The following is a 115,343-nucleotide window of genomic DNA, read 5'->3' on the forward strand; positions in this document are numbered from 1 at the left end:
GAGCAGGAAAATCGTTCCTGCCGTGACGTACAACATTTTCGGAAATGCGAACAGCTGGCGCATAATATCGCCGCTCAAGTTGCTGTCCGACGCCGCCCGGGTGACGATGATGCCGGTCGCCGTGGAAATCAACAGCGCCGGAATTTGGCTGACGATGCCGTCGCCGACCGTCAAAAGCGTGTAGCGCTTCGCTGCCTCCGCCATGTCCATCCCTTGCTCAACGACGCCGATCACCATGCCAAACAACATGTTGATGACGACGATAATGATGCCGGCGATGGCGTCGCCTTTTACAAATTTGCTCGCCCCGTCCATTGCTCCGTAAAAGTCGGCTTCTTGCGCCACTTTTTCCCGCCGCTTGCGCGCTTCTTGCTCCGAAATCATGCCGGCGTTTAAATCGGCGTCAATGCTCATCTGTTTGCCGGGCATCGCATCGAGCGTAAAGCGGGCCGCCACTTCAGAGACGCGCTCCGCCCCTTTGGTGATGACAACAAACTGGATGATGACCAAAATCAAAAACACGACAAACCCAACGACGACATCGCCGCCAACGACGAACGTTCCGAACGTTTCAACGACGCCGCCCGCCTCCCCTTTGCTTAAAATCGAGCGGGTGGTTGACACATTCAGCCCGAGCCGAAACAGCGTCAGCACTAAAAGCAATGACGGAAAAATGGAAAACTCAAGCGGCTCTTTCGTGTTCATCGCCGTCAGCAATACAAGCAAGGCAAGGGAAATATTGATGATGATCAAGACGCTCAACAGCCATGTCGGCAGCGGGATAACGAGCATGGCGACGATGAGCACGACAAGAAACAATACGGATAAATCTTTGATTTGCGCTTGCATTGTTTTCTCTCCTTGTTGCTACACGTTTCCTTTGAGCCGATAGACGTACGCCAAAATTTCCGCCACTGCCTTAAAAAACGCCTCTGGAATCATGTCGCCGACTTCCGTCTGGCGGTAGAGCGCCTGCGCAAGCGGGCGATTTTCGACAGTCACGACGCCATGGGTTTTCGCCACTTCCTTGATTTTCAACGCCATATAATCCGCCCCTTTCGCGACGACGACCGGCGCTTCCATCTTGCCGTCTTCATACTTGAGGGCCACGGCGTAATGCGTCGGGTTGGTAATGACGACATCCGCGTTCGGCACTTCCTGCATCATCCGCCTCATCGCCATCTCACGCTGTTTTTGCTTGATGCGCGATTTGATGAGTGGATCGCCTTCCGTCTTTTTGTATTCATCTTTAATGTCCTGTTTGGACATGCGGATGCTTTTTTCAAATTCAAACCGCTGATACAAGTAATCAAACAGCGCTAAAAACAAGAGCGCCCCCGCGGCGTACAGCCCCATTTTCACCGTCAAGCCGCCGACGACAGTCAAAGCCTCACCCGGCGTCTTGGAAACGAGCGCCGCAAGCTCGCTTCGTTCGGCCAACAGCGCCGCAAACACGACCGCACCGATGATTCCAGCTTTTAACACGGATTTCAACAGCTCGACCAAGGCGCGCAACGAAAACAGCCGTTTCATTCCTTGCACGGGATTGAGGCGGTTCCAATCCATTTTTAACGGTTCAACGGTGAACAAGGCGCCGATTTGCAAAAAGTTGGCCAACCCAGCCGCCAGCACTGCGGCGGCGAACAGCGGCGCCAAAAGCAAGGATGCATGGGAAAGCCAGTCAAGAAACAGCCGGTGAAGCGAGTCAACCGTCAACGAAGCGGACGCATAATCGGACAAGGCGCGGGCGAACAACCGCAGCAGACCGTCCCGCTCGTACGCCCCGGCCAAGGACAAAGCAAGAAATGAAGCAAGCAACACGGAAGCGGAGACGACATCACCGCTTTTGGCCACCTGTCCTTTTTCCCGCACTTCTTGCCGTTTGCGAGGCGTCGCCTTTTCCGTTTTTTCCCCAGCGAAAAATTGCAAATCGAGCCGCCACTCGCCCATCTTATCCGCCCCCCAACAGCCGCATCAACTCGCGCAACGAGGCAAACATGAAGTGAAATACACCGCGCGCCGCGAGCAATATCCCCCCGACTGCCGCCAACAGGAGCAAAAACGCCGCCGCCGTTTTGGCGGAAAAGCCGACCGCAAAAATGTTCATTTGCGGCACCGCGCGGGCGATGATGCCAAGCGCCACGTCGACTAAAAAGAGCGATCCGACAAGCGGGGCCGCCATTTGGAAAGCGGCGGCGAACATCGCAGCAAACGCCCGCACCGCGTATTCCACCGCCCGACCGTCAGCAACGTGCGGCAGGCGGTCAAGCGGCAGCCAATGATAGCTGTAAAACATGCCGTCAAGCAGCAAATGGTGCCCGTCAAGCATAAGCCAAAGCAAAAGCGCCAGCAAATGAAGATATTCGCCAAGCAGCGGGCTTTGCGCTCCAGTTTGCGGGTCGATGACGTTGGCGATGGCAAACCCGATTTGAAAATCGATCAAGCCGCCGGCGACTTGCACCGCCGCCATGAGGATCGCTGCCAGCAGCCCAAGCGCCAGTCCGACGAGCGCTTCTTTTACGACAAGCAATACATACACGCCGTCAAGCGCCAACACCGGTTTGGGCATCGCCAAAAACAACAGCCAGCTGAACAAAAACGCCAATCCGGCTTTATACGAAGCCGGCACGGTCCGGTAGGAAAACAACGGCATCGCCGCGAAAAACGAAGCGGCGCGGACAAAGACGAGCAAAAACGCCGGAAAATAAGTCCATGCTTGTTCCATCGCCGATCAGCCTATAAACGAAGCAAGATTGTTGAAAATATCGTGCGCGTACGACACCATTTTCGAGAGCATCCACGGCCCAAAGAACACAAGTCCAAGCAAGACGGCGACGATTTTCGGCACAAACGCGAGCGTCTGCTCTTGAATTTGCGTCGCCGCCTGAAAAATGCTGACGACAAGCCCGACGGCAAGGGACAACAACAAGAGCGGCCCGCAGACGACAAGCACGATATACACGCCTTGTTCAGCAAGGCGGATGATGAAATCGGCACTCATAAACGCCACCTATCTTTATTGAAAACTTTGCAACAATGATTTGACGACCAAATGCCAGCCATCAACAAGGACAAACAATAAAATTTTAAACGGCAGCGAAATCATCACGGGCGGCAGCATCATCATCCCCATCGACATTAAGACGCTGGCGACGATCATGTCGATGACTAAAAACGGAATAAAAATCATAAAGCCCATTTGAAACGCCGTTTTCAACTCACTGATGGCAAACGCCGGCACGAGCGCGGTCATCGGGATGTCGTTGATCGTTTTCGGCTGTTTGGCGCCGCTGTATGATAAAAACAGCGCCAAATCTTCCTGCCTTGTGTATTGGCTCATAAACTGCTTCAGCGGAACAGCCGCCCGTTCATACGCCTCCTCCAAGTCAATTTTGTCGGCAAACAGCGGCTGCAATGCCTGATCGTTGATGTCTTTCCAAGTCGGCGCCATAATGAAAAACGTTAAAAACAAGGCGAGCCCAACGAGCACTTGGTTCGGCGGCATCTGCTGCGTGCCGAGCGCCGTGCGCACAAACGACAAAACGATGACGATGCGGGTAAAACATGTCATCATAATGAGAATGCCGGGTGCGATCGACAACACGGTGAGCAGCAGAAGAAGCTTCACCGCTGTCGACACGTGCTCGGGAGCCATCGAATCAAACATATGGACAAATTCACTCATCGCCCGCCGTTCCTTTCCCTTTCAGCCGCTTTAGCCACTCGTTCCGTTTTTCAGTCATTTGCTTCATCTCCTCAGCCAACAGCGTCGAAAACGACGGCGGCAAACCGTTTTTCCGCTTTGATTTCCCCGTCCACTCGCCTCGAAGGAAGGAGCCAAGCCGGCCGAACTCCGCCATTCGTTCCAACCGCTCGCGATGCTGCGCTAACAGCTCATTCATTTCTTGTTCGTCTTCAATTTCCGTAAGCAGCTGAATCGAATCGCCGACGCCGATGACGAGCAGCCGGCGGCCGACTTTAATCAGCTGCACAGAGCGGTTCGCCCCGACGCTTGTTCCCCCAAGGTGCTCAATGGCGCCTTTTTGGCCGGAAACGAACGGCTGACGGCGGGAAAGCCATTGAAACAGCGCATAAAGAAGGAAGAGAACAAAGGCGGTCGCGCCGATGAGCCGAAGCACATCGAAAGCGGAAACCGCATCAGCGGCTTGATTCGCTGTTTGGTTTGTCTGTTGCCCGGAAGGAGCTGACTTCCCGCATGAATCGGGATGCTGCAGGCAGTCGGCGACCGTGGGGCTTTGGGCGGCCGATGCCGGCGTCGGCCCCAAAGCAATGGCTGCTGCCAGCAAAACGGCCGCCCAGCGCCAAATTGCCATCGTTTCCACCTCTGATCGCTCACCCGATCGTTTTGTTGATCGCTTCGATGACGCGGTCCGCTTGGAACGGCTTGACCACAAAATCTTTCGCTCCGGCTTGAATGGCATCAATCACCATTGCCTGCTGCCCCATCGCGGAGCACATAATGACTTTGGCGTTGCTGTCGATTTTTTTAATTTCCTTGAGCGCCGCAATCCCATCCATCTCCGGCATCGTAATATCCATTGTCACTACATCGGGCCGCGTTTCCTTGTATTTCTCGATCGCCTGCCGCCCATCGGCCGCTTCGGCGACAACTTCATGTCCGTTTTTCGTCAAAATGTCTTTAATCATCATGCGCATAAATGCCGCATCATCAACGACAAGCACTCTTGCCATGTCCCCTTACCTCCCAAACGCCTGTTTATTTTAGCCGTGTTAGCCGATCGCTTTGGCTGATGATGTCCGTGATGCGGACGCCGAAATTTTCATCGATGACGACAACCTCGCCTTTCGCGATCAGCTTGTTGTTGACAAACACATCGACCGGTTCGCCGGCCAGTTTATCGAGTTCAATGATCGATCCAGTCGACAGCTGCAAAATTTCCTGCACCGATCGCTTCGTCCGTCCGAGTTCAACCGTCACCTGCAGCGGCACATCAAACAGCAGCTCCAAATTGCGCGCCTCCGTTGCCGCAAGCGGCGGGGCATCGAACTCGACGAAATCGGCGGTTTGAATATGCCGAGCGGTTGCACCATCCCTCTCCTTGTCCGCGCGCCCAGCCGGCGGTTCATCCGTCGAGCGGCTCGCCGCTTCTGAAACGGCCGCACCGCCGTTCGCCTGAGCGTAAGTCGGAACAGGCTGCGGCTCGCTAAACGGCCGCGCGTCCGCCGACGACTTGAGGTTAACTTCCGCAGCCCCCGGCTCCTCAAGCGGCGAGCCGAGCAATTGGGCAACCAATTCTTTCGCGAAATCGACCGGCAGCAGCTGCATAATGCTTGAGTCGATCAACTCGCCGATTTTCAGCCGAAATGACACTTTAATGAGAAAATCTTCGTCCGGCAAATATTCCATCCCTTTTCCTTCCGCCAAATCAAGCAGGTGGAGCGTCGGCGGGGAAATATCAACCCGCTTGCCAAAGACGGTCGACATCGACGTCGCCGCTGAACCCATCATTTGGTTCATCGCTTCTTGAACAGCGCTCAGCTGAATCTCTCCGAGCGGACCATCGGCCGCCGTTCCGTCGCCGCCAAGCATTAAATCAGCGATAATCGCCGCGTCTTGCTGTTTAATGACCAACAAGTTTGTCCCGAGCAGCCCTTCCGTATAGTTGACTTGGATGGCGACATATGGCTGCGGAAATTCATCCGCGACGCTTGTGCGCTCGATAATGGACACGCTTGGCGTCGTAATTTCCACCTTTTGGTTCAATAACATCGACAGGGCAGTGGCCGAACTGCCGAAAGAAATATTGCCGATTTCCCCAAGGGCGTCCTGCTCAAGTGGAGAGAGAATATCATGAAGCGCCGGAATATGTCCGTCGCTGTCCATTCCGCGCAACAAAGCATCAATTTCATCCTGCGACAACATTCCATCATTCATCATGGTCGTCTTTGTCCCCCTCGATCATCGCTAAAATTTGCACCGCCAGCTTTTTGTTCCGCTTCCCCGGCTGGCCGATAAACTTTGGAATATGGCCGATTTTGACCACGAGCGGCTCATGAATCGACTGCTCGAGCTGAATGACATCGCCGGCCTCGAGTTGAAGAAATTCATTGACCGTGATGACCGCCGTTCCCAGTTCAGCGATAATCGGCAATTTTGCCGCGCGGATGCGCTGTTCGATCCGTTTCGCTTCCTCGGGGGAACGCTCCTTTTTTTGCGCCTGCATCCAGTAATGCACCGACAGCCGCGGCATAATCGGCTCCAAGACGACATGCGGAATACACACATTCATCATGCCGCGCGCTTCGCCGATTTGCGTGTTGAGCGAAATGACGACGACGGTGTCGTTCGGCGCAATCATGCGCAAAAACTGCGGATTGACTTCAAAATCGACAAAGAGCGGGTCGACTTCCGCCACCGATTCCCAAGCGTCGCGCCAATAGACAAACGCCTTGTCAAACAAATTGGACATGATGCGTGTTTCAATCTCCGTCAAATGCTCCACTTTATCCATGCCGACGCCGCGCCCGCCCATCACCCGGTCAAGCATGGCGTAAGCGATGTTCGGGTTGACTTCCAAAAGGACATGCCCGCCAAGCGGCGGCACCTCAAAGACATTGATGATCGTCATTTTGGGGATGGAGCGGACAAATTCTTCGTATGGAATTTGGTCGGCCGATGCGACCGAAATTTGCACATATGTGCGCAACTGGGCGGAAAAAAACGTTGTCAGCAGACGGGCGAAATTCTCATGAATGCGCGTCAGGCTGCGGATTTGATCTTTGGAAAACCGGAGCGCCCGCCGGAAATCATACGTTTTGACGCGTCGGCCTTCCTCCTCTTTTTTCAGCTCCTCCGCGCTCATCTCCCCTGCAGAAAGCGCAGCGAGCAACGCGTCAATTTCGCTTTGCGACAATACTTCCCCGGCCGTCATTTCATCTTCCCCCCTTCCAATGACAGGGCTACTGGAGGATAAAAGAGGTAATGTAGACGTTCTCCACTCTCCCTTCTTGCATCAATCCGTTGATCTCGCGCTTCAGCCGCTCTTTCAGCGCCGTCAGTCCTTCTTTTCCTTTAAAGTCGGCCGCTTTCATCTGCGAAAGTTGCTCGATGATCACGTCTTTCATCTGAAAATCGCGTTTCTCCGCCTCTTCTTTTCCTTGATCGCTGTCTGTTTCAATTTTAAATGAGATTTTAATATAACGCCCGTCCGCTAAATTGGTGGTCATTTCCGGAATGTCGATCGATCGTTCCGCCAGTTCATCGGCGCTTGGCGCCCCTTGTTTTTCCGCATGCCCCATCTTCATCACCGCGACAAGCGCCGCCGTTCCAGCCAAAGCGATGACCGCCAGCACAATGATCATCGTTTTGATTGCTTTATTCCCTTTCACTGTCCAATCCTCCTGCTTTCGGTAAGCGAAACACACCAAGCTGCTGGTAAAATTCGCTCGCTCGTGCAGCCACTTGCTCGACCGTTTCGCGCACGACGAATTTTTTTCCGTTCGTCAGCGTCACGGTCGTATCAGGAAACGCTTCAATTTGTTCGATGTACAATGCATTGAGCACAAACCGTTTGCCGTTGAGCTTCGTTAACGAAATCATCGAGCAGCAGGCGCAAGACGCCGCTCACGCCCTACCTCCTATTCTATTTTTTCAAGTTGACAAGCTCTTGCAAAATTTCATCCGATGTCGTAATGATGCGCGTATTCGCCTGGAAGCCGCGCTGGGCGACGATCATCTCCGTGAATTCCTCGGCAAGGTCGACGTTGGACATCTCAAGCGCGCCGGAAACGATTGAGCCCGCTCCGCTTTCTTGAGGAGGGTAGGCAATCCATTCGTTTTGATTATTTGGATTGATGATTGTGCCTGAGTTGGCTGTTTCTCTAAATAAATTTCCTCCTACTTTTTCTAACCCATCATTGTTGGGGAACTTGGCCAGTCGAATTCTCCCTGCCACTTGCAAGTTTCCAACCGCATCTACATAGTTCACAACCCCATCAGCGCCGATGCTGACGCTTTTCGCATCAGTTGGAATTTGAATTCGAGCCCGTTTTCCCGTAAATGCCCCATTCTGATATCCTTCACCGACTAAATATAAGCCATCGGCATTGACAATATATCCCTCTTTATCTAAATAAAAATTTCCTGCTCTCGTAAACAACGGATTTATAAGATTTCCATTATTCAACTCGCCGAGAATAAAGAATCCATCCCCTGAAATCGCCAAGTCAAGCACACGCCCGGTCGTTTGCAAGCTGCCTTGCGTATGGACGGTGTCGATCGCCGCAAGCTGCGAACCGAGCCCGACCTGCTTTGGATTCGTCCCGCCGCGGCCGGCACCGGCATTGGGCCCGCTTGCTCCAGAAATCGTCTGGCTCATCAAATCTTTGAAAATCGTTCGTCCTTTTTTAAACCCGTACGTATTGACATTGGCAATGTTGTTGCCAATAACATCCAGCTTTGTTTGAAAGTTGCGCATAGCGCCGATTCCGGAATACATGGAGCGAAGCATCGATTCCCTCTCCCCTTTTTATCCTTTTTGTTCGACTTTCACGACCGCATCCGCGGCAATCGTTGTCCCGTTATCAAGCCCTAGAGTCACTTGGCCGTCTTTTTGCATGACCGATTGAACGACGGCGCTCATCATCGTCTCGCCATCTTGCCAGTGCACCGTTTTGCCGATCCATTCGCTGTAGCGCAAAAGCGCATCGCGGCTTGACGCTTGCATCCATTGCTGCATCAAATTGGCGATGTTCATCATTTGCTCAAGCGAGGAGAAGCTCGCCATTTGCGCGATAAAGTCTTTATCTTCCATTGGATTGAGCGGGTCTTGATTTTCGAGCTGAGCGAGCAAAATTTTGAGAAAGTCGTCTTTTCCTAAAATTTGATTGCCCGTTTTCCGTTCCGGCTGAACCGCGTTTGCCAGCCATAAGCTTCCATCAATCGCATTCGTTGTCATCCTCGTTCTTTTCCCCCTTATGCGTCAGCTTCGATCCCGTCTAGCGCAAACGGGAAGGAAGATGATGGCTCCCGCTTTTGTTTTTGCCGCGATTCGCCCTGCTGCTGCCCTCCTTGGCGGTTCCCGGAATACGGCGGCATCGCGGGGCTGTCATAATCCGACCAAACGGTCCATTTTTCGACCGTGATGGAACTCGCATCAAGCTGCTGAGCAAGCTGCGGCAAATGAGCGTAGAGCAACTCTTTCACCGCGTCGTTCGCCACGAGCAGCTTGGCGGCGAGCTTTCCACCTTCCTCTGTCATTTTCACCGTCACCGTCCCGAGATGTTCCGGATGCAGACGGATGACAAGCTGCATGACACCGTTTGGAAGCTTCATCCACCGCGCCGACCTTAGCGCGTGGGCGACTTGATCAGCGACGCTTCCGCCAGCTGACGCCGGCATCTCGCCGACCAACCCGACAGATGAAGAGGAGGGTGATAAAAGCGCAGGAGGAGTGGTGAACGAAGGAGCGGCCTCGCCGCCATGCCCCTTGTCCCCCCTTTTTGGCAGCGAAACGTCTTTTTCGCCAGCCGGACGGACAGGAGAAGCTTCGTTCGGCAGCGCGACAACCGTCCTGTTGCCTCCCTGCTCATGGAATGGACGCTGGTCGCCGTCGCTCAGGAGCGGTGGAAACATCCCTGTTTTTCCGCTGGAAGGCGAACCCGATTCAGCATCGATATGACCACGTTTCCGTCCGTCGGTTATGAACGCACGTTCCAATCCCGCTTCATCGGCCGCCGGCTGAGCGGCAATCGTTTCTTCACCATTCATCGCACCGACAAACGGAAATGTCCAATGATCACTCGTTTTCCCTTCCGCCTGCTGATCCGCCGCCAAAAGCGGCGCGCCTGCAGCTGCCGAAATAGGTGCGACAGCCAAAGCTGTCATGATGGAAGGGGCAAGCCACAATGATTCGATTGGCGCCGGCTTCTTTTCCGCTGAAGATGGTTGTCCGGCTGCGCCCGTTTCCATTCCGCCATTTTGCCAATCTGGCTCTTTGTTTTTGCTCGACTCCTCTTGAAACAAGCTAGTCTCTGCCCCAGCGGGCAATAACTCTTGTTGCTTGTGCGCAAGCAACGCCGCAAACACGTTTGCGTTTTCCGCCTCTTTTTTCACCGCCATAGCGCCTGCCGATAGCGGCGCGTTTGCTGTGATCGTTACTTTCATTCGGCCGCCTCCTTCCCCATCGCCCTTTTGCTTAACGATGCCAACAGTTTCGCCGCCTGCCCAGCCGGCATTTGTTCCAAAATGGCTGCCGCTTTGTCGCCGTCAATCTGGCTCAGTACACGGAGCGCTTCGCTCTCAGGCAGTTCCGCTAAAATCGCCGCCGCCTGTTTTTCCGACATGGCGCCATACATGCCGACGACATCTTCTTCCGTCAAGGCCGGCTCGTCAACAGGCTCAGCCTGAGCGTCCGTTTTCCCGCTTGGCGCAGACAGCTGGGCGATTTCCTTTTCCTTTGCCGCCAATTCATTTTTCAACTGCTTGATTTGCTTTTGTTGGTCGGCGATCGTTCGTTTTTGCCGGTTGATCGTCTGCTGCTGAGCTTCAATCGTTTTTTGCAAAGCTTTCTCCCTTTTGCTCCAGTTGATCCACTCGGAGACAAACGGCGCCTTTATGGTCCACTGCTTTGCCGCCTTGGCCGCATCAACGCCGGCAATGTTTAAAATCAACAACAGAAAGGAGGCGGCAAACGCACTCGGAATGACAATGACAAACAACAGCCATTGCCACCAACTCGCCTGCATTTCCTGTTCAACTTTGCTCTCCGCCATCTATACCTCTCCTTGCCTTGCAAAACGTTGAACCGCCATTTCATCAAACAGGCGGCGCTCCGCTTCCCTCTCAAGCTGCTCGGCCCACTGCTTCATGCGCTCGCGCATTTTTTCGTATTTTTTCACTTCGATATTCAATTCCATCAAACGCTGCTGCCGGCGCTGCATCCGCTCGCGCGCCTGCATGACGACGAGCTGATAATGGTCGATCATCCGCTCTAAATTCGCCATATATTGCAGCCTAAGGCGAATGTCTCCAACGGACAGGCCGGCTTGAAGCTGTTCATCCCGAGCCGCCGCGCATTCTTCTTTTTCCTTGAGCAGGCGGTAAAGCGTTTCGGCTGCCTGCTCAAACCGGCGGACCGCCTCCTCGTATTCGCCAAGCGCCTTTTCTTTTTCTTTTTCTTTCATCGCCAGCACTTTTTGCAGCCGAAACGTCGGCGTCACATTTGTTCACCCTTTCATCGTCTGAAAATGGCGCGCGATTTCTCACCGAACCGACAGCAAGCGCAACAGGGCATCAATGCTTTCGGCGCGCGTCGTTTTTTCATCGATGTTTTGGCGGCAAAACGCCATCATTTGCGGATAAAATTCGATCGCCTCATCAATTTCTTGGGACGACCCCCGTTTGTACGCCCCAATTTGAATCAAATCCTCCGAATCGATATAAGTGGACAGAAGGCGGCGAAACCGGTTTGCCGCTTCGCGGTGCTCTGCGCTGATCACGTGGGGCATGACGCGGCTGACGCTTTTGAGCACGTTAATCGCTGGGTAATGCCCTTTGTTCGCCAGCTGGCGTTCCAACACAAAATGGCCATCCAAAATGCCGCGCACCGCATCCGCGATCGGCTCATTCATGTCATCGCCGTCAACAAGCACCGTATAAAACGCGGTGATCGTGCCGGAAGCGTTCGTTCCAGCCCGTTCAAGCAGCTTTGGCAGGAGGGCGAAGACCGATGGCGTATAGCCTTTCGTCGTCGGCGGCTCACCGACAGCAAGGCCAATCTCCCGCTGCGCCATCGCGACGCGGGTGACCGAGTCCATCATGAGCATGACATCCGCCCCTTGGTCGCGGAAATATTCGGCGATCGCCGTTGCCGTATAGGCGCCTTTGACGCGCATCAGCGCCGGCTGGTCGGACGTGGCGACGACGACGACCGAGCGGGCCAAGCCGTCTGGGCCAAGGTCGCGCTCTAAAAACTCGCGCACTTCGCGGCCACGCTCGCCGATTAAGGCGATGACGTTCACATCAGCCGACGTATGGCGGGCGATCATTCCCATGAGCGTGCTTTTGCCGACGCCCGAGCCGGCAAAAATGCCGACGCGCTGCCCCTTGCCGACGGCAAGCAGGCTGTCGATGACGCGGATGCCGACTTCAAGCGGTTCGACAATCGGCGGCCGAACGAGCGGATTGGGCGGATCGCGTTCGACCGAAACCGGCTTCAGCCCGGGCGGCAACAGGCTCCCGTCAAGCGGTTGGCCGAGCGGATCAAGAACCATGCCAATGAGCGCATCGCCGACGTGCACTTCAAGCGGCCGGCCGGTCGCTTCGACAAAACAGCCGGGAGCGATATGGGTCGTGGCGGAAAACGGCATAAGCAAGACGTGCTGTTCATGAAAGCCGACGACTTCGGCGGGAATTTTCCGGCATCCGCTCTGTTCATGGATGTAACAAAGATCGCCAATCGAGCTTTTCGGTCCTTTCGATTCCATCATCAAGCCGATGACGCGCGACACTTTGCCAAACCGTTTATACAAGTCGACAGCGTCTATTTCATCAAGAAGCGCCTGCCAGTTCAGAAAACGCCCCCTCCTTCAATCGCCGGTAGAGCGCCTCGCGCAGCCGCTCAAGCTGTACATCGACGCCCGCCTCGATGCGTCCAAACGGCGTCTCCACGACACATCCATATTCAGGAAGCGCATCATCCGGGTAGATGAATAGATCAACGCGATGCGGAAACAGAGATTTCAGCAGCTCTTTTTGTTCTGCCACGATTTCGTAGCTGTGCGGATGCACATAAACGGCCACTTCCGTTTGCTGGCGCACTTCCTGCAACGCTTGGTGCACGAGCGGCAAAAAAGCGTTTCGATCGCCCTCAAGCGCGGCGCCGAGAATGCGTTCGGCCGCTTTTAACGCCACCTCCAGCATCGCCTCAGCCGTCGATTCGATGCGAGCGTAAAATTCGGTGTTCGCTCGCTCCGCCAAGCGGCGGGCTTGCTCGATCAACGCGCGGTGCTCGCTCAAAGCCTCCTCGCGCCCAGCCGCATAGCCGTCTTCATACCCGCGGGCGCGCGCTTCCTGCATGAGACGCTCTTTCTCACGCTGCCATTCCTCTTTTTCGCGGGCCAACTGCTCGCGCACCGATTCGTAATATTGCTCTGCCTGGCGGCGAAGCTTGGCTGCTTCTTCCTTGGCGGCGGCGACCGCTTCCATCTCCCGCTGCCGATCGTCGACGGACGATGGAAGATCGGAAACATGGCGCTGCACGATGATCGTCTTTTTCCCAGCGCGCGCCGCCAATTTCGGCGCTTTAATGACGTTAGACAATAATATCATCTCCTCCCCCGCGCGCGATGACGATTTCTCCGGCCTCTTCGAGACGACGGATCACTGCGACGATGCGCGATTGCGCCTCCTCGACATCACGCAGCCGGACTGGCCCCATATATTCCATTTCTTCTTTGAATGTCTCGGCCATTCTTGTCGACATGTTGCGGAAAATAATGTTTTTCACTTCGTCGCTCGCTACTTTCAGCGCCAACATGAGATCGTTGTTGTCCACCTCGCGGATGACGCGCTGAATGGCGCGGTGATCGAGCGTCACGATATCTTCAAAGACAAACATCCGTTTTTTAATTTCCTCGGCCAGTTCCGGGTCTTGAATTTCCAAGGCATCCAAAATCGTCCGCTCCGTGCTCCGGTCGACTTGGTTCAGCACTTCCACGACCGCCTCAATTCCGCCGGCTTGCGTGTAATCTTGCACGACGGTCGCGGACAGCCGCCGCTCCAAAATTTGCTCGACTTCGTTGATAATCTCCGGCGATGTGCTGTCCATCAGCGCGATGCGCCGGGCGACATCCGCCTGCATTTCCTGCGGCAGCGCCGATAAAATTTGCCCTGCCTGTGCCGGCTCCAAATACGAAAGAATCAGAGCGATCGTTTGTGGATGTTCATTTTGAATGAAGTTTAGCAGCTGCATCGGGTCGGCTTTGCGGGCGAAATCAAACGGCCGCACCATCAGCGCTGATGTCAGGCGGTTGATGATCTGCATCGCCTTATCCGGGCCGAGCGCTTTTTCAAGCACTTCTTTCGCATAGGCGATGCCGCCTTGGGCAATGTAATCTTGCGCCAAGGCGAGCTGTCGAAACTCTTCAAGCACTTCCTCTTTTTGTTCGGCCGTCACTTGACGGACGTTGGAAATTTCTAGCGTCAGCTTCTCAATCTCTTCCTCGGATAAATGTTTATAGACAGAGGCCGACACATCCGGGCCGAGGGAAATAAGCAGGATGGCTGCTTTTTGCCTGCCCGACAGCCCGCCTTTTCGTTCGCGCTTTGCCATACGCCGTTCCCCCTACTCTTCCGATAGCCACGTTTTTAATAGTTTTGCAAACTCATCCGGCTTTTCTTTCGCCAGCCGCTCAAGCTGTCGACGGCGCAACGCTGCCTCCGTCTCCGGCGGCTCCGGCAAATCCGGCTCCGTCGAAAGCGGCGGAGTGAACAAGTGTTCTTCTTCCTCTTCCTCGTCTTCACGGCGGCGGCGCAGCCAGAGGAACAACAGCAAGGCAACGAGCAACAGCGCTCCTGCACCGGCCGCATACCACCACCACGCCGGCCGGTCCGGCGCCAGTTCGGTGAATGTCGGCTTGCCGTTGAATTTTTGCACCGAAACGACAATACGGTTGTTGATGTCTTGATCCGTGAGCGTTTGCGCCTCGCTTTTGTCAATTGACGTCCGAACGATTGTTCCTAGCAGTTTTTGAATATCATTGACCGTCTCGGGCGGCAGCGAGTTCGGATCATTAGGGTCAGGCGGCTCGACCATCACTTGGATGCCTAGGTCGCGGATTTTATATGGACTTTCGACGATTTGCTTTTTGATTTTGTTTACCTCGTTGTTGATCGTCTCTTCGGTTCGTTCATAGTTGCCGTTTGTTGCGCCGTTTGCGTTTTGGTAGCCCGGCACTTCGTTCGCGCCCGTTCCAGCGGCGCCTCCGGGCGGCGCACCGCTCCCGGAGTACGTCTCTTTAATGCGCTGAACGCTGACGGCAATACCTTGCTTCGTTTTCTCGTCCACTGGAGAAACCAAATTTTCTTCTCGTTTCTCCTGCGTAAAGTCGACATCCGCCGTCACGGAGACGACGACTTTATCCTGCCCCATCATCGTGCCGAGCAGTTGCTGCACTTGGCGTTGAATGTCGCGCTCGATCTGCTTTTTGATTTGTTGCTGCGAGGCGAATGTCGTTCCTGTCGAATTTTCGCCGTCGTTTTTTAAATCGTAATACTCAAAAAACTGATTCATAATGACGATATTATCTGTAGAGAGATTCGGAACACTTTTGGCGACGAGATGATAGAGCGCTTTGATTTGCTCGTCGCTGAATTGATAGCCCGGCTTCGTCTTCAGCACGATCGAAGCCGAGGCTTCCCCTTTCTCATCGGAAACGAATACGCTCGGCTGCGGAAGGTTGATCATGACTTTGGCGTCCTCGACGCCGTCGATCGTCTTGATCAAGTTGGCGAGCTCCGTTTGCATCGCCTTCAGCTTCACCATATTGAACTCGTTATCCGTCATGCCGAAGCTCGCGTTTTGGCCGAAAAATGAATAGTCAATGACTCCACTGTTCGGGATGCCTTCAGCAGCGAGCTCGACTTTCAGCGCGTCCACTTGCTCTTTCGGCACTTTAATCGTCGTCCCGCCGTCCGCCACTTCGGCCGGAACGCCGCGCTGGTCAAGCGTTGCTTTAATTTGCCCCGCTTCTTGCGGCGACAAATTGCTGTAGAGGGGCACCATTTCCGTCCTTGTGGCGAAAAAGACGCCGACGCCAACGGCCAAAAGCACGGCCGCTGCCGCAGTGAGCACGAGCCATTTCTGTTTTTTTGTCCGTTCCTGCCAAAACGCGCGAGCGCGGCTCCACCACTCTTTCCATTTCCTTCTCATACAATTCCCCCGATGATCCAATACCTGCCGCCATAGCGCAACAATGGCGGCGGCTTCCGTATGTATTGCGATTCATTGCTGCTACAATGGCATGCGCATCATTTCTTGATACGCCTCGATCGCTTTGTTGCGGATCTCCAGCGTCAGCTGCAACGTGATGCTCGCTTTTTGCGCGGCGATTATCACATCATGCAACTGAACGTTCTCCCCGCGAACGAGCTTTTCCGTCAGCGCATCGGCTTGAATTTGCGCTTCGTTCACGCGGTTGAGCGCCTCTTTGAAAAATGCGGCGAATTGCTTTTGCGCCTCAGCCGGCTTCGCTGGGGGCGAAACGGCGGAAGACATCGTCAGCCCAATGCGGCTTGCTCCATCAATCATCGTTTATCCCCCTCGCATGCTATTTCCCGATCTCGAGCGCCTTCATGAGCATTCCTTTCGAAGCATTCAACACCGTAACGTTCGCCTCATACGAACGCGTCGCCCCGATCAAGTCCACCATTTCTTTCAGCGGGTCGACGTTTGGCAGACGCACATAGCCGTCGGCGCCCGCATCCGGGTGATTCGGGTCGTAGACGAGTTTAAACGGCGCCGGATCATCGACAATTTCGCGCACCCGCACTCCGCCGTCCACCGCGTCGGCACGGCCGAGCGCAGCCTGCAAATAGCCCGAAAACGATCCGCTCTGCGGTTCGATGATGACCATTTTGCGGCGGTACGGCTCCCATTCGCCGTTGACAAGGCGGGCGCGCGTCGTATCGACGTTAGCGATGTTGGAGGCAATCACGTCCATGCGCAACCGTTGAGCGGTCAACGCCGAAGCCGAAATGTTTAGACTTTGAAACAAAGACACCCGTTATTTCCCTCCTTTAATCACTGTTTTCAACGTGGTAAATTTGCCGTTGAGCCGCTCGATTAAGGCATTGTAATAAATTTGGTTTTCTGCTAGTTTTGACATTTCTTGATCGATATCGACACTGTTTCCATTATGATTGTAACTCACCGTTGTGTCCGTCGTCACGATGATTTTTCCATTTTGTTCGTTTGGAAACGAAAAATGCTTCGGATTCGTCCGTTTGGCCTCAAGCCGAAACGCCCGTTCCAATTCAGCCTGAAAGCGCACATCTTTCGCCTTATAGCCCGGCGTATCGGCGTTGGCGATGTTGTCGGCGATCGCCTGTTGGCGAAGCGCAGCGTAGCGAAGCCCTTGTTCAAGCCAACCGATCGTCGCTGAAAAGAGCGCCAATGGAATCCCCTCTTTTCTCCTATTTTTCGACAATTTCTGCTAGTTTTCATTTTACGGGAAAGAAAACCCAATGTATAGACGGAACTTGGTACTATTTTTCGACGATGCCATTACAGAAAAACGATGCCAAGGATGTTTGTCAAAACAAAAAACCCGCCGGGCCAAAATACCCAGCGGGCTTAGGCGGCTACGCCGTTCAGCTCGATTTCAATTTTTCAAGTTCGCTTAAAAACTTGTCGTTCAATACTTTAATGTACGTTCCTTTCATGCCGAGCGAGCGCGATTCGATCACGCCGGCGCTTTCTAGTTTGCGCAGAGCATTGACAATGACCGAGCGGGTGATGCCGACGCGGTCGGCGATTTTGCTCGCGACAAGCAGCCCTTCCGTTCCGTCAAGCTCCTCAAAAATGTGTTCGATCGCCTCAAGCTCGCTGTAAGAAAGGGAGCTGATCGCCATTTGCACGACCGCCTTGCTGCGCGCTTCCTCTTCAATTTCTTCCGCCTTTTCACGCAGAATTTCCATGCCGACGACCGTCGCACCGTATTCAGCCAAAATGAGATCGTCATTGTCAAACTCGCGGTCAAGGCGCGATAAAATGAGCGTGCCGAGCCGCTCGCCTCCGCCGTTGATCGGAACAATCGTCGTCAAGCCGGTTTTGAACAAGTCACGATTTTCCACTGGAAACGCCGTATATTCGCTATTAATATCAATATTAGGAGACGTTTCCGTAATGTTGAACAAGTTTTTCGTGTATTCTTCCGGAAACTGGCGCTCCTCCAGCATTCGCTTCATCCGTTCGTTTTCAATCGATTGTTTAATGGCGAATCCAAGCAGTTTACCGCGGCGGCTGACGACAAACACATTGGCTTCAATCACTTCGCAAAGAGTTTCTGCCATTTCTTTAAAATTGACCGGCCGTCCGGCCGCCTTTTGCAACATGGCGTTGATTTTCCGCGTTTTCTCTAGCAAGTTCATTGATTTCATCTCCTCCTCATAAAATAAACTCGCTTAAATCTTTGTTTTTGACGATGCTGCCGAGTTTTTGCTCGACATATTGCGGTGTGATGACGACCTTGTCGATTCCGATGTCCGGCGCCTCAAACAGCAAGTCTTCCAGCAGTTTTTCCAAAATCGTGTGCAACCGGCGCGCACCGATGTTGTCGGTCGTCTGGTTTACTTCAAACGCCACCTCGGCAATCTTACGAATAGCATCGTCAGAAAATTCAAGACTTATACCTTCTGTTGCCAAAAGAGCTTGATATTGTTTAATGAGCGCGTTATTCGGCTCGACTAATATTCTTACGAAATCGTCGACCGAAAGTTTCGCAAGCTCGACGCGGATCGGGAAACGGCCTTGCAGCTCAGGGATCAAATCCGACGGCTTCGCCATATGGAACGCGCCGGCGGCGATGAATAAAATATGGTCTGTTTTCACCGGTCCGTACTTCGTCATGACGGTCGACCCTTCGACAATTGGCAAAATGTCGCGCTGCACCCCTTCGCGCGAGACGTCGGCCGAGCCGGACACCGCTCCGCTGCGGGCGATTTTGTCGATTTCATCGATAAAAATGATGCCGGACTGCTCAGCCAGGCGGATGGCCTCTTGCGTCACTTCATCCATGTCGATCAGCTTTTGCGCTTCCTCGTTGATGAGCACTTTGCGCGCTTCACTCACTTTGAGACGCCGCTTTTTGCGCCGCTTCGGCATGAGGCTGCTCAAGGCGTCCTGCATGTTCATCCCCATCTGCTCAATGCCTGCCCCTTGCAAAAAGTCAAACCATAACGGCGTCTGTTCCTCGATTTCAATCGTCACCATCTCGTTTTCCAACTGCCCGTTTGCCAACTGCCAAGCAACTTGGCGCCGCTTTTGTTCCACCTGTTCATCCTCATGGCTGTAGCTGTTGTCCGCTTGGGCTCCTTGGCCGCCAAACAGCAGTTCAAGCGGATTTTTGATTGTCTGCTTTGGCTTGCCCGGAACGAGCAGTTCAACAAGCCGCTTGTTCGCCTGCTGTTCAGCCCTGTCTTTCACTTCGTTCATTTTTCGTTCTTTCACGAGCCTAACTGACGTTTCCACCAAATCGCGCACCATCGATTCGACGTCGCGCCCGACATAACCGACTTCGGTGAATTTCGTCGCTTCGACTTTGATGAACGGGGCGCCGACGAGTTTGGCGAGCCGGCGGGCGATCTCCGTCTTCCCGACCCCGGTCGGGCCGATCATTAAAATGTTTTTCGGCATCACTTCATCGCGCAATTTTTCATCGAGCAAACTGCGGCGGTACCGGTTGCGAAGCGCGATCGCCACCGCCTTTTTTGCCTCTTTTTGCCCGACGATGAACTGATCGAGCTTTTCGACAATCTGCCGTGGAGTCAACGTTTCCGCCATCATCGGCCTCCTCCTTTTTACAGCTCTTCAACAATAATATGGCCGTTCGTATAAACGCAAATGTCAGCGGCGATCTCGAGCGCCGCCTTGGCAATCTCTTTCGCGGTCATCGAGCCGCCGGCGTACTTCTTCAACGCACGCCCAGCAGCCAACGCATACTGACCGCCCGAGCCGATGGCAAGCATGCCATCATCCGGCTCAATCACTTCGCCCGTGCCGGAGACAAGCAACAAATGCTGTTTGTCCATAACAATGAGCATCGCCTCGAGGCGGCGCAACACTTTATCGCTCCGCCACTCTTTCGCCAGCTCAACCGCCGCGCGCGGCAAGTTGCCATTCCATTGTTCGAGCTTGCCTTCAAACATTTCAAACAGCGTAAACGCGTCAGCGACGGAGCCGGCAAAACCGGCGAGCACGTTTCCTTGGAACAGCCGCCGCACTTTTTTCGCTGTATGCTTCATGACGACCGCATTGCCGAACGTCACTTGGCCGTCTCCAGCCATGGCGGATGCGCCGTTATGGCGGATGGCAAAAATTGTCGTCGCATGAAAGGCTCCCATCATTTCCCCTCCTTGCCTGCGGGTTACGCCCGCGGATGCGCCTGCAAATAAATATGCCGCAGCCGGTCTTTCGTTACATGTGTATATACTTGCGTCGATGACAAATGCGCATGACCGAGCAGTTCCTGCACCGAACGGAGATCGGCCCCTTCGTTGAGCAAATGAGTCGCAAACGTATGCCGAAGCACGTGCGGGCTGATGTTTTGCGTCAGCGCAGCGGCTTCGACAATCCGATCCAAAATATGGCGCACTCCCCGAGGCGTGAGCGGATTGCCTCGGGCGTTGACAAATAAATAGCGGTGGTCCGCCGGCAGCTTTCTTGTCAGTTCGCGTCGGCCCCTATGGATATACCGTTCAAGCGCTTCGCGGGCCGGACGGCCAAACGGAACGTAGCGCTGCTTGTTTCCTTTACCGTGAATGAGCACGGTTTCCGCAACAAAATCGACATCAGACAGCTGTATGTGACAACATTCACTAACCCGAGCGCCAGTCGCGTACAACAACTCAAGCAGCGCCGCATTGCGCTGGCCTAGGGCCGTATTTTCATCATTGACAAGAAACAATGCTTCTAATTCTTTTGGGTATAAAAAATTAGGAATTTTTTGCTCTTTTTTTGGCAGTGTCGCGAGCGCAAACGGATTTTCGGCCACCCGCCCTTCGCGCAACAAAAACTTGTAAAAGCTGCGCAGACTCGAAATTTTGCGGGCGACCGAACGGCTGGCCAACTGTTGCTCGTATAGTTTCGTCAAATATAAACGAACGTCGCTGTAGGACACTTCATTGAGCGCGCCGATTCCTTCCTCATCCATAAACCGGAAAAACTGCTCAATGTCACGCCGGTAACACACAATAGTATATTGTGAATAATTTTTCTCGATTTGTAAATATTCCATGAATAATTGTAACGCAAGTTTCGAATTCTCCATCGCCTCACCCCGCAACGGCTACTACATCGTACCATATTCATCCGCATGAACGCAACTGTTTTTTTATAAAATTCTGAATTGTATCCGATGCCTATTCAGGCTTCTAGCCGCTCTTCATAGTCGCACGCCGTGCATTGCACTTGCACACCTTTTTTCAGCTCTTTCTCCACAAGCAGCCCCGCGCATTTCGGACACGGGCGGGCGAGCGGTTTATCCCACGAGACGAAGTCGCAATCCGGGAAACGGTCGCAGCCGTAAAACACCCGCTTTCTTTTCGTGCTGCGCTCGACGATGTTGCCCTCGCGGCATTTCGGGCACTTGACGCCGATTTCTTTGACAATCGGCTTCGTATGGCGGCATTCCGGAAAATTCGAGCAGGCGATAAACTTGCCGAAACGGCCCATTTTGTACACCATCGGACTGCCGCACACCTCGCAGTCAATGCCGGCCGGCTCATCCTTAATCTCAACTGCGCGCATTTCTTTTTCCGCCACTTTCAACCGTTTTTCAAATTCGCGGTAAAACTCGTCGACGACTTTGATCCATTCCACTTTCCCTTCTTCAATTTCGTCCAATTCTTTTTCCATTTTCGCCGTAAACTCGACATCGATAATTTCCGGGAAAAATTCGAGCATCAGCTCTACAACGATTTCGCCGAGCTCGGTCGGGACAAACCGCTTGTTCTCAAGGACGACATAGTTGCGTTTTTGGATCGTATCAAGCGTCGGGGCATACGTCGACGGGCGGCCGATGCCGAGTTCCTCCAACGTTTTGACGAGGCGGGCTTCCGTGTAGCGCGGCGGCGGCTGAGTAAAGTGCTGCTTCGATTCGATCGTTTCGCTCTCAACCGTTTCCTCTTCTTCCAAATCCGGGAGGATACGGTCCTGCTCTTCCGTTTGATCGTCCGTTCCTTCAATATACACTTTCATAAACCCTGGAAATTTCACCTTCGAGCCGCTGGCGCGGAACACGACACCGTTGTTTTCCAACTCGACGCTCATGGTGTCAAGCACGGCGGCCGCCATTTGACTGGCGATGAACCGTTCCCAAATGAGTTTATACAACCGAAACTGGTCGCGCGTCAAATACGGTTTCACTTTGTCCGGATCGCGAAATGCCGATGTCGGGCGGATCGCTTCATGGGCGTCTTGGGCGTTCGTGCTTTTCTTCTCTTTCCGCTTTTCCTGGTTGACATACATAGCGCCGAACGTCGCCTCGATATATGCCGCCGCCTCTTGCTGCGCCGTCTCGGCGACGCGCGTTGAATCGGTGCGCATATACGTGATCAAACCGACCGTCCCTTCGCTGCCAAGATCGATTCCTTCGTACAGCTGCTGGGCGATCATCATCGTCTTTTTCGTCCGGAAATTCAGTTTGCGCGCCGCTTCCTGCTGAAGCGACGACGTCGTAAACGGCGGCACGGGGCTGCGCTTGCGCTCTCGTTTTGTCACCGTTTTCACCACAAATGCCGTTCCGTTTAAGCGGTCCAGCACGGCTTTCACATCCGCCTCCGTCTTTAAATCGCGCTTTTGTCCGTCAATACTGTAAAACGAGGCGGCAAACGTCTCTCCTTCTTTTTGAAACGTCGCTTGAATCGTCCAATATTCTTCCGGCTGAAATTCGCGAATTTCTCGTTCCCGATCGATGATGAGGCGCAGCGCCACCGATTGGACGCGGCCGGCGCTTAATCCTTTTTTCACCTTTTTCCATAAGAGCGGGCTGATGTTATAGCCGACGAGGCGGTCGAGCACGCGCCGCGCCTGCTGGGCGTCAACAAGATTCATATTGATCGCGCGCGGCTTTTGAAACGATTGCTGAATAGCATCCTTCGTGATCTCATGAAAGACAACGCGGCATTCAGAGTGAATGTCCAGATCGAGCATGTGGGCCAAATGCCAGGCAATCGCCTCTCCTTCGCGATCGGGGTCGGCGGCAAGAAACACTTTTTTCGCTTTTTTCGCCGCCGTTTTCAACTCTTTGATCACCTGGCCTTTGCCGCGGATCGTAATGTATTTCGGCTCGTAGCCATGGTCTATATCAACGCCCATTTGGCTTTTTGGCAAATCGCGGACGTGGCCCATCGACGCTTTGACTGTATATTTTTTTCCCAAGTATCGTTCGATCGTCTTCGCTTTCGTTGGCGATTCGACGATAACTAAGTAGTCTGACATCCATCTTCCACCCCTAGGAGGTAAATTGAAATCTTCATTATTATTAATGATTATTGCCGCATTTGTCAAACATGTGCATTACACGTACGGGAATTCATCCAAAATGTCCGCCGCTTCTTGCACTAGTTTTGCCCCGTGCTGAATGAGCGTATTCGGCCCAGCGGATTCCGCCAAACCGATCGGGCCGGGGACGGCGAACACTTCCCGCCCTTGCTCAAGCGCATACGCGGCGGTAATGAGCGAACCGCTTTTTCGCTTCGCCTGCACGACAAGCGTGCCGAGCGACAGCCCGCTGATGATGCGATTGCGCGCGGGAAACTGCCATGCCTGTGGGCGCGTTGCCGGCGGATGCTCAGCGATGACCAACTGTTCGTTCATCAGCAGGGTGGCGAACGGTCGATGTTCTTTCGGATAAATGTGGTCCAGCCCGCCAGCGATGACGGCGATCGTCGACCCGCCATGCTGGACGGCGAGTTGGTGGGCGCACACGTCAATCCCAAACGCGAGCCCGCTGACGATCGTAAAGCCGGCGGCAACAAGCGGCGGCACCAATTTGTTCAACGCTTCGATTCCTTCTTTCGTCGGCCGCCTCGTGCCGACGATGCTGATCAGTTTCCACTCCTGAAGCAAAGCGGAGTCCCCCTTTGCATACAGCACCCACGGCGGGGCGTATATATATTTAAGCAGCGGCGGATAGTCGGAATCAAATACAGTGATCACACGAATGCACCGGCCCTTATATGTTTTTATCACACGTTGCACATCGATGGAATGCAAATCATGGAAAAAAGCGGTCCATTGAGCGTCGGAAAGCGGAACGAGCGGGCGGAGATCATTAGGAGGCAGAGAAAATGGAGCGGTGAGCGTCGGATCAACCTTAAGCAAGGAATGAATCGTCTTCCATCCCGCCCCGCGGCAATGATGGAGATGGATAAGTCGGTCGCGGACCGTATCGTACATACTGCTCCCCTTTCTTTTTTCACCTTCAGCATGGATCTATAGGTGCAACGAAAACGTTTAACATATCCTTGACGGAAAGGTCGCCTGTCTATTTTTTCGACTGTCGGAGGCAAGCCGCAGGCTTCCTCGTCACGCCTTGGCGTGACGGAAGACCGAACAGCCACCCGCTTCACAGACCCATACATGGGTCTGGAAGCGGCGTTGTTCGGTCGCCCGACAGTCGATCCAATTGCTCTGTAAAAGCGGCAAAAATGGTAAAGCTTCAAATTGCATCTATAGACATGATATGCAACACCCCGCACGAGGACGTGCGGGGCCAAACCATTAGTGCGTTTTGCATTTTTCGTACAAGCCGCGTTCTTTCAACACAGAAATGAGCGTTTCGCCGATCACGGCCGGCGTTTCCGCCACTTTAATGCCGCATTCGGTCATTTTTTTGATTTTCTCTGCGGCCGTGCCTTTGCCGCCGGAAATGATCGCGCCGGCATGGCCCATCCGTTTGCCCGGAGGCGCCGTTTGCCCGCCGATAAAGCCGACGACCGGTTTCGTCATGTTCGCTTTCACCCATTCGGCCGCTTCTTCTTCCGCCGTGCCGCCGATTTCGCCGATCATAATGACCGCGTACGTTTCTTCGTCTTCATTAAACGCCTTCAACACATCGATGAAGTTTGTGCCGTTGACCGGGTCGCCGCCGATGCCGACCGCCGTCGACTGGCCGATGCCGGCTTGCGTCAGTTGGTGAACGGCTTCGTACGTCAGCGTGCCGGAACGGGAAACAATGCCGACATGTCCTTTTTTATGGATGTAGCCCGGCATAATGCCGATTTTGCACTCTTCCGGCGTAATGACGCCCGGGCAGTTCGGGCCGATGAGGCGCGTCTTTTTGCCCTCCATGTACCGTTTCACTTTCACCATATCAAGCACCGGAATGCCTTCGGTGATGCAAACGACAAGGTCGAGTCCCGCGTCGACCGCTTCCATGATGGCATCCGCAGCAAAGGCCGGCGGAACGTAAATGACCGAGGCGTTCGCTCCCGTTCTTTCGACCGCTTCCGAAACAGTGTCAAACACCGGCACGCCTTCGACTTCCGTGCCGCCTTTGCCCGGCGTGACGCCGCCGACGATGTTCGTCCCGTACTCGATCATCTGCTTTGTATGGAACAGCCCTTGCGAACCGGTAATCCCTTGCACGATCACTTTCGTGTCTTTATTGACAAAAACGCTCACGTGTCTCCCTCGCTTTCTTAACGTACTAGCTCGACGATTTTTTGTGCTCCGTCCGCCATCGATTCGGCCGCAATAATGTTTAAGCCCGACTCTTGCAAAATCTTTTTCCCAAGCTCAACGTTCGTTCCTTCAAGCCGGACGACAAGCGGAAGCGTCAAACCGACTTGCTTCGTCGCCGCGACGATGCCGCTCGCGATGACATCGCATTTCATAATGCCGCCGAAAATGTTGACGAAAATGCCTTTGACGTTCGGGTCGGACAAAATGATTTTGAACGCTTCCCTTACTTTTTCCTCGCTGGCGCCGCCGCCGACATCGAGGAAGTTAGCCGGCTCGCCTCCGTAATATTTGATGATGTCCATTGTCGCCATCGCCAAGCCGGCGCCGTTGACCATGCAACCGATGTTGCCGTCAAGAGCGATGTAGTTCAAGTCGTATTTCGACGCTTCGACTTCTTTCGGGTCTTCTTCATCCAAGTCGCGGTATTCAAGGATGTCCGGATGGCGGTATAAGGCGTTTGAATCGAAATTCAGCTTCGCATCAAGCGCCATCACTTTGCCGTCGCCGGTGACGACAAGCGGGTTGATTTCGGCGATCGAGCAGTCTTTATCGACAAACACTTGGTACAAGCCCATCATAAATTTTACCGCTTGGTTGACGAGATGCTTCGGAATGTTGATGTTGAAAGCCAATCGGCGCGCTTGGAACGCTTGAAGCCCGACGGCTGGATCGATGTATTCTTTAAAAATTTTCTCCGGCGTTTTCGCCGCCACTTCTTCGATTTCCGTTCCGCCTTCTTCCGACCCCATTAACACGACGCGCGAGGTGGCGCGGTCGACGACAAGGCCGATGTAGTATTCTTTTTGGATGTCGCACCCTTCTTCAATCAACAGCCGTTTCACTTCTTTTCCTTCCGGGCCGGTTTGATGGGTGACGAGCACTTTGCCGAGCAATTCGCTGGCGTATGTACGGACTTCCTCGAGGCTTTTTGCCACTTTCACCCCGCCCGCTTTGCCGCGCCCGCCGGCATGGATTTGCGCTTTGACGACACACACCGGCGCGCCGAGCTCTTTCGCCGCTTCGACCGCTTCATCCACCGTGAACGCGACGCGGCCGTTCGGCACGCTCACACCATAGCTTCGCAAAATTTCTTTTGCTTGGTATTCATGAATGTTCATGCGCCAACCTCCTATGTATAAAATCAAAAAAGTCTTAGCGCTTTCATTTTATACCTAACATTTCGCGCTTGTCCACCGTTTCGCCGCAAAATTAAGAAAGCAGGGAATAGGAAAATTACCCCTTCCCCGCTCTTTCTCCTTTCGCTTCCTGATCAAGCTGATACAAAAACGCGAACAATTCAGCCACTAAGGCGTACAGCTCCTCCGGGATCGTTTCGTTGATCTCCACTTTCCCCAGCAGCTCAACAAGCGTCGGATCTTGGCGAATCGGCACGCCGTGCTGCCGGGCGGCGGCGATGATCGCTTCGGCGACCTTGCCAACCCCTTTCGCCTTGACGATCGGAGCTGCGTCAAGTGCCGCATCGTAAGACAAGGCGACTGCTTTTTTCCGCTCCTCGTTCATGCTTGGCAATCCACCTCGCTGCAACTGTCGGCAAACAGAAAAACGGAAGGCGGAGGAGGGGCGGAACGCGTTGCCTTTACATCAATGCCTGAAAGCGCATAGCCGTGCGCCTGAAACCGCTCTTTGACAAGCGGAGCCATCCGAGCGGCAGCAACCGCCAACCGCGGATCATCGTGAAAAATGGAGATGTGGACGATCCGTCGTTGCACGCGCATATCAACGATCACCTCTCCCAGCTCTTCAAGCGTCAGGCAACAAACAATGCGGTTGTAATCGGCATCAAGCGTCCCGCCTTGTTTCCTCCTTCCTTGCCAGCACACAGCAAAATCGCTGCTACGGCCGCCAAGCGGCAATGGAAACGAAATCCATACGTGCTCAATGAGCCCATCGCCGCCAGCAGCGATGGCCATGCCATCGAGCTGGTCGAGAATCGCTTCGGCCGCCCTCTTGGCCCCTTCGCTCCCCGATTCATGAAGAAAGCGAAGAAGCAGCCGTTTCAACGACGGGGCGGAAGGCAAATCCTCGATTTTCCCGACACGGACGAGCGCCGCCTCATCCTCAAGCCCAAGCCGCACGGCCGCTCGCCTCAGCCAGCAAAACAGCGACAGCGCCGGATCTCTCGTCGCTCGAGCGGCCGCCCACAACTTCGCTTCCGCGGCGGGCAGCGCTCCGCTTTGATAGGCAGCATCGAGAGCGGCCCACCGTTCCAAAAACGCCTCCTCGTCCGTCAAGCCGAGCTGCCGAATGATATCGGCAAACCGGCGGCATTGCACCGCCTCCCGAAGCGCCAAGCGGCGGTCCTCCGGCAACGGGGCGAGCCCAAGGCGGGCAAGAAGCGCGCGGGCCGTTTCGGCCTCTTCCTCCCCTGACAGCAACAAACGCACGGCCGCCTCGTAAGCGGACAGCGGCGGTGAAAGAAACTTCTCCATCGCCCGGATGAGCTTAAGCGCCGCCGGATGGGTGGAAAGGGCGGCAATGGCCGCTTTCAGTTTCCCCAAACCCTCAGCGAGCGGCACCCCGGTTTTGGCTGCCCATAGCGCGCGAAACACGGCTGAAGAGAACGGCAGCCGGCGGCGAAACAAATGGGCGAGCACGTCTTCGGCCGCGTCCGGCTGGCCGGTCTCTTTCACCGCTTCAGTCAGTGCGGCAATTTCCTCTTTCGTTGCAGCCGCGCCAGCTTTCAGCGCTTGGCGGAGCACCGGCAGCGCCGCATCCGGCAGTTTCCACGCTTTTTGCCACCGGCGCACCGCCTCTTCACCTGACGGAGCAGACGCCGGTTCGGAAAGGGGAATGGCTTTCCAATAAATTGTTCCTTGTCGTTCGTGAATTTCAAACAAATACAAACGTCCGACGGCAAGCGGCGCCTCCAAACGGGCGCGCACAAGCTGTCCGCCAGCGCGGACGAGCGCCGCCCGCTCCTCGGTTTCCATCTCCTCGACCCGCTCCACTCGGCCGACGACGGCCTGCCCCGGCTGAAACCGCCGGCTGGATGTCGCGTCGCGGACAGCGGTCGTTGGCATCGTCCGCTCCATGCGCTCGACCATTTCGTCCCATCCCTTCTTCTAGAGCTGCTCGCTCGCCTCGAGCACCTCCCTCACCGGTGCGAACGAACGACGGTGCTCAGGCGTAACGCCGTAGCGGCGGATCGCCTCGAAATGTTCCGGCGTTCCGTAGCCCATATGGCGCGCGAACCCGTATTGTGGATAGCGGCGATCCAGTTCTTTCATCCACCGGTCGCGCGTCACTTTGGCGATGACCGACGCAGCAGCGATCGAAGCGCTGTTGGCGTCTCCTTTTATGAGGCGCTGTTGCGGCAGTGGGCACGGCACCGCCATCGCATCAACAAGCAAATGTTCAGGCGGCGGGGAAAGGGCGTTCACCGCTTTCGCCATCGCTTGCCTTGTCGCTTCGTAAATATTCCTTTCATCGATCTCCGCCGCGCTGACGATGCCGATGCCGATGGCGACGGCGCACGCTTCAATTTGCGCAAACAATGCCTCGCGCTTTTCCGGCGTCAGCCGCTTCGAGTCGTCAAGCCCCGGCAAATAGGCGTCTTTCGGCAAGATGACCGCGGCGGCGACGACCGGGCCGGCCAGCGGGCCGCGCCCGGCCTCATCAATGCCGGCGATCCGTCTAACGCCAGCGGCGTATAGTTCCCGCTCATAACGCATCAGTTCTTCCCACCGCTGCTCGATGGCGTGCCGGCGCGCCTTCTGCCTTTCAAAACGGGCAAGAAGCGCCTGCACGCTTTTTCGCTCATCCTGCCGCAGCATCTCCCAGCGCGGGTCGTCCGCGCCAAGCTTCGGAAGCAGCGCTTCAATGTCTTTCACCGTATACCGCTTCATGCTCCTCTCCCTCTTCTACTTATACTATCGGCTCTGTTTGGCCGACCGTAAAGCACCGCCGGCAAAAAACGCCCGCCGGACGCGCTACGTCCGTGAAGCGGGCGTTTCAAAGCTTAAGCGGCCTAATTTTTCCGTGCGGATGTCATACAAAACGATGTCAGCCACTTTATCGTAGTCAACAGCGCCGCCTGACGTCAAGCAGCCGCGCCGCCTTCCGATGGCGTCAAACAAGGCGACGATGTCATCCGGAATGTCATCAAGGCCGTAGCGCTCCGCAAGCCGGTTGGGATAGTGGGTCGACAAAAAGCGGAGCGCATAGACGGCGACATCCTGCAAGTTTAAAATTTCGTCCTTAATGGCCCCGGTCACCGCCAACTTGTAGCCCACGTCCTCATCCTCAAATTTCGGCCATAGGATGCCTGGGGTATCAAGCAGCTCCATTTCTTTGCCGACTTTAATCCATTGCTGCGCTTTTGTCACCCCCGGCTTGTCGCCAGTTTTCGCGATATGGCGGCCGGCGAGCCGGTTGATCAGCGTCGACTTGCCGACGTTCGGGATGCCGACGATGAGCGCCCGAACCGGGCGCGGGTTTTTAATCCCTTTCGCCCTCATTTTCTCGAATTTGTCTTTCACCATCTCTTTCGCTGCCGCCGCGATTTGCCGGACTCCTGTTCCGCTTTGAGCATCGATGGGCAAAGCCAGCCGCCCTTGATCGTGGAAATAGCGGATCCACTGTTCGGTCACCGCCTCATCGGCCATATCAGCCTTATTGAGCAAAATGAGGCGCGGCTTTTGTCCGAGAATCTCGTCGATCATCGGGTTGCGCGAGGACATCGGCACACGGGCGTCAAGCAGCTCAAACGCTACGTCGATCAACTTTAATTTTTCTTGCACTTCCCGCTTGGCCTTCGCCATATGGCCGGGGAACCATTGAATCACTGTCATTGGCATCACCTGCCTCGTTTATTTCACAATCCGGGCGTCAGAAAGCGGCCAATACACAAGATTCGCCTTGCCAACGACTTTTGACATCGGAATGAAGCCGATATGGCGGCTGTCTTTGCTGAAACGGCGATTGTCGCCCATGACAAACAAATGCCCCGGCGGCACCGTGCTTCGCCCGGTCAGTTCCTCCAAAGTGAACGATTCCGTCAGTGGACCGCCGTCGGACAACTGCTTTTTATACTCGTCCAAATACGGCTCTTCATACGGCTTGCCATTGATATAGAGCGTATCATTTTTGTATTCAATTCGGTCGCCCGGCAGGCCGATGACTCGCTTAATATAGTCTCTCCCTTCTTCAGCGTGAAAAACAATGATATCGAAACGGTGCGGCATGCCGATTTTATACGCCAGTTTATTGACGATCATCCGCTCATGGTTATGTAATGTCGGCATCATCGAATAACCGTCGACGATGATCGGAGCGAAAATAAAGTAGCGGATGCCCCCGGCGAGCAAGACGGCAACGACGATCGCTTTCATCCACTCGCGCCATTCGCTTTTTTTCTGTTCCATTGTCCACCCACCTAAATCAAAGTTTGCAGTCGTGGATCACTACCGTAATCATCATTGGCGGTAGTGAAAAAAGGAGCTTGAAAGCAAGCTCCTTTTCCGCTGTGATCCACCGTTGTCCATTATTGCGCTGCGTTCGTATTTTCCTTGATGCGCGCCGCTTTGCCGCGAAGTTCACGCAAGTAGTACAATTTCGCGCGGCGGACTTTCCCGCGGCGGATGACTTCCAGCTTGGCGATTTTCGGCGTATGCACCGGGAATGTGCGCTCAACGCCGACGCCATAGGACACTTTGCGGACCGTGAACGTTTCGCTGATGCCCGCTCCGCGCCGTTTAATGACGACCCCTTCAAACACTTGGATGCGTTCGCGGTTGCCTTCGACGACTTTCACATGAACGCGCACCGTGTCGCCCGGGCGGAAATCCGGCAAATCCGTCCGCAGTTGTTCTTTCGTAATCTCTTGGATTAAATGATGCATCATGATCCACCCCTTCCACAGATGTTCATGCCAATGATCTCTTCATTGCAGCGGAACATCGTTTTCCGTCCTCAAGCCAATCGCTTAAGGTCACACAAAAGACATGATAGCATAAACGGTTGACTCAGGCAATAGCTATTCGCGCTCCTTTTCCCACTCTTTCAGCCATTGCTTTTGCTTGTCTGTAAGCGGATATTCATCGAGCAAGTCCGGACGGCGCAAAAACGTGCGCCGGAGCGATTCCTTCTCGCGCCACTCGGCGATGAGCTGATGGTTGCCAGAAAGCAGAATATCCGGCACTTTCATGCCGCGGAAATCGGCCGGTCTTGTGTATTGCGGATACTCAAGCAGCCCGGAGCTGAACGAGTCATCGACCGGCGACGCCTCATTGCCGAGCACCCCGGGGAGAAGACGGACGACGCTGTCGACAATGACCATGGCGCCGAGTTCCCCACCTGTTAAAATATAGTCGCCGATCGAAATTTCATCGGTTGCTAAATATTGGCGGATGCGTTCGTCATACCCTTCGTAATGGCCGCAAATGAGCACCAAATGCGTTTCTTTCGCCAGCTCTTCCGCCTTTTTTTGCGTGTAGCGCTCGCCTTGCGGGCAAAGCAAAATGATGCGGGCGCCAGGCGATCCAGCCGTCACGTGTTCCACCGCGTCAAAAATCGGCTGCGGCTTGAGCACCATGCCAGCGCCGCCGCCATACGGATAATCGTCGACCGTTTTATGCTTGTTGTCGGCAAACTCGCGAAAATCAATAAGGCGGATGTCGACGGCCCCTTTTTCTTGCGCCTTCTTTAAAATCGACTCGCTCAACACCCCGGAAAACATGCCGGGAAACAACGTTAAAATATCGATCCGCATCACTCGAGCAGCCCTTCCATCGGCCGGATGATGATCGTTTTCCGCTCCGGATCGACGTGCAAAACGACCTCGTCAATGTACGGAATGAGCGCTTCCGATCCGTCTTCGCGCCGGACGACCCAGACGTCGTTCGCCCCTGGAGTCAAAATTTCCTTTACCGCGCCGATGGTCTCCCCGCCTTCTGTCACGACAGTGCAGCCGATGATCTCATGGAAATAATATTCCCCTTCCGCGAGTTCGCCGAGCTGGCTTTCCGGCACCTTCAGCATCGCTCCCTTAAACCGTTCCACATCGTTGATGCTGTCATAGCCTTCAAACGACAACAAGTCAAACGATTTATGGACGCGGTGGCTTTTCACCGTGACTTCAATCGGTTCCGTGTCCCGTTCGCGGAAAATGTACAGCTTGTTTCCTTTTTTATACCGTTCTTCAGGAAAGTCGGTGCGCGAAATGACGCGCACTTCGCCGCGAATGCCGTGCGTATTGACAATTTTTCCGACATTAAACCATCGTTCCATCGCTTTCATCCCTTCTTAGCGAATCTCTTTGACGACGCCGTCTTCAATGATGATGGCGCGCGTTTTTGTCACCTCTTCCCAACGGTCGCCGACGTTCACCTCAACGAGCGCCTCGACTTCCCGCTCTTTCAATTCGCTCCCTAACGGTAGCACATTTGACACTCCACACGGCTAAAGCCGTGGGATTCTTGGGTCGTTCGCGTCCTCATCCATTTCTGGTTCGGACAACGCCCAAGTTTAGGGGTGTGTCATCACCCCGTCCCATCGGGTTACGATGTACCCCAATGGGCGGCGCACCTGTGACCAGTGCGCTAGGTTCGGCGACAAAGCCCGAAATCGCTTTGGCGATGTTGATCGCGCCATTCAAGTCGGCGTGGAGGGTGTATCCGCATTGTTTACACTGAAAGTGGATGCCATTGCGATTTCCCTTTTCCCGATGTCCGCATTTACACGTTTGGCTCGTGTAGGTCGGCTTCACCCACTCGACCCGAATGCCCGCCATTTCCGCTTTATAGGCAATCATCGTTTGCAGTTGGTGGAACGCCCAAGCATGAAGGCTTCGTCCTGCTTCTTTGGCCGATTTTGCTCGCTTGCGAATCCCTGTCAACGCTTCCATCCGAATCACGCCAACACCGTTGGCGAGCGCAACATTCACGATTTGACGGCTGATTTTGTGATTTTGCTCCTTCATCCAGCGGGACTCTTTGCGGCCGATTTTGCGAATCATCTGGAGCTTCTTCGCTTTGCCCAACCTTCGCCGCAAAGCCGCATATCGTCGGCGAATGAAGGCGCATTGGTTCCCTTTGAAAAACCACGATTTCGTTCCCACGCTGGCCACAGCGATATAGCGAAGCCCAACGTCAACGCCCATCACCTTTGTTTTGTGCCGCGGCTTCACGTCAAAGGTGATCGCGATCGCCAAGTACCATTTCGTTCTCTTTTTGTAGAGCTTGGCGGCCCCTTGTTTAGCGGTTCCATCGAGCAGCCGATTCAGCCATGCTTCTTGATAGGGGCGCGTGACGACCGGCACGCCGATTCGCTTCTCGAGTGTGGGGAAGGAAACCGTGTAGAACGCTCCTTTCTTTTCCACCTTCACGTTTTGATTGTTAAAGCAACACCAGAATGTTCGAAACTTCTTTGTTTTCTGGTTTTTCTTTTGGGACTTCACTTCTCGAATCGTTTGATTCACGACAGCGGAAGGAAACCGCTGCGACGAAAACTCCTTAAAAATTTTGCTCGTTGCTTGATTCAGTTCGGGATGATTCAACAGCCAATTCGCAAACGCGGTATTCACTTCTGTCATCCGTTCATACATGTCTTGTTTGACTTTCGTTGGGTTGTGCAATTCCAGCCTTAGCGTGATCGTCGGCATGGACTTACCTCCTTGCGACAATGACAGGATACCATTTCCATATGAAGAAAACGGCTCACTTTCATCCCACGCCTAAATAGCGTGGGCTTTCTCGTTCGCGAATCTGTAATTGTTCAAGCGAAACTCAAGCCGTTTTATTTTCTCTACTCACATTTCGCACCCTGAATAAAAATTCGAAATAAGCCAGGTTTGACCGAATAAAAATTAATTATTTTACAATTTTTGTATAAAAAATTATTTTTATGCGCATATCCGGGTTGTTTTTTGTATATTATGCAAAGGTTGCGAAATATGAGTCTCTATGCGTTCATCAATTTCTTTCGCAAAATATTGCTTCACTAAAGCGGGCGGATAGTTTCCGCTTTTCTCCATTCGTTTCTGTTCAAAACGAAGCTGGTCGCACTCGCGCTCGAGCTGCTGCTTGCGCGCCAAAAACGCGGCGGCAAGCTCTTGTTTGCTCCGTTCGGTGACGATTTGCCGCACCTCAACCGTTTGAATGAGCTTCATCCTCTTCCCCCTTTTGACACGGAATGAACGGCACCCGGGCCATTTTTGCGCCCTTTGGCATCATATCAAAAAAGGGAGAGGAACATCCTCACCCTTTGTCTTTCACTTGCACAACAACCCGCTTTGGCGATCCGGCCGCGGCGGCGGCAACGACCATGCGAATCGCCTGGATCGTCCGCCCTTGTTTGCCGATCACTTTGCCAGTGTCGTCTTCATGCACGGACAGCTCATAGATGACGGCCGTCTCTTCTTCGCGGCGCTCAACCGCCACCGCCTCCGGATGATCGACAAGCGCCTTGACGATCGTTTCAATGAGCGGCTTCATGTGCATCTCGCTTATTTGCCGTATTTCAAGTTATGGAACTTCTCTAAAATGCCTTGCTTCGACAGCAAGCTGCGCACCGTATCCGACGGTTTGGCGCCGTTTTGCAGCCATTTGAGCGCCAATTCCTCATCGATTTTCACTTGCGCCGGCTCAGCGACCGGATCGTACGTGCCGATCGTTTCGATAAAACGACCGTCGCGCGGCGAGCGCGAATCAGCAACCACGATGCGATAGAATGGTTTTTTCTTTGTCCCCATGCGTTTTAAACGAATTTTTACTGCCATAGTCAGTACGCACCTCCGTATAGAGTTCACACAAGATAGTATATTAACAATTCTTCTTCCGTTTGTAAAGGTTTTTCGCTTAACAGATCTTCATTTACATAAATGGAAAACGGAATCCTTTCTTTTTCCCTTTTGGCATATTCGTCATCATTTTCATCATTTTTTTCATCTCGTCAAATTGCTTCAAAAGCCGGTTCACTTCCTGCACCGTCGTGCCGCTTCCTTTGGCGATCCGCTTTTTGCGGCTAGCGTTGATGATTTCCGGATGCGTTTTCTCTTCTTTCGTCATCGAGCGGATGATCGCCTCAACGCGGGCGATTTGCTTTTCATCGACTTGGATGTTGGCGAGCCCTTTGATTTTGTTGGCGCCCGGCAGCATTTTAATCAGTTCGTCAAGCGGTCCGAGCTTGCGCACTTGGCCGAGCTGCTCCAAAAAGTCGTCAAGCGTGAAGGTGGCCGTGCGCATTTTTTGTTCGAGCTCCTTCGCCTTCTCTTCGTCGACGGCCGCCTGCGCTTTTTCGATGAGCGTCAGGACATCGCCCATGCCTAAAATGCGCGACGCCATTCGCTCCGGATGGAACGGCTCCAAAGCGTCAAGTTTTTCGCCCATCCCAGCAAACTTGATCGGCGCTCCGGTGACGGCGCGAATCGACAGCGCCGCCCCGCCGCGCGTGTCGCCGTCCAGCTTCGTCAAAATCACCCCGGTGATGCCGAGCTGCTCATGGAAGCTTTGTGCGACATTGACGGCATCTTGCCCGGTCATGGCGTCAACGACGAGGAAAATTTCATCCGGCTTGACCGCTTCTTTCATTTGCTTCAGTTCATCCATGAGCGCTTCATCAATGTGGAGGCGGCCGGCTGTGTCGATGAGCACGTAATCATAATGCTCTTCTTTCGCCCGCTCGAGCGCCTGTTTCGCGATTTCAACCGGATTGGCGTGCTCGCCTAACGAAAAGACAGGCATGTCGAGCTGCTTGCCAAGCGTCTCAAGCTGTTTGATCGCCGCCGGGCGGTAAACGTCGGCAGCCACCAGAAGCGGCTTTCGGTTATGCCGTTTGCGCAGCAAGTTGGCCAGCTTCCCGGTGGTCGTCGTTTTCCCGGCCCCTTGCAACCCGACCATCATCACAACGGTCGGCGGTTTCTTCGCGACAGCGATTTGGCTTTGCTCACCGCCCATTAACGCCGTCAGCTCTTCCTTGACGATTTTGATCACTTGCTGGCCCGGCGTTAAGCTTTTCATCACTTCCTGCCCGACAGCCCGCTCGCTCACCTGTCTGATGAAATCTTTGACGACTTTAAAGTTGACGTCAGCTTCCAAAAGCGCAAGGCGCACTTCGCGCATCATCTCTTTGACATCCGCTTCGGTGACTTTCCCTTTGCCGCGAATGCGGTTCATCACCTGCTGCAAACGTTCAGACAGTCCTTCAAACGCCATGGCGGCCACCCCCTTTTTTAATCAAGTTCGTCAAGCTCGCGGACTAGCGCCGCCAATTCGGCGTCAGCGCCGTAGCGCCGGCTGATGTAGTCTTTCAGCCGCTCGATGATCTGCCGCCGCCGTTCATATTTTCGCAGCAGCCCGAGCTTCTCTTCATACTGCTCCAGCATCGCTTCTGTACGCCGGATGTTATCGTACACCGCCTGGCGGCTCACCTCATATTGTTCGGCAATTTCCCCGAGGGAGTAGTCGTCCAAGTAGTAAAGCGCCATATAGTTGCGCTGTTTCGGCGTCAACAGCGCTTGGTAAAAATCGTATAAATAGTTCATGCGCATCGTTTTTTCCAGCACCGGACTCTCCCTCCCTCATTGTTAAGTAAAATACCTTTACAAAAATGTAGTGTACCGTCTTTTCGGCAAGGTGTCAAGGGATGGAACGGACAAAGGGCTTATCGGTTACACCCCCGTGGACGTAACAACAAAGGGCGCTCCATTGTTTTGGGAGCACCCTCTGTTAACTTTTCTATGATTCCAGCAAATCAGCAAACAATCCGTAGACGTACTGTTCTGGATCGAACACTTGCAAATCGTCCATCTTCTCGCCGAGGCCGACGAGTTTCACCGGGATGGCCATCTCGTTGCGAATGGCAAGCACGATGCCGCCTTTCGCCGTGCCGTCAAGCTTCGTCAACACGATGCCGGTCACATCGGTCGCTTCTTTAAACAGCTTGGCTTGGCTCATCGCGTTTTGCCCGGTCGTCGCATCCAACACAAGCAATACTTCATGCGGAGCGCCCGGAACTTCGCGGCTGATGACGCGTTTCACTTTTTCGAGCTCTTTCATTAAATTCACTTTGTTTTGCAGCCGCCCGGCCGTGTCGCATAACAATACGTCAACGCCGCGCGCTTTCGCCGCTTGAATCGCATCATACATGACCGCCGCTGGATCGGAGCCGGCCGCCTGCTTAATGACGTCGACCCCAACGCGCTCGCCCCACGCTTCGAGCTGCTCGATCGCCCCGGCGCGGAACGTGTCGCCAGCTGCCAACAAGACGGATTTCCCTTCCGATTTCAGCTTATGGGCGAGCTTGCCGATCGTTGTCGTTTTGCCGACGCCGTTGACACCGACGAACAAAATGACCGTCAGCCCGCCTTCTTGTATATTCAAAGCGGAAAGTTCTTTGTCATCGGCGCCGGCGCGGTAAATGTCAACGAGCTTTTCGGCGATGACGTCGCGCATTTGCGCCGGGTCTTGAATGTTGCGGCGCTTCACTTCCATTTTCAGCTCATCGACAAGTTCCATGACGGTCGTGACGCCCACATCGGCGACGATCAAAATTTCCTCAAGCTCTTCAAAAAACTCTTCATCCACTTTCCGATAGCGGGCGATGAGGTCGTTCACTTTCCCGGCGAGCGAATTTCGCGTTTTTGACAGCCCTTCTTTAAACTTTTCGGTTACGGCATCCGCTTGCTTTGTCCATTTTTCTTTCCATTTTTGAAAAAAACCCATCCAAAGCGCCTCCTTTCCATTATGACCGCACGAGCTCCTTCGAATCTTCCAAACGGACGGAAACAAGCTTTGAGACGCCCGATTCTTGCATCGTGACGCCGTACAGCACGTCCGCTTCTTCCATCGTCCCTTTTCGATGGGTGATGACGATAAACTGCGTGTCGCGGCTGAACCGTTTTAAATATTGGGCATACCGCTGCACGTTCGCTTCATCAAGCGCCGCTTCGACTTCATCAAGGACGCAAAACGGCACCGGACGCACCTTTAAAATCGAAAACAAGAGGGCGATCGCCGTCAGCGCCCGTTCGCCGCCGGAAAGCAAGCTTAAATGTTGCAGCTTTTTCCCCGGAGGCTGAGCGACGATGTCGATCCCAGTCTCAAGCAAGTCGTTCGGGTCGGTCAGCCGCAAATCGGCGCGCCCGCCGCCGAACAGCTCGCCAAATACCTCGCCAAAATGGGCGCGGATTTGTTCAAACGTTGTGAGAAACCGTTTTTTCATTTCTTCATCCATTTCATCGATCACTTGGTGGAGCGTCGCCTTCGCCTCTTCCAAATCGGTTTTTTGCTCGCTTAAAAAGCGGTGCCGTTCGGAAACACGTTCGTATTCATCGATCGCCCCCAAGTTGACGGTGCCGAGCTCCTCCATGGCGCGCTTGATCAGCTTCACCCGCTTGCGTGCCTCATCGGCGCCGATCTCAAGCGGGTACGCGGAGCGAGCCGCTTCAAACGACAGCCCATACTCTTCGCGCAGACGGACAAGCAGATTCTCCAGCTCCACATCAAGCCGGTTCAACTTTACTTCTTCGTCTTTCACGACATCGGCGAGCTGTTTATGCTGCCGCTTCGTCTCTTTCCATTCCTGTTCCAAATGTTCAAGACGGCGTTGGAAATCGAGCCGCTGTTCGCGACGGCTCGCGATCAGCTCCAATGTCTTTTGCTTGTCCTCAAGCTTTTGCTTTCGCAGCTGCTCAATCTCTTCCTCGTTCCATTCCGGCGCCTCCATTTCCGCATCCAAAGCGGCTCGTTCGCGCTCTGCTTCTTTGAGCCCACGGATCGTTTCGGCAAGCTCCGCTTCCCATTCTTCCACTTTCCGGCGTGCATGTTTCACGCGCTCTTTCGTTTCCGCCAAGGCGATTTTTTGCTCCGTGATCGCTGCCTGGAGCGCCTCTTTCGTCGTTTGCTCCGTCTGTTTTTGCGCCTGCAGCCGGCTGATGTCGTCATCGATCGTCTGCAGTTTCTCGGCAAGCTGCTCAAGCTGCCTGTCAATGGCGCCGAGGCGGCGGTTGAGCTCTGCCATTTCGCGCTCGTCGTTCGCCTTTTCTTCATCATACAGTGCGAGCCGCTCGTCGATCCGTTTTTTCTGCCATTCGAGCTCGCGTTGCTCGTCCTTTTGTCTTTGCAGGGCCTCCCGAAGCGCCGCAACCTCTTCTTGCAGCGCGGCCGCCTGCGCTTCCTGCTCCGCCAGCTCGTGTCGTTTTGCGGCAACAGCCCGCTCAAGCCGAGCGATCGTTTCATCCATTTCCTGCAGTTTGGCCGAAAGCATCTCAAGCTCGCGGTTTCGACTTAGCAACGACGCGGTCTTTTTCGCCGCCCCGCCGCCGGTCATCGCCCCGCCAGGGCTGACGACATCACCGTCCAATGTCACGAGGCGATAGCGATAGTGAAGAAGCTTGGCCAGCTCATTCGCGCCTTTTAAATCGGCTGTCACGATGACATGGCCGAGCAAATGGGCGATCGCCGCCCTATAGGCGCGGTCGTATTCGACGAGCTCGCTTGCGATGCCGACAAACGCCGGATGGCGGTCAATCGCCGCCCGCTCCCGTTCGGAAAGCGCGCGCGCTTTTATGACGTCAAGCGGCAAAAACGTCGCGCGCCCGTAGCCGTTCGTTTTCAAATAGTGAATCGCTTGCCGCGCCGCCTGTTCGCTGTCAACGACGATATGCTGCATCGCCCCGCCGAGCGCCGTTTCAATCGCCGTCTCATAGCGGTCCGGCACGCGGATGAGCTCAACAATGGCGCCATGAATGCCGGGCAGAAGGTCGCGCGCCTTTAATACTTCCTTTACTCCTTGGACAAAACCGGAATAATCATGTTGCATCTCTTCCAACCATTGCTGGCGCGCTTTGGTTTGCTGCCGGTATTGGCGCGCCTGATGCAGCAACGCTTCATGCTGCTCGAGCTCCGTTTTTTGCGCTGCGAGCGCCGCGGCGAGAGCGGCTTGTCTGTTATGCGCTTCCGTCAGCGCCTGTTCGAGGCGGGTCTGCTCGGCCCATAAGGCCGCCCGCTTCTGCTCGAGCTGTTCACGTTCGGCGAGATGGCGGCGGTTCGCTTCATCGAGCGCCGTCCGTTTGGCATGCAGCTTGCTGATGGCCTGCTCCACATGTGCGCGTTCGTTTTTCAACGCCGCCTGTTCATGAACAAGGTCGATGTAATCACCTTTTCGCCGCTCGATTTCTTCTTCAATGTCGGCTTCATGCGCCGAAAACAAAGCCTGTTTTTCTTTCAGCTCCCGCTCGAGCGCTGCGGCGCCCGCCTCAAGCCGGGCGAGTTCCTCCCGCTCGGCATGCAGCTGCTCCGTCAAGCGGCGCCGTTTCGCAGCCAGTGCAGCCGTTATGTCGTCCAGCTGCGCTTTTCGCCTCGCGGCATGCTTTTTTCTCTCTTTCAATACTTCTTTCCGCCCTTCGAGCTTCTCAAGCTCTTCGCTGGCTAAAAGCAGCACTTGCTGCAAACCGTCGATCGATTCGTCAATGGCGGTCATTTGATCGCGCAGCTGTTCGATTTGGGCTTCCATTTTCTGCAACGCCGCCGCCAACGCCACTTCGTCCCGCTGGTGCCCATCAAGCGCTTCCTTCCACTCATTCCATTGCCCGCTCAGCTGCTCGATGTCGTGAACCATCAGCGCCACTTCAAATCGCTCGAGCTCTTCGCGTTTTTCCAAAAACTCTTTGGCGAGCGACGCCTGCATGCGGAGCGGCTCAAGCTGCTGTTCGAGCTCGTGCAAAATATCGTTGACGCGGTGCAAGTTGTCTTGCGTCTCCGCTAGCTTCGCCTCCGCCTTTTTTTTCCGCAGCTTGTACTTCAACACGCCGGCCGCTTCTTCAAAAATCGTGCGCCGCTCTTCCGGTTTGCTGCTTAAAATCTCTTCGACCCGGCCTTGGCCGATGATGGAAAACGCCTCCTTGCCGAGCCCGGAATCGAGAAACAAATCGACGATGTCTTTCAAACGGCACGGCTGGCGGTTGATGAAAAACTCGCTCTCCCCCGAGCGATAGACGCGCCGGGTCACGCTCACTTCCTGGTACTCAAGCGGCAAAAAGCCGTCTTCATTGTCGAGTGTGATCGTCACTTCAGCCACATTGAGCGGCTTGCGCGATTCGCTGCCGGCGAAGATGACGTCTTCCATTTTCGCCCCGCGCAACGATTTTGCTGATTGCTCACCGAGCACCCAACGGATCGCATCGGTAATGTTGCTTTTGCCGCTCCCGTTCGGACCGACGACCGCCGTCACACCAGGGACAAACTCGATCGATACACGGTCGGCGAACGATTTAAAGCCGATCACATCCAATCGTTTCAGGAACATGGTATGACGCCTCACCATCTTTCCACTGTGATCCAACACAAACACCCCGGAGCCCTTTTGGGAAACCGAGACGTTCGATCTTTTCATCCTACCATATGAGCTATCGAAAAAAACGCCTTTCTTCCCCCGCTCAAGGCGCGCATGTTCATCGAAACACCCATGAGCAGCGTTTGCTCTCCATCCCTTCGCACGTTCACAGAAAAAAGACTGACGTAACAGCGCCAGCCTTCACTGCTGATCGGCAACCCGCAACGTTTCGAGCGCCATTTGCGCCGCATGCTGTTCAGCTTCCTTTTTCGAGCGGCCGACGCCGATGCCAAGCTCTTGGCCGTTTAACGCTACGCGGGCGACAAACTCCTTGTTGTGGGCCGGACCTTTTTCCTCCAAAATGGCGTATTCAAGCGTTCCGCTGCCGTCCCGCTGCACCAATTCCTGCAGCTGGCTTTTAAAATCCATCACATGAGAAAAAGCACCTTCATCAATTTTCGGAAACATCGTTTTCTCCAAAAAGCGGATGACCGCGTCCATTCCTTGATCCAAATACAAAGCGCCGATGAACGCCTCAAAGACGTCTGCCAAGAGCGCCGGACGCGTCCGCCCGCCGGTCAGCTCCTCGCCTTTGCCGAGCAAGACGAGCTCACCGAACGACAGGGCGTTGGCAAATTTCACAAGCGACGGCTCGCAGACGATGGCCGCCCTCAGCTTCGTCAATTGCCCCTCGCTCATATGCGGGAACTTTTGAAATAAATATTGAGAAACGGTCAGCTCCAGCACGGCATCGCCTAAAAACTCAAGCCGTTCATTGTCTTCGTGAAGCCGCCGCCGATGCTCATTCACATACGATGAATGGGTGAACGCTTGAATCAACAGCTTTTCGTTTCGAAAGGTGATGCCGATTTTTTTTTGCAGCTCTTGAAACTTCGCCCGCCTCTTTTCATGGATGCGCTCTTTATCTTTTTGTTTTGACATAAAAATGCCCTCCGACTTCGTTCCAGAACAAAATGGCCGTGTCTTCTTCTATTATATCCGTTCTCCGGTCCGCTACGCGAGCGGGAATCGTGCGCTTTTTTCCGCAAGACCCGCCGAGCATCCCTGAAAAAGCAGAGAAAGCCCCGTTCGAAGCAACGGGACTTTGCAAAAAAGCGGCATTACAGACGACTTTTTATGTAGTTCACAGCGTCTCCGACTGTGACGATTTTTTCCGCCTCTTCATCGGAAATTTCCATGTTGAATTCGTCTTCAAGTTCCATGACGAGTTCGACGATGTCGAGCGAGTCAGCGCCCAGGTCGTCCTTAAACGACGCCTCGAGCGTCACTTGCGATTCGTCAACCCCCAGCCGGTCAACGATGATTTTCGTTACACGTTCCAATACATCGGCCATTGCGTTCACCTCCCTTCATGATTATAGTCGATTGGCAGAAAAAATACTAGCGCTGTTTTTCTTACGGCATCACCATGCCGCCGTCAACATGAAGCGTCTGTCCGGTCATGTAGCTCGCGGCGTCGGAAGCGAGGAAAGCGACGACGCGGGCGACATCATCCGGCTCGCCAAAGCGGGCGAGCGGAATTTGCTTTAACATTTCCGCCTTCAGCTCCGGGCTGAGCGCTTCGGTCATATCGGTCGTAATGAATCCTGGTGCGACGGCGTTAACGGTGATGTTGCGGCTGGCGAGTTCGCGCGCCGCCGTCTTCGTCAGCCCGATGACGCCGGCCTTGGCGGCGACATAGTTCGCCTGCCCCGGATTGCCGATCACGCCGACGACCGAAGCAATGTTGACGATCCGCCCATAGCGCTGCTTCATCATCGGGCGCGTTGCCGCCTTCGTACAAAGAAATACCCCTTTTAAATTCGTGTTAATCACGGCATCCCATTCTTCTTCTTTCATCCGCATCAATAAATTGTCGCGTGTAATGCCGGCGTTGTTGACCAAAATATCGAGGCGGCCAAAATGGTCAATCGTCGTTTTCACCATGCGCTCAACATCTTCAGCGCGGGCGACGTCCGCCTGCACGGCGATCGCTTCGCGGCCGAGCGAGCGGATGGCCTCGACAACTTCATTCGCTTTCGCCTCGCTGCCGGCGTAATTGACGGCAACGTTCGCCCCTTGGCGGGCAAGCTCCAGAGCGACCGCCCGGCCAATGCCGCGCGATGCTCCGGTGACGAGCGCCATTTTTCCTTCAAGCATCGCTTTATTCCCCTTTCAGCGCCGCAACGGTCGCTTCGAAGGAAGCAAGATCGTTCACCGCATAAACGCGGGCGTTGCGGTCGATTTTTTTCACAAGGCCGGACAACACTTTTCCTGGACCGATTTCGACAAACATGTCGACGCCAAGCGAAAGAAGCGTGCGCACCGACTGCTCCCAACGCACCGGCGAGTACAGTTGTTCAATGAGAAGGCGGGCGATGTCCTCTTTTTTCGTCACCGGCTCAGCAGTCACATTGGCGACGACCGGAATGACGGCGTCACGAATCACCAAACTGTCAAGAACCGCTTTCAGTTTTTCTGCCGCCGGCTTCATGAGAGCGGAGTGGAACGGACCGCTCACCTCAAGCGGAATGACGCGTTTGGCGCCGCGTTCTTTCAAAAGCTGCGCCGCTTTTTCCACTCCGGCTTTCGAGCCGGAGATGACAATTTGCCCCGGGCAGTTGAAGTTGGCCGGCTCGACCGGATCGCCTTGGGCGGCGATTTCATTTGTCACTGCTTCAAGCGCATCAGCGTCCATCCCAAGCACCGCCGCCATCGTCCCTTCACCGGCCGGCACCGCTTCATCCATCAGCTCACCGCGGCGGCGCACCGCGTAGACGGCATCGGCAAACGACATGGCGCCGGCGGCGACAAGCGCCGTATATTCGCCCAAACTATGGCCAGCGACATAGTCCGCTTTCAGCCCAGCGCCGTCGACAAGCTGGAGCAAGGCGATGCTGGCGGTCAAGAGCGCCGGCTGGGCGTTATATGTCAACGTCAGCTCTTCTTGCGGTCCGTTGAACATGAGCTTGGAAAGCGCGAATCCAAGCCGCTCGTCAGCCTCCGCGATGACGGCGCGGGCGCGGGCGTCATGCTCGGCAGCGTCTTTCGCCATGCCGACCGTCTGCGATCCTTGGCCAGGAAATAAAAAGGCGATTTTCCCCATTTTTGATTCCTCCTTTACCGATTATGCCCGTTCCAGCTCCGCTCTGATCGTGCCGATGACATCATGAACCACCATCTCTCGCGCCTGGCGGATGGCGTGGAAGATGGCGTTCGCATCGGACGACCCGTGCGCTTTAATGACCGGAGCATTTAAGCCAAACAGCGCCGCGCCGCCATACTCCGAGTAGTCCATCATTTTTTTCAGCCCGGCGAGCTTTGGCTTGAGGACGGCGGCGGCCAGCTTCGCCGCGACGCCGCTTGTCAGCGTCTGCTTGAGCAAGGAAAAGAGCGCCAGCGCCGTCCCTTCAATCGTTTTTAACGCAACATTGCCGGCAAAGCCGTCGGCGACGACAACATCAGCCACTCCTTGCAGCAGATCGCGCGCTTCGACATTGCCGATGAAATGAAGGTTCGTTTCCTTGAGCAAGGCAAACGCCCGTTTCGTTGTTTCGTTTCCTTTTTGGTCTTCCGTTCCGACGTTCAGCAAGCCGATGCGCGGTTTTTCGACGCCGCGCACGTTCTTTGCGTACGCATGTCCCATCAAAGCGTATTGCTGCAAATGTTCCGGCTTTGCATCGACGTTGGCGCCGACATCCAGAAAGACAAAGCCGCGCCCATCCAACGTCGGCAGCGTCGGGGCGAGCGCCGGGCGGTCGATGCCGGCTGCCCGCCCGACGACAAACAGTCCGGCTGCCATGAGCGCCCCGGTATTGCCGGCGGAAATGCAGGCAGCGGCGCGCCCTTCTTTCACTTCTTCCGCCATGCGCACCATCGACGAGTTCTTTTTGCGCCGCACCGCCCGCACCGGCTCATCATCTGCTTCGATCACTTCGTCGGTGTGGATGATCGAAATGCGCTCTTCACCCGCCACATGCGGGCGAATTTTCGCTTCATCGCCAATCAGCGTAATCTCGATGTCAGGGAAATGGGCGGCGGCCATAAGCGCCCCGCGCACGATTTCGCCCGGGGCATGGTCTCCGCCCATGGCATCAACCGCGATATTCATTGCTGTCCCCATCCTTTTTCTCTATGTTTGAACGATACATTTCAAACGTACCAGAAAAGACGAGCTCCTGGCCGACGTAGCTGTTCACCTCGACGATTGTGCGCCCGTGCGCCGTTTTTCCGGTCACTTTCGCTTTGGCTACGACCCGCTCCCCTTCTTTCACTTGACGCACAAAACGAATGGTCGCTTTCGCTGTCAGCGCCAGTTCATCATGGATGACAGCGACGGCAAGCGAGTTGGCCTGAGCGAACAAATGATGGCCGCGGGCGATGCGGGTGCGCCGAAAGACGTGCTCCTCTTTCACATCGAAAATCGAAATGGCGCTCGCATCCGGCTCGATGTCAATAATGTCGCCGATTACTTCTTCAAGCGGCAACGCCCGCACTTTATCAGCGAACGACTGGCGGGCGACATTCTTGATGCGCTCACGCAGTTCGGGAATCGACAGCTCAAGCCGATCAAGGCGGATCGTCTGCACGCTGACCGAAAATTTTTCGGCGAGCTCTTCATCGGTGATAAACGGGTTTTCCCGGATCGTCTCCTGCAACAACCGTTGCCGTTCGCGTTTGCTTTTTCTCATCGATTCGTGACACCGTCCGAATTTTATGACTAGGTACTAAAAGTAATATATAATATCAAAAAACGAAATGCAAGCACAAAAAATGAACAGCGCCACAGGCTGTCGGCCGCTGTGGATCCGACGCCCCCCTCGCCAAACGGCTTTCTGCTCCATCCTCGAGGCCCACAAACGAAATAGTGGGACAGGCATCTCCTGCCTCCTCCGTCCGAGCAATGAAAATATAGGCTTCCACTGGCCAAAAAATCAATTACCATAAAAAACAGCGGGGCGCGAATGCGCCGGCCGCCTCCTCCCTGTCTATTAATCTAGCTTTTCCCCGTCGAGTAGGCCGGACGCTTCCAGCTCGGCGCGCAGCCCGGCGTACGCCTCATCGCGCCAAAACGCGGCCGAGGAAACGAGCTTGGCGGCATCGCGGCGGGCGACTTCCAAAATACGGTAATCATGCACTGGATCGCCGTAGCGGAATTCCGGGAGCCCGCTTTGTTTTGTACCGAAAAAATCGCCCGGACCGCGCAGCTCCAAATCTTTTTCGGCCAACACAAACCCATCGGCCGTTTCCGTCATGATGCGCATTCGTTCTTTGCCGACTTCCGATTTCGGGTCGGCGATCAAAATGCAGTACGACTGGGCGTCGCCGCGCCCGACCCGCCCGCGCAGCTGATGGAGCTGGGCGAGGCCAAACCGTTCGGCGTCGTAAATGACCATCACCGTCGCATTCGGTACATTCACGCCGACTTCAACGACCGTCGTCGAGACGAGCACATGGATGCGGTTTTCGCTGAACGCCCGCATGACGCGTTCTTTTTCGTCGGCCGACAGCCGGCCGTGCATCAAGCCGATCTCATATTTCCCGCGATAATAATGGACAAGCTGGCTATGGACATCGATGGCGTTTTGCACATCCAATTTGTCCGACTCCTCAATGAGCGGACAGATGACATACGCCTGATGACCACGGCGCAATTCCTTTTCGATAAAATCGAGCACGCGGGAGAACTGATGATGCTTCACCCAATACGTCTCGACTTTTTTTCGTCCGGCCGGCATTTCATCGAGCACCGATACGTCCATGTCGCCGAACGCTGTAATGGCGAGTGTGCGCGGAATCGGCGTCGCCGTCATCATCAATACATCCGGTGCATGCCCTTTCTCACGCAAAACGCGGCGCTGTTCGACGCCAAACCGGTGCTGCTCGTCCGTAATCACGAGGCCGAGCCTGTGAAACTGCACTCCTTCTTGAATCAAGGCGTGCGTGCCTACGACGATATCAATTGTTCCTTCTTCCAGTTCGGCAAGCACCGCTTTGCGCTGCTTTCCCTTCACTGAGCTTGTCAAGAGCGCAATCGTCACATCCGTATCGGCAAACAGCTCGGCGAGCGAGCGGGCGTGCTGTTCAGCCAGAATTTCCGTCGGCACCATCAGCGCTCCTTGAAATCCGGACAAAGCGGCGGCGTAAAGAGCGACAGCGGCAACGACCGTCTTGCCAGAACCGACGTCGCCTTGCAAAAGCCGGTTCATTTGCCGCGGCGAGCGCATGTCCGCCAAAATTTCGCCGATGACGCGGCGCTGGGCGTTCGTCAAGACAAACGGCAATCCGGAAAGAAAGGACGAAAGCCGCTCTTCAGAAAACGAATGAACGACGCCGCGCCGCTCATCGCGCATCAATCGACGGAGCGCCTGCATTTTCAGCTGGTACAACAAAAACTCCTCATAGATGAGCCGGCGCCGCGCCTGATGCAACTCTTCGCGCGTGCGCGGAAAATGAAGGGCGCGGAGCGCTTCTTGTTTGTCGACAAGGCGATAAGCGCGGCGCAAAGCGGGCGGCAGCAGGTCGGGGATGTGCTCGCCAAACTGTTCGAACGCCGCTTTCATCAACCGGCGCATCGTTTTCACCGTCAGCGGGCTGCGCACGGAGTAAACCGGCTCGATGCCGGTGGTCTCCGGAGCCGGTCCGAACCGAAGTTCGTAGGCGTTGATCGCTTGCCGATGCCGGTCCCATTTGCCGATCACCGTCACCGTCTCGTTCAGGGCGATTTTTTCCTTCAAATAGGGACGGTTGAAACAAACAACGGTGATCAAGTAGCGATCGGCCAGCATGCGGAAGGAAAGGCGCGATTTTTTCTTTCCGTAATACGTCAACAGCGGGGCGCTGTATACTTTTCCTTCCACTGTCACTTTTTCTTCATGGCGGACGACGGCCAAATCTTTTTGTTCGTAATCATCATAGCGGTACGGGGCGTACGCAAGCAGCTCACCGACCGTCGCGATGCCGATGTCGGCAAGCGCGGCCGCCGTCTCTTCACCGATGCCTTTGACCGCCGTCACCGGCTGCTGCATCGCTTCGTTCACTTCGATGCCGCAGAAGCGCCGAAAATGCGAGCCGCAATGGCGCGGCCAGTCGGCGTCGCGGCCAACCCCCCTTGCGCCGTTTCTTTGAGCGCCACCGGCATGGCTGCACCGATGCGATACATCGCTTCAATCACTTCATCGCACGGGATGCGGCTTTTAATGCCGGCTAGCGCCATATCCGCAGCGATCATGGCGTTCGCCGCCCCCATCGCGTTCCGCTTGACGCACGGCACTTCGACCAGGCCAGCAACCGGGTCGCATACTAATCCCAACATATTTTTTAGGGCGATGGCCATCGCTTCGGCCGCTTGAGCAGGCTTCCCACCGGCCAGCTCCACCAACGCCGCGGCCGCCATGCCGGCCGCCGACCCGACCTCGGCCTGACAGCCGCCGGCGGCGCCGGAAATCGAGGCGTTGTTCGCGACGACGTAGCCAAACGCCCCGGCTGTAAACAAAAACTCGATCATTTCCATCCTTGTCGGCCGCAGCTTCTCTTTCACGGCAAACAGCGTCCCCGGGACGACGCCGGCCGCCCCAGCCGTCGGCGTGGCGCAAATGACGCCCATCGCTGCGTTCACTTCGTTCGTCGCCATGGCTTTGCTGACGGCGTCCAAAATCGTCTCCCCAGACAAAAAACGGCCGCCCTCAATATAACGCTGCATCCGCACCGCATCTCCGCCCGTCAATCCGGAGCGGGACACAACCCCTTCGAGTCCCCTCTCGACGGCGCGCTCCATGACGGCTAGATGGTGATCCATTTGCGCGATCACCTCTTCCCGGCTTCGCCCGCTCACTTCCACTTCCTGACGAATCATCACTTCAGCGATTTTGATGCTGTCCTTTTCGGCCAACGCCACAAGTTCAGCCACATTGCGAAACATTTGATTCCCACCTGTCCTCTCTCCATCATGGCTTATCTTCTTCGATGCACATCAACATGAAACCGATTTCTTTTCAATCCGCAAGCTTCGCCACTTGAATGATGTTCGGCAGCTGCTCCAATTCCTGAATCAGATCATCGGTCAACGGCTGGTCAACTTCGATCGCCATGAGCGCCTCTTTCCCTTTCTCCTTGCGCGACACTTCCATATGGCCGATGTTGATTTTCTGTTTTGCCAACACCGAAGCCACCGCTCCAATCGTCCCGTACCGGTCGTTATGCATAATGAGCAGCGCCGGATGATGGCCGGACAGCTTCAAGGCAAACCCATTCAATTCGACGATTTCGATTTTTCCGCCGCCGATCGAAATGCCGACGAGCTCAAGCTCGCCTTCATCATCGCCAATCCGCAGGCGCGCCGTATTCGGATGATGCGGAATCGCCTCCTCAGCGGAAAACGACACATCCACACCTTCCGCTTGGGCGATCTCGAGCGCATTCGGAAGACGTTCATCGAACGTGTCAAACCCAAGCAACCCAGCGGCAATGGCAACGTCAGTGCCATGCCCCCGATACGTTTCGGCAAATGAGCCGTAAAACGAAATGCGCGCCCACGTCGGCTTTCGACCAAACAACTTGCGCGCGACTAAACCGATGCGCACCGCCCCGGCCGTATGTGAACTTGACGGCCCGACCATCACCGGGCCAATGATATCAAAGACGCTTTTGTATTTCATCTCCCCTATTCCTCCACAAAACAGAAAAATAAGAAAAATAGAAGGGAATGCTCCCTTCTATTATTCTAACATATTATTCGACGGAAATGATAAATGGATACAGCGGCTGCTTTCCGTTATGCACTTCCACTTCGACCCCGTCATGTTTCGTTTCCAAATAGGCAACGACTGTTTCCACATCGATCTCCGTTGCGTCTTCGCCGTACAAAATGGTCACGATTTCGCTTTCTTCATCAATGAGCGCATCAAGCAGCCGCTTCGTTACGGTGAGTTTGTCTTTGTCAGCGGCAATAATGCGGTCATCCCATAACCCCATGTAATCGCCCTTTTGAATCTCGATGCCGTCAATCGTCGTATCGCGCACGGAAAATGTCACTTGCCCCGTTTTCACTCGCGACAGCGCCGCCGTCATCGCCCGCTCATTTTGCTCGGCCGATTGCGCCGGATTGAACGCCAAGAGCGCCGCCAGACCTTGCGGAACCGTTTTCGACGGGATGACGATCACCCGCTGTTCGGAAAGCTCCGCCGCTTGTTTTGCCGCCATTACAATGTTTTTGTTGTTTGGCAGCACAAACACCGTTTCCGCGTTGGCGAGGCGGATGGCGTCAGCGATTTCTTCCGTGCTCGGGTTCATCGTTTGCCCACCTTCAATGATGGCGTGGGCACCGATGCTCCGAAACAGTTCAGCCACGCCAGCGCCCATGGCGACGGCGACGATGCCGTACGGCTTTGCTTCCTCTTTGGCAACACCAGTCAGCGTTTTGGCCTCCTTGCCGACGATGTTGGCATGTTGTTCGCGCATGTTTTCAATTTTAATATTGATCAAGCTGCCGTAGCGTTGACCGTATGTCAGCACCTCACCCGGCGTTTCCGAATGGATGTGCACCTTAACAAGCTCGTCATCCGCGACAACAAGCAGCGAGTCGCCGAACTGGCTTAACTCGCGGCGGAACGTTTCTTCGGAAAACGGGTGCTCGGCCAGCTTTTCCGGCTCAAAACGGACCATGAACTCCGTGCAGTAGCCAAACTCGATCTCATCGGTATGAATATGACTTTGCGCGCTTTGATGGTGCACCATTTTCACTAAATCGTCCATCCGCGCCTCAGCGCGTGCGGCGCTCACGATTTCTCCTTTCAGAGCAGCAAGAAACCCTTCATAGATGTATACGAGCCCTTGACCGCCGCTGTCGACGACACCGACTTCCTTTAAGATCGGGAGCAATTCGGGTGTGCGCTTAAGCGCCGCTTTCGCCTCGGCGAGCGCCGCTTCCATCACGGCGATCACGTCGCGTTCTTTTTTTGCCGCCTCCACCGCCTTGCGCGCCGCTTCTTTGGCAACGGTGAGGATCGTCCCCTCAACCGGCTTCATCACCGCCTTATAGGCTGTGTCCACCCCCGCCTGCAAAGCGGCGGCGAATTCGAAGCTGTTCACCGCTTGTTTGCCTTCGACTGCCTTGGCAAATCCGCGGAACAGCTGCGACAAAATGACGCCGGAATTGCCGCGCGCCCCCATCAACAGCCCTTTCGCCAGCGCCGCGGCGACGTTGCCGATATGGTCGGAGGCATTCGCCTTCACTTCTTTCGCCCCGGACGTCATCGACAAGTTCATGTTCGTTCCTGTATCGCCATCTGGAACCGGAAAGACGTTCAGCGCATCGACCGTCTTGGCGTTGTTCGCCAAATGTGCGGCCCCTTGCTGCACCATATCGGCAAATCGTCTTCCGTCAAGCGTCCTCATTGTCACCGGCTAACTCCTCCTTACTACGGGTTTGACACCCGAACCCCTTGAACGTAAATATTGATCGACTGAACCGCCAGCCCGAGCGTCTGATCGAGCGTGTACTTCACTTTCGACTGCACGTTATGGGCGACTTCGGAAATTTTCGTTCCGTAGCTGACGATGATGTACATATCGATATGTACCTCGCCGTTTTCTTCGCGGACAATAACCCCTTTGGAAAAATTCTCCCGGCGCAAAATTTCCGACAGCCCATCGCGAATTTGGTTTTTCGACGCCATTCCGACAATGCCGTAACAATCGACGGCTGCTCCCCCCGCGATCATCGCAATGACTTCATTGGCGACTTCGATGTGCCCGTATTTCGTTTGCCATTCAATCGACATGCTCGTTCCCCCTTTGCGTATCTCGCACAGCTACCCCTATTGTACTATAACGCTTTCTGTTTTCAAAGCGCTTCCCGTCCGCCCACTAGTATTATTTAGCCGAAAACTGAAATAGATGTCAAGGACAGTTTCTTGAAAGAAAACCGCACGTCTATTGCAATCCCTACGGTTGTATGGTAAATTATAATAGTGTTTTTAGAGGGATGTGAAAGCAAGGAGGGAAAAACGATGGCGAAGTGCTTCATTACCGGCAAGAAGAAATCGTTCGGCAACTCGCGTTCGCATGCCATGAACGCCAGCCGCCGCACATGGAAAGCCAACTTGCAAAAAGTGCGCATTTTAGTTGACGGCAAACCGAAACGCGTCTGGGTTTCGGCGCGCGCGCTGAAATCTGGAAAAGTAAAACGCGTCTAACGGCCTAACGAAAAGAAGCCGCCCAAAAGGTTGCAACCCTCCTTTTGTTCGGCGGCAACAAAAAAGCACCAAAAATGGTGCTTTTTTCTTATCCTTTTTTAAATGCGTTCAACACCGCCCGCACGATTCCGCCTAAAAATCTCGGCAGCTTGATCGTATAAAACTTCATCCCGATTCCCTCCTCACACCGATCATCACGAGCTTCCCGCCATTTCCTTATCCATTATATTCCGTCATAAGCCAAGCGCGACTACGGGCAGCCGGCAAAATCGCTGCTCCTTATCATCATTAATATGCCTTCTGAAAACGAAAAAGTACCGGAAGATTGGATAAGTTCGTTACTAATACATAATGTCGAACCGCGAGAAATATGACAGTTTGTTAACGGATATTTAAATCCCATCAGCGTAAGTTCTGCCACCGTTTCGGAAATCGGGATGTATGACACATAGCGGTATCGATCGTCTCGCGCGACCGTATGCACGCCGGGCAGATGGACGGTGAGCACGTTTTGCCGGTCGATCAGTTCAATGGGCCGCCCGGCGTACTTTAACAGCAGCTCAACGTTGCCAAACAAATGGTCAAGCCGCCCGCCAGTCGCCCCAAACAGACGGATGGCCCCATCTGTCTGCCTAACCGCCCAGTCAAGGGCGATCTCCATATCCGTTTTGTCTTTTTCCGCCGGCCAAATGTCAAGCTCCGGCAGCATCTCCCTTAGCCGCTTGACCTCCTCAGCCGGCAAGGAATCAAAATCGCCAAACGCCCGCACCGGGCGGAGTCCGAAATCCAGCAGCGCTTTCGTGCCGCGGTCGACGCCGACCCACTGCACATCGCTCCCATCATACGAGCGCAAATCGGGAAGAAGGTGGGGCGGACCGCCGCCGACAATATGAATCAACACATGCGTTTCCCCCTTTCGGCAAGGGCCGAGGCAGCCATCTTCCGTTCTTTTCTTTGCTCTCATCACCCTGCGGCTCAATAAGATGGCAAAAGCGGCGCTGCCTTTTGGCTAGTTGGCGCACGCTTTGCGAAGCGTGCGAATAGCGGCGGCTCGATCCCGTTCATTGTAGATGGCCGAGCCGGCGACAAGCACGTTCGCTCCGGCTTCCACGCAAAGCCGCGCCGTTTCCGCATTGATGCCGCCGTCGACCTCAATATCGACCTCTTTGTTTTGTTCACTGGCCATCCGGGCGACCTCACGGATTTTTGGCACGACCGCCGGAATGAACGCCTGTCCGCCAAACCCTGGATTGACCGTCATCAACAAGACGAGATCGACATCACCGATCACATGGCGGATCATCTCGACCGGTGTATGCGGATTGAGCACCACCCCGGCTTTGACGCCTTGTTCTTTGATAAAATGAATCGTCCGATGCAAATGCACGCACGCCTCAACATGGACGGAAATCACATCCGCGCCCGCTTTCGCAAACGCCGGAATGTATCGGTCCGGGTCGGCGATCATCAAATGGACGTCAAGCGGCAGCTTCGTCACCGGTCGAATGGCGGCCACGACCGGCGGACCGAACGTCAAATTCGGCACGAAATGCCCGTCCATGATATCGACATGAATCCAATCCGCCCCGCCTTCCTCGACCGAACGAATTTCCTCAGCCAGGCGGGCGAAATCGGCTGATAAAATCGATGGCGCAATTCGAATCATGTTCAATACCTCGGCTTTCGTTCTTTCATTTCGGCAACAAAACTAACGTAGTGGTCATAGCGGTACGATGGAATCTCCCCGGCCTCGACCGCCTCACGCACAGCGCATTTCGGCTCGGCGATATGAAGGCAGCCGCGGAACTTGCACCCTTCCCCGTACGTTCGGAATTCAGGAAAATAATGCGGCAATTCATCAAGCTCGATCTGGTCAAACTCAAGCGCGCTGAACCCTGGGGTGTCGGCGACAAGTCCACCGGCGACCTCAAGCAGTTCGACATGGCGGGTCGTATGCTTGCCGCGCCCTAAATGGGTGGAAATGTCGCCCGTTTTCAACCGCAAATCCGGACGGAGCGCGTTTAATAAGGACGATTTGCCGACGCCGGACTGCCCGGCGACGACGGAGACGCGGCCGCGAAGGCGCAACGCCAGTTCATCGAGGCCGCCCTTGGTCACTGCTGACGTTTCAATCACGTCGTAGCCGATGCGCCGGTAATCATGCACGTAGCGGGCGATCTCTTCTTTCGATTCGCCATCCAACAAATCGATTTTGCTGATGACAATGATCGGCGCGATGCGTTTCGATTCAACCAAGACAAGAAAGCGGTCGAGCAGCTTGGCGCTGAAGTCCGGGCTTACAGCCGAAAAGACTAAAATCGCCTGTTCGACGTTGGCAATCGGCGGCCGCACAAGCTCATTTTGCCGCTCGCCAATCTCCAAAATATAGCCTTCCGTTTCGCTCGTCGCCTGAAAAACGACGCGGTCGCCGACGAGCGGCGTCACTTTTTTCTTGCGGAACACACCGCGCCCGCGGCATTGGAACACGCGACCTTCGGACAAGACGTAATAAAATCCGCTTAATGCTTTAATGATTTGTCCTTCCGCCATAGCCTCACCCCTTTTTTTTCGTTATTTTCTGGGTACGGGATCGATCCTTCCTCTTTGACGACATTGTTGACAATGACGCGGTAATAAGCGGTCTCCCCATATGGAATTTCAAACTCGACCATCTCGGTCGCTGGCGCCGTCAGCCGGTATGTTTTGTATGGCGTTGACATATTGTGGTTGGCATCTTGGATGTAAAGCTGGGCTTCAACCATTTGCCCCGGCATCGCCGGTTCATACGGGATCATAATCTCTTTCACTACCGTTTTGGACGGCTTCGGCTCCGGCCCGCGGGAAATGACGACCGTGATGGTTTCCCCTTTTTTTACCTGCTCGTTCGCCGCTGGAGTTTGCGAAATGACAAGCCCTTCTGGCACCTCGTCCGAATACTCGTACTTCACGTCAATGCGCAGCCCTTGATCCGCACCATAGTCGCGCACGCTTTTTTCCGTATAGCCAGTCAAATCTTTAACGGTGACCTTCTCCGGCCCGAGGCTGACGGTGAACATCACTTCCGTTTCATCAGGCACGACTTCATCACCGGCGTACGGGTATTGATCCAAAATCGTCCCTTCCGGCTTGTCGCTGTAGCGGCCGCTGCGTGTGATGCGGGTAAATCCTTCGGCGCGCAGCTCCTCCTCCGCCGCAGCAATATCATCGCCAATGAAGCTTGGAAATTCGATTTTCTTTTTTCCAATGCTTTTATAAATGATGACGCCGGCCCCTTTCTTCACCGTCATGCCGGCTTCCGGATCGGTGCGCACGACTTTTCCTTCTTCGATTTGATCATCTTCCACATCAATCGTATCTTTGATTTCCAAACCGAGCGACGACAGCTGTTCAACAGCGTCATCATAGTTTTTGTTGACCACGTTCGGCATCGTCACTTCTTTTGGAAAAATGAGGCCCGGAATCCATGTGACCGCGCTGACGCCGGCAGCTCCAATGAACAGCAAGGCAGCCACAAGCCAGGCGATCCATGCCCGTTTCCGCTTTGGTTTCGGTTCGCCCGTCGTATGAACCGGTTCGCTCGTTTTTTCCTCGTACACAAGCGTCTCTTGCTCCAACGCCGCGCTTTCCGCATGTTTGATCATCGGAATGGCTTTCGTCGCTTCCTCATCGTCATCGGGTATGGTAAATTTCGGCTCGTTGCGCCGCCTTGGATCCAGCGCTGTCCGAATGTCCTCGTTCATTTCGCGCGCGGATTGGTAGCGGTAAAACGGGTCTTTCGCCGTCGCTTTTAAAATAATGTTTTCCACACTTTGCGGGATGTCCGGATTCCACGCCTTCGGCGACGGCGTTTCCGCCTGCAAGTGCTTCAACACGATCGAAACGGCTGATTCGCCGGAAAACGGCAGCCGACCGGTGACGAGTTCAAACATGACAATGCCGAGTGAATAAATGTCCGATTTTTCAGTAGCGATGCCCCCGCGCGCCTGCTCCGGCGACAAATAATGAACCGAACCGAGCACCGAGTTGGTCTGCGTGATCGTCGTGCCGCTCATCGCCACAGCGATGCCGAAGTCGGTCACTTTCACATTGCCGTGCTCATCAAGCAAAATGTTTTGCGGTTTAATGTCGCGATGGATGATGCCGTTCTCATGGGCATGGGCGATCGCTGATGTCAGCTGGTCCATGATGCCAAGCGCCCGTTCGACCGGAAGCGGAGCGTGCTGCTGGATGTATTGCTTCAGCGTCGCGCCGCGCACATATTCCATGACGATGTAATAGACGCCTTCCTCTTCGCCGACGTCATAAATGGAGACGATATGTTCATGGTTTAAGCTCGTCGCCGCTTGCGCCTCGCGGCGGAACCGTTTGATGAACTGATCATCATTGGCAAAATCAAGGCGGAGCACTTTGACAGCAACATCGCGCTCCAAAATCATATCGCGGGCCAAATACACGTTGGCCATGCCGCCGCCGCCGATGAGGCTGATGATTTTATAGCGGTCATTCAATCGCTTTCCAATGAGCACGCCGATCACCCACCTTCACGTTCCGCTGAAACATCGATGACCGCCAGCGAAATGTTGTCTTCTCCGCCCCGCCCGTTGGCGAGCTGGATAAGCGCCTCCGCCTTCTCTTCCAGCGTGCCGGCACCCGTCAAAATATGTATCATGTCCGCTTCCGGCACTTTATTGGACAACCCGTCCGAACATAACAACAACATGTCGCCCTCGTCGAGCGCCACTGTTTTCACGTCGATTTTCACCGCCGGTTCCGTGCCGAGCGCCCGCAGCAGCACGTTTTTGCGCGGATGATGCTCAGCCGCTTCTTTCGAAAGCTGCCCGCTTTTGACGAGCTCATTGACCAACGAATGGTCGTCGGTCAGCTGCTGAATTCCGCTTTTGTTGAGCACGTAGCAGCGGCTGTCGCCGATATGGGCAACCGTCGCAAACGAATTAGCGCAAACGGCGGCGACGACCGTCGTCCCCATTCCTTGACATTCCGGGTGGGAAAGGGCATGGCGAAACAGTTGTTCGTTCGCCGACGCAATTTGCGTCTTGAGCCATTGCTCCGCCTCAGCCGGTGAAGCAAGGCCACTCTCTTTCTCCCATCGCTCCTGCAAATACGCCACCGCCATGGAACTGGCCACATCACCGGCGCGATGGCCGCCCATCCCGTCAGCGACAACCGCTAAATATTGGCCGCTTTGATTGACAAATACGCCGCCGCTGTCTTCGTTATGTTCGCGAATTTGGCCGATGTCAGTTCGGAAAACGGCTCGCATCCGATTCACCTCGTCTCCTCTTTTCGCTCCTTCGCGCGAAGCTGTCCGCAGGCGGCATCGATGTCGTGTCCATGTTCGCGGCGAATGGTGACATTGATTCCATGTTTTTTCAACGCCCGTTCAAAGGCGAAAATTTGGCTGCGCGGCGTGCGCACATAGTTGCGCTCCGGCACGTAGTTAACCGGAATCAAATTCACATGGCATTTCAGCCCTTTAATCAGCTCGGCCAACTGCTCGGCGTGCTCAAGCTGGTCGTTCACCCCGCCGAACAATCCGTATTCAAACGTCACGCGCCGGCCGGTTTTTTCAATGTAATACCGAACCGCCTCCATGAGCTTCGGCAGCGGGTACGCTTTATTGATCGGCATGAGTTTCGTCCGCAGCTCATTCGTCGGTGCATGCAACGAAATGGCGAAGTTGATTTGCATTCCTTCATCGGCAAACTGGTAAATTTTTGGGATGATGCCGCTGGTGGAAACGGTGATATGGCGGGCGCCAATGTTCAACCCTTTTGGGTGATTGACGATGCGCAAAAACTTGATGAGCGCATCGTAGTTGTCGAACGGCTCGCCGATGCCCATGACGACGATGCTGCTGACGCGTTCATTCGTGTCATCGAGCGCCTTTTGCACTTGCACGACTTGGGCGACGATCTCGCCCGCCTCTAAATGACGCTTCAGTCCGCCGAGCGTCGAAGCGCAAAACGTGCAGCCGATGCGGCAGCCGACTTGCGTCGTGACGCACACCGAATTGCCGTAGTGATGACGCATGAGCACCGTCTCAATCGAATAGCCGTCATGGAGCTCAAACAAAAATTTGATCGTTCCGTCTTTAGACGTTTGTTTGACCACGGTTTTCAACGTCGTGATCGAAAACGATGACGCTAGCTGTTCGCGCAGCCGCTTCGGCAAATTCGTCATGTCGGCAAAATCGGTGACGCGGTTTTGATACAGCCACTCGTAAATTTGTGTGGCCCGAAACGGCTTTTCGCCTTGAGCGACAAGCCATTCCTTCAATTCGTCTAGCGTGAGCGAATAAATCGATGGCAACGGAGGCTGCGTTTCGCCGACAGAGCGGCGGGCAGCCGGACGAACCATTTCCATGCTTTTACACCCTCTTTCGCAGTCGGGCGATAAAAAACCCGTCAGAGTCAAAATGATGCGGCAAAAGCTGCAACATGCCGCCTTTCACATGCGGCCGCACCGGTTTCGGCATCCGCTCGGCAAGGCTGGCGTCGAGGAAAAAGTCCGGATGATCCGCTAAAAAGCGGGCGATGGCTTCTTCATTTTCCTCGCGCTCCACCGTGCATGTGCTGTAGACAAGCGTACCGCCTTTTTTCAAAAGCGGGGCGGCCGCCCGCAAAATGGCTTGCTGAATCTCGACAAGCGCGGCGATGGCGTCTTTCCCTTTCGTATATTTGATCTCCGGTTTGCGGCGAATGACGCCGAATCCAGTGCACGGCGCATCGACCAAAACGCGGTCAAACGATTCCGGGGCAAACCGCTCGCCGAGCCGGCGGCTGTCAAGGGCGAGCGTCGCAACGTTGTCAAGCCCGAGCCGCTTGGCCTGCTGTTCGATCAGCATTACCTTATGTTCGTGGATATCAACAGCAACGACCTCGCCGCGCCCGTCCATCCGCTCGGCGATATGGGTCGTTTTCCCGCCCGGCGCCGCGCAGCAGTCAAGCACCCGCTCGCCGGGGGCTGGGTCAAGCGCTCGAGCGACAAGCATTGAGCTTTCATCTTGAATCGTCAGCCAACCGGCGCGAAACGTCTCCGTATGAGCCAAATTCCCTTTTTCCGCCCGGATGGCCTCCGGAGCGACATGGCCAGGGATTGCCTGCATCCCTTCAGCGCGCAGCCGCTCAAGCGCTTCTTCGACAGTCGCACGCAGCCGGTTGACGCGGGCCGTTGATTGCGGCGGGCGCAAATTCGTCTCGCACATGCGCGCCGCTTCTTCATAACCATATTGCTGGATCCAGCGCCGAACGAGCCACTCGGGATGGCTGGTGGCAAGGGCGAGCCGCTTGCCCGCGTCATCAACCGCCTCGATCGACGGCAGCCCCTCGCGGCCGATGGCCCGCAATACGCCGTTGACAAGTGAAGCAATGCCGCGATGGCCGCGCCGTTTGGCGATTTCAACCGCTTCAAAGACGGCGGCGCGGTCGGGAACACGATCCAAATACACCATTTGATACAGCGTCAACCGAAGAAGCACGCGCACCCACGGCTCAAGCCGGCGCGCCTTGCGCAAAAACGGCGCCAAATAATAATCGAGCGTGTCGCGCCGTTGCACCGTGCCGTAGACAATCTCGGTCAACAGCGCCGCATCGCGCCCGTCAAGGCGTCCTTTTTGAATGGCTTCGTTTAATTGCAAATGACTGTACGCTCCTTTTTGTTCAATGGCTAACAGCGTATCTAAAGCAAGTTCACGTACGTTCATGATCCTCTCCTAGCTTCATGCCGACCGCCAGCCGGCTGCCGGCGCCGCGCAAAAATTCGCCCGCCGCCATCCGTTTTTTTCCGGCCGGCTGCAATTCGGTGATGCGAATGGCTGTCTCATTGCCGGTGGCCACGACAATGCCGTTTTCCTCGAGCGCCAAAATCGTGCCCGGCGGCGCCGAACGGGGCGCCGGCACTTTTTCACCCCACCAAACCTTCCAAATGTGCCCATCCTGCGTTGTATACGTGACCGGCCACGGATGGAAGGCGCGAATATGGTTGTAAATGGCTTCGCCGGGCTGCGTCCAATCGATCCGCTCCTGCTCGCGGCGAATGTTCGGCGCATACGTCGCTTTCTCCTCATCTTGCGGAACGGGCGTAATGTTTCCTTCCAATAAAAGTGGAAGCGTTTCTGATAGTAGTTTAGCCCCGGCGGCGCTCAATTTATCATGGAGCGTGCCGACCGTATCCGTTTCAGCAATCGGCACTTCGACTTGCGCTAACATGTCGCCGGCGTCCAACCGCTCCACCATATACATGATCGTGACGCCCGTTTTCGTTTTCCCTTGCCAAATGGCGTAATGGATCGGCGCCCCGCCGCGCAGCTCGGGCAGAAGCGAGGCATGGACATTGATGCAGCCGTATTTTGGTGCATCAAGCAGCGCTTTCGGCAAAATTTGCCCGAACGCCGCCGTGACAATCAAATCGGGCGCAAACGCCAGCACTTGTTCGTATTGCTCCGGCTCGCGAATTTTTGTCGGCTGCAGCACCGGGATGCCGCGGCGCTCCGCTTCCACTTTCACCGGGGGCGGAACGGGCTCGCGCTTCCGCCCTTTTGGCTTATCCGGCTGGGTGACGACCGCTGCAACGCGGTAGCCGTCATGAAGAAGCTGGCGCAAAATCGGCACGGCAAAGTCAGGTGTTCCCATAAACACAATGTTCGTCATTGGCATCTATCCTTCCAATTCTATCCTTCCAATTCTTCAAGATCGCAATACCGAATCACTTTCGAAGTAAACAACACACCGTGCAAATGGTCGATTTCATGTTGCAGGGCGCGCGCCAAAAAACCGGTCGCGGAAAGCGTAAACGGGCGGCCGCGCCGGTTTTGCGCCCGCACTTTCACAAACTTCGCGCGCGGCACTTCGCCAAACAAGCCGGGAAAGCTCAAACAGCCTTCAACATCCACTTGTTCGCCGCGCGCCTCGATCACGACCGGGTTGATGAGCTCGATCCGACCGTGTTCATCACCGACATCGATGACGGCGATCTGTTCGGCGACGCCGATTTGCGGGGCAGCTAGGCCCACCCCGTCAGCGGCAAGCATCGTTTCATACATATCGTCAAGCAGCCGCCCGAGCCGACGGTCAAACGCCGTCACCGGCGCGCACGGCTGCTCCAAAATCGGGTCAGGATAAGTGACAATCGGCAAAACAGACAACGTCATTCCCCCAAGTTCACATCATCATGTATGGGTTTGTATCAATGGTGACCATCACTCCGCCATGGGCGGCATCGGCTTGGTAGCGGTCGATGACCGCCTTGAGCGCCGCGGTCAAATTCGGCTCCCGTTTGTATTTTATCATGCATTGGTAACGATATCTATCGTGAAGACGGGCGATTGGCGAGGCAACGGGGCCGAGAACGACCGCTTCGTGCGACAAATGCTTGCGCAAATAGGCGGCGATTTTCTCCGCCGCTTTGGCCGCAGCCGGCGCCTCTTCGTGGGCGGCGGTAATGAGCGTCAAATAATAGTACGGAGGATAGCCGTGCGCTTTGCGCAGCGCCATCTCCCGCTGGTAAAAGGCGCGGTAGTCGTGGCGGGCGGCCAGTTCAATGCTGTAGTGCTCAGGCGTATACGTCTGAATGATCACTTCGCCGGGCAGCTCGTGCCGTCCGGCGCGCCCGCTCACTTGCGTCAACAGCTGGAACGTTTTTTCCGCGGCGCGAAAATCGGGCAAATGAAGCATCGTGTCGGCCGCCAGCACACCAACAAGCGTGACGTCCGGAAAATCAAGCCCTTTGGCGATCATTTGCGTGCCGAGCAAAATATCGGCTTCCTTGGCGGCAAAACGGGAAAGCAGCTCTTCATGCGCCCCTTTGCGGCCGGTCGTATCGACATCCATGCGGATGACGCGCGCTTTCGGCAGCAACTTCGCCAGTTCTTCTTCCACTTTTTGCGTGCCGATCCCGAAAAAGCGGATATGTTCGCTTCCGCACGACGGACAGCGAGGGGCAAGCGGCTCTTCATGCCCGCAATAGTGGCATTTCATCCGTTCCCCGGCGCGGTGGTACGTGAGCGAAATGTCGCAGTGCGGACAGCGGATGACATAGCCGCAGCTGCGGCACATGACAAACGTCGAATAACCGCGTCGATTCAACAGCAACACTGCCTGCTCGCCGCGCTCAAGCCGGCGGCGCAATTCGTCAAGCAATCGGCGTGAAAACATCGAACGGTTGCCGCTTCGCAGCTCCTCGCGCATATCGACGACATGAACGTCCGGCAGGCCGCGGTCGCTGATGCGCTCCGGCAGCTCGAGCAGCTCGTACACCCCTTTGGCGGCGCGGGCGAACGTCTCAAGCGAGGGGGTGGCGCTGCCAAGCACGACCGGGCAGCTGTGGCGGCGAGCGCGGTAAATGGCGACATCGCGCGCATGATAGCGCGGCATTTCTTCTTGCTTGTAGCTCGTCTCATGCTCCTCATCGATGATGATCATTCCCAAGTTTTCAAACGGGGCAAACACCGCCGATCGCGCCCCGACGACAAGCTGCACTTCTTTCCGGTGAATTTTCCGCCATTCGTCATATTTTTCGCCGACCGACAGCCCGCTGTGAAGCACCGCTACTTTCGAGCCGAACCGGCTTTTGAAGCGCTCGACCATTTGCGGCGTCAGCGAAATTTCCGGCACGAGAACGATCGCTTCCTTTCCTTGGCGCAACGCTTCATCAATCGCCTGCATATACACTTCCGTCTTCCCGCTACCGGTGACGCCATACAGCAAAAACGTGCGATGCTCCCCGGCGCGCACCGAAGCGGCGATCTTCGCCAACGCCGCCTCTTGCGCCCGGGTGAGCGCCGGCGGCTCACTCGGCTGAAACGTGCGATGCTCGTACGGGTCGCGGTACACCTCGACATCGTTCAGCACCACAAATCCTTTGTCGACGAGCGCTTTCAGCGGCGCTGAGGAGACGCCAAGCACCGCTTGCAGTTCGGCAACCGGCGCCGCTTCCCCTTTTTCAAGCAAAAATGAAAGCACCTCTTTTTGCCTTGCCGGCAGCGACCCGAGCTCCTGTTTCGCCTGTTCCGATGGAATGGCAAGAGCGGCGTGCTTCACCGTTTTCTTGCCCGCTTTTTCTTTCACCTTGTAGACCGCCTCGAGCACGCCCTGCTGCACCGCTTTTTGCGCCGCCCGCCATAAACCGGCCGCCTCAACCTCTTTCCAAGGGGCTTCCGTCCGCCCGGCAAACAGCGGCTTTACCTCATCCGGCAACCTCCCTCTCTTCTCTTCATCCGTCAAGCGGAGCGTTTTTTCATATTTCGCCCGCATCGCCGCCGGCAGCATCGCCTGGTACGCCGAAATGGCAAAACAAAGCGTCGTTTCCGTTAAATAGCGGCCAAGATCAAGCAGCTCTTCGTTTAACACCGGCACGACATCAATCACATGCTCAATCGGTTTCAGTTGTTTGATATCGGAATGGTCTTTCACATCAACGACAAACCCTTGCAAACGCCGCGCCCCAAACGGCACCGTCACCCGCATGCCCGGCTGGATGACGCCTTGCCAGCGCTCCGGAATCCAATAATCGAACGGGCGGTCCGTCTGCCGGGACGGGACATCGACAATCACGGATGCTACTTTCATCGAATCGCCTCGATATACGCGTGAATTTCTTTTAAAATTTCCTCGGCCGCCTCGCGTTTCGTCATGAGTGGCAGCGGCCGAACGACGCCGTCGCGGCGGAAGATGGTGACGATGTTCGTATCGCCGGCAAACCCTGCCCCTTCTTCGGTGACATTGTTGGCGACGACCATATCAAGCCGCTTTTCTTCAAGTTTTTTTAACGCATACTGCTCGAGGTTGTCCGTCTCAGCGGCAAATCCAACCAAAATCTGTCCCGTTTTCCGCTCGCCAAGCGCTTTCAAGATGTCCACCGTCCGCTCCATCTCGACGACATAACCGCCCGGCTGCTTTTTAATTTTGGAAGCCGCGACATATTTCGGCCGATAATCGGCGACCGCCGCCGCCTTGATCACGATGTCCGTTTCCGCAAACCGAGACAAAACCGCTTCATACATCTCTTCCGCCGATTCAACCGCCACCGTCTCGACGCCATCGGGTGAAGAAAGCGCCGTCGGTCCGGAGACAAGCGTCACCGAAGCGCCGAAGCGGGCCGCCGCTCCGGCGATGGCGTAGCCCATTTTGCCGCTCGAATAGTTGGAGAAATAGCGGACTGGATCAAGCCTCTCCCGCGTCGGCCCAGCGGTGACAAGCACACGCTTCCCGCGAAACAGCGGCGGATCACCGACAAAAAAGCGCTCGATATGGGCGATGATTTTCTCCGGCTCCTCGAGCCGCCCTTTGCCGATGTAGCCGCACGCCAAATAGCCTTCCGACGGCTCGATGAACCGGTAGCCGAACTCACAGAGCCGCTCAATGTTCGCCTGGACGGCCGGATGCTCGTACATATGAACGTTCATCGCCGGAGCAATCCAGACGGGCGCTTTCGTCGCCAAAATCGTCGTCGTCACCATATTGTCGGCGATGCCGGCGGCCAGCTTCGCCATCGTATTGGCCGTCGCCGGTGCGACCAAAACGAGATCAGCCCAGTCCGCCAAATCGATATGGGCGATGACGGCCGGGTTGTTTTCGGCAAACGTATCGACATACACTTCCTGGCGCGACAATGCTTGAAACGTAAGCGGTGTAATGAACTGGCACGCCCCTTCTGTCATGATCACTTTTACTTCAGCGCCGCGCTGGACGAGCTGGCTGGTGAGCGCCGCCGCCTTGTACGCCGCCACCCCCCCGGTCACACAAAGCAAAATATGTTTTCCCTTGATCATGTTGGCCACCCCCCGACATTGAAAAAAATAACAACCTAAAGCTAGGTTGTTATTTTTCCTCCTCCACTAATTCGACCTTGTCACCAGCGATTTCCTCGAGCGCCTGGCCGACAAATTTTTTCGACACCGGCTTTTTCACCATCAGCTCCGCACCGTCCTGCAACTCGCGCGCCCGTTTGGCCACCACCGTGACGAGCTTGTATTTCGAATCGACTTTTTGCATCAGCAAATCGATGGAAGGATACAGCATCGTCATTCCACCCCCAACATCCGTTTATATCGCTCGGCGACGCGTTCGCGCCGGCAATGTTCGGCGATGACGATCGCCTTGATCCGCTCGCAGGCGAGCTCCACTTCATCATTTTCCACGACATAGTCGTACTCGTCCATCATTTCAAGCTCCTCTTTCGCCGCCCGCAGCCGATTTTCAATCAGCTCTTTCGACTCGGTGCCGCGTCCCATGATCCGCTTTTCAAGCTCCGTGAGGCTTGGCGGAGCAAGGAAAATGAAGAGCGCCTCTGGAAACGCCCGCCGTACTTTCATCGCTCCCTGCACTTCGATCTCTAAAAACACATCTTTCCCTTCGGCAAGCGTCTTCTCCACGTAGTCGATCGGCGTGCCATAGTAGTTGCCGACGTATTCCGCCCACTCGAGCAGCTTGTTTTCCCGAATCATTTGTTCAAACTGCTCGCGCGTGCGGAAGAAGTAGTCGACGCCTTCCACTTCGCCTTCGCGCGGCTTGCGCGTCGTGACCGACACCGAATAATGAAGATTGATGTCCGGCTGCGAAAACAGCGCCTTGCGCACCGTTCCTTTGCCAACGCCAGACGGACCCGACATGACGATCAACAACCCACGTTCGTTCTTCAACGCCCAAAACCCTACCCTTCCTCGGAGAAATCGTCGCTTCCATATAAGCGGTTCGCCACCGTTTCCGGCTGCACGGACGACAAAATGACGTGATCGCTGTCCATGATGATGACGGCGCGCGTCCTCCGCCCGTGCGTCGCGTCAACGAGCTTGCCGCTTTCGCGCGCATCTTGAATGATTCGTTTGATCGGCGCCGAATCAGGGCTGACAATCGTAATGATGCGGGCGGCTGACACCATGTTTCCGTACCCGATATTGATAAATTTCATCATCATGACACGCCCACCTGCCATATCCGATATTGTTGCCGCCAACAAGTCGTTTTAAACAGTTATTCCACGTTTTGCACTTGCTCGCGCATTTTCTCAAGCACGCTTTTCATCTCAACGACTTGCGCGGCAATCAGGCTGTCGTTTGCCTTGGCGCCGATCGTGTTGACTTCCCGGTTCAACTCTTGCACCAAAAAGTCGAGCTTCCTCCCGATCGGTTCGTCCATTTCTAAGGCGTCTGCCATTTGCGCCAAATGGCTGCGGATGCGTTTCAATTCCTCATGAATGTCCGCCTTTTCGGCAAACACCGCCACTTCTGTGAGCAGGCGCGCCTCATCGACCGGAGCGGGCGCCCATTCGCGCAGGCGGCGCGCAAGCCGCTCGCGGTATTGTTCAATAACAAGCGGCGCCCGCTGTTCAATGGCTTCCACCCCGGCTTCGACTTCATGAAGACGGGCGCGCAAATCCGCGGCAAGCGCCTCCCCTTCGCGCCGGCGCATGGCAACAAGTGCCTTTGCCGCTTCATCGACAGCGGCCAAAAGCAGCGGCTCGACCTCCTCGTTCGCTCCTTCCTCTTCCACAACTTCGACCGCCCCATCAAGCCGAAGCAGCTCGGCCGCCGTCACGCTGCCGTCAACGGCAAATCGCTTTGCTGCCTCCTGCAACCCGGCCCAATATTGGCCGAGCAAATCCCAATCAATATGTACGTTCCGCTTTACAAGTCCTTCGCCGGCGATCGTGACGAACACTTCCACTTTTCCGCGCCGCACGTACGATGAAACTGCTTTTTTTATTTTATCCTCAAACACAAGCCATTGTCTAGGGAGGCGAATGGAAATTTCGCAAAACCGGTGGTTGACCGATTTCATTTCCACCGCCACCATCAAACGATCCGTTTTTTTCGTGCTTGCGCCGAAGCCGGTCATGCTGTAAACCATATCATCACATCCGTTGTTGCCTTGATGAAAAAGAAAAGGTCATAGAGCGTTCCTCTATCACCTTTTTTATTATAACATATCCATCCTTTTATTTTCTCGTAAAAAGCGAGCCAGGAGTCAGTCAAGACTTTGTGGAGAACATTTTTTCGGTTCACTACGGGCGTTGTCAATCACTAGTTAGCGAACCATTTTCAGGAATTAATATCGTAAGCGCTTTCGGACTCTCATCCCTCATCTTGAGGCGATGATACGATATTCCATTTTTTTACACCCAACCACCATCCCGGAGCGCCGACAACGCTTGATGGATCGGCGTCCCGGATGACCGCTGCAGACACGGTAGATTCTGACGCACCACATCTGCCCATAACCGTCCGGCCTTCCGTTTGGCCTGTTCGATCCGCTTGGACTTTGTTGAGGCCGAGACGGCCGACTGGGGCTCTTGCTCCTCCCACCGTCCCTTTCTCCACCCGATCCCGTCGATTCGGGCCGCCATCGCCCTCAGAAACGCCCGAAGCCCTTGGTCTTTCCAGCTGCGGCGGGATTTCACCCGATGCGCAAACCGGCTCATCACGCTCTCGGCGTGGCCCATCGGACGCATGCCGGTCGTCTCCACCCCTTGCTCCGACAGCCACTCCCGATAGTCCCGGATGCATCCCGGCATCGACTCGATCCGGCGGATCATGGCAGCCATCTGCTTCTCTTTCGCTTCGTCCTCCAACGTGCCGACCGCGCTGTTCAGCTCCACCAGAAGCCCCTCTTCGTCTTGTTTCGCCAGCTTCTTCCGCACCTCCCGCCAACGCGGATGGCCGGACAGACACTGACGCAGCTCCCGCGCCACATGAAATCGATCCAGCTGAAAGCACGCCCGCTTCCCAAAATACTCCCGGCAGGCCGTGATCCACGACGCCGCGTCGCCGTTGATGATCAAAAGGTCCCGGCACGGATCATAGGCATATTCGTTCATCAGCCACTCTTCAAACCGTTCCCACACGTCTCCCGCCCCTTCATGGAGGTAGTGGCGCCGGTTTACCAGCTCAAGCTGCGAACCGTTTCGTTTCCATCCCTCGTGAATCGCCAGGATTTTCTCTTCTTTCGCCCGTTTCCCTTTCCCCTGGCGGGAAATGAACAGCCCATCCGCCTCCACAAACAGCACTCGGCCGTGCCGTTTGGAAACAGGGTGGTGCAGCGAGACAGGGGCCTCCAGCACCAGTTGGCGAATCGCCTCGTGGCTCATGACCGCATACCCTACGATCGACTCGAGTGTGCGAGCCGCTTTGCGGTAGGAAGAGCACTCTACGGCCAACTCGACCGCCGTTTCCTCGAGGCAAGGACTGATCGATCGGGCCCCATCAAAGCCTAATTCGGCATCCAGCAAGAAGGTATAGTTCCCCGTTTGCCGGTCATAGTAGTAGTTCCGTCGAAACGTCACTTCTCCAAACAGCGTTTGGATCGTAGTCGGCCGTTTGTCTTTCAGCTGATACCGGCGCTTGTCCCGCGCTTCCGCCAGTTGTTGATCAATCTCCTCCAAAAGGGCCGCCAACAAGACAGCGAACACCTTTTGAAGAGTTCTGACTAATTGTTCCTCCAGCTCTTTTAATAAAGGCCATTCTGTGGTAAGATGTTTCATGGACTCTCTCCCTCCTGTTTTCGGTTGATGTTGACAATCACCATCATAGCAGGGAGAGAGTCCTTTTTGCATGACATTTGCTTTTTTCTACCGCGCTTCGCTTGGTGGCCCCGACGAGCGTCGCGAACAAAAGTTCGCAACCCTCGTCGGGGATCATTTCGGAATGTCACCCACAAATATTTTACTCACACGCGAGCCAGCAAACAAAAATGTCGGCAAGGCGGACAAGCCAATGATGAGCAGCCAATCGACCGCTGCGAGCGGCTTCGTATGGAACACTGCGGCAAGCGGTGGGTAATAGATGACGACAACGAGCAAAAGCAGCGACACGATCACCGCCGCGACAAGGTATATGTTCCCGAACGGACTGCGGTCAAAAACCGAATGGTCGCAACGGCAGTCGAACACATGGATCAATTGGGCCAACACAAGCGTCGCAAACGCCGCCGTCTGGGCGTAAACGAGATCCTCGCCGCTCCGTTCATAGGCGGTCAGAAACGCAGCCAGCGTAACAACGCCGATCAAAAAGCCGCGGCTTACGATTTTCCAGCCGAGCCCGCGGGCGAACACCCCTTCATCGGGACGGCGCGGCGGCCGCTTCATCACGTTTTCTTCTGGTTGGTCGAGCCCGAGCGCCATGGCTGGCAAACCGTCGGTGACAAGATTGACCCATAAAATTTGAATCGGCACGAGCGGCAGCGGCAAGGCAAGCAGCATCGCAAACAACATGACGAGAATTTCCCCGACGTTCGAGGCGAGCAAGTAGCGGATAAACTTGCGAATGTTTTCGTAAATGTTGCGCCCCTCTTCGATCGCGGCCTCAATCGTCGCAAAGTTGTCATCCAACAAAACGAGCGACGCCGCCTCTTTCGCCACCTCTGTCCCCGACCGGCCCATGGCGACGCCAATATCGGCTGCTTTCAGAGCGGGCGCATCGTTCACCCCGTCGCCGGTCATGGCAACAATATGGCCGCGACGCTTGAGGGCGTTGACAATTTTTAACTTATGCTCCGGAGCGACGCGGGCAAACACGTAAATCTCATCAACTACGCGTTCGAGCTCATCGACCGACAGCTTCGACAACGTCGCCCCATCCATCACTTTTCCGCCAGGCGGCAGCACGCCAAGCTGTTTGGCGATGGCGGTGGCTGTCAACACATGGTCGCCGGTGATCATCACCGTTTTCATGCCTGCCTCTTTGCATCGCGCCACTGCTTGCTTCACCTCAGGGCGCGGCGGATCGATCATGCCGGCGACGCCGAGAAACCGAAGCTTTGTCTCCGCATCCTTCTCCGACTCGATCCGTTCCGTTTCCGCAAGCAGCCGATACGCGACGGCGATCGTGCGCAAGGCGGAAGACGCCATCTGGCGAATCGCCTTCTCGATCGTTTCTTTCCACGCCGGGGTCAGCATCTGCTCGCGGCCGTTCCATTCAAGGCGGTCCGCCCGCTCAAGCAGCACATCGGGCGCCCCTTTCGTCACGACAAACCGACGGCCGTTTCGGTCGCGGACGATCACCGTCATCATTTTCCGCTCGGAATCAAACGGAAACTCCTGTTCGATCGTGTACTCACGCAAAAGCATTCCTTTCGCCAATCCAGCTTTGGCCGCCGCGACCAGCAGCGCTCCTTCCGTCGGATCGCCGTCGACGTAACGTCGGCCGTTTTCCTCTTTCAACTCCGAACTATTGCAAAGCGCCCCCATTGTCAATAGGCGAGCGAGCTCGGGAACGCGGTTCGGATCAACCGTCCGGCCGCGTTCAGAAAACTCGCCATCCGTTTCAAGACCAACGCCGCTTACCGCAAATGTCCGCCCGCCTGCCCATACTTGCGTGACGGTCATCATGTTTTCCGTCATCGTCCCCGTTTTGTCGGAACAAATGACCGAAGCGCAGCCGAGCGTTTCCACCGCCGGAAGCTTGCGGACGATGGCGTTTCGTTTGATCATCCGCTGCACGCCAAGCGCCAAGACGACCGTCACAATGGCCGGCAACCCCTCCGGAATGGCGGCGACCGCGAGCGACACACCAGCCAAAAACATTTCATACAGGTCGTGCCCTTGAATGACACCTACGGCCACGACCGCTGCCGTCAGCGCCAATGCGACGACAAGCAAAATTTTCCCAAGCTGCTCGAGTCGGCGCTGGAGCGTGGTTGCCCCCGCATCCGCCTCTTCGAGCATCGTCGCGATTTGTCCCATCGCTGTTTTCATCCCAGTGGCGATGACAATCCCGACCCCATTCCCTCTTGTCACGAGCGTCCCCATAAACGCCATATTGTGCAAATCGCCGAGCGACGCCTGTGCTGTATGAAGCGGGGCGGCGGATTTGGCCACCGGCACTGATTCGCCCGTCAGCGCCGACTCCTCGATTTCCAGGCCGGCCGCCTCAATCAAGCGGACGTCGGCCCCGACCCGGTCGCCGCTTGCAAGCCTCACCACATCGCCGACAACAAGCTCGCGCGTGGGGACTTTCACCCACTCCCCGCCGCGCAACACAACCGCTTGCGGAGCGGACAACCGTTTTAAGGCGGCAAGCGACTTTTCCGCCCGCCGCTCCTGGATAAACCCCAGGATGGCGTTCATGATCACGATGACGACAATCGCCACCGCATCGACATACTCGCCTAAAAACGCGGAAATCACCGTCGCCAACAGCAACACAAGCACCATAAAATCTTGAAACTGGCGAAAAAAGACAACGATGGCCGACTCCTTCTTCCCTTCCGCCAGCTCGTTGTACCCGAACTGCCGCAGCCGTTTTTCCGCCTCCGCCGCAGTAAGCCCGGTCTTGACATTCGTCTTCGTCTCGTGCGCGACATCGCTTGCCGCGAGCGTATGCCATTGCATCTGTCTCCCTCCGTCCTTTCATTTTTTCGCACGCCGTTCCTGCTTCTCTATGCTTATTCATACATGTCCCAAAAAATGATAGTCCCCGCCATGATGTTTAGCGACACAAACATAAGGAGTCGTGGACCCTTTGCCACGCCATCCCCCCATAAGGGAAAAAATCGTGTCAAAAAAGCAGGCCTCCCCATTTTATGCAACATGTTCGTCGGGCATCTTCGTCCGTCTTCAGGTAATATTCAAAGAAATGTTCAAAACGGCGGGTCGTATGGTAAGATCGAAATAGCAAACAAACGAAATAGAAAGGTGTTTTCCATGTCCTTTGACGGAGTGTTTACGTACGCCATTGTCGGTGAACTCGAAGAGGCGCTTGCGGGCGGGCGGATCACGAAAATCCACCAGCCGTCGGCGTATGAGATCGTCATGCTCGTGCGCGCCCGCGGCCATAATCATAAAGTGATGCTGTCGGCGCATCCGACGTACGCCCGCGTCCATTTGACAAACGAAACGTACAACAACCCATCCGAGCCGCCGATGTTTTGCATGCGGCTGCGCAAACAGTTGGAAGGAAGCATCATCGAGTCGGTCCGTCAAGTCGATTTCGACCGCATCATCGTCATGGACACAAAAGGCCGCGATGAACTCGGCGATCTGCAGACGAAGCGGCTCATCATTGAAGTGATGGGCCGCCATAGCAACATCATCCTCGTTGATGCATCGACCAACACGATCATCGACAGCCTGAAGCATTTGCCGCCGTCGGTCAACCGCTACCGGACGGTGCTTCCCGGGCATCCGTACGTCGCCCCGCCGACGCACGGCAAGCTGAATCCGCTTGAAGCGACGGAAGAAACGGTGCTGAAAAAACTTGATTTTCACGCCGGCAAGCTCGCCCATCAGCTTGTTTCCGCCTTCAGCGGCCTTTCGCCGCTATTTGCCAATGAGGCGGTGTTCCGCGCTGGGCTCGCCAACCGGACAACGCTGCCGAAAAGCTTCCTCGCGCTCATCGATGACGTTCGGCACCGCCGCTTTGCCCCGATGATGTACACGAACGGGGAAAAAGAATGGTTTTACGTTTTGCCGCTTAAGCACTTAAAAATCGAAGGCCAACCGTTTGCGAGTGCAAGCGAGCTATTGGACCGCTTTTATTTCGGCAAGGCCGAGCGCGACCGCGTCAAGCAGCAAGCCCATGACATCGAGCGGCTCATGGCGAACGAAAAGGCGAAAAACGAGAAAAAGCTCGCCAAGCTCGAACAGACGCTCGAAGAAGCAAAGAAAGCCGACGTTTATCGACTGTACGGCGAACTGCTCACCGCCCATTTGTACGCCATAAAGCGCGGCATGACGGAAATCGAGGTCGCAAACTACTACGACGAAAACGGAGGCACCATCACCATTCCGCTCGACCCGCAAAAATCGCCGTCCGAGAACGCGCAACAGTACTTTCAAAAATACCAAAAAGCGAAAAACTCGTTCGCCGTCGTTCAAGAACAAATCGAGCGGACGAAAGAAGACATCGCCTATTGCGACACGATTTTAAGCCAGCTTGAAACCGCCTCGCCGAAAGATGTCGAGGAAATCCGCGACGAGCTCATCGAACAAGGCTATTTGCGCCCGCGCGCCGCGAAAGGAGCAAAAAAGCGGAAAACCACCGTCCCTGAGCTTGACCGCTACGTCGCAAGCGACGGCACGGAAATACTCGTTGGCAAAAACAACAAACAAAACGATTATCTCACAACAAAGCTGGCCCATAAGGACGATGTTTGGCTGCATGTGAAAAACATTCCCGGCTCGCACGTCGTCATCCGGAGCAAGCAGCCGTCTGACGAGACGCTCTTGGAAGCGGCGAATCTCGCCGCCTACTTCAGCAAAGCCCGCCACTCCGGGTCGGTGCCTGTCGACTACACGCGCATCCGCTATGTAAAAAAACCGAGCGGCGCCAAGCCGGGATTTGTCATTTACGAACACGAGCAAACGCTCTACGTCACACCGGATGAAGAACTCGTCCGCACCATGAAACAGCGGCAAAAAGAACAAGCGGCGAAACCATCGTAAACCCGCCCCAATGGCCGCCCAACACGGCATCGGGCGATTCGCGCGAACTCCCGCAAACCGAAACGGTCCAGCACCGCATAAAAGACAGCGGGCTGTCTGTAAGACCAGCTGCATTGGCCTTACGGACAGCCCGCTTTGCAAACTTGTCGAGTCAACCACAAGCCGCCATCGCGAATGCAACTCCATGCACGTCTGCCATCCGTCTCAACGAAACACATCCTCAAGAGCCACTTCAAGCCCGGGAAAGCATGCCGACTGCACCACACCCGTTCCCGCTTTCACATCCGCCTGCTCATACAGTCCTTCCTCGTTCAGCGTATAGACGGTAATCGCCTCTTTCATCGGATTGACGATCCAATACTCTTTCACACCGTACGCCATATACAAATTGAATTTGGTCACTAAATCGTGCGCCTGGTTGGAAGGGCTCAAGATCTCAACGATAAGAGTAGGCACGCCGACATACTTCGTTTCCGTAAACCCTTTTGAATCGCAAATAACGCTTAAATCCGGAATGACGACTTTGCGATCGGGAAACTTGTCGCTAGCCAGTTCGATATCGGTCGGCGCCGCAAACACGTTGCACGGCTTCCCACGAAAATAAAGGCCCAATTCGGTATGAAGGTTGCTCGAAACAAGCTGATGCTTGATGCTTGGCGACGGAGCCATATACACAGCGCCATCAATATATTCAAGCCACTCATCGCTTTGTTCCCGCAACGCCCAATATTGCTCGTACGACACATTGGAAAACCGAGGCAAGGACATCGGCATCTTCTCCTTTGTCGCTTACATATTCCCCAAAAGAAGAACGCAACAGCCGTAATGGCCGGCTATTCCTCAAGCATCTTATCCAGCTTCTTATCAAAAGTATACACTTGATATCCCTTCACTTTGTTATAGGCGTATAAAAGGGTATCGACAAAGTCCAAGCGCCTTTTGCCAAACAGAGCAAGCGCCTCCTCTACGACCTCGATATCATCCACCTCGATATTATCGTATTTGAGCAATTCTAAAAGAATATCGCTGATCTCGTCATTTTTTACGTTGTACACTTTTTCAAGAACATAAACAACTTCAACGATTACTTCTCTTAGCAACAATACTTTGTTATCTTCAATAATCGTTGCGGCTTTGCCCGACAACTCATCATGGTCATTAAGCAGATATCTTAAAATAATATTCGCATCAATGATTTTCATATTGATCCACCACAGCTTTAGACCAAGCATCGCTTTCTCGGGCTTGCAAAGTCTCATTTTTATATTTGGACAGAGCCCCTCTTAGATTCCTTTTTTTTGGCTGTTCCAAATCTTCTTTATCCGCATAAGGAAGAATAATGACTTCCACTTTTCTATTTTTTAATGATTGAGGCAAATCGATGATCTTTTCTAAGTCATTGCTGTTTTTGATTACTCTTACAAAATCCATAACGTTTTCACTCCTTTCAAGGAAGATGGATCCTTTTAAACATATTATACCCGTTCATTGTACATCATGAGATGAAAATTCACTTTACGATCTATATAGACTCCCATGACAAAAAGATTTCGTCACCATCGAAGGGATGAAAATGCCGCTATGTCGAACTCTGAAACCTTGCACATTTTGAAGTTCGGGTATTTTCAGGATAGAAAAACTTTTTTTAACGTCGGATATCCCTTCTTCTCCTAATAATAGAAATGTTTTCAGTAACATAGCTTACCCCCTTTGTTTATGTTATCACGGTCTGACATGAAGATACATATTACCCCCAGCTTTTCTCACTGCATAAGCTCTTCCTATCTCCCACTTTAGAAGGCCGGTGAAAAAGTACACTCTAAGGCAGGGATTTAGGGAGCTTATGTCGAAAAAGGAAGAAAAATCGTTGGAATGGAGCGTGAGCGGATCATGAAAGCTCCCAAAAACCCTTCGACTCAGCCTCGGCTGTTTCAAGTCATCGACATGGAGGACCTGATTCCCCCACATCATATCCTGCGCCAAATCAACGAAGCGGTTGACTTTTCCGTCATTCACGATTGGGTGGCTCCCCTGTACACGGAAAAAACGGGTCGCCCGGCGGCGGATCCGGAACGGCTGCTTCGCCTGATGCTGCTCTCGTATTTGTTCGACCACTCCGAGCGGGAGTTGTATGAGATCCTCCCCATGCATGCCGGATACTTGTGGTTTTGCGGTCTCGACTTTGAATCCGTGCTCCATCCGGATCCTCATCACCCCACACTGCCGGATCGAACGACGCTCGTCAAAACACGGAAACGCTGGCGCCAACACGGAATCTTTGATCGGCTGATGACCTACGTGGTAGATCAGTGCATCGCGGCGGGTCTGGTCTCGCCGGATGTGCATGCGGCGGCCGATGGCACCCAAGTGCGGGCGAATGCTTCGATCCACAGCTTGCGGGAAGTCAAGCTCGCTCCGGTGGAAACGTTGGAGGACTACCTCGCCCGCACCGCCCGGGAAGATGAACAGACCGAGTCCCCGGATGCGGACCGGGATCCCGATGACGACCCGCCTTCTCCGTCTCCCCCATCAGGGGAACGCGTCCATGCCGAAGAACGAGGAAACTTCCGTGGAACCACGTTTTCCAACCGGACCCATCGAAGCGTGACGGATCCGGATGCCCGGTTGTACAAGAAAGGCAAAGGCCAGGAAGCGTATCCTCGGTATCTGGTGCACGACGTCATCGACGTCCGGTCGCGCGTGATTTTGTCCAGACGGGCCAGCCTCGCCACCGGAACGGCGGAACGGGAGACGAGTTTGGAGCAGCTGGCTTCGATTCGGTTTCGCCACCCGTCGATCACGATTCGGACCTTGTCCGCGGACAAAGCGTATGGCACCACGGAGTATTTGAAAGCGCTCTTCGTCCAAGGCATCACGCCGCTCGTGTCGCTGCGCCGCAAGGAGATGGAGGAGATTCCAACCTGGAAGCGCCGGGCGAAGGATCCCGCTCAGGAAGCACAACGCCAGGCGAAAGTCCGAGACGTTCAGATTCGCAACCAAGCGAGGCTCATTCAGCAACAGGGCGGTTATCGATCGATTCAAGCCCTTCGCACGCGTTGTGAGCATGTGTTCGCCGAAGGGAAGGAATGTCATGGGCTGGACCGGGCCCGAAGCCGGGGCCTTTACGCCATGGAAGAACAGGCGCTGTTGACCGCCGTCGTGCAAAATCTGAAGCGATTGTGCCGGTTTCGAAAAAAACGAGGGGGGACCGGCTCTTTGGCGTGCGCAAAAACGGAATTGGGAGCAGGAAGTCCTGCTCGTCTTCCCGTCCTTTGGCGCCAAATGGCGGGGAGAATGGTCTCCAAAATTCGACATGAGGGAAGTCTATGCCCCATTAATTCACCGGCCTTCTAGATTTTTTAATGGATGTAGACTAAACGCCGCGATATCACTCATATTTCCGACCTTTTCACCTTGCCACTGTGCACCAACAGCTTGAGCCGCATCCTCAAGCACCCAAAGCCCGTACTTCCCCGCAATGGATCGAATCGCCTTCATGTCAGCAGGGTGCCCGGCAAGATGGACAGGAATTATCGCTTTCGTACGTTTGGTTATTACGCTTTCTAACAACAACGGATTCATATTCCGGTCCGAGCCAACATCCACGAATACAGGAATGGCACCAACCATGTCAACAGCAGCTACCGTCGCTACAAAAGAGTTCGCAACAGTAATTACCTCATCACCAGCCCCAATACCTAACGCGCGGAGAGAGATGATTAGAGCGTCAAGTCCAGAATTAACCGCGACAGCAAACCGTCTACCTACCAGAGATGCAAAATTTTGTTCGAACTGTTTTACTTCCTCACCAAGAATATACTGACCACGAGTCAGTACATTACTAATACCATCTAAGATCTTTTTTTTAAGATCTCCATCAATTGAGAGATCAACATAAGGTACTCTCCACATCAGAGCTCCTCCCTGACTTTAATAAAGTGCTAACTGAAGTTCTTTCATCAGATCGACATTGCGATATTTTTTTTCATGTGGATTTTCAATATCCCCTTGTCGAAACCGTTGTACGAGACATTCAATCGAAGTGCGAATATCTCTTCTCGGTGTCCATTCGAGAATCTTTGTAATTTTCCCTGAATACAAACGATAGGATCTAGAATCGTTTGTTGGAGCTACCTCTATCTCAACAGGTTCACCCACGCAGTTGACAACCAGTTCCGCAATTTTCATCACCGAAAAGTTGTCGGTATTGACATTAAAGGTATGCCTACCCACAACATTTGGATTTGCTCGAAGAAGCATTTTATATACAGAAACCATATCTTCGATCGCCAGAAGAGGACGCATCTGATGGCCACCCATCACCAAAATTCTCCCCTTGGTCATGGCTTGGCACACAAAAATATTTGCAACAAGATCTAACCGAAGCCGCCTAGAGTATCCCACTAATGTCCCGGGTCGAACGCTTACAGTTGTAAACTCCTTCGAATTACAGGCCAATACTTCGTCTTCAGCCCGTGCCTTTGTTTCAGCATAGACTGTAATAGGGCGCAATACACAATCTTCCGTAACACGGTCAGCCTCTTGCACGCCATATACACTGGCTGTGGATGCGTTAATAAATCGCCTGACCCCAGCATTTTTTGCTAATTGGAGCAACTGAAGCGTTCCATGGTAATTCACCTCCCACGTCAAATGGGGATTAAGATCCCCACTAGGATCATTCGATATAGCCGCCAAGTGAAAAATAGTATCTACACCGTTAAGTGCTTTTTTTACGGTTTCCGCATTACGAATGTCACCCTTTATTTTTTCAATGACTGCATCAATTTCTGGCGAATAAGGATTGTCTTCGTAGATAAACCAATCAAGAACTCGTACTTTGTAACCGTCACGAATCAATTCTTCAACCAGCTGTGCCCCAACGTACCCCGCTCCACCTGTGACGAGAATCATGTTTTCACCCCATTACATATTGAAAACATTTAAAATACTCAAACATAACCCAAATCAACATACACATCCATTTCGCTTGTAAGCCGAAAAAGTTTCCCACAGATTTTCAACTCAACTGGTTCCCGTTCATCGGAAAGAAGTCCCACTCTTATGCCCCTTTGATCAACATATATGCGCAACTGTCGGCCACGCCACATCAGATGGACAGTCACTTCTTGCCACTCGTTTGGTAACTGCGGCTTAATTTCAAGCCTCTCGTCGTTAATCTGGATTCCCAGAAAACTGTACAGCAATATCAGCCAGCCTCCTGCAAAGGAACCCAAATGGAGACCATTGTTATATCCTTTACGAGGCTCAAAATCTAAATTAAAACGTGTTGACATAAGGAAAAAGCGATAAGCACTTTCCACATCTCCAACATCGCCAGAAACAATCCCCGCATGAGTCGCACTCAATGAAGATTCATGTACTGTTCGAGCATCATAGTACATTTGGTTGGCTCGCTTGGATTCAACACTAAAGTGAGAACGTAGCAAGGACATTAACATGACCACATCACATTGCTTTATCAGCTTGGTGCCCACCCCCTTAAAATTAGCAGACAATTGCCTAACTTCATTAGGAATCACAGGACGTCCGTTACCCCCGTAAGCTTCTACTTGCTGGTCCGGAAGTTCAAAATACCCATCAAACTGCTCATAAACCCCTTCTGCATCCTGACGCGGTTTTCGTATTCTTTGATGAAGTTGATTCCAAACATGTAACTCCTGATCAGATACTCCAAGCATACCTGTTTTTTTGCGGTATTGCTGCACAACATCAATGACATAGCCCAGCGTCCATTTTATTAACTGATTGGTATAAAAGCTATTATTAACCGGATAGTGATACTCATCGGGCCCCATGGTGTTTTTGAACTCATAACAACCGTTTCCAGGATTGTATTCGGCCAAGTTGGAATAAAAACGAGCGATTTCAATCAATAAATCAAAAGCCTGTTCAATTACGAAGTCGTAATCACCTGTAATTGTCGCATATGTCCAAATTGAAAAGGCAACGTTAGCGCCTATATAATGAACCATCCGACCTGTCCATTCTTCTGTCGTTACTCCTGTAACATAATTAGTCAATGTCGTAGGTCCGGCAGGCCGGCCATCGTAGTCCGATTCTTCCGACCATCGAGCTCCTTTATAACCCAATTCCTTGGCATGTTCCTTGGCTGCCTCGAGAGTGTTAATCCTATATGATATAAGAGAGCGAGCGACCTCGGGATCCACCCAACAAAAGAACGGCACTTTGTAGAGATCAGTATTGAAGAAAAAATGACCATTATGATATTCACTTGTAAGACCACGAGCGGGAATATTGGTTCCCCATTTCCGCGTATACGGCGCCGCTAACAGATGAAACACGGCATAACGAATCCCTTCCAGCGCCTTAGAGTCTCCCTTGATGTCGACAAATGCTTTTTGCCATTTTTGTTCCCAAGCAACTTCATGTAGAAATAAGAGCTCCTCGAAGCCTGCCTGACTTACTTCAACACCCATTGTCCGAACAAATTCCATTGGATGCTGATTATCAAGACTTGTGGCAAATGTAACGTATTGAGTGTATGTATGTACTTTTCCTTTAGAAACATTAAACGTAGCCACTGTACCACAGCGATTGCGCTCAAATAAGGGTGTATAGATTGCCTCCTCACTAACTGTAAATTGTGTCTGGATCGCAAGCGCAATTTTTGTTCTAAGGGTGCGAACTAATAAATCCGTAATGCCTTGGGAACTCTCATGGAAAATAGTTTCCCAGTGATGTGACCGAACACACTGGTTAAAATACCCACCGTGGTATGCATTCCCTATCCGGTAATTAAGAGCGCTTTCTATAGAAATTTGACCGTCATAGTTTTCAGGAACAATCCACCCCCGTGACATCGCAAGGTGAAGATTATCCCCATGAACGAGATCAAGTCTAGTGTATCGAGTTATTCGCCCTTGCGAATCACGAAAACGGACAAAAGTCTTTACAAATGCCCGCTTCATATCAAGTATGCGCTTAAAATCGAGTATATCGACATAGTCCAAGTTAATTCTTTCATCATTAATGATTATCTTGGTATCCAGCCAGTTGGGAGCGTTTACGATGTGGTTAGGTACGGACAAACCATAGTCGTATACATTGGCAAAAAACGCCCCCGGAATGCTATACACGCTTTCAAACTCTGTCGTTAGACGCACTCCGACGTATCCATTGGAAAGAGCAAATAATGTTTCGTAAAAGGAGTTAGCTGTTTTGTCGTAAAACGTTTGCTCTATAATCCACTCTTTACTCAAGGTGACTACTTCCTCCCTATACAAAAAGGTGCTGATTCAGCACTACCCCTTATATACCCGTGGTGCTAGATAAACTTGATCAAGCATAAAAACAGCTCTTGCTGGCGAATCTCCAGTAGAATGAAAGTGTCACCCAACATTCGAAAGGAGAGATCCCCCCATGCAAGAGCACTTTCATTTTACTGCAGTTCAAAAACAATATGCCGCCATGAGTCAGTCAAGACTTTGTGGAGAACTTTTTTTCGGTTCACTACGGTCGTTGTCCATCACTAGTTAGTGAACCATTTTCAGGAATGGATATCGTAAGCGCTTTCTGACTCTCATCCCTCATCTTGAGGTGATCATATTGCATTCCATTTTTTACACACAACCACCATCCCGGAGCGCCGACAACGCTTGATGGATCGGCGTCCCGGATGACCGCTGCAGACACGGTAGATTCTGACGCACCACATCCGCCCATAACCGTCCGGCCTTCCGTTTGGCCTGTTCAATCCGCTTGGACGTTGTTGAGGACGAGACGGCCGACTGGGGTTCTTGCTCCTCCAACCGTCCCTTTCTCTCCCCCGATCCCGTCGATTCGGGCAGCCATCGCCCTCAGAAACGCCCGAAGCCCTTGGTCTTTCCAGCTGCGGCGGGATTTCACCCGATGCGCAAATCGGCTCATCACGCTCTCGGCGTGGCCCATCGGACGCATGCCAGTCGTCTCCACCCCTTGCTCCGACAGCCACTCCCGATAGTCCCGGATGCATCCCGGCATCGACTCGATCCGGCGGATCATGGCAGCCATCTGCTTCTCTTTCGCTTCGTCTTCCAACGTGCCGACCGCGCTGTTCAGCTCGGCCAAAAGCCCCGTTTCGTCTTGTTTCGCCAGCTTCTTCCGCACCTCCCGCCAACGCGGATGGCCGGACAGACACTGACGCAGCTCCCGCGCCACATGAAATCGATCCAGCTGAAAGCACACCCGCTTCCCAAAATACTCCCGGCAGGCCGTGATCCACGATGCCGCATCGCCGTTGAGGACCAACAGGTCCCGGCACGGATCATAGGCATGTTCCTTCATCAGCCACTCCTCAAACCGCTCCCACACGTCCCCCGTCCCTTCATGGAGGTAGTGGCGCCGGTTTACCAGCTCAAGCTGCGACCCGTTTCGTCTCCATCCCTCGTGAACCGCCAAGATTTTCTCCTCTTTCGCCCGTTTTCCTTTCCCCTGGCGGGAAACAGAGTCCTTCCGCCTCCACAAACAGCACTCGGCCGTGCCGTTTGGAAACAGGGTGATGCAGCGAGACAGGGGCCTCGAGCACCAACCGGCGAATCGCCTCGTGACTCATGACCGTATACCCCACGATCGACTCCAGCGTGCGAGCCGCTTTGCGGTAGGAAGAGCACTCTACGGCCAACTCGACCGCCGTTTCCTCGAGGCAAGGGCTGATCGATTGGGCTCCATCAAAGCCCAGTTCGGCATCCAGCAAGAACGTATACGCCCCCGTTTGCCGATCATAGTAGTCGTTCCGTCGGAATGTCACTTCCCCAAACAGCGTTTGGATCGTAGTCGGCCGTTTGTCTTTCAGCTGATGCCGGCGCTTGTCCCGCGCTTCCGCCAGTTGTGGATCGATCTCCTCCAAAAGAGCGGCCAACAAGACAGCGAACACCTTTTGAAGAGTTCTGACGAATTGCTCCTCCAGCTCTTTTAATAAAGGCTATTCTGTGGTAAGATGTTTCATGGACTCTCTCCCTCCTGTTTTCGGTTGGTTTGCCAATCACCATCATAGCAGGGAGAGAGTCCTTTTTGTATGACATTTGCTTGTTCTACCGCGCTTCGCTTGGTGGCCCCGACGAGCGTCGCGAACAAAAGTTCGCAACCCTCATCGAGGAATCATTCCGGAATGCCACCCACAAATATTTTACTCACACATGCCGCCATTTTCTGCTTTGTTTCTACCCAACTGTCGTTGATTCAAATGGATCTTCATCACCGCAACCGTCACTTGGTCAAGCAAGAAGACGAAGTGGTCATGGCGGTTCACCTTTTGGGGAAGCTGCTGGGCTTTTCTTCCGAACGAGCCTGGCATCGCTTTGTCACGGGAAATTTGTTCACAAACGGCTCGTTTCTTGAACGCTCCCGATACAACCGCCGCTGCCTAGCACTTGGCTTCGCGGTCAAATGGATTCGTCATGAACGGGCGAAACGTGGCTAACACCATGCTAGACATTGTCGACAGTTTGCCTCTTCTGTTGTGCCATACCGCGAGAATGCAACACGTCAAGCGATTTCGAGGGATCGCGGATATGGGGTATTGTGCTTCCAAAAAGCAATGGTACTACGGTTTCAAGCTGCATCTTCAAGTGACCCATCAAGGGCTGGCCATGGACTATGTCGTGACGGAAGCGTCCTGCCACGACGTCAAAGCCGCTGAAACGGTGATGACTCAAATCCCTCATCCCTACAACTTTGGGGACAAAGGATGCATCAGCCACGCTCTTCGAGAAAAGCTGTACGAAGAACACCAAGCCGCGTTCTGGACACCGTCTCGACACAATCAAAAGCACGGCCCATCCAAGACATGGGAAGAATGGATCAGGAAAAAAAGCAAAGTCATCGAGACGGTGTTTTCGATTCTCGTAGACCAATACCGGATCACCGACATTCGAGCGAATTCCATTGCCGGGTTTGAAGTGGCACTCGATGGCATCTTGTTGGCGTATTCCCTGGTCACACTAGGGCTAGTTGAGCGCTGACGCTCAACTAGCACCACGGATTATTGTAATTAAAAATGCTCATCTACAGTTCTGCTATTTATTTCGACCTGACCCGTGGTGCTAGATAAACTTGATCAAGCATAAAAATAGCCCTTGCCTGGCGGATCTCCTGTAGAATGAAAGTGTGACCTACCATTCGAAAGGAGAATCCCCATGCAAGAGCACTTTCATTTTACTACAGATCGGGCCAAGATTCAAAAGCAATATGCCGCCATTTTCGTTTTTGTTTCTGCCCAACTTTCATGCATTCAGGTGCATCTTCATCGTCGAAATCGCCATTTGGTCAAGCAAGAGGACGCTGTCATCATCGCCATTCATCTTTTAGGAAAGCTGCTCGGTTTTACTTCTGAACGGGCATGGCATCGTTTTGTCACGGGAAATTTGTTCACAAACGGCTCGTTTCTCGAACGTTCCCGGTACAACCGCCGTTGTCTGACGCTTGACTTCGCCATCAAATGGATCCGCCATGAGCTGGCAAAACGTGGCCAACATCATGCCTATGCTGTCGTGGACAGCTTGCCGCTCCCATTGTGCCATACGGCAAGAATGCATCGCGTCAAACGGTTTCAAGAGATCGCCGACATCGGGTATTGCACTTCCAAAAAACAATGGTACTACGGGTTGAAGCTGCACCTTCAAGTGACCGATCAAGGGCTGCCGATGGGGTATGTGGTGACGGAAGCATCTTACCACGATCGAATCGCAGCCGAAAGCGTTATGCCCCAAATTCCTCACCCCTATAACTTCGGGGACAAAGGATTCATCAGCCGTGACTTGCAAAAAAGGCTGTACGAAGAATACCAAATGGCGCTTTGGACTCCGTCTCGAAAAAACCAGAAACATCGTGCGTCTGAGACATGGGAGCAGTGGATCCAACAAAAACGCAAAGGGATCGAGACGGTGTTCTCGGTTCTGGTTGACCACTATCGCATCACTGAGATCCGAGCCAATTCGATCATCGGATTTGAAGTGGCGTTAGACGGTATATTGTTAGCCTATTCCCTGGTTACACTTGGGCTAGTTGAGCGCTAAAGCTCAACTAGCACCACGGGTGACCTGATCTAAAAATATTCCTGTCTTAGTTAACATAGAACCGCCTCCTAAAATCACTTAATATTTCCTTTATTATAAATAATAACACTAATTGTTTTTTGATTCAACTGTAAATTATCATTATTATTTCAGCACAAAACGCCCATTTTTTTGCACATTCTTTCAGAAAGCCCTCTTCCCTTTTCTGAAGGAATGTGCTACCCGAGTTCGACAGTCACTAGGCAAACAAAATGCCTCTCGCCCCTTGATACAAAAGGGATCGGAGGCATTTGGGCACACTTCGGGCGTGTATCTAGGTGCGAGGGTGGATGCCTAGAATCTTTGGAGGAGGTTCCAGCCCTAGAGCCGCAAGGAATAGCGCTTGTTTGGCCGTCAGTTCGGTTCGTTGATAAAGGTCGCCGTTTTTGGAAGAAAAATGTCCAAGCATAAGACGCTCACATTCATCCCTTACTTTCGGCCACGATTCATGAGTTCGGATCTCCACGATCCGAACCAGCAAGAGAGCCAGCCAACTGAGCAGCACATGCGCCCGGATACGGTCTTCCAAGCGATGATACATGGGGCGCAGCTCGAGTGTTGATTTCAACGTCCGAAAGGCCTGCTCGATATCCACCAGTTGCTTATACCCGAGCGCGACATCCTCGGCAGACAAGGTGTCATCGGAGGTTCGGATGAGATATTTGCCATCGTACTTTTCCGCTTCACGAACCGCTTGCTTGTCGATGCGAAGCGTTCCATCCTTCAATTGACGCAAGTATTTTCCGTAGGACGGATGGGAACGCAGCCGGCAGGTGGCCTTATGATGAGCTTCATTGGGGAGTTGGCGAAGCCCCTCCAACTCCTCTTTCAGCGATTCGAGCAGCTTTTCCCGTTCCTTGCGTTGGCGTTCGGCTTCGCTGGGATTGTACACGAGAACATAGCGCTGACGCGCTTCTCCGTCGCCCACGATGATTTCTTTGATATGCAAGTTCTCGCGAACTTGTTGGTAGCGCCCGCGACGGTTTAGGGCCTCTTCGACGGCGGCTTTGCCGGACCGCATTTTTTCGCCGACAATGTAGTGTCCCCCGGCCTGTTGCAAGATTCGCAAATTCTCTTCAGACGAAAATCCGCGGTCCATCACGCTGATCACACGCCCAAGCTTCCAGCCAATCAAGTCTTGTTTCACCTGTTTGATGACCGTCATATCCATCGTATTGCCAGGCCATACCCAAGCGCGAATGGGGACTCCTTCCCGGGTAACGGCCAGTCCAATGACGATTTGGACCAAATCGGGACGCTTATCTTTGGAAAACCCCTGCTTTCGAAGCGATTCTCCTTCTGGTGTTTCGGATGGATCCACTTCGAAGTACGACGAAGTCGTATCAAAGTAAATCAAATCGACTTCCAGGTTCAATAAATCGGCCACGGCATGGAACACTTGGCGTTCCAATTCCGGCTGCACAGCCAGCAGCTCATCCATCGCCCGGTACAACTGGTGGCTGGCGACTTGGGGAAGATGAGGGATATGCACGTCTTTCTCCACCCACTCCTCCATCGCCAACTTGCTTGACGGATGAAGGGCACGATTCGCCACCATGGCAAAAATCAGCCGTTCCAACGGAATCTGATGATGTCGGGAGGCAAACAAGGAGTGGAGAATCTCTCCCAATCCCAGTTGTCTCCAGAGCTGATCCAAAAGCCAAGCGCCACCAAGGCGTTTGCTTGATTGAAACTGAAAGTCATCCGACACTTCTCCTGTCAACGTCTCGATTTCCCAAGCCTGCTCAGGAGAAAGGAATCGCGAAATGCTTTTGGCCAGACGCTCCAAGACAGCGCGATCCACCTCGTCTTCGCGCCCAAACGAATAAATCACCTTCGCTTTCGCATATTTGGCCTTCGGATCCCATTCGTTGTGAGCAAGCTGGAGATACGCCACGGTCGTTCCATCTTTGTTTTTGCGTGTTACTCGCCGTATGTACATGCCTATATTATAACCGATATTCAGCTGTTTTAAAAGTTAAAATAAACAAGTCGTGTGCCTATGAAATTCAGTGTTTTTTTCTAGGATCCGCATCGCGAAATCTTTGATATAACAGCATTTTGGCCATTTTCATTTGCCTAAAATGGCCTCAAAACTGTCGAACTCGGGTGCTAAATTTTTTGTGAATTGTTTCGGACGAAGATTTCCATTCGTTTCAAGGAGAGGGGGGAGGAAGTGTGATCCAGTTTCACGACTTTGGCATTGACATTCAAACGTATACGGATCGTGGGAAAGAGAACGATTTTCCCGACGTAAACCAATGCCCCCCACTGTCCATCCCGCCGCCCCTTGCATCGTCACGGATACGACCAACGCTATGTGTTGACGGCAGAGGGGGAGTATCACCTTTGGATCGCACGATATCGCTGTCAAGAATGCCGTAAAACCTTGAGTGTGCTGCCTTCTTTCCTCACATTTCGCACCCTCCCGACGAAAATCGGGAGGATTTTTTCATTCCGGTGTCGAATGAATCCTTGACACACAAGGAACGTAAAGGAGTTTTTCTCTCATGAATGTGAAAGTCAAAGGGGTCTATCGTAATGGTTATTTGAATATAATAAGTGTTCTAGTCAAAAAACTCGACATCCCCCACTTGATTGACCATCTTGTGCCCGTCGATCCACAATGCCAAACGCGAGTCAGCGATGCCGTTCAGGCCATCCTTTACAATCTATTTGACGGCCGGCAAGCCCTTGTTCACTTAGAACGATGGGCTCAGGAGATCGATCTAGAGAAACTCATCCGTCCCGGTCTCCATCCTTCCTGGTTGAACGACGATGCCTTGGCCCGTCATCTCGACCGCTTGTATGAGGCCGATATTCACAAGGTCATCAGCACTTGCTTGATTCACATTTATCGCAAAGAAGGCCTTTCCCTCCGAGCCTTTCACGCCGATACGACAGACAAAACTGTTTACGGAGCGTATGAATCGGCCTCGTTAGAGGCTCTGCAGATCACACATGGCTACAACCGCCATCAGCATTGGCAAAAACAGATCGGCTTCGGGCTGATCGGCAACGAGGATGGCATCCCGTTTTACGGCGATGTGCATGACGGCAACCTGTCTGATAAAACATGGAATCCCGAGGTACTGTCCCGTGTCCATGAACAGCTGAAGCAAGCCCACCTCGACGACGAATGGATTTACGTGGCCGATTCCGCCGCGATGACGAAAGACACCTTGGCGCAGACGAAAGCCGCCCATGCCTTTTTGATCACCAGAGGCCCTTCGTCGCTTCGGATCGTGAAACGGGCATTAGCGGAGGCCGATTCGCCTCACATCCCGTGGAGCGAACCCTTTACCCTAGCGGAGAAAAACGGCGCCACGCATCGGGTATGGGAAACGGCCGCGACCTATGAAGGCCACCCGGTTCGGCTGATCGTCGTTGAATCGAGCGCGCTCGACCAGCGCAAAGGAAAAACGCTCGAAAAAGAGCGGGTCAAAGAAGCGGAGCTTCTTCGCGAGGAACAAGTCCGTTGGGAGCGCCACCCCTTCTCCTGCCGCGAAGACGCCGAACAAGCCTTGACGTCCCTCAAGGCGTCCCTTCGCCCTCGGTTTCATCGAGTGGAGGCCGCGGTCGAAGAGATCGTGCGTCCGAAAAAACGGCGCGGACGGCCGAAAAAAGGGGCGGAACCCGAGACGGAGACGCTGTATCTCTTGCGCCTGAACGTCGAATTCGACCAACCGGCATGGGAACAGGCGAGACGGAAAGCGTCCCGGTTTGTCCTCGTCACGACCGTTCCGAAGGAATGGAAGGGCCAACAAATGGATGCCCAAGAGATCTTGAAGCTGTATAAAGGGCAAATCTCGGTGGAAATGAACTTCGCGTTTTTGAAAGATCCGTTTTTCACGGATGAGATTTATGTCAAAAAACCAGAACGGGTCGCCGTATTGGGCTATCTATTTCTCTTGGCCTTGGCGATTTACCGCGTTTTTCAGCGCCGGGTGCGTCAGTTCATCACACCAGAACGCCCGTTAAAAGGGGCTGGAGGCCGCAAGCTGACCCGGCCAACGGGACAGGTGATTTTCCAGCTGTTTCAATATGTGAACGTCATCCTGCTGGAGCTGCCAGACGGGCGCATCCAACGCGCACTGGATCGCTCCCTCAACCCGGATCAGCGAAGGATTCTGCAGGGATTGGGCATGGATGAGAGCATCTACGTCTAACATGATACAGAACGACTAGCGATGGTAAAAAAAGGATTGCCATCGCTCGTTGTGTTGGTCAAAAAGTTATTCTGAAAAACTAAATAAAAAATCCTTTGTTTTGACCTTGTTAGGGTGCGAAATGTGAGATAAATGGTTCCTGAAACCATCGTACGTATACGCGATCGTCGTTCCATCCGACCATTGCTCTTTAAGAAGCAGTAAATGTTTGAGACTGGCCGTCGCTGGTTCGAATGACTTTTGAAGTCATATTGCCATTTACGTCATAATCGTAGTTGACGGAAGTACCGTTCGCTAACAACAGCTGTTTTAAGCGATCCGATAAATCGTACGTGTACTCTTTTTGGTTTCCTTTCTTTACCTCCACTGTTTTGTTCTTCACAACCTTAAACAGTAGAGGGGATTTTAGGAACTGGCAAGCCTTTTTTGCCATGAAGCTCTGCCATTTTGCACTAAACACACCCAGACGTTTCTGTTTCAAGCTCGGATGTATTGGCATCAAAAGAAGACATTCAAATCATTGAACGGAAAGCGCTCGATCTTCTCCAATCGTATTGGCACCAGTTGCTTTTGCGTTCGCATAATGGCGGAAATCAACCTTTTCTCTCTCCTTTCCCTGTTACGAAAACATGCCAAGAAAGGGCAAAGGAAAAGGGAAGAAACTTTACGGATGAGATTTACGTCAAAAAACCGGAACGGGTGCGGTATTGGGCTATTTGTTTCTGTTGGCCTTGGCCATTTACCACGTCTTCCAGCGCCGGGTGCGTCCGTTCATCACACCCGAACGCCCGTTAAAGGGCGCAGGAGGCCGGAAACGGACCCGACCAACCGGACAAGCGATTTTTCAATTGTTTTGGTATGTCAGAGTCGTCCTGCTGGAACTGCTCGATGGGCAAATCCAACGCAGGCTAGGGAAACCGCTCACCCCTGATCAGCGAAGGATTCTGCAGGGATTGGGCATGGATGAGAGCATTTACGTGTAACGTCATACGGAACGACTAGCGATGGTAAAAAAGGATTGCCATCGCTAGTCGTGTTGGTCGGAAAGTTATTCTGAAAAACAAAATAAAAAATCCTTTCTTTACTACCCTGTTAGGGTGCGAAATGCGAGTAGTAAAGTATGAGAGGGTAGTGGGAATGTCCCCCTGCTTGGTGAGTTGTTCGTAGAATAGGGTCTCGGGCATGGTGGGATGTTCCTTCCTCAATGCTGGAATATGATCCTCATCATCGGGGGACAGACGTCTGGAGCGGCCGCGTTCCGAACGGCGCTTCGGCTTCAAGGCGTCGAAGCCCCTTTTTTGTATCGGGCGCACCAATCCAGAATCGTCTTCGCCGCAATGGGTTTGTCCCCTTGATGGGGAATCGAGTACACTCGCCCGCCCACCTCATTCAAGTTGAACATACGACTATTTCAAGCGAATGAATGGGGCATACCTGCTTCTTAAGTACGAAAAAGGGCGGTGCTAGAGAGTGTTTCGATACACCGCCCAGACACCTCAAAGTCGTATGGAAGTTATTTTTCCGTTATCTATAACTTCGATCAGTTTTTCGAGTGTGTCGATAGTCCAAGTGGGGGGAACATTTCCTTGATATTCGCGTCCAACGTACAGCACTCGCATCCCGGCTCTTACAGCTGCCTCTACACCCGCTGTAGAGTCTTCAACAACAACACAATCGGCTGGAGCAACGTTGATTAGTTGTGCAACTTGCAAAAAAAGATTTGGAGCAGGTTTTGACGGAACTTTCGACGGATCTGCTATAGCGTCAAAGTAAGAAGTAAGCTGGAGACGGTCAAGGATAAATAAAGCGTTACGGGTGCTTGAACCCAACGCAATTTTAACACCTGATTCCCTCAAGCGTTTGATGAGCGGTATAACACCAGGGAAAATGTGCCTCGGCTCAAGCCCATTGATATATTCAAGAAAGTATTTGTTCTTGCGTGTAGCCAGAACTTGCTTTGCCTCCTCGTCTACCTTGAGATTAGCCCAATTAAGCAAAATGTTTAGAGAGCTCATTCTGTCAACACCTTTGGTTCGTTCAAGCACCTCTTTTGGACAAATAACTCCCAACTCTTCGATTACCCTTTTCCATGCTTGTAGGTGATACTTTGCAGTATCTACAATAACACCATCCAGGTCAAAAATTACACCCTTAACACCGTCAAGGTCAAAAATTACATCCTTCACCATCGAGAGCTTGCCCCCTTAAACGATTTTCCTCGTGTTCAATGCACTTTATCGTTTATTCTCCTGTCTAAAAGGAATAGCAAGAAGAAGCTCACGATTCAGGCCACAGCACAGCAAAACGATTCAAGCTGGGTTAAGTAGTACTACGATATTCATCTAGCGACCGCAGCAAGGGCAATGAAGCCAAAGAGATTATAGCGATCCCCAACCCACCCCCAATCAGCAACGACAAAATCCCATATTGTTCGACAATAACTGTACCGAAAAAAGCACCAAGAGGCTCCGCCGCTTGAACAACCACCAAGGCGAAAGATAATGCCCGCCCTTGCAAGTGCTTTGGTATAGCACTTACTAGTAGAGCAATGGCAAATGCGTTAAAAACAGCCGTAGCAAGTCCGGTACCTGCCCTGAGTGCGACCGCAACAGGCAAACTTGGAAACAAACCGAGTGCGATCTGAAAAACTCCCCACAAGAATAGCGAGAACATCATCGGTTTCCTTTGCTGCGAAAAATTCCCCTTAAAAATTCCCAACACAATGCCTGCCAAATATCCCGCCGAAAAAGACGATTGTAAGATCCCTAAGCCCATGGCGTTAGTTTTTACATGTTCAACACCATAAGGAATAATTGTTGGTGCAATGGCGGCAGAAGTTAGGTTTGCTACTGAAACAATGAGTAATAAAATCAACAATGATCGATGTGTTTTGTAAAAAGAGATTCCTTCGACCAATTCAGCTAAGTAAGCACGGTCTGTGTTATGGTGGGAGACGATTTGGCTGGGTACACCAACAGACCGAGGCAGGAGAATTATACATAGAGCAGAAATAGCAAAAGTCAAAGCATTAATCCCAAAACCAGACGCCGCTCCTGCAAAGCTCAACAATACTCCTGCCAGAGCTGCCCCGAGTAGTTGAGCACCTTGCAAGGAACTTTGCAAGATTGAGTTCGCTCGAACCATCTCCTTACTGTGCACTATCGAAGAAAGCACTGCAATACCTGACGGATAGAAAAGCGCAGCACTGGCTCCACCAATAATGGCAATTGCATATAAATGCCATAATTGAAGTTTACCTAACAAAACTATAGATGTTAAGGTAGCAAAGGCTACAAACCGCACGAAGTCCATACAAAACATCAAATATCTCCGGTCAACCCGATCAACAAGAGGAGAACCGAGTATTCGAACTACTATCTCTGGGATCACAAATGCAATATAGAGGTTTCCCATAGCCACTTGTGAACCGGTAATATTGTATACGGTCCATCCCATGAATAAACTTGCGATGCTGTCACCAACAGAACTGACAGCCTGAGCAACCCATAGAAACCAGTAATAGCGGTTCAGGTAAGCCATACCATTAGGCACTCCTATTCCTGATAAACTCCCTGGATGTCTCCTTCTATGTTTTCGCTAAGACAGACGCTTTGCGAAAATCAGAAAATCCTCACCATCGCTCCAATAGTCCCGTAGATAGCCTTCAAGAACAAAACCATTAGCTTTGTGGAAGGCAATCGCCGCCTCGTGTTCTGACTCGTTCCCTACATCGAGATAAACCTTTCGACAGCCCAAACGCCGAAGTTCTTCCTCAATATGACCATATAACTTAGTGGCAATTCCTCGTCGTTGCCATATGGGATCTACAAATAGCCATATTGCCCAATAAATGTCTTGCACACCCCACCGATCCTTCTCATAGCCCATTACTCCCACCACATGTCTGTTCTCTTCTGCAACAAAAAAACGAGCCGTTTCTTTACGATGCCCCTCTGAGATATCGCACCGGGCCAAATCAGCAAGTGTTGGATTATTTGCAGCCACTATCTCTACTACCCTTTCAAGATCTTCTTCTTTCATCTCCCTAATCATCACGCCTATCACCTCACCAGAGCCTTAATGATTCATCTTTCTGATTTTACATACGAAGAAGAAGCCCTCCATATACTCACTCACTTGGCAACACCCGCAATGCTTTGGAGAGGTCCGGGTGATACTTCTTTTCTCCCCATAATGTAAGACCAGATTGAGAAGGGACTTCAATTTGAATTTCTTCTACACGGGCTGGATAATTCCTAAGCAAATAGTCAACTGGTTCCTCATTTTCTTCCGGTGCAAAAGTACACGTGGAGTAGACCAAAATTTCACCTGGCCGCAGAAGCTTAAACGACGAGATGAGCATTTTTTTCTGAAGCCTGCTAAATTTGCGAATGCGATGTTCAGACCAGAAGAGAAGAGCTCGAGGTCTCCTGAGATCGATACGCCCTTCGCCACTGCACTGAACATCAAGTAAGATTCGGTCAAACTGTCGAGTTACGAATTTATCAATATACTGACCCGGATAGTTTGTTATTTCCGTCACGAAACAACGGTAGATCGCACAAACCTCCCGAAAACGTAATAGACGGGGTTTTATGGCATCGTTTAACAACAATTCAGCTTTATTGTTAACAAGTGCAGCAATAGTTTCCTCTTTTGCTTCTCAAATTTTTGGAGTAGCGGGCGCTGTGCTATTATTGAGGTCATGAAGCTCACCTCACCTCTGAATATCATTTCGAACATTAAGACACCGGTTCAATTTCTATTGACAAATGTTTCAAGGCATTCCTAGCTGACTTCAGTGCTCCAAGAGGATCTGAGTGCTCCGTCATAACAAAAGCTAATCCCAACCAACCAGGAGCCACGCGTTCTCCTATCTTGACTCGTAGCTCTCCGTGTACAACATTTGGCGCTGTCAACATTTCTTCAAATCCATGTACGCTCCTTACTATTCCTTCATACGGTGGAACGTACCAATCAAGGCAAACTGCACTACTTTTGGTGAAACGGAGATCTGGCTTTTCACCAAGAGCCAGCTTCAAACTGGCTTCAGCAAGATCAACCCCAAAAGCTTGGCGAACCATAAGCGGGACCAGACCACCCCCAAGTCGTGGATTAAATTCCAATAAACGCGGACCTTCTGGTGTCAATTTATATTCGACATGGACCGCACCTAAATGGATAGGAAGAGCCTCGGCTAGTTTACTTGACATCAAAACGATTTCCCTATAGGTCTTCTCGGTAACTGGAGCCGGCAGAAAATAATCTTTGTAGTGAATACGGAGCGCTCTACCTCCGCGGGATGAATGATATTGATGCGCCTCTGTTATCGTAATTGGAAATAATTGTCCTTCAATGATCATACCCTCAAGACTTAGTACGCGTCCTTCGTCTCGGAGGTATTCCTCAACAATGACCTGACCGGGAGAAACGGGACTGCTTAAGCTTGCCTCGAAGGCTGCCCGCCAAGCAATTTCAATATCCTCCAAACGTTCCACTTTGGAAGCTCCCTCGGCTGACGAGCTAGCAATCGGTTTAATTACTACCGGGAGACCAATCTGGTTAACAGCTGACTTAAGTTCATCGAAAGAATTTGCTCTCCTATAGTTAGGGTTAGGAAGACCAATCTCCCGAAGACATTCACGGGTTTCCCACTTGTCAAGGGCTCTCCGCACACCTTTTGGGGATGGCCCGGGAAGCCTTAGGTATTGTGCAACGATGGCACTCAATTCGACAAGTTCGTCCTCGTGAGTAAAAACACCGTCCACACCCCATCTACGTCCATATGTTGCAATTGTTTCCGCCCATTGTACCGGGTTTTGATAGAGATCTGGAAGGATGAGTTTATCCAACACCACCTCAGGAGTTGGACGATCCCGATCCATTACCAGCAATACATTGACGCCCATACGAGCAGCGGCTTCTAACACATACCCTCTCCACTCTGAGCTCCAGTCCAAAATCAATAACTTACGCACCTTATTACACCACCTTGTGTAAATGTAATTTACCAAGAAAAGGTGCCTGAAAATCGCTAATACGCACCCCAAGATTCCGGTAGAAAAGATGTCCTTCAAGACTTAAATCGGACATACCTTCCTCACTATATCCCAGGCAAAACACCGGATCATCAAGCTTGGAAAACGATATAATTCTCTCCAAAACGTCGGAACTGTCCTCTCCATAAATCTGAGCCGGTATAGGGCGAAATCCGATTCGCCACTTAAAGCTGTACAACCCGACACTAACCACATGTCCGTAGAGATTCGGATCCACACCAAGGCTGGATATGGAATATCCAAGCTCCCGGGCTGTACGCAACAACAGGAAGTAAAGATAACGTGAAAGTTCAACAGAACCCATATAATTCGGGTCGGTTGCACTATACACTACCCTAAGCATGTTCATGTCGTTTCTACGAAGACAGAGGGTTCCGCCAATCATCTGAGATCCATCATAGATAAATAGGCCGACAAATTTTTCCGGCTGAGTTATAAACACATGGCGATCCGCCTCTGCTATGAGCAAACCTCGCTTCATTTCCCTAACACGATTTCTGTAGAGTTCGTACCATTTATCAATAGTTTTTATCTCTAACCCATCTTCTACCACAACTTTAAAGCGAGACTCCACAATATTAACGGCCTTTCGGGTACGCTGGCGTTGTTTTTTGCTCAAAATCGCAAGATACTCTTCATCCGACTGGTAAGATGGGCATATCCAAAGCAACCAACTCGGTTTATAAATAAATCCATTACACGCAAGCTGGCGGCGCTGCTCCAAGTTTGGATTATAGATACGGAGGATATCGTAGGAACCCATCTTTTCTGAAGTATTCATCCTATTTAATTTGTCGTAAATATCAGAGCCATAGAAGGATAGAAGGACAAGATCCATAAAGTGTTCACGTCGCACGCTACCCTCAAGCTCTAAGGCTTCTTTCCTTTCAGTGTAAGGGGTTTCTATAGTAATTTCAGGGATTGCAATCATGGAAAGATGACCACTCCTTCATTATCATTTAGTCAAAGCCGACTTCTCAAGAAAACGACAAAGACGAAAAACAATTTCTTTAAATATTTTGGGTTCGATCCCACAAGAAATGCGTAGCCAAATCTGGCCGTTTTTCGAGAACTTTCTTGCGATTTCTGGATCCGCAGTAAAGCATCCCAGAGGATAGGAGGCTAATCGTTCTTGTTCAAATAACTTCACAGCAAAAGTTCGTTCGTCAGACAAATGTTGCGGAACACGAAAAGAAGCCAAGAAATTACTGCCATCGTCCAGAGCTGTATATCCAATAAGATAGTTCCGCATAGTACTAAATAGGAACTCGCGGTTTTCCCAAATAGTGTTATACATCTCACGAAGCTCCTGTTCATGACGATGCAATTCATTTTGTGCTACAGCGAGAATCTCATCCTTAATGTCGACAGGCATACTGTTGATTACTGAACGCAAGTAATTCATGGAATCGTTCTCTCTTCCCAATGTTCGAACATGTATGGCTGCGGAGTAGAGCAAATCCCGCAAGAAACCATCTCTGGCCACTAAGGGTGGGCAATCCCCGAATCGCCGCTCGACCACAAATTCGAGAAATGACGGTGCCGCAAGTACGTACCCTAGCCGGAAACCGCTCACAGGCCTTCGCTTGGAAAAACTGTCCACGACAAATACGCTGTCCCAAGCATCATATTTTTCAAACACAGAACTAAAGTTTTGAAACGCGCTACTTCCAAGTGCAATATCGGAGCCGATCTTTTCAAAGACAACCCAGGCACCTGTTGCTTTGGCTTCATCCACAATCCTACCGAGCTCTTCCTCGCTATACTGAGTACCTGAAGGGTTATTGGGTTGCGTCATAAAAATCACATCTGCACCAGTTCGTCTGATGGCGTCTCGTATTACCTCAACACTGGGGAGAAACCCATGATTAGGATCTCCAAACAGTTCTTGAAACTCAAGTCCTGCCAAAGTTATATTTTGAAAAACAATGGAATACTGTGGCCCAAGCACTAGAACACGGCGAGCTCCCTTATAGGATAGATATTGAAATACGAGACGCAATCCTTCTGCAGCTCCAGCGGTCATGGCGCACTCTACCTTGTCGAGCGGTCCCCCTTTAAGTGTTTCCTCGTATATTTGTGTTGCCATTCGCAACAGATTATCACCAAGAGGTCCTGAGTAGCGGTTCAAATTACTCCAATTTATTGCATCACGATCTAAACTATCCAAAAAAACGGATTGGGGACGCAACAAGTTAGTTCCCGAGGAGAGTTCACACAATTCTTTGGCAACAGTGCCTTGTTCATCACCAAAAAACAAATGATCTAATTCAAAATACAGAGTATCCTTCCAAGAAATTGTTCGAATTGGCTTACCAAGAGCACCCTCTTTATCAGATATCTCCCTTAAATCCCCAAAAGACTTATCCATGTTATCGATTCCTCCTTCTACAATGTCGCGCTTGATTCCAATACAGATGGTTGGTGAAAACACAGGAAGGAAACTTTTATGCACGTTGCATAACCAAGTTCAACAACCGCGTTGACGAATCCGTAAACTCTTCAGAAAAAATAACCTCTGTCCCTACTGAACGAGCTACTTGCTCCTCGAGAAAGATATTTGGATTCGTTCTTTCGTCCCGATGCTTGTAGTCAGGTCCCTTGAAAAATACGTGTGGTCGAACGCTTTGTATAACATTGCAAGCAGAAGAAGCATTGTTGACTGCAACGTAATCCACAATTTCAAGCCCGGCAATAAACACGGTTCGAAGATGGTGTGTAAACACTGGACGATCAGGACCCTTATTAACAAATTTGTCAGCTGTGACAGTAACAAACAAATGGTCCCCATGTTGCTTTGCCTGCAAGAAATGATAATAATGTCCGATATGCAACAGATCAAATGTGCCGTGACAAAGTACCACCCTCTTTCCTTGTTCCCGAAGCTCATCTGCCTTTTCAGCCATCATTTCCAAAGTAACGAGTTTGGGTTTCGGCATAATGTCCTGGGGCAAGAGTGTAATGCTAAACGGGATGTCTTTTGGCTGGTCCCAGGGCTTTACCATGTTGACAAAACATTGACGTGCTCCAATCTTCCTTAGCTCATGTTTTAAATGTTGCAACAGAGTTAGGCCAACTTCTTGGCGGTAATCTCCCTTATCCATATATAACCATTCTGCCCAATAAAGTTGCTGATGTTGAAGTGCTGGACGGAAACTGACGAATCCGAGTATACACCCGTTAAGTTCAGCAACCAAAATGCCACAACCAGTCGGCATCTGCTCACTAAAGTACGAACGAAAATGCACCTCTACGGAAGAAAGGGATTCTGGGTTATATTCTGCAATTAAATCAAGAACCACAGGTATATCGGACTCAGTCATAAATCGGACTTTAATCATTGTAATACCCCCATATTTATATGGATTCAACTCATTTAAGTAATATTCGAAGGATCTGGTTAGTCAAATTTCAACCAGATCTCTATCATTGAAATACTTCGCTATACATTATCTGTTCAGAATTTAGTTAACCCGTGATGTGTAAATATCCAGTTACAAAACAGGATTTGCAAGAGGCTTTTATTAACCTGAATCCGTGACAGAAGTGTATCAAAAATGTCGGAAAACCCAATCATGCCAAAGTATCAACTCAATTCCGAATGTTCACCTATTAGGTGAAGAACCCTTAGTACAATATTTGTTGGTTTATCAAGTTTTCTTGGCAGTTTAAACGCGTCTTTATCATGGATTCAGGTTATTAAAATATTACTACTGAAATTACCAGACACATCCTAGGAGTCTGTCCGATGGATTGAAGCCGGCGAATATTTATGCAAAATTTCCTATTTTATACAATTTGAACGTTCGTTTATTTCACTATTTTGCATCAATATCCTCCAAAATGGTTTCGTCGGGCAGACTCCTAGAGGACTGGTGAAAAACGACCGATTTCCCCGAACCCGCTGTTTTCGGCTGAAAGAGAAGCGTTGATGTTACAGGACTTCCCCATTTGAGAAGAAAGTCCGTTTTCCGCGACTTTTCACTAAATCACCAGTCTTCTAGAAGGTCGGTGATTTAACGAATGTAAAGCTTTACAGCAGTATTTCTCAAATTAAGAAGCTTTGCAACACCTTGTTTTCATTCTAGGTGATTTCTCACCGACCGAGCGAATCCGCTGTTTTTCACCAACTTTCTAGGAGGCTGGTGATTTAGTACAAAATGCTGCTAGTTCCAGCTATTTCTCAATTAGAAAAACCTTGCGAAATCAGCCTTCTTTTTTGGCGAAATGCCGCTGATTTGCTCGTGACAACCGTTTTTCACCGTCCTTCTAGAGGAAATGCACGTAAGAGTAGATGGCCATGCCGGCCACACGGTATAAAGAGATACACAGGGCCGGTCATATCCAATTTAAACTTTCCGGCTTTTCAAAACCATTCGTTAATATAAACAAGGTTGACGCAAAAAAATCTAATCCTAGCTCTCTTACTCCTATGGTCAACTGACGTCATTGACTTTCATATGGAATACATCGCAAAATTGACTCGAAAATGTTTAATGTTTCCTCTACATCAGCCTTTTGGTGGGCATATGACAGAGATATAGGTTCCGGGCATGGACCAAGAGGTAATAAAAATGCATATAGTTTTTTCTCGAACGCTTTCTGATAGCACTTCAAGTGGTAGTTTTTATTCCAAGTTTCAACAACCTGCCGGTAATTTCGAAGACGTTTTTCCGTACCGAAGTGAATTGAAATACGACCGCCTATCCCTTCCACGTACCCCTTAACACCATACCGGAGGAAGAGTTCCCTAATACCGTTTACCAACAAATAGTTGAGTTCCCGGACGTGTGCATACACTTCAGGATGGTCTTTCAAATAGGAAAGCACCTTATAAGCCCCAAGTACACTAAGTACACGCCCCGTATTAGTACCACTAGCTTCTGCTCGTCCTGTTGGTGAAAGATGTTCCATCAGATCTTTACGTCCGGCCAACGCAGCGATGGGAAAACCACAGCCCAGTATTTTGCTATAAGTTGCAAGATCAGGGATTACCCCAAGGTATTCCTGAGCACCCCCAAGTCCAAGTCTGATCCCCGTCATAACCTCATCAAAAATTAAGACGATTCCATGTTCTGTACAGATTTGTCTGACTGTCTGAATAAAGTCGTTATCAGGCAATATTACCATAGATGCGAGTACCACTGGTTCCATAATGACCGCAGCCAAATCATTTTTATGTCGCTTAACAGTGTGAATGAACGTTTCTATGTCATTGAAAGGAATTGTAATAACTAGATCTTCAATACCGCTTGGGATTCCACTCGATCCAGGAACTGGTTCAAACTCACCACCGTCTGTAATCCGTCCTAATCTTGGTGAGGAATCAGTAGAGAAAAGCAAGTAATCATTCACTCCGTGAAAATGTCCCTCAAACTTAAGTATCTTTCGTTTTCTTGTGGCAGCACGAGCAATGCGGGTAGCAAACAGCGTAGCCTCGGTCCCAGTGTTCGTTAACCGTACCTTTTCGGCTCCAGGAATGACCTGAACAATCAGCTCGGCAAGTTTTACATGGAACTCGGTTTCATATTGAAATCCTAAACCAATCTCTTGGGCTTGTTTCATCGTTTCAGCAATAATAGGAGAGTCATGACCAAGAAATAATGAACCCCATCCCATACAAAAATCTAACCAACGTTGGTCATTAACGTCATACAAATAAGCTCCCCTTGCCTTTTTAATGTACGTCGCACCAAATATAGGAAAATTATTCCATGAGGATGATACCCCTCCAGCCAAAACCTGATTAGCTCGTTGCTTCAACTGCATTTCCAGATTCATATTTTACCCCTCCGTTTTTACATTCGTTTCTTGATTTAAAAAACTTTCTCACTACCTCGACTGTAAATTCAACCTGATCGTCAGATAAGACATGCGAAACCGGTAGTGATAGAATTTGCCTTGATTGCCTCTCAGTTTCCGGCAAGTTAACTTCTCCATACTTTTGAATAAATGCTTCCTGCTTGTGAATTGGAATGGGATAATGAATTTTGCAATCAATACCGTTTTTTATTAAAAACTCACAAAGTTTGTCTCTCATGACAGTCCGAATCACATAGGCATGATAGACAGCATACTCTCCTTCACGTTCAATTGGAAGTTCAAGTGGCAGATCTGTAAATGCTTCGTGGTAGTATTGGGCAATTTGACGCCGCCGAAGTGTCCATTTATTCAACTTCTTAAGCTTTGTATTTAGAATTACTGCTTGCAAAGCATCAAGACGAGAGTTATGCCCGAATAAGACACACTCATCACGCGTACGAAGCCCGTGGTTTCGCAATAACTGACATTGTTGCGCAAGATCTTCATTATCAGTGACTATAATCCCTCCATCTCCACAAGCACCTAGAAGGCCGGTGAAAAAGTACACTCTAAGGCAGGGATTTAGGGAGCTTATGTCGAAAAAGGAAGAAAAATCGTTGGAATGGAGCGTGAGCGGATCATGAAAGCCCCCCAAAAACCCTTCGACTCAGCCTCGGCTGTTTCAAGTCATCGACATGGAGGACCTGATTCCCCCACATCATATCCTGCGCCAAATCAACGAAGCGGTTGACTTTTCCGTCATTCACGATTGGGTGGCTCCCCTGTACACGGAAAAAACGGGTCGTCCAGCGGCGGATCCGGAACGGCTGCTTCGCCTGATGCTGCTCTCGTATTTGTTCGACCACTCCGAGCGGGAGTTGTATGAGATCCTCCCCATGCATGCCGGATACTTGTGGTTTTGCGGTCTCGACTTTGAATCCGTGCTCCATCCGGATCCTCATCACCCCACACTGCCGGATCGAACGACGCTCGTCAAAACACGGAAACGCTGGCGCCAACACGGAATCTTTGATCGGCTGATGACCTACGTGGTGGATCAGTGCATCGCGGCGGGTCTGGTCTCGCCGGATGTGCATGCGGCGGCCGATGGCACCCAAGTGCGGGCGAATGCTTCGATCCACAGCTTGCGGGAAGTCAAGCTCGCTCCGGTGGAAACGTTGGAGGACTACCTCGCCCGCACCGCCCGGGAAGATGAACAGACCGAGTCCCCGGAGGCGGACCGGGATCCCGATGACGACCCGCCTTCTCCGTCTCCCCCATCAGGGGAACGCGTCCATGCCGAAGAACGAGGAAACTTCCGTGGAACCACGTTTTCCAACCGGACCCATCGAAGCGTGACGGATCCGGATGCCCGGTTGTACAAGAAAGGCAAAGGCCAGGAAGCGTATCCTCGGTATCTGGTGCACGACGTCATCGACGTCCGGTCGCGCGTGATTTTGTCCAGACGGGCCAGCCTCGCCACCGGAACGGCGGAACGGGAGACGAGTTTGGAGCAGCTGGCTTCGATTCGGTTTCGCCACCCGTCGATCACGATTCGGACCTTGTCCGCGGACAAAGCGTATGGCACCACGGAGTATTTGAAAGCGCTCTTCGTCCAAGGCATCACGCCGCTCGTGTCGCTGCGCCGCAAGGAGATGGAGGAGATTCCAACCTGGAAGCGCCGGGCGAAGGATCCCGCTCAGGAAGCACAACGCCAGGCGAAAGTCCGAGACGTTCAGATTCGCAACCAAGCGAGGCTCATTCAGCAACAGGGCGGTTATCGATCGATTCAAGCCCTTCGCACGCGTTGTGAGCATGTGTTCGCCGAAGGGAAGGAATGTCATGGGCTGGACCGGGCCCGAAGCCGGGGCCTTTACGCCATGGAAGAACAGGCGCTGTTGACCGCCGTCGTGCAAAATCTGAAGCGATTGTGCCGGTTTCGAAAAAAACAAGGGGGGACCGGATCTTTGGCGTTCGCAAAAACGGAATTGGGAGCAGGAAGTCCTGCTCGTCTTCCCGTCCTTTGGCGCCAAATGGCGGGGAGAATGGTCTCCAAAATTCGACATGAGGGAAGTCTATGCCCCATTAATTCACCGGCCTTTTAGAGCTTTCTCTCTTCCATAAATCTCACATTTCGCACCCTCCCGACGAAAATCGGGAGGATTTTTTCATTCCGATGTCGAATGAATCCTTGACACACAAGGAACGTAAAGGAGTTTTTCTCTCATGAATGTGAAAGTCAAAAGGGTCTATCGTAATGGTTATTTGAATATAATAAGTGTTCTAGTCAAAAAACTCGACCTCCCCCACTTGATTGACCATCTTGTGCCCGTCGATCCACAATGCCAAACGCGAGTCAGCGATGCCGTTCAAGCCATCCTTTACAATCTATTTGACGGCCGGCAAGCCCTGGTTCACTTAGAACGATGGGCTCAGGAGATCGATCTGGAGAAACTCATCCGTCCCGGTCTCCAGCCTTCCTGGTTGAACGACGATGCCTTGGCCCGTCATCTCGACCGCTTGTATGAGGCCGATATTCACAAGGTCATCAGCACTTGCTTGATTCACATTTATCGCAAAGAAGGCCTTTCCCTCCGAGCCTTTCACGCTGATACGACGGACAAGACGGTTTACGGAGCGTATGAATCGGCCTCGTTGGAGGCTTTGCAGATCACACATGGCTATAACCGCCATCACCGTTGGCAAAAACAGATCGGCTTCGGGCTGGTCGGCAACGAGGACGGCATCCCGTTTTACGGCGATGTGCATGACGGCAATCTATCGGATAAGGCGTGGAATCCTGAGGTGCTGTCGCGGATCCACGAACAGTTCAAACAAGCCAAGATCGACGACGAATGGATTTACGTGGCCGATTCCGCCGCGATGACGAAAGACACCTTGGCGCAGACAAAAGCCGCCCGAGCCTTTTTGATCACCAGAGGCCCTTCGTCGCTTCGAATCGTGAAACGGGCATTAGCGGAGGCCGATTCGCCTCACATCCCGTGGAGCGAACCCTTTACCCTGGCGGAGAGAAACGGCGCCACGCATCGGGTATGGGAAACGGCCGCGACCTATGAAGGCCACCCGGTTCGGCTGATCGTCGTTGAATCGAGCGCGCTCGACCAGCGCAAAGGAAAGACGCTCGAAAAAGAGCGGGTCAAAGAAGCGGAGCTTCTTCGTGAGGAACAAGTCCGTTGGGAGCGCCACCCCTTCTCCTGCCGCGAAGACGCCGAACAAGCCTTGACGTCCCTCAAGGCGTCCCTTCGCCCTCGGTTTCATCGAGTGGAGGCCGCGGTCGAAGAGATCGTGCGTCCGAAAAAACGGCGCGGACGGCCGAAAAAAGGGGCGGAACCCGAGACGGAGACGCTGTACACCCTTCGCCTAAACGTCGAATTCGACCAACCGGCATGGGAACAGGCAAGACGGAAAGCGTCCCGGTTTGTCCTCGTCACGACCGTTCCGAAGGAATGGAAGGGCCAACAAATGGATGCCCAAGAGATCTTGAAGCTGTATAAAGGGCAAATCTCGGTGGAAATGAACTTCGCGTTTCTGAAAGATCCGTTTTTCACGGATGAGATTGATGTCAAAAACCAGAACGGGTCGCCGTATTGGGCTATCTATTTCTCTTGGCCTTGGCGATTTACCGCGTTTTTCAGCGCCGGGTGCGTCAGTTCATCACACCAGAACGCCCGTTAAAAGGCGCTGGAGGCCGCAAGCTGACCCGGCCAACGGGACAGGTGATTTTTCAGCTGTTTCGATATGTGAACGTCATCCTGCTGGAGCTGCCAGACGGGCGCATCCAACGCGCACTGGATCGCTCCCTCAACCCGGATCAGCGAAGGATTCTGCAGGGATTGGGCATGGATGAGAGCATCTACGTCTAACATGATACAGAACGACCCGAGTTCGACAGTCACTAGGCAAACAAAATGCCTCTCGCCCCTTGAGGCAAAAAGGGACGAGAGACATTTGGGCACACTTTGGGCGTGTATCTAGGCGCGAGGATGGATGCCTAGGATCTTCGGAGGAGGCTCCAGCCCTAGAGCCGCAAAGAATTGAGCCTGTTTGGCCGTCAGTTCGGTTCGTTGATAAAGGTCGCCGTTTTTGGAAGAAAAATGTCCAAGCATAAGACGCTCACATTCATCCCTTACTTTCGGCCACGATTCATGGGTTCGGATCTCCACGATCCGAACTAACAAGAGAGCAAGCCAACTGAGTAGCACATGCGCCCGAATGCGGTCTTCCAAGCGATGATACATAGGTCGCAATTCCAATGTAGACTTCAATGTTCGGAAGGCCTGCTCAATATCCACCAGCTGCTTATACCCGATGGCGACATCTTCGGCAGACAAGGTGTCATCGGATGTCCGGATGAGATATTTGCCGTCGTACTTTTCCGCGTCACGAACCGCTTGCTTGTCGATGCGAAGGGTTCCGTCCTTCAACTGGCGCAAGTATTTTCCGTAGGACGGATGGGAACGCAACCGGCAGGTCGCCTTATGATGGGCTTCGTATGGGAGTTGGCGAAGCCCTTCTAACTCCTCTTTCAGCGATTCGAGCAGCGTTTCCCGCTCCTTGCGTTGGCGTTCGGCTTCGCTGGGATTGTACACGAGAACATAGCGCTGACGCGCTTCTCCGTCGCCGACGATGATTTCTTTGATGTGCAAATTCTCGTCCACTTCATGATAACGTCCGCGACGGCTTAAGGCCTCTTCGACGGCGGCTTTGCCGGATCGCATTTTTTCGCCGACAATGTAGTGTCCCCCGGCCTGTTGCAAGATTCGCAAATTCTCTTCAGAGGAAAAGCCGCGGTCCATGACGCTGATCACACGTCCAAGCTTCCAGCCAATCAAGTCTTGTTTCACCTGTTTGATGACCGTCATGTCCATGGTATTGCCAGGCCATACCCAAGCGCGAATCGGGATTCCTTCCCGGGTGACAGCCAGCCCAATGACGATTTGAACCAAGTCTGGGCGTTTGTCTTTCGAGAATCCTTGTTTTCGAAGCGATTCTCCTTCCGGTGTTTCAGAGGGATCCACTTCGAAGTACGACGAAGTCGTATCGAAGTAAATCAAGTCGACTTCCAAATTCAATAAATCGGCCACGGCATGGAACACTTGACGTTCCAATTCCGGCTGCACGGCCAGCAGTTCATCCATCGCCCGGTACAACTGGTGGCTGGCGGCTTGAGGAAGGTGAGGGATATACACGTCTTTCTCCACCCACTCCTCCATCGCCAACTTGCTTGACGGATGAAGGGCGCGATTGGCCACCATGGCAAAAATCAGCCGTTCCAGCGAAATCTGGTGATGTCGGGAGGTAAACAAGGAGTGGAGAATCTCTCCCAACCCCAGTTGTCTCCAGAGCTGATCCAAGAGCCAAACGCCGCCGAGGTGTTTGCATGACTGGAATTGAAAGTCATCGGAAGCTTCTCCTGTCAACGTTTCGACTTCCCAAGCCTGCTCAGGAGAAAGGAATCGCGAAATGCTTTTGGCCAGACGTTCCAGGACGGCGCGATCCACCTCGTCTTCGCGCCCGAACGAATAAATCACCTTCGCTTTCGCATATTTGGCCTTTGGATCCCATTCATTGTGAGCAAGCTGGAGATAAGCAACGGTTGTTCCATCCTTGTTTTTGCGTGTGACTCGTCGTATGTACATGCCTATATTATAACGTATAAACTTTATTTTTAAAAGAAAAAATTAATAAATCGTGTGCCTATGAAATTCGGCGTTTTTTCCTAGGATCCGCATTACGAAACCCTTGATATAACAGCATTTTGGTCATTTCCATTTGCCTAAAATGACCTCAAAACTGTCGAACTCGGGAACGACTAGCGATGGTAAAAAAAAGGATTGCCATCGCTCGTTGTGTTGGTCAAAAAGTTATTCTGAAAAACGAAATAAAAAATCCTTTGTTTTGACCTTGTTAGGGTGCGAAATGTGAGCTTTAAAACAAGAACCAGGGATATTGTGGACAGAGCCAATTATATCAGAGTTGAAAAGAAATGGTCTATTTGATCGGAATTATGAAAAGTTAAAGGCAGGACTTCATATTGATAGGTTAAAGAAACGAAATTTAAAGGAATGCGTAACTTTCTTAATGAGACAGTGGAACGTAAAAAATATGGATGATTTCTTGTGTGAAATCAAGAGAAGGGGATACCAAGATCTAAGTCATTTGTGGATTGATTTAAAGAGATTATGTTCTTAATACCTAGGAGGATTTAGTATGAATTTTTTTAAGGATTTTAAGATTTCCTTTTTCTCACCTGGGTCTCGCCCCCTGCTGATTGCTTCTTTTTTGTCTAATATTGGAGATTGGATTTATTTCGTCGGTATGTCAGCGTTGCTATACAATACAGCTGGTGCTTTAGCCATGACAGCGTTCATTATTATTCGGCAATGTATGTATATTGTTTTTTCTCCGTTTACTGGCTACATCGCGGATCGTTTTCCCAGAAAATCACTGATGCTAATTACAGATCTTCTAAATGGGATACTGATGTTTATCTTAAGTTTCCTCTCAATTCAACAAATAAATTCTATTTCGCTGTATATTACTCTTATTTTATTAGTTGTCATATTTGGTCTAATTAATCGCTCTGCTAGATTAGTGGTAATTCCAAAATTAGTGGAAAAAGAATTTCTTTTATCATTAAATGCTCTAACTAATATAATTGGAACTACGTCTTTAACAATTGCTCCAGTTATAGCTGGACTAGCTATGAAAATGGGGGGAGTGAGTTGGACATTTCTAATTAATGGAATTTCCTTTCTGTTAAGTCTATTATGTAGTTTAGCTCTACCAAGTAGTCTAAATAAGATTGAGGGCGCTAAGAAAGATGTGACTAACAGTTATACAACTAAATTTAGAGAGATTACAGAAGGGTTATCCTTTGTTATAAGAGTTTCGAAAGCACGTTCAATTACTTTTTTTCTTATTACCTCGCATTTAGTAGTAGGAGCCACATGGATATTCATCCCTGAACTATCCAAATTACTACAGCAAGGAGATGCAGGAATTGGTTATCTAAATTCTGCAGTAGGAGCTGGTTCGGTACTGGGTGTATTCATTGGTGCTTGGATTGGAAGCAAACGACTAGGAACATCTGCAATAATTGGTGTTATAGGACTGAGTTTGTCTGTTCTTCTTTGCTCCATTAGTTCTATCTATAGTTTTAGTCTACTCATCGCTACTTTAGTAGTATATGGATCTGTAACCCTAATGGGTATTTTTGCGAACATTGCTGATGCTCCGTTATGGACAATGATTCAGCAGGTTACGAACGACAGTAATGCAGGTAGAGTTTACTCAGCAGTTGATGCCTTGACTGTAGGCGGGATGGCTTTAGGTTCATTTTTAGCAGGTTGGATTATTTCCCATCTATCTTTATCTTTTACCTTAGTCGTAATTTCTATTATTTCCCTGATCATGACAGGAATTTTCATTCCGGGCATTGTTCGAAGCACACAAAAAGAGAAATCAATTAGTCCTTCAGGTGAGAGTTATGGAAAATGAACAGTTACAAAAAGTAGTATAAAGATTGGAGATTATCAAAATCAACTAGAAGTAGATTCTTTTACAGAGCTTGGCAATCACCATATCTTTCAACCATTTCCATAAGCGTTCGATCGGGTTCAGTTGCGGAGAATACGGAGGAAGGTAAATAAAGTGAAAACACTGCCCTTCTTCCCGCAAAAACTCCTTGGCCATTTTGGCGTGGTGAATGCGGGCGTGATCCAACACCAAGACCATGAGACGGTCTGGATAGCGCTCTTTGAACATTCTCAAGAAATCCAAGAACGTCGCGGCATTGGCAGCGGTCGTTTGATGAAGCACCGTTTCGCCATCGTGGATGTTGACCGCGCCAAACAGCGATACGTGGGCATGATGGCCGAATGTCGGCACTCGTTTTTGACAGCCAGTCTCGGACCAAGTGGATCGCAACACATGATAAGAGCGGATATGCGTTTCATCGATGTACAGAAGAACAGCATCTTCTGTCTCCTTGGTGATCAAGTTTTTTTTATCAGATCCATTTGTTTTTCAAATTGCTTTTGCTCATCCGGATTTCCTTTCGCCAGTGTGTACGTCGGGCGAGTCCATGACAGACCTTGACGGTGCAGGAGTTTTCGCAGCGCTTCACGGGAAATGGAAACGCCGAAGTGCTTTTCCACATAGGACTGCAGAAGTTTGGTGTTCCACGCCGAAGCCACATCCCACCCCAGTTCGGCGGGAGTCGTGGTGAGCACGAGCCGCTTGATCTCTTTCTGCTGTTCTTCCGTGAGAAACGGCTCGCGTCCGGGGGCGAAATCTCGGGTGAAGCAAGAGGTCGAGCCCCCCTTCGTTGAACAGTGAGACATAATGGGACACCGTTTGTCGACACACGTTGACCATGGAGGCCGCCTCTTTGCCTACATAACCTTCCATGACCAGGCGAACGGCCATCACCCGTTGGCGAAGGAGGGCGTTTTTGATTTTCCGTTCCTGTTTGCGAAGCGTTCGTGGCGTCCATCCGTGATCGTTGGTGATGCGCAGACGTTTCATGAATGATCCTGCTCCTTTTCCATTGGTTTCCTTAGGAACAGGATAACCGGAGTGTGCACTGGTTATACGAAGGTTAATCTTTTAATGAGCATGTATATAATAAATCATTGGTAATTAAATGAACTGACATGGTTTGACACCTCTTTTTACCCTTAATTTGCAACAAGCATTTCCTCAAGCCTAATTCAACAAGATATTGTTTTAATCCTTCCATTCTCCGTTGCATCGTTATTTTTAGAATTTTATTATTTTTTCTATACTCCCAATCTCCGTTTACTTGTCACCTTGAAGCTGTATGTTATAGGATAAAGTAAAATGGGAGAGGAGAGAGAAAAATGACTATATATCAACCATTAGGAGCATATCTCGAAAAACAAGGCGTTTCAGCTCTCACACTCACTATAGACGAAATGGAAAGCATTCTCGGATTCAAATTACCGCCTTCTGCAAGAAAATATCGGGAATGGTGGGCAAACCACTACGGCAACAGCCAAGCAAAAGGCTGGATGGACTATGGTTGGCAAGTAAGTAAAGTCGAACTTGGAAAAAAGGTTACATTCCACAAAATTAGAGGTTAAACAAGGATTTAAAGAAGAGAGCAGCTATTTCGAGAGCGCCTGAATATGAATAATTAACTGTAGATGAGCATTTTTCATTACAATAATTTCCATGGTTAGAGAGACAAACAGGGTACCCCTTACGCGACACGGAGCTGTTTTTTGATCACATCAATGGGAATATCTTGCTTTGCGGCGTCATAAATGAACTCTATGACGCTATGGCCTTTCCGCGATCGAAGAAGCTCCAGTCCAGCGGAAAGGTTTTGTTGGGATTCGGCGATGCTGTACACAGAGGCCAAGAGCACCACCGCCCAATACCGTTTCACCGCCCGAACGTGGCGGACCCGGTATCCATCCAGCTTCAGTTGATCTTTCGCCTGCCGGAAAAAGCATTCGATCGTCCAGCGCTGGGCGTAGTAACGCAAGATGTCTTCGTCCCCGAGCCCCCGGTCAGTGCTCAAGACACAATGGAGATGTTCCGGCGTCATCGGCTGATCCGCCTTCCAAGCCAGCAGCACCACCGCGTCATCGAGGCCATGGATGGCCCCCTCATAGCGATACACGCGGTAACGCTCCTGACCCACCGTGACGAGGCGGGTGTCTTTTGGCTCGATATAGCGGGCGAACTGCTTGGCTTGGACCGCGACGCCTTTCGGGTAGAGAATCCGGTTCGTCTTGAGCATCGCGATGACATGAAATCCCTTGCTCAAGCAGGCTTCGATGAGCGTTTTGGACGGATACCAAGAGTCCATCAACACATACACCGGCTGAGTCAGCTTCACCTTGATCGAGGAAAGCATCTCGATCGCCAGGTCGATTTTGCTCCTTCCCGCCGCCTTGTCATACAGACGAAACCCGAACGGAAACGCTTGCGTGAAAGTGTGCACCATCAGCCAAACGAGCGAATGCCCCCAAACCGATTGATGATCTTTATGCGAGTAGTGCCAGTCGCACCCTTCGATGGCGTGCGTGGCCCGTGACGAAGGCTTCGTTTTTTTGGCAAATCGTATCATCAATCGAGACAAAAAGAGGCTGATTCTTTCGCTCGATTCGGCGGAGGATCCACTCTTGAAGCTTTCCAAGCAACCTTTCCTCGTTCCAAGGGCTTTTCGTGAAAAAGTGACTGAGCGTCGTTCGATGATTCGGATGAAAGCTCCAGTGATGAATATCAGCCAATGTTCCCGAGAATCCCTTGGTGGTCAAGGCATCGACAATATGAATGAGATGCTTGATGACCGGTTTGGAAAGCTGCAGCGTCAACCCCAACGTGAAGAAAAACTTGTCGATTCCTTGGTGATGTGCTAATCTATTCATGAGACATGAACCTCCTTGTGGGTAGTTGTGAGCACATCTATTTTACCCAAGGAGTCGGGTTCATGTCTCCTTTTTTGTTTGATTGTCAATTTATGTTAGTGAATTTGCTCATCTACAGTTCTTACAATAACTGTTCTCCCATCTTCCAAAATGCCTACTTTGAGATCAGATGTATCCTTCATAATTTTCGGTCTGAGCGAGTAGAAATCCTTCACTGCTTGATTCATTCCGCCAGATAACTCATATTGAATGGTTCTCCCTTTTGTTACCCTTCCAGTTTTAGCGGCTTTTACCAAATCATTAACTGTTTTTTCTTTTCCTCTAATAAATCTTTGTTTTTCGATGACATTTGACATCCACTGCCAAACTTTAGATCCCAATTTAACCCAAAGCACAATTTTGTTTTCTCCATCCGGATCCACGAACATCACCGGATTGTTGTTCGCATACGCATACCCATTTTGCGTCAAGGGGTCATCCGCATCACCCGGATCGGGGTCGAGCGACAGGAACACGCCATGCTCTGGGTGGTAGTACCGAGCAATCAGGTAATAAAGACCCGTTTCTTGGTCGTATTGGTGTAAATTAGCACATTATTTCAGAATCCCTTTTTCAAATTATTTCAGGCGGATTCTGAAATAATGTGCAAAATTTTTGCGAATTATTGCGGATTTTGCACATTCTTTCGGAACATTTGCACGCTCTTTCAGATGAAGATTTCCAGCGCGCCTGATGGATCGATGAAAAAGAGGAAGCACAAAAGAGGCCGATTTGGCCCCTTTCGTGCTAATACCCCATTTCCTCTGCAGCCATGCGCACCACTTCTTCGTCAATGACGTCCTTTTTCAGCTGATGCCCGTACAGCAGGCAAGTCGTGGCCAACGTGTTGATGACACGGGGCCAACCACGTGATTGCAGGGCAATCGCCTCTAACGCCGATGGGGTGAAGATCGGATGCTTCGCCCCGGCCTGTTTCATTCGATGCTCGATGTAGCCCGCCACCTCTTCCTTCTCCATCGGCCCCATCCGGTATCGCATGATGATCCGCTGGTCGAGAGGGCGGTGCTGATTGAGCCGCAGCTTCCCCTGTAAATGAGGCAACCCGGCCAAAATCAAGACAAATGGGTTGGTTGAATCCATCTCAAAGTTGAACAAGATGGCGATGTCTTGTAAAAAGGCATCCTTTGCTAAATGCATCTCGTCCAAAATGAACACCGGCGTGATCCGTCGTTCATGATGCAATCGCTCGATCGCCTGCTGGATTTGGCGGAAGAGATCTACCTTGCGGTACTTCGGTTCCTCTCCTAATCCCAAGGCCAGTCCACGGTAAAAATCCATCACGCCTCCGGTGGATAACGGAAAGTAGACGACATGATACAATGATGGATTCAATGACTCTTTCAGCGCCCGAAGGGCGAACGTCTTGCCCGCCCCCGGCTCTCCGATCAACAGCCCGATCCCCCGGGTTCGTTTCACGTACTCCAGCGCCCGCAGCGCTTCTTGAAACGCCGCCCCTTGATACGCCTCGGACGGATCTGTTTCTTTCGCAAACGGCTCCCGCGAGAGGGAATAAAACGTTTTATACATCCTGTTCGCCCTCCTTCGCCGAAACCGCCGCAAACGGCGACCGGTGGCGCTTCACATAGGCATTGTCCTCCAAACGCACCCGAATGGCTTCCGCCACCCGTTTGCCATCTTCGTACACATAGACGCCTCGTTCGTCATAGCGGAGCTCAATCGATTGCCCAATGAACCGAGGCGGCACTTCGTATAGCTGTTTATTCAAGGTGATCGTGCCATCGGCTTTCACCTTGCGGTGCTCCCGTTTCAGAAAAATCGCATCCAGCCAATCGATGTCTTCGATCCACACCACTCGTTCCATTTGGGACTGAAACACCTCATGCGGCGTTTTTCCGTCCAGTGAGGCGTGAGGCTTTCGATGATACTCTTCTTCAAGCCACTTCCAAAAACGCTCGTTCAACTCGTCAAGCGACTTCGGCGGATTCAGCTCTAACAGCGGATAAAACCGCGTCTGTACGGTGCGGAAGAACCGTTCGATTTTCCCTTTGCTTTGCGGGTCATACGGCTGAGTGTGGATGAGCGTAATCCCCATCTCGGCGCACGCATACTGCAGCACCTCGGATCGATAAATTTTCCCGTTGTCCGAGTAAATGCGTTTCGGCTTCCCGCAACGAAGCACCGCTTCCTTTGTGACGATCCGCAGCCCGTCAAATTTCTCCGAAGGGAAACTATACATACGGCACCAACCGCGAGCAGTCATCGATATACGCGATCAAAAACGTTTTCTGGGCTTTCCCATGGACGCGAATCGTGGGTCCATGGGATAAGTCCCCTTGCCATAGCTCATTGATCTGGTCATACGCAAAACGCTTTCGCTCCGGCATCGGCAAGATTTCTTTTCCCACCAGGTTGTGTTTTTTCAACAATCGGTATATAGTAAAGTATGAGAGGGTGGTGGGAATGTCCCCCTGCTTGGTGAGTTGTTCGTAGAATAGGGTCACGGGCATGGTGGGATGTTCCTTCCTCAATGCTAGAATATGATCCTCATCATCGGGGGACAGACGTCTGGAGCGGCCGCGGTCCGAACGGCGCTTCGGCTTCAAGGCGTCGAAGCCCCCTTTTTTGTATCGGGCGCACCAATCCAGAATCGTCTTCGCCGCAATGGGCTTGTCCCCTTGATGAGGAATCGAATGCACTCGCCCGCCCACCTCATTCAAATACGCTTTGGGCTCCACCTGGCCATTCACCAACGGAGCGATCAGCCCGTACCGAAACAGCGCGATGTCGTGTCTCATCGATTCATCCATCCGGATCTCCTCCCTGTCTCCCTGTGATGTTGGACCGTTCCGGTCCCTCTGCCTCCTATCTTACGAAACGGCTCGAGATTCGTCGAGAGGAAGGGTTTGTGGGAACATCAACCATCTCCGTTTTTTGGTGTTAAGTAGAAAATCAGGAAGCAATTTGATCCGCAAACGGATGCCACCTCTCGTTTGTCCACAGGTCTTGGATGATCGAGCCCACCCCCCGTCCCTCCAAGGTCTGCATCCACCAAACCGCCCGTTCTGTTCTTGCGTTCCCCACAGGGCCGATGATCCCCCACCTTCTCACCGCCGCGTGATGCAAGCGGGAAAGATTCCGTAAAAATCGTCGGACATAAAACAAGATGACCTCCTTGGTGGGAAAAACAACCTGTTTGGTCTTCGCTCCTCGCCTTGGCGTTTCGAACCATGCTTTGACCGCTTGCCAGATGACCGGCCGTGTATATTGAACATACGGGAGGAGGAAAGAAGGCAGCACACTCACGGTTTTGCGGCACTCTTGACAGCGATATCGTGCGATCCAAAGGCGATACTCCCCCTCTGCCGTCAACGCATAGCGTTGGTAGTATCCGTGACGATGCAAGGGGCGGCGGGATGGACAGTGGGGGCATTGGCTCACGTCAGGAAAATCGTTCCCTTTCCCACGAT

103 protein-coding genes and 14 pseudogenes (2 of these 117 only partly in view) are annotated in these 115,343 nt (G+C 52.6%); 12 read left to right on the forward strand and 105 right to left on the reverse strand.

The annotated features are described in order from the left end of the window. From flhA to GC56T3_RS12335, 59 genes and pseudogenes are all read right to left on the reverse strand, one after another. Positions 1–849, reverse strand: the beginning of a protein-coding gene (flhA, locus tag GC56T3_RS12050) for a flagellar biosynthesis protein FlhA (protein ID WP_013145745.1). The gene continues 1,197 nt to the left of window position 1, outside the view; the window shows 849 of its 2,046 coding nt (coding positions 1–849); it begins with the start codon at positions 847–849; its stop codon lies off the left edge, out of view. Positions 850–867: 18 nt separating this feature from the next. After that, positions 868–1,950 carry a flagellar biosynthesis protein FlhB gene (gene flhB, locus GC56T3_RS12055; protein WP_013145746.1) on the reverse strand — a complete coding sequence of 361 codons (1,083 nt, stop codon included), beginning with the start codon at positions 1,948–1,950 and terminating at the stop codon, positions 868–870. A 1-nt stretch (position 1,951) separates the two neighbouring features. Beyond that, entirely contained in the window at positions 1,952–2,725 is a 774-nt protein-coding gene (gene fliR / locus GC56T3_RS12060; protein WP_013145747.1) for a flagellar biosynthetic protein FliR, read from the reverse strand. A 6-nt stretch (positions 2,726–2,731) separates the two neighbouring features. Continuing rightward, entirely contained in the window at positions 2,732–3,001 is a 270-nt protein-coding gene (gene fliQ, locus GC56T3_RS12065) for a flagellar biosynthesis protein FliQ (RefSeq protein WP_011230735.1), read from the reverse strand. Between the two features lie 15 nt (positions 3,002–3,016). Next, the gene (fliP, locus tag GC56T3_RS12070; protein ID WP_013145748.1) at positions 3,017–3,685 is read right to left on the reverse strand and encodes a flagellar type III secretion system pore protein FliP; all 669 of its coding nucleotides are present in this window, start codon (positions 3,683–3,685) and stop codon (positions 3,017–3,019) included. Beyond that, on the reverse strand, positions 3,678–4,334 hold the full coding sequence (gene fliZ / locus GC56T3_RS12075; protein WP_013145749.1) for a flagella biosynthesis regulatory protein FliZ: 657 nt from the start codon (positions 4,332–4,334) through the stop codon (positions 3,678–3,680). Before fliZ ends, fliP begins: the two co-directional genes overlap by 8 nt. 19 nt (positions 4,335–4,353) lie before the next feature. Beyond that, positions 4,354–4,713 carry a response regulator gene (locus GC56T3_RS12080; protein WP_013145750.1) on the reverse strand — a complete coding sequence of 120 codons (360 nt, stop codon included), beginning with the start codon at positions 4,711–4,713 and terminating at the stop codon, positions 4,354–4,356. Between the two features lie 25 nt (positions 4,714–4,738). After that, the gene (fliY, locus tag GC56T3_RS12085; RefSeq protein WP_013145751.1) at positions 4,739–5,920 is read right to left on the reverse strand and encodes a flagellar motor switch phosphatase FliY; all 1,182 of its coding nucleotides are present in this window, start codon (positions 5,918–5,920) and stop codon (positions 4,739–4,741) included. Further along, positions 5,910–6,914 carry a flagellar motor switch protein FliM gene (gene fliM, locus GC56T3_RS12090; protein WP_013145752.1) on the reverse strand — a complete coding sequence of 335 codons (1,005 nt, stop codon included), beginning with the start codon at positions 6,912–6,914 and terminating at the stop codon, positions 5,910–5,912. The genes fliY and fliM overlap by 11 nt, the downstream gene beginning before the upstream one ends. Before the next feature lie 28 nt (positions 6,915–6,942). Next, on the reverse strand, positions 6,943–7,371 hold the full coding sequence (gene fliL, locus GC56T3_RS12095) for a flagellar basal body-associated protein FliL (protein ID WP_011230729.1): 429 nt from the start codon (positions 7,369–7,371) through the stop codon (positions 6,943–6,945). Further along, complete coding sequence (locus GC56T3_RS12100) at positions 7,358–7,582, reverse strand: flagellar FlbD family protein (RefSeq protein ID WP_013145753.1); 225 nt, start codon at positions 7,580–7,582, stop codon at positions 7,358–7,360. The genes fliL and GC56T3_RS12100 overlap by 14 nt, the downstream gene beginning before the upstream one ends. Positions 7,583–7,625: 43 nt before the next feature. Beyond that, the gene (gene flgG / locus GC56T3_RS12105; protein ID WP_013145754.1) at positions 7,626–8,492 is read right to left on the reverse strand and encodes a flagellar basal body rod protein FlgG; all 867 of its coding nucleotides are present in this window, start codon (positions 8,490–8,492) and stop codon (positions 7,626–7,628) included. An 18-nt stretch (positions 8,493–8,510) separates the two neighbouring features. Then, the gene (flgD, locus tag GC56T3_RS12110; RefSeq protein WP_011230726.1) at positions 8,511–8,939 is read right to left on the reverse strand and encodes a flagellar hook assembly protein FlgD; all 429 of its coding nucleotides are present in this window, start codon (positions 8,937–8,939) and stop codon (positions 8,511–8,513) included. A gap of 17 nt (positions 8,940–8,956) precedes the next feature. Next, a complete protein-coding gene (locus tag GC56T3_RS12115) occupies positions 8,957–10,147 on the reverse strand; it encodes a flagellar hook-length control protein FliK (RefSeq protein ID WP_013145755.1) in 1,191 nt (396 codons plus the stop codon). Further along, positions 10,144–10,755 carry a MotE family protein gene (locus tag GC56T3_RS12120; protein ID WP_013145756.1) on the reverse strand — a complete coding sequence of 204 codons (612 nt, stop codon included), beginning with the start codon at positions 10,753–10,755 and terminating at the stop codon, positions 10,144–10,146. Before GC56T3_RS12120 ends, GC56T3_RS12115 begins: the two co-directional genes overlap by 4 nt. Next, positions 10,756–11,202, reverse strand: a complete 447-nt coding sequence (gene fliJ, locus GC56T3_RS12125; protein ID WP_013145757.1) for a flagellar export protein FliJ — start codon at positions 11,200–11,202, stop codon at positions 10,756–10,758. Between the two features lie 42 nt (positions 11,203–11,244). Continuing rightward, positions 11,245–12,555, reverse strand: coding sequence for a flagellar protein export ATPase FliI (fliI, locus tag GC56T3_RS12130; protein ID WP_083778779.1), 1,311 nt, complete (start codon positions 12,553–12,555; stop codon positions 11,245–11,247). Continuing rightward, positions 12,533–13,312, reverse strand: coding sequence for a flagellar assembly protein FliH (gene fliH, locus GC56T3_RS12135; RefSeq protein ID WP_013145759.1), 780 nt, complete (start codon positions 13,310–13,312; stop codon positions 12,533–12,535). Before fliH ends, fliI begins: the two co-directional genes overlap by 23 nt. Further along, positions 13,296–14,315 carry a flagellar motor switch protein FliG gene (fliG, locus tag GC56T3_RS12140; protein WP_011230720.1) on the reverse strand — a complete coding sequence of 340 codons (1,020 nt, stop codon included), beginning with the start codon at positions 14,313–14,315 and terminating at the stop codon, positions 13,296–13,298. Before fliG ends, fliH begins: the two co-directional genes overlap by 17 nt. A gap of 12 nt (positions 14,316–14,327) precedes the next feature. Beyond that, the gene (gene fliF, locus GC56T3_RS12145) at positions 14,328–15,914 is read right to left on the reverse strand and encodes a flagellar basal-body MS-ring/collar protein FliF (protein ID WP_013145760.1); all 1,587 of its coding nucleotides are present in this window, start codon (positions 15,912–15,914) and stop codon (positions 14,328–14,330) included. 81 nt (positions 15,915–15,995) lie between these two features. Continuing rightward, a complete protein-coding gene (gene fliE / locus GC56T3_RS12150) occupies positions 15,996–16,292 on the reverse strand; it encodes a flagellar hook-basal body complex protein FliE (protein ID WP_013145761.1) in 297 nt (98 codons plus the stop codon). A 19-nt stretch (positions 16,293–16,311) separates the two neighbouring features. Continuing rightward, on the reverse strand, positions 16,312–16,764 hold the full coding sequence (gene flgC / locus GC56T3_RS12155) for a flagellar basal body rod protein FlgC (RefSeq protein ID WP_013145762.1): 453 nt from the start codon (positions 16,762–16,764) through the stop codon (positions 16,312–16,314). Between the two features lie 3 nt (positions 16,765–16,767). Continuing rightward, positions 16,768–17,157: a flagellar basal body rod protein FlgB gene (flgB, locus tag GC56T3_RS12160; RefSeq protein WP_011230716.1), complete on the reverse strand. Its 390-nt coding sequence runs from the start codon at positions 17,155–17,157 to the stop codon at positions 16,768–16,770. Between the two features lie 196 nt (positions 17,158–17,353). After that, positions 17,354–18,133 (reverse strand): GTP-sensing pleiotropic transcriptional regulator CodY, encoded by a 780-nt coding sequence (gene codY / locus GC56T3_RS12165; protein WP_011230715.1) that lies wholly within the window; start codon positions 18,131–18,133, stop codon positions 17,354–17,356. A gap of 16 nt (positions 18,134–18,149) precedes the next feature. Further along, a complete protein-coding gene (gene hslU, locus GC56T3_RS12170; protein WP_013145763.1) occupies positions 18,150–19,544 on the reverse strand; it encodes an HslU--HslV peptidase ATPase subunit in 1,395 nt (464 codons plus the stop codon). Positions 19,545–19,561: 17 nt separating this feature from the next. Next, the gene (gene hslV / locus GC56T3_RS12175; protein ID WP_011230713.1) at positions 19,562–20,104 is read right to left on the reverse strand and encodes an ATP-dependent protease subunit HslV; all 543 of its coding nucleotides are present in this window, start codon (positions 20,102–20,104) and stop codon (positions 19,562–19,564) included. A gap of 23 nt (positions 20,105–20,127) precedes the next feature. Next, on the reverse strand, positions 20,128–21,030 hold the full coding sequence (gene xerC, locus GC56T3_RS12180) for a tyrosine recombinase XerC (protein ID WP_013145764.1): 903 nt from the start codon (positions 21,028–21,030) through the stop codon (positions 20,128–20,130). Positions 21,031–21,125: 95 nt separating this feature from the next. Next, positions 21,126–23,201 (reverse strand): type I DNA topoisomerase, encoded by a 2,076-nt coding sequence (topA, locus tag GC56T3_RS12185; RefSeq protein ID WP_013145765.1) that lies wholly within the window; start codon positions 23,199–23,201, stop codon positions 21,126–21,128. A gap of 78 nt (positions 23,202–23,279) precedes the next feature. Further along, positions 23,280–24,161 (reverse strand): DNA-processing protein DprA, encoded by an 882-nt coding sequence (dprA, locus tag GC56T3_RS12190; protein WP_013145766.1) that lies wholly within the window; start codon positions 24,159–24,161, stop codon positions 23,280–23,282. Between the two features lie 324 nt (positions 24,162–24,485). Beyond that, positions 24,486–25,388 carry a succinate--CoA ligase subunit alpha gene (gene sucD, locus GC56T3_RS12195; RefSeq protein ID WP_011230709.1) on the reverse strand — a complete coding sequence of 301 codons (903 nt, stop codon included), beginning with the start codon at positions 25,386–25,388 and terminating at the stop codon, positions 24,486–24,488. Positions 25,389–25,405: 17 nt separating this feature from the next. Further along, positions 25,406–26,566, reverse strand: a complete 1,161-nt coding sequence (gene sucC, locus GC56T3_RS12200; protein ID WP_011230708.1) for an ADP-forming succinate--CoA ligase subunit beta — start codon at positions 26,564–26,566, stop codon at positions 25,406–25,408. 115 nt (positions 26,567–26,681) lie between these two features. Next, a complete protein-coding gene (locus tag GC56T3_RS12205) occupies positions 26,682–26,969 on the reverse strand; it encodes an EscU/YscU/HrcU family type III secretion system export apparatus switch protein (RefSeq protein ID WP_013145767.1) in 288 nt (95 codons plus the stop codon). Beyond that, complete coding sequence (locus GC56T3_RS12210; RefSeq protein ID WP_013145768.1) at positions 26,966–28,513, reverse strand: flagellar hook-length control protein FliK; 1,548 nt, start codon at positions 28,511–28,513, stop codon at positions 26,966–26,968. Before GC56T3_RS12210 ends, GC56T3_RS12205 begins: the two co-directional genes overlap by 4 nt. An 18-nt stretch (positions 28,514–28,531) precedes the next feature. Beyond that, on the reverse strand, positions 28,532–29,314 hold the full coding sequence (locus GC56T3_RS12215) for a ribonuclease HII (RefSeq protein WP_013145769.1): 783 nt from the start codon (positions 29,312–29,314) through the stop codon (positions 28,532–28,534). 84 nt (positions 29,315–29,398) lie between these two features. Beyond that, positions 29,399–30,265 (reverse strand): ribosome biogenesis GTPase YlqF, encoded by an 867-nt coding sequence (gene ylqF / locus GC56T3_RS12220; protein WP_013145770.1) that lies wholly within the window; start codon positions 30,263–30,265, stop codon positions 29,399–29,401. A 12-nt stretch (positions 30,266–30,277) separates the two neighbouring features. Next, positions 30,278–30,832: a signal peptidase I gene (gene lepB / locus GC56T3_RS12225; RefSeq protein WP_013145771.1), complete on the reverse strand. Its 555-nt coding sequence runs from the start codon at positions 30,830–30,832 to the stop codon at positions 30,278–30,280. Between the two features lie 119 nt (positions 30,833–30,951). Next, on the reverse strand, positions 30,952–31,308 hold the full coding sequence (gene rplS / locus GC56T3_RS12230) for a 50S ribosomal protein L19 (protein ID WP_013145772.1): 357 nt from the start codon (positions 31,306–31,308) through the stop codon (positions 30,952–30,954). A 135-nt stretch (positions 31,309–31,443) separates the two neighbouring features. Continuing rightward, on the reverse strand, positions 31,444–32,178 hold the full coding sequence (trmD, locus tag GC56T3_RS12235; protein WP_011230701.1) for a tRNA (guanosine(37)-N1)-methyltransferase TrmD: 735 nt from the start codon (positions 32,176–32,178) through the stop codon (positions 31,444–31,446). Next, positions 32,178–32,696 (reverse strand): ribosome maturation factor RimM, encoded by a 519-nt coding sequence (gene rimM / locus GC56T3_RS12240; RefSeq protein ID WP_013145773.1) that lies wholly within the window; start codon positions 32,694–32,696, stop codon positions 32,178–32,180. The genes trmD and rimM overlap by 1 nt, the downstream gene beginning before the upstream one ends. Before the next feature lie 15 nt (positions 32,697–32,711). Beyond that, positions 32,712–32,852: pseudogene (locus GC56T3_RS18760) on the reverse strand (YlqD family protein); the annotation flags it as partial. Positions 32,853–32,901: 49 nt separating this feature from the next. Next, the gene (locus tag GC56T3_RS12245) at positions 32,902–34,068 is read right to left on the reverse strand and encodes a transposase (protein WP_227456651.1); all 1,167 of its coding nucleotides are present in this window, start codon (positions 34,066–34,068) and stop codon (positions 32,902–32,904) included. 143 nt (positions 34,069–34,211) lie between these two features. After that, positions 34,212–34,575, reverse strand: a pseudogene (locus tag GC56T3_RS18130) (YlqD family protein). An 88-nt stretch (positions 34,576–34,663) separates the two neighbouring features. Beyond that, positions 34,664–34,900: a KH domain-containing protein gene (locus GC56T3_RS12255; protein WP_013145774.1), complete on the reverse strand. Its 237-nt coding sequence runs from the start codon at positions 34,898–34,900 to the stop codon at positions 34,664–34,666. 11 nt (positions 34,901–34,911) lie between these two features. Beyond that, on the reverse strand, positions 34,912–35,184 hold the full coding sequence (gene rpsP / locus GC56T3_RS12260; RefSeq protein WP_011230697.1) for a 30S ribosomal protein S16: 273 nt from the start codon (positions 35,182–35,184) through the stop codon (positions 34,912–34,914). 94 nt (positions 35,185–35,278) lie between these two features. Continuing rightward, a complete protein-coding gene (gene ffh, locus GC56T3_RS12265; protein WP_011230696.1) occupies positions 35,279–36,619 on the reverse strand; it encodes a signal recognition particle protein in 1,341 nt (446 codons plus the stop codon). Positions 36,620–36,636: 17 nt separating this feature from the next. Further along, positions 36,637–36,969, reverse strand: a complete 333-nt coding sequence (locus GC56T3_RS12270) for a putative DNA-binding protein (RefSeq protein ID WP_011230695.1) — start codon at positions 36,967–36,969, stop codon at positions 36,637–36,639. 172 nt (positions 36,970–37,141) lie between these two features. Next, positions 37,142–38,128, reverse strand: coding sequence for a signal recognition particle-docking protein FtsY (gene ftsY / locus GC56T3_RS12275; RefSeq protein ID WP_013145775.1), 987 nt, complete (start codon positions 38,126–38,128; stop codon positions 37,142–37,144). A 19-nt stretch (positions 38,129–38,147) separates the two neighbouring features. After that, complete coding sequence (gene smc / locus GC56T3_RS12280) at positions 38,148–41,711, reverse strand: chromosome segregation protein SMC (protein WP_013145776.1); 3,564 nt, start codon at positions 41,709–41,711, stop codon at positions 38,148–38,150. A gap of 228 nt (positions 41,712–41,939) precedes the next feature. Beyond that, positions 41,940–42,680, reverse strand: coding sequence for a ribonuclease III (gene rnc / locus GC56T3_RS12285; RefSeq protein ID WP_013145777.1), 741 nt, complete (start codon positions 42,678–42,680; stop codon positions 41,940–41,942). A 179-nt stretch (positions 42,681–42,859) separates the two neighbouring features. Further along, complete coding sequence (locus tag GC56T3_RS12290; protein WP_011230691.1) at positions 42,860–43,093, reverse strand: acyl carrier protein; 234 nt, start codon at positions 43,091–43,093, stop codon at positions 42,860–42,862. A 61-nt stretch (positions 43,094–43,154) separates the two neighbouring features. Beyond that, positions 43,155–43,898, reverse strand: coding sequence for a 3-oxoacyl-[acyl-carrier-protein] reductase (fabG, locus tag GC56T3_RS12295; protein WP_013145778.1), 744 nt, complete (start codon positions 43,896–43,898; stop codon positions 43,155–43,157). Between the two features lie 4 nt (positions 43,899–43,902). Continuing rightward, positions 43,903–44,844 carry an ACP S-malonyltransferase gene (gene fabD, locus GC56T3_RS12300; RefSeq protein WP_013145779.1) on the reverse strand — a complete coding sequence of 314 codons (942 nt, stop codon included), beginning with the start codon at positions 44,842–44,844 and terminating at the stop codon, positions 43,903–43,905. A 21-nt stretch (positions 44,845–44,865) separates the two neighbouring features. Then, a complete protein-coding gene (gene plsX / locus GC56T3_RS12305) occupies positions 44,866–45,849 on the reverse strand; it encodes a phosphate acyltransferase PlsX (protein WP_013145780.1) in 984 nt (327 codons plus the stop codon). Further along, positions 45,833–46,429 carry a transcription factor FapR gene (gene fapR / locus GC56T3_RS12310; RefSeq protein ID WP_011230687.1) on the reverse strand — a complete coding sequence of 199 codons (597 nt, stop codon included), beginning with the start codon at positions 46,427–46,429 and terminating at the stop codon, positions 45,833–45,835. The genes plsX and fapR overlap by 17 nt, the downstream gene beginning before the upstream one ends. A 300-nt stretch (positions 46,430–46,729) precedes the next feature. Continuing rightward, a complete protein-coding gene (gene recG, locus GC56T3_RS12315; protein ID WP_013145782.1) occupies positions 46,730–48,778 on the reverse strand; it encodes an ATP-dependent DNA helicase RecG in 2,049 nt (682 codons plus the stop codon). Then, positions 48,775–49,659: an L-serine ammonia-lyase, iron-sulfur-dependent, subunit alpha gene (sdaAA, locus tag GC56T3_RS12320; RefSeq protein WP_013145783.1), complete on the reverse strand. Its 885-nt coding sequence runs from the start codon at positions 49,657–49,659 to the stop codon at positions 48,775–48,777. The genes recG and sdaAA overlap by 4 nt, the downstream gene beginning before the upstream one ends. 73 nt (positions 49,660–49,732) lie before the next feature. Further along, positions 49,733–50,395 (reverse strand): L-serine ammonia-lyase, iron-sulfur-dependent subunit beta, encoded by a 663-nt coding sequence (sdaAB, locus tag GC56T3_RS12325; RefSeq protein WP_013145784.1) that lies wholly within the window; start codon positions 50,393–50,395, stop codon positions 49,733–49,735. A 73-nt stretch (positions 50,396–50,468) separates the two neighbouring features. Beyond that, complete coding sequence (locus tag GC56T3_RS12330) at positions 50,469–52,139, reverse strand: DAK2 domain-containing protein (RefSeq protein WP_013145785.1); 1,671 nt, start codon at positions 52,137–52,139, stop codon at positions 50,469–50,471. 17 nt (positions 52,140–52,156) lie between these two features. Next, positions 52,157–52,519: an Asp23/Gls24 family envelope stress response protein gene (locus GC56T3_RS12335; protein ID WP_013145786.1), complete on the reverse strand. Its 363-nt coding sequence runs from the start codon at positions 52,517–52,519 to the stop codon at positions 52,157–52,159. Between the two features lie 228 nt (positions 52,520–52,747). Here GC56T3_RS12335 and rpmB point away from each other — a divergent pair, with 228 nt between their 5' ends. After that, positions 52,748–52,933, forward strand: a complete 186-nt coding sequence (gene rpmB, locus GC56T3_RS12340; RefSeq protein WP_011230681.1) for a 50S ribosomal protein L28 — start codon at positions 52,748–52,750, stop codon at positions 52,931–52,933. Positions 52,934–53,021: 88 nt separating this feature from the next. Here rpmB and spoVM read toward each other — a convergent pair whose 3' ends face one another. The 18 genes from spoVM to GC56T3_RS12430 all read right to left on the reverse strand — a co-directional run bounded on the left by spoVM (position 53,022) and on the right by GC56T3_RS12430 (position 72,274). Beyond that, the gene (spoVM, locus tag GC56T3_RS12345; RefSeq protein ID WP_011230680.1) at positions 53,022–53,102 is read right to left on the reverse strand and encodes a stage V sporulation protein SpoVM; all 81 of its coding nucleotides are present in this window, start codon (positions 53,100–53,102) and stop codon (positions 53,022–53,024) included. Positions 53,103–53,183: 81 nt separating this feature from the next. Continuing rightward, positions 53,184–53,834 carry a thiamine diphosphokinase gene (locus GC56T3_RS12350; protein ID WP_013145787.1) on the reverse strand — a complete coding sequence of 217 codons (651 nt, stop codon included), beginning with the start codon at positions 53,832–53,834 and terminating at the stop codon, positions 53,184–53,186. Between the two features lie 108 nt (positions 53,835–53,942). Beyond that, entirely contained in the window at positions 53,943–54,599 is a 657-nt protein-coding gene (gene rpe / locus GC56T3_RS12355; protein ID WP_013145788.1) for a ribulose-phosphate 3-epimerase, read from the reverse strand. A gap of 2 nt (positions 54,600–54,601) precedes the next feature. After that, positions 54,602–55,483 (reverse strand): ribosome small subunit-dependent GTPase A, encoded by an 882-nt coding sequence (gene rsgA / locus GC56T3_RS12360; RefSeq protein ID WP_013145789.1) that lies wholly within the window; start codon positions 55,481–55,483, stop codon positions 54,602–54,604. Then, positions 55,453–57,459, reverse strand: coding sequence for a Stk1 family PASTA domain-containing Ser/Thr kinase (gene pknB / locus GC56T3_RS12365; RefSeq protein ID WP_013145790.1), 2,007 nt, complete (start codon positions 57,457–57,459; stop codon positions 55,453–55,455). The genes rsgA and pknB overlap by 31 nt, the downstream gene beginning before the upstream one ends. 5 nt (positions 57,460–57,464) lie before the next feature. Then, complete coding sequence (locus tag GC56T3_RS12370) at positions 57,465–58,214, reverse strand: Stp1/IreP family PP2C-type Ser/Thr phosphatase (RefSeq protein ID WP_013145791.1); 750 nt, start codon at positions 58,212–58,214, stop codon at positions 57,465–57,467. Positions 58,215–58,219: 5 nt separating this feature from the next. Further along, a complete protein-coding gene (rlmN, locus tag GC56T3_RS12375; protein ID WP_013145792.1) occupies positions 58,220–59,317 on the reverse strand; it encodes a 23S rRNA (adenine(2503)-C(2))-methyltransferase RlmN in 1,098 nt (365 codons plus the stop codon). A 4-nt stretch (positions 59,318–59,321) separates the two neighbouring features. Then, positions 59,322–60,656, reverse strand: coding sequence for a 16S rRNA (cytosine(967)-C(5))-methyltransferase RsmB (rsmB, locus tag GC56T3_RS12380; RefSeq protein ID WP_013145793.1), 1,335 nt, complete (start codon positions 60,654–60,656; stop codon positions 59,322–59,324). After that, on the reverse strand, positions 60,643–61,602 hold the full coding sequence (gene fmt / locus GC56T3_RS12385) for a methionyl-tRNA formyltransferase (protein ID WP_013145794.1): 960 nt from the start codon (positions 61,600–61,602) through the stop codon (positions 60,643–60,645). Before fmt ends, rsmB begins: the two co-directional genes overlap by 14 nt. Before the next feature lie 20 nt (positions 61,603–61,622). Next, positions 61,623–62,096 (reverse strand): peptide deformylase, encoded by a 474-nt coding sequence (def, locus tag GC56T3_RS12390; protein ID WP_013145795.1) that lies wholly within the window; start codon positions 62,094–62,096, stop codon positions 61,623–61,625. Between the two features lie 16 nt (positions 62,097–62,112). Next, on the reverse strand, positions 62,113–64,518 hold the full coding sequence (priA, locus tag GC56T3_RS12395; RefSeq protein WP_013145796.1) for a primosomal protein N': 2,406 nt from the start codon (positions 64,516–64,518) through the stop codon (positions 62,113–62,115). Continuing rightward, entirely contained in the window at positions 64,515–65,720 is a 1,206-nt protein-coding gene (gene coaBC, locus GC56T3_RS12400; protein ID WP_013145797.1) for a bifunctional phosphopantothenoylcysteine decarboxylase/phosphopantothenate--cysteine ligase CoaBC, read from the reverse strand. The genes priA and coaBC overlap by 4 nt, the downstream gene beginning before the upstream one ends. A 49-nt stretch (positions 65,721–65,769) precedes the next feature. Then, entirely contained in the window at positions 65,770–65,970 is a 201-nt protein-coding gene (rpoZ, locus tag GC56T3_RS12405) for a DNA-directed RNA polymerase subunit omega (RefSeq protein ID WP_011230668.1), read from the reverse strand. 2 nt (positions 65,971–65,972) lie between these two features. Continuing rightward, positions 65,973–66,590, reverse strand: a complete 618-nt coding sequence (gmk, locus tag GC56T3_RS12410; RefSeq protein ID WP_011230667.1) for a guanylate kinase — start codon at positions 66,588–66,590, stop codon at positions 65,973–65,975. Between the two features lie 11 nt (positions 66,591–66,601). Next, on the reverse strand, positions 66,602–66,865 hold the full coding sequence (remA, locus tag GC56T3_RS12415) for an extracellular matrix/biofilm regulator RemA (RefSeq protein ID WP_011230666.1): 264 nt from the start codon (positions 66,863–66,865) through the stop codon (positions 66,602–66,604). 56 nt (positions 66,866–66,921) lie between these two features. Continuing rightward, a complete protein-coding gene (locus GC56T3_RS12420) occupies positions 66,922–67,797 on the reverse strand; it encodes a YicC/YloC family endoribonuclease (protein ID WP_013145799.1) in 876 nt (291 codons plus the stop codon). 265 nt (positions 67,798–68,062) lie between these two features. Beyond that, positions 68,063–69,427: an ISLre2 family transposase gene (locus GC56T3_RS12425; protein ID WP_013145704.1), complete on the reverse strand. Its 1,365-nt coding sequence runs from the start codon at positions 69,425–69,427 to the stop codon at positions 68,063–68,065. Between the two features lie 153 nt (positions 69,428–69,580). Beyond that, positions 69,581–72,274: a cation-translocating P-type ATPase gene (locus tag GC56T3_RS12430; RefSeq protein ID WP_013145800.1), complete on the reverse strand. Its 2,694-nt coding sequence runs from the start codon at positions 72,272–72,274 to the stop codon at positions 69,581–69,583. A gap of 312 nt (positions 72,275–72,586) precedes the next feature. Between GC56T3_RS12430 and GC56T3_RS12435 the strand changes: the two genes are divergently transcribed. Further along, positions 72,587–74,326: an NFACT RNA binding domain-containing protein gene (locus GC56T3_RS12435; RefSeq protein WP_013145801.1), complete on the forward strand. Its 1,740-nt coding sequence runs from the start codon at positions 72,587–72,589 to the stop codon at positions 74,324–74,326. Positions 74,327–74,530: 204 nt separating this feature from the next. On the opposite strand, the gene GC56T3_RS12440 is transcribed toward GC56T3_RS12435, so the two are convergent. From GC56T3_RS12440 to GC56T3_RS12450, 3 genes are all read right to left on the reverse strand, one after another. Further along, positions 74,531–75,094, reverse strand: coding sequence for a Uma2 family endonuclease (locus tag GC56T3_RS12440; RefSeq protein ID WP_013145802.1), 564 nt, complete (start codon positions 75,092–75,094; stop codon positions 74,531–74,533). A 65-nt stretch (positions 75,095–75,159) separates the two neighbouring features. Next, entirely contained in the window at positions 75,160–75,528 is a 369-nt protein-coding gene (locus tag GC56T3_RS12445) for a PIN domain-containing protein (protein ID WP_033012322.1), read from the reverse strand. Further along, a complete protein-coding gene (locus GC56T3_RS12450; RefSeq protein ID WP_011230660.1) occupies positions 75,515–75,757 on the reverse strand; it encodes a hypothetical protein in 243 nt (80 codons plus the stop codon). Before GC56T3_RS12450 ends, GC56T3_RS12445 begins: the two co-directional genes overlap by 14 nt. Before the next feature lie 441 nt (positions 75,758–76,198). On the opposite strand from GC56T3_RS12450, the gene GC56T3_RS12460 reads away from it, so the two are divergent. Further along, entirely contained in the window at positions 76,199–77,680 is a 1,482-nt protein-coding gene (locus GC56T3_RS12460; protein ID WP_083778780.1) for a transposase, read from the forward strand. Here GC56T3_RS12460 and GC56T3_RS12465 read toward each other — a convergent pair. The 4 genes and pseudogenes from GC56T3_RS12465 to GC56T3_RS18770 form a co-directional block, all read right to left on the reverse strand. Next, positions 77,666–78,238: a DegT/DnrJ/EryC1/StrS aminotransferase family protein gene (locus GC56T3_RS12465; RefSeq protein ID WP_013145804.1), complete on the reverse strand. Its 573-nt coding sequence runs from the start codon at positions 78,236–78,238 to the stop codon at positions 77,666–77,668. The two genes, GC56T3_RS12460 and GC56T3_RS12465, sit on opposite strands and share 15 nt — an antisense overlap. 18 nt (positions 78,239–78,256) lie before the next feature. Further along, positions 78,257–79,240, reverse strand: a complete 984-nt coding sequence (locus tag GC56T3_RS12470; RefSeq protein ID WP_013145805.1) for an NAD(P)-dependent oxidoreductase — start codon at positions 79,238–79,240, stop codon at positions 78,257–78,259. A 38-nt stretch (positions 79,241–79,278) separates the two neighbouring features. Beyond that, positions 79,279–81,570: a glycosyl hydrolase family 65 protein gene (locus GC56T3_RS12475; RefSeq protein WP_152333123.1), complete on the reverse strand. Its 2,292-nt coding sequence runs from the start codon at positions 81,568–81,570 to the stop codon at positions 79,279–79,281. A 360-nt stretch (positions 81,571–81,930) separates the two neighbouring features. Continuing rightward, positions 81,931–83,255, reverse strand: a pseudogene (locus tag GC56T3_RS18770) (ISLre2 family transposase). A 201-nt stretch (positions 83,256–83,456) separates the two neighbouring features. On the opposite strand from GC56T3_RS18770, the pseudogene GC56T3_RS18775 reads away from it, so the two are divergent. Both GC56T3_RS18775 and GC56T3_RS12500 read left to right on the forward strand, forming a co-directional pair. Beyond that, positions 83,457–84,309, forward strand: a pseudogene (locus tag GC56T3_RS18775) (IS982 family transposase). Between the two features lie 174 nt (positions 84,310–84,483). Then, positions 84,484–85,362, forward strand: a complete 879-nt coding sequence (locus GC56T3_RS12500) for an IS982 family transposase (protein ID WP_013145809.1) — start codon at positions 84,484–84,486, stop codon at positions 85,360–85,362. Positions 85,363–85,675: 313 nt separating this feature from the next. Here GC56T3_RS12500 and GC56T3_RS12505 read toward each other — a convergent pair whose 3' ends face one another. Beyond that, complete coding sequence (locus GC56T3_RS12505) at positions 85,676–87,343, reverse strand: IS1634 family transposase (RefSeq protein ID WP_023633822.1); 1,668 nt, start codon at positions 87,341–87,343, stop codon at positions 85,676–85,678. 236 nt (positions 87,344–87,579) lie between these two features. On the opposite strand from GC56T3_RS12505, the pseudogene GC56T3_RS20010 reads away from it, so the two are divergent. Continuing rightward, positions 87,580–87,814 (forward strand): annotated as a pseudogene (locus GC56T3_RS20010) (DUF6431 domain-containing protein); the annotation flags it as partial. A 97-nt stretch (positions 87,815–87,911) separates the two neighbouring features. Next, complete coding sequence (locus GC56T3_RS12510; RefSeq protein WP_041468477.1) at positions 87,912–89,570, forward strand: IS1634 family transposase; 1,659 nt, start codon at positions 87,912–87,914, stop codon at positions 89,568–89,570. 193 nt (positions 89,571–89,763) lie between these two features. Here GC56T3_RS12510 and GC56T3_RS12515 read toward each other — a convergent pair. Then, positions 89,764–90,003, reverse strand: a pseudogene (locus GC56T3_RS12515) (RHS repeat domain-containing protein); the annotation flags it as partial. A 230-nt stretch (positions 90,004–90,233) separates the two neighbouring features. On the opposite strand from GC56T3_RS12515, the pseudogene GC56T3_RS19370 reads away from it, so the two are divergent. Continuing rightward, positions 90,234–90,553: pseudogene (locus tag GC56T3_RS19370) on the forward strand (transposase); the annotation flags it as partial. A 129-nt stretch (positions 90,554–90,682) separates the two neighbouring features. On the opposite strand, the pseudogene GC56T3_RS19375 reads toward GC56T3_RS19370, so the two are convergent. From GC56T3_RS19375 to GC56T3_RS12575, 11 genes and pseudogenes are all read right to left on the reverse strand, one after another. Beyond that, positions 90,683–90,963: pseudogene (locus GC56T3_RS19375) on the reverse strand (helix-turn-helix domain-containing protein); the annotation flags it as partial. Between the two features lie 103 nt (positions 90,964–91,066). Continuing rightward, positions 91,067–91,759 carry a beta-phosphoglucomutase gene (gene pgmB / locus GC56T3_RS12530; RefSeq protein WP_013145810.1) on the reverse strand — a complete coding sequence of 231 codons (693 nt, stop codon included), beginning with the start codon at positions 91,757–91,759 and terminating at the stop codon, positions 91,067–91,069. 130 nt (positions 91,760–91,889) lie between these two features. Beyond that, entirely contained in the window at positions 91,890–93,110 is a 1,221-nt protein-coding gene (locus tag GC56T3_RS12535; RefSeq protein WP_013145811.1) for an MFS transporter, read from the reverse strand. Between the two features lie 57 nt (positions 93,111–93,167). After that, the gene (locus tag GC56T3_RS12540; protein ID WP_013145812.1) at positions 93,168–93,623 is read right to left on the reverse strand and encodes a GNAT family N-acetyltransferase; all 456 of its coding nucleotides are present in this window, start codon (positions 93,621–93,623) and stop codon (positions 93,168–93,170) included. Between the two features lie 76 nt (positions 93,624–93,699). Next, positions 93,700–94,215: a hypothetical protein gene (locus GC56T3_RS20335; protein ID WP_083778782.1), complete on the reverse strand. Its 516-nt coding sequence runs from the start codon at positions 94,213–94,215 to the stop codon at positions 93,700–93,702. 97 nt (positions 94,216–94,312) lie between these two features. Next, entirely contained in the window at positions 94,313–95,548 is a 1,236-nt protein-coding gene (locus GC56T3_RS12550) for an ATP-grasp domain-containing protein (RefSeq protein ID WP_013145813.1), read from the reverse strand. Between the two features lie 4 nt (positions 95,549–95,552). Beyond that, positions 95,553–96,560 (reverse strand): peptidogalycan biosysnthesis protein, encoded by a 1,008-nt coding sequence (locus GC56T3_RS12555; RefSeq protein WP_013145814.1) that lies wholly within the window; start codon positions 96,558–96,560, stop codon positions 95,553–95,555. Positions 96,561–96,584: 24 nt separating this feature from the next. Next, on the reverse strand, positions 96,585–98,000 hold the full coding sequence (locus GC56T3_RS12560) for a pyridoxal phosphate-dependent aminotransferase (RefSeq protein WP_013145815.1): 1,416 nt from the start codon (positions 97,998–98,000) through the stop codon (positions 96,585–96,587). Positions 98,001–98,076: 76 nt separating this feature from the next. Then, on the reverse strand, positions 98,077–98,970 hold the full coding sequence (locus GC56T3_RS12565; protein WP_013145816.1) for a GNAT family N-acetyltransferase: 894 nt from the start codon (positions 98,968–98,970) through the stop codon (positions 98,077–98,079). Positions 98,971–100,075: 1,105 nt separating this feature from the next. Further along, on the reverse strand, positions 100,076–101,410 hold the full coding sequence (locus GC56T3_RS12570) for an aspartate aminotransferase family protein (protein WP_013145817.1): 1,335 nt from the start codon (positions 101,408–101,410) through the stop codon (positions 100,076–100,078). Continuing rightward, positions 101,376–101,999, reverse strand: a complete 624-nt coding sequence (locus tag GC56T3_RS12575) for a DegT/DnrJ/EryC1/StrS aminotransferase family protein (protein ID WP_193568242.1) — start codon at positions 101,997–101,999, stop codon at positions 101,376–101,378. Before GC56T3_RS12575 ends, GC56T3_RS12570 begins: the two co-directional genes overlap by 35 nt. A gap of 54 nt (positions 102,000–102,053) precedes the next feature. Between GC56T3_RS12575 and GC56T3_RS18795 the strand changes: the two are divergent. Beyond that, a pseudogene (locus GC56T3_RS18795) lies at positions 102,054–103,536 on the forward strand (transposase). Between the two features lie 121 nt (positions 103,537–103,657). Continuing rightward, positions 103,658–105,315 (forward strand): annotated as a pseudogene (locus GC56T3_RS12585) (IS1634 family transposase). Between the two features lie 108 nt (positions 105,316–105,423). Here GC56T3_RS12585 and GC56T3_RS12590 read toward each other — a convergent pair. Next, positions 105,424–107,091: an IS1634 family transposase gene (locus GC56T3_RS12590; RefSeq protein ID WP_041468488.1), complete on the reverse strand. Its 1,668-nt coding sequence runs from the start codon at positions 107,089–107,091 to the stop codon at positions 105,424–105,426. 571 nt (positions 107,092–107,662) lie between these two features. Between GC56T3_RS12590 and GC56T3_RS12595 the strand changes: the two genes are divergently transcribed. Further along, the gene (locus GC56T3_RS12595) at positions 107,663–108,952 is read left to right on the forward strand and encodes an MFS transporter (RefSeq protein WP_013145819.1); all 1,290 of its coding nucleotides are present in this window, start codon (positions 107,663–107,665) and stop codon (positions 108,950–108,952) included. A gap of 45 nt (positions 108,953–108,997) precedes the next feature. Here the strand turns inward: GC56T3_RS12595 and GC56T3_RS12600 are convergent, their stop codons facing one another. Then, positions 108,998–109,453 carry an IS630 family transposase gene (locus tag GC56T3_RS12600; protein ID WP_227456652.1) on the reverse strand — a complete coding sequence of 152 codons (456 nt, stop codon included), beginning with the start codon at positions 109,451–109,453 and terminating at the stop codon, positions 108,998–109,000. Further along, positions 109,450–109,981, reverse strand: a pseudogene (locus GC56T3_RS12605) (IS630 family transposase). The gene GC56T3_RS12600 and the pseudogene GC56T3_RS12605 overlap by 4 nt, the downstream one beginning before the upstream one ends. Positions 109,982–110,316: 335 nt before the next feature. Here GC56T3_RS12605 and GC56T3_RS12610 point away from each other — a divergent pair. Beyond that, complete coding sequence (locus GC56T3_RS12610; RefSeq protein WP_013145820.1) at positions 110,317–110,559, forward strand: hypothetical protein; 243 nt, start codon at positions 110,317–110,319, stop codon at positions 110,557–110,559. 119 nt (positions 110,560–110,678) lie between these two features. Here GC56T3_RS12610 and GC56T3_RS12615 read toward each other — a convergent pair. From GC56T3_RS12615 to GC56T3_RS20020, 5 genes and pseudogenes are all read right to left on the reverse strand, one after another. Further along, positions 110,679–111,855 (reverse strand): annotated as a pseudogene (locus tag GC56T3_RS12615) (IS701 family transposase). Positions 111,856–111,950: 95 nt separating this feature from the next. Continuing rightward, a pseudogene (locus GC56T3_RS20015) lies at positions 111,951–112,436 on the reverse strand (RHS repeat-associated core domain-containing protein); the annotation flags it as partial. Positions 112,437–112,641: 205 nt separating this feature from the next. Beyond that, complete coding sequence (locus GC56T3_RS12625) at positions 112,642–113,442, reverse strand: ExeA family protein (RefSeq protein WP_012820635.1); 801 nt, start codon at positions 113,440–113,442, stop codon at positions 112,642–112,644. Continuing rightward, positions 113,435–114,683 (reverse strand): annotated as a pseudogene (locus GC56T3_RS12630) (IS481 family transposase). Before GC56T3_RS12630 ends, GC56T3_RS12625 begins: the two are co-directional and overlap by 8 nt. A 142-nt stretch (positions 114,684–114,825) precedes the next feature. After that, positions 114,826–115,343 carry the 3' portion of a DUF6431 domain-containing protein gene (locus GC56T3_RS20020; protein WP_041468490.1) on the reverse strand. 46 nt of this gene lie beyond the right edge of the window, so only the last 518 of its 564 coding nucleotides appear in the window; the start codon falls outside the window, past its right edge; it ends in the stop codon at positions 114,826–114,828.

The organism is Geobacillus sp. C56-T3 (genome assembly GCF_000092445.1).
In the GTDB taxonomy this organism is placed as follows: domain Bacteria; phylum Bacillota; class Bacilli; order Bacillales; family Anoxybacillaceae; genus Geobacillus; species Geobacillus thermoleovorans.

Coding starts and splice junctions, on each gene's coding strand:
- flhB (WP_013145746.1), bottom strand. CDS start 1,950: ATGGGCGAGTGGCGGCTCGATTTGCAATTTTTCGCTGGGGAAAAAACG.
- fliR (WP_013145747.1), bottom strand. CDS start 2,725: ATGGAACAAGCATGGACTTATTTTCCGGCGTTTTTGCTCGTCTTTGTC.
- fliQ (WP_011230735.1), bottom strand. CDS start 3,001: ATGAGTGCCGATTTCATCATCCGCCTTGCTGAACAAGGCGTGTATATC.
- fliP (WP_013145748.1), bottom strand. CDS start 3,685: ATGAGTGAATTTGTCCATATGTTTGATTCGATGGCTCCCGAGCACGTG.
- fliZ (WP_013145749.1), bottom strand. CDS start 4,334: ATGGCAATTTGGCGCTGGGCGGCCGTTTTGCTGGCAGCAGCCATTGCT.
- GC56T3_RS12080 (WP_013145750.1), bottom strand. CDS start 4,713: ATGGCAAGAGTGCTTGTCGTTGATGATGCGGCATTTATGCGCATGATG.
- fliY (WP_013145751.1), bottom strand. CDS start 5,920: ATGATGAATGATGGAATGTTGTCGCAGGATGAAATTGATGCTTTGTTG.
- fliM (WP_013145752.1), bottom strand. CDS start 6,914: ATGACGGCCGGGGAAGTATTGTCGCAAAGCGAAATTGACGCGTTGCTC.
- GC56T3_RS12100 (WP_013145753.1), bottom strand. CDS start 7,582: ATGATTTCGTTAACGAAGCTCAACGGCAAACGGTTTGTGCTCAATGCA.
- flgG (WP_013145754.1), bottom strand. CDS start 8,492: ATGCTTCGCTCCATGTATTCCGGAATCGGCGCTATGCGCAACTTTCAA.
- flgD (WP_011230726.1), bottom strand. CDS start 8,939: ATGACAACGAATGCGATTGATGGAAGCTTATGGCTGGCAAACGCGGTT.
- GC56T3_RS12115 (WP_013145755.1), bottom strand. CDS start 10,147: ATGAAAGTAACGATCACAGCAAACGCGCCGCTATCGGCAGGCGCTATG.
- GC56T3_RS12120 (WP_013145756.1), bottom strand. CDS start 10,755: ATGGCGGAGAGCAAAGTTGAACAGGAAATGCAGGCGAGTTGGTGGCAA.
- fliH (WP_013145759.1), bottom strand. CDS start 13,312: ATGATATTATTGTCTAACGTCATTAAAGCGCCGAAATTGGCGGCGCGC.
- fliG (WP_011230720.1), bottom strand. CDS start 14,315: ATGGCAAAGCGCGAACGAAAAGGCGGGCTGTCGGGCAGGCAAAAAGCA.
- fliF (WP_013145760.1), bottom strand. CDS start 15,914: ATGAGAAGGAAATGGAAAGAGTGGTGGAGCCGCGCTCGCGCGTTTTGG.
- fliE (WP_013145761.1), bottom strand. CDS start 16,292: ATGATTGATGGAGCAAGCCGCATTGGGCTGACGATGTCTTCCGCCGTT.
- codY (WP_011230715.1), bottom strand. CDS start 18,133: ATGAACTTGCTAGAGAAAACGCGGAAAATCAACGCCATGTTGCAAAAG.
- hslU (WP_013145763.1), bottom strand. CDS start 19,544: ATGGCGGAAACGTTGACTCCACGGCAGATTGTCGAAAAGCTCGATCAG.
- hslV (WP_011230713.1), bottom strand. CDS start 20,104: ATGGGAGCCTTTCATGCGACGACAATTTTTGCCATCCGCCATAACGGC.
- xerC (WP_013145764.1), bottom strand. CDS start 21,030: ATGGAGAATTCGAAACTTGCGTTACAATTATTCATGGAATATTTACAA.
- topA (WP_013145765.1), bottom strand. CDS start 23,201: ATGTCAGACTACTTAGTTATCGTCGAATCGCCAACGAAAGCGAAGACG.
- dprA (WP_013145766.1), bottom strand. CDS start 24,161: ATGTACGATACGGTCCGCGACCGACTTATCCATCTCCATCATTGCCGC.
- sucC (WP_011230708.1), bottom strand. CDS start 26,566: ATGAACATTCATGAATACCAAGCAAAAGAAATTTTGCGAAGCTATGGT.
- GC56T3_RS12205 (WP_013145767.1), bottom strand. CDS start 26,969: ATGAACGAGGAGCGGAAAAAAGCAGTCGCCTTGTCTTACGATGCGGCA.
- GC56T3_RS12210 (WP_013145768.1), bottom strand. CDS start 28,513: ATGGTCGAGCGCATGGAGCGGACGATGCCAACGACCGCTGTCCGCGAC.
- GC56T3_RS12215 (WP_013145769.1), bottom strand. CDS start 29,314: ATGAAGCGGTATACGGTGAAAGACATTGAAGCGCTGCTTCCGAAGCTT.
- ylqF (WP_013145770.1), bottom strand. CDS start 30,265: ATGCCAATGACAGTGATTCAATGGTTCCCCGGCCATATGGCGAAGGCC.
- lepB (WP_013145771.1), bottom strand. CDS start 30,832: ATGGAACAGAAAAAAAGCGAATGGCGCGAGTGGATGAAAGCGATCGTC.
- rplS (WP_013145772.1), bottom strand. CDS start 31,308: ATGCATCATTTAATCCAAGAGATTACGAAAGAACAACTGCGGACGGAT.
- trmD (WP_011230701.1), bottom strand. CDS start 32,178: ATGCGGATCGATATTTTAACGTTGTTTCCCGGCATGTTTTCCGGGGTG.
- rimM (WP_013145773.1), bottom strand. CDS start 32,696: ATGGAACGATGGTTTAATGTCGGAAAAATTGTCAATACGCACGGCATT.
- GC56T3_RS12245 (WP_227456651.1), bottom strand. CDS start 34,068: ATGCCGACGATCACGCTAAGGCTGGAATTGCACAACCCAACGAAAGTC.
- GC56T3_RS12255 (WP_013145774.1), bottom strand. CDS start 34,900: ATGAAGCCGCTCATTGAAACGATCGTCAAGGCGCTTGTCGATCATCCG.
- rpsP (WP_011230697.1), bottom strand. CDS start 35,184: ATGGCAGTAAAAATTCGTTTAAAACGCATGGGGACAAAGAAAAAACCA.
- ffh (WP_011230696.1), bottom strand. CDS start 36,619: ATGGCGTTTGAAGGACTGTCTGAACGTTTGCAGCAGGTGATGAACCGC.
- ftsY (WP_013145775.1), bottom strand. CDS start 38,128: ATGGGTTTTTTTCAAAAATGGAAAGAAAAATGGACAAAGCAAGCGGAT.
- smc (WP_013145776.1), bottom strand. CDS start 41,711: ATGTTCCTGAAACGATTGGATGTGATCGGCTTTAAATCGTTCGCCGAC.
- rnc (WP_013145777.1), bottom strand. CDS start 42,680: ATGTCAAAACAAAAAGATAAAGAGCGCATCCATGAAAAGAGGCGGGCG.
- GC56T3_RS12290 (WP_011230691.1), bottom strand. CDS start 43,093: ATGGCCGATGTATTGGAACGTGTAACGAAAATCATCGTTGACCGGCTG.
- fabG (WP_013145778.1), bottom strand. CDS start 43,898: ATGCTTGAAGGAAAAATGGCGCTCGTCACCGGAGCATCGCGCGGCATT.
- fabD (WP_013145779.1), bottom strand. CDS start 44,844: ATGGGGAAAATCGCCTTTTTATTTCCTGGCCAAGGATCGCAGACGGTC.
- plsX (WP_013145780.1), bottom strand. CDS start 45,849: ATGAATATCGCGGTTGATGCCATGGGCGGAGACCATGCCCCGGGCGAA.
- fapR (WP_011230687.1), bottom strand. CDS start 46,429: ATGAGAAAAAGCAAACGCGAACGGCAACGGTTGTTGCAGGAGACGATC.
- sdaAA (WP_013145783.1), bottom strand. CDS start 49,659: ATGTTTCGCAATGTGGCTGAACTTGTGGCGTTGGCCGAAAAGGACAGC.
- sdaAB (WP_013145784.1), bottom strand. CDS start 50,395: ATGAAATACAAAAGCGTCTTTGATATCATTGGCCCGGTGATGGTCGGG.
- GC56T3_RS12335 (WP_013145786.1), bottom strand. CDS start 52,519: ATGTCGATTGAATGGCAAACGAAATACGGGCACATCGAAGTCGCCAAT.
- rpmB (WP_011230681.1), top strand. CDS start 52,748: ATGGCGAAGTGCTTCATTACCGGCAAGAAGAAATCGTTCGGCAACTCG.
- spoVM (WP_011230680.1), bottom strand. CDS start 53,102: ATGAAGTTTTATACGATCAAGCTGCCGAGATTTTTAGGCGGAATCGTG.
- rpe (WP_013145788.1), bottom strand. CDS start 54,599: ATGATTCGAATTGCGCCATCGATTTTATCAGCCGATTTCGCCCGCCTG.
- rsgA (WP_013145789.1), bottom strand. CDS start 55,483: ATGGCGGAAGGACAAATCATTAAAGCATTAAGCGGATTTTATTACGTC.
- GC56T3_RS12370 (WP_013145791.1), bottom strand. CDS start 58,214: ATGCGAGCCGTTTTCCGAACTGACATCGGCCAAATTCGCGAACATAAC.
- rlmN (WP_013145792.1), bottom strand. CDS start 59,317: ATGGAAATGGTTCGTCCGGCTGCCCGCCGCTCTGTCGGCGAAACGCAG.
- rsmB (WP_013145793.1), bottom strand. CDS start 60,656: ATGAACGTACGTGAACTTGCTTTAGATACGCTGTTAGCCATTGAACAA.
- fmt (WP_013145794.1), bottom strand. CDS start 61,602: ATGACGAACATTGTGTTTATGGGAACACCTGACTTTGCCGTGCCGATT.
- priA (WP_013145796.1), bottom strand. CDS start 64,518: ATGAAAGTAGCATCCGTGATTGTCGATGTCCCGTCCCGGCAGACGGAC.
- coaBC (WP_013145797.1), bottom strand. CDS start 65,720: ATGATCAAGGGAAAACATATTTTGCTTTGTGTGACCGGGGGGGTGGCG.
- rpoZ (WP_011230668.1), bottom strand. CDS start 65,970: ATGCTGTATCCTTCCATCGATTTGCTGATGCAAAAAGTCGATTCGAAA.
- remA (WP_011230666.1), bottom strand. CDS start 66,865: ATGATGATGAAATTTATCAATATCGGGTACGGAAACATGGTGTCAGCC.
- GC56T3_RS12420 (WP_013145799.1), bottom strand. CDS start 67,797: ATGGTTTACAGCATGACCGGCTTCGGCGCAAGCACGAAAAAAACGGAT.
- GC56T3_RS12425 (WP_013145704.1), bottom strand. CDS start 69,427: ATGAAACATCTTACCACAGAATGGCCTTTATTAAAAGAGCTGGAGGAA.
- GC56T3_RS12430 (WP_013145800.1), bottom strand. CDS start 72,274: ATGCAATGGCATACGCTCGCGGCAAGCGATGTCGCGCACGAGACGAAG.
- GC56T3_RS12435 (WP_013145801.1), top strand. CDS start 72,587: ATGTCCTTTGACGGAGTGTTTACGTACGCCATTGTCGGTGAACTCGAA.
- GC56T3_RS12440 (WP_013145802.1), bottom strand. CDS start 75,094: ATGTCCTTGCCTCGGTTTTCCAATGTGTCGTACGAGCAATATTGGGCG.
- GC56T3_RS12445 (WP_033012322.1), bottom strand. CDS start 75,528: ATGAAAATCATTGATGCGAATATTATTTTAAGATATCTGCTTAATGAC.
- GC56T3_RS12450 (WP_011230660.1), bottom strand. CDS start 75,757: ATGGATTTTGTAAGAGTAATCAAAAACAGCAATGACTTAGAAAAGATC.
- GC56T3_RS12460 (WP_083778780.1), top strand. CDS start 76,199: ATGGAGCGTGAGCGGATCATGAAAGCTCCCAAAAACCCTTCGACTCAG.
- GC56T3_RS12465 (WP_013145804.1), bottom strand. CDS start 78,238: ATGTGGAGAGTACCTTATGTTGATCTCTCAATTGATGGAGATCTTAAA.
- GC56T3_RS12470 (WP_013145805.1), bottom strand. CDS start 79,240: ATGATTCTCGTCACAGGTGGAGCGGGGTACGTTGGGGCACAGCTGGTT.
- GC56T3_RS12500 (WP_013145809.1), top strand. CDS start 84,484: ATGCAAGAGCACTTTCATTTTACTACAGATCGGGCCAAGATTCAAAAG.
- GC56T3_RS12505 (WP_023633822.1), bottom strand. CDS start 87,343: ATGTACATACGGCGAGTAACACGCAAAAACAAAGATGGAACGACCGTG.
- GC56T3_RS12510 (WP_041468477.1), top strand. CDS start 87,912: ATGAATGTGAAAGTCAAAGGGGTCTATCGTAATGGTTATTTGAATATA.
- pgmB (WP_013145810.1), bottom strand. CDS start 91,759: ATGGTGAAGGATGTAATTTTTGACCTTGACGGTGTTAAGGGTGTAATT.
- GC56T3_RS12535 (WP_013145811.1), bottom strand. CDS start 93,110: ATGGCTTACCTGAACCGCTATTACTGGTTTCTATGGGTTGCTCAGGCT.
- GC56T3_RS12540 (WP_013145812.1), bottom strand. CDS start 93,623: ATGATTAGGGAGATGAAAGAAGAAGATCTTGAAAGGGTAGTAGAGATA.
- GC56T3_RS12555 (WP_013145814.1), bottom strand. CDS start 96,560: ATGATTGCAATCCCTGAAATTACTATAGAAACCCCTTACACTGAAAGG.
- GC56T3_RS12560 (WP_013145815.1), bottom strand. CDS start 98,000: ATGGATAAGTCTTTTGGGGATTTAAGGGAGATATCTGATAAAGAGGGT.
- GC56T3_RS12565 (WP_013145816.1), bottom strand. CDS start 98,970: ATGATTAAAGTCCGATTTATGACTGAGTCCGATATACCTGTGGTTCTT.
- GC56T3_RS12570 (WP_013145817.1), bottom strand. CDS start 101,410: ATGAATCTGGAAATGCAGTTGAAGCAACGAGCTAATCAGGTTTTGGCT.
- GC56T3_RS12590 (WP_041468488.1), bottom strand. CDS start 107,091: ATGTACATACGACGAGTCACACGCAAAAACAAGGATGGAACAACCGTT.
- GC56T3_RS12595 (WP_013145819.1), top strand. CDS start 107,663: ATGAATTTTTTTAAGGATTTTAAGATTTCCTTTTTCTCACCTGGGTCT.
- GC56T3_RS12610 (WP_013145820.1), top strand. CDS start 110,317: ATGACTATATATCAACCATTAGGAGCATATCTCGAAAAACAAGGCGTT.
- GC56T3_RS12625 (WP_012820635.1), bottom strand. CDS start 113,442: ATGTATAAAACGTTTTATTCCCTCTCGCGGGAGCCGTTTGCGAAAGAA.